This window comes from Rhodovulum steppense (genome assembly GCF_004339675.1).
GTDB classification, from domain to species: Bacteria; Pseudomonadota; Alphaproteobacteria; order Rhodobacterales; family Rhodobacteraceae; genus Rhodovulum; species Rhodovulum steppense.
Genome location: NZ_SLVM01000009.1, coordinates 1 through 112642, shown reverse-complemented (window position 1 = coordinate 112642; position 112642 = coordinate 1). Strand labels below are relative to the sequence as shown.

Annotated in this window: 109 protein-coding genes, 1 tRNA gene and 1 pseudogene (1 of these 111 cut by a window edge); 57 read left to right on the top strand and 54 right to left on the bottom strand. The window is 67.7% G+C overall.

Translation table 11 applies throughout. The annotated features are described in order from the left end of the window. The 4 genes in view from EV216_RS07930 to EV216_RS07915 are tightly spaced (at most 18 nt apart) and all read left to right on the top strand, a layout consistent with a single transcriptional unit that may run on beyond the window. A protein-coding gene (locus EV216_RS07930) for a putative baseplate assembly protein (protein ID WP_132694526.1) crosses the window boundary here: on the top strand, positions 1-97 show its 3' end. The gene continues 2708 nt to the left of window position 1, outside the view; only the last 97 of its 2805 coding nucleotides appear in the window; its start codon lies beyond the left edge, outside the window; it ends in the stop codon at positions 95-97. Further along, positions 94-2256 carry a hypothetical protein gene (locus EV216_RS07925; RefSeq protein ID WP_132694525.1) on the top strand — a complete coding sequence of 721 codons (2163 nt, stop codon included), beginning with the start codon at positions 94-96 and terminating at the stop codon, positions 2254-2256. Before EV216_RS07930 ends, EV216_RS07925 begins: the two co-directional genes overlap by 4 nt. A 17-nt stretch (positions 2257-2273) precedes the next feature. Then, positions 2274-5660 carry a DUF6519 domain-containing protein gene (locus EV216_RS07920; RefSeq protein WP_132694524.1) on the top strand — a complete coding sequence of 1129 codons (3387 nt, stop codon included), beginning with the start codon at positions 2274-2276 and terminating at the stop codon, positions 5658-5660. 18 nt (positions 5661-5678) lie between these two features. Further along, positions 5679-6218 (top strand): hypothetical protein, encoded by a 540-nt coding sequence (locus EV216_RS07915; protein ID WP_132694523.1) that lies wholly within the window; start codon positions 5679-5681, stop codon positions 6216-6218. Positions 6219-6234: 16 nt separating this feature from the next. On the opposite strand, the gene EV216_RS07910 is transcribed toward EV216_RS07915, so the two are convergent. Genes EV216_RS07910 through puuE form a run of 4 tightly spaced genes read right to left on the bottom strand, consistent with a single transcriptional unit; the run spans position 6235 to position 10423 of the window. Continuing rightward, positions 6235-7671 carry a uracil-xanthine permease family protein gene (locus EV216_RS07910; protein WP_132694522.1) on the bottom strand — a complete coding sequence of 479 codons (1437 nt, stop codon included), beginning with the start codon at positions 7669-7671 and terminating at the stop codon, positions 6235-6237. Between the two features lie 30 nt (positions 7672-7701). Continuing rightward, on the bottom strand, positions 7702-8178 hold the full coding sequence (locus EV216_RS07905) for an ureidoglycolate lyase (protein ID WP_132694521.1): 477 nt from the start codon (positions 8176-8178) through the stop codon (positions 7702-7704). Then, positions 8175-9008 (bottom strand): bifunctional allantoicase/(S)-ureidoglycine aminohydrolase, encoded by an 834-nt coding sequence (locus tag EV216_RS07900; protein ID WP_132694520.1) that lies wholly within the window; start codon positions 9006-9008, stop codon positions 8175-8177. The genes EV216_RS07905 and EV216_RS07900 overlap by 4 nt, the downstream gene beginning before the upstream one ends. Continuing rightward, positions 9005-10423 (bottom strand): allantoinase PuuE, encoded by a 1419-nt coding sequence (gene puuE, locus EV216_RS07895; protein WP_132694519.1) that lies wholly within the window; start codon positions 10421-10423, stop codon positions 9005-9007. The genes EV216_RS07900 and puuE overlap by 4 nt, the downstream gene beginning before the upstream one ends. Positions 10424-10570: 147 nt before the next feature. Between puuE and uraH the strand changes: the two genes are divergently transcribed. Beyond that, positions 10571-10915: a hydroxyisourate hydrolase gene (gene uraH, locus EV216_RS07890; protein ID WP_132694518.1), complete on the top strand. Its 345-nt coding sequence runs from the start codon at positions 10571-10573 to the stop codon at positions 10913-10915. Here uraH and EV216_RS07885 read toward each other — a convergent pair. After that, on the bottom strand, positions 10900-11832 hold the full coding sequence (locus EV216_RS07885) for a LysR family transcriptional regulator (protein ID WP_132694517.1): 933 nt from the start codon (positions 11830-11832) through the stop codon (positions 10900-10902). The genes uraH and EV216_RS07885 overlap by 16 nt on opposite strands. Before the next feature lie 115 nt (positions 11833-11947). Between EV216_RS07885 and EV216_RS07880 the strand changes: the two genes are divergently transcribed. Next, positions 11948-13201, top strand: a complete 1254-nt coding sequence (locus EV216_RS07880; RefSeq protein WP_132694516.1) for a urate hydroxylase PuuD — start codon at positions 11948-11950, stop codon at positions 13199-13201. Positions 13202-13385: 184 nt separating this feature from the next. Here EV216_RS07880 and EV216_RS07875 read toward each other — a convergent pair whose 3' ends face one another. Together EV216_RS07875 and EV216_RS07870 are read right to left on the bottom strand one after the other, a co-directional pair. Further along, the gene (locus tag EV216_RS07875) at positions 13386-14198 is read right to left on the bottom strand and encodes a GNAT family N-acetyltransferase (protein WP_243642017.1); all 813 of its coding nucleotides are present in this window, start codon (positions 14196-14198) and stop codon (positions 13386-13388) included. Positions 14199-14209: 11 nt separating this feature from the next. Further along, positions 14210-14917 (bottom strand): GntR family transcriptional regulator, encoded by a 708-nt coding sequence (locus tag EV216_RS07870; protein ID WP_424511176.1) that lies wholly within the window; start codon positions 14915-14917, stop codon positions 14210-14212. Positions 14918-15191: 274 nt separating this feature from the next. Between EV216_RS07870 and EV216_RS07865 the strand changes: the two genes are divergently transcribed. The 5 genes from EV216_RS07865 to EV216_RS07845 all read left to right on the top strand — a co-directional run bounded on the left by EV216_RS07865 (position 15192) and on the right by EV216_RS07845 (position 19901). Then, positions 15192-16175 carry an ABC transporter ATP-binding protein gene (locus EV216_RS07865; RefSeq protein ID WP_132694513.1) on the top strand — a complete coding sequence of 328 codons (984 nt, stop codon included), beginning with the start codon at positions 15192-15194 and terminating at the stop codon, positions 16173-16175. 27 nt (positions 16176-16202) lie between these two features. Further along, positions 16203-17477, top strand: coding sequence for an ABC transporter substrate-binding protein (locus EV216_RS07860; protein ID WP_132694512.1), 1275 nt, complete (start codon positions 16203-16205; stop codon positions 17475-17477). A gap of 73 nt (positions 17478-17550) precedes the next feature. Beyond that, positions 17551-18414 (top strand): ABC transporter permease, encoded by an 864-nt coding sequence (locus EV216_RS07855; RefSeq protein ID WP_132694511.1) that lies wholly within the window; start codon positions 17551-17553, stop codon positions 18412-18414. Between the two features lies 1 nt (position 18415). Further along, the gene (locus tag EV216_RS07850) at positions 18416-19258 is read left to right on the top strand and encodes an ABC transporter permease (protein ID WP_132694510.1); all 843 of its coding nucleotides are present in this window, start codon (positions 18416-18418) and stop codon (positions 19256-19258) included. Positions 19259-19262: 4 nt separating this feature from the next. After that, positions 19263-19901: an aspartate/glutamate racemase family protein gene (locus EV216_RS07845; RefSeq protein ID WP_132694509.1), complete on the top strand. Its 639-nt coding sequence runs from the start codon at positions 19263-19265 to the stop codon at positions 19899-19901. Positions 19902-19905: 4 nt separating this feature from the next. On the opposite strand, the gene EV216_RS07840 is transcribed toward EV216_RS07845, so the two are convergent. Continuing rightward, positions 19906-21522 (bottom strand): FAD-dependent oxidoreductase, encoded by a 1617-nt coding sequence (locus tag EV216_RS07840; protein WP_132694508.1) that lies wholly within the window; start codon positions 21520-21522, stop codon positions 19906-19908. Positions 21523-21634: 112 nt separating this feature from the next. Here EV216_RS07840 and EV216_RS07835 point away from each other — a divergent pair, with 112 nt between their 5' ends. Genes EV216_RS07835 through EV216_RS07825 form a run of 3 tightly spaced genes read left to right on the top strand, consistent with a single transcriptional unit; the run spans position 21635 to position 24764 of the window. Continuing rightward, positions 21635-22141, top strand: coding sequence for a TRAP transporter small permease subunit (locus tag EV216_RS07835; protein WP_132694507.1), 507 nt, complete (start codon positions 21635-21637; stop codon positions 22139-22141). Beyond that, entirely contained in the window at positions 22138-23682 is a 1545-nt protein-coding gene (locus tag EV216_RS07830) for a TRAP transporter large permease (protein WP_132694506.1), read from the top strand. The genes EV216_RS07835 and EV216_RS07830 overlap by 4 nt, the downstream gene beginning before the upstream one ends. A gap of 17 nt (positions 23683-23699) precedes the next feature. Further along, complete coding sequence (locus tag EV216_RS07825) at positions 23700-24764, top strand: TRAP transporter substrate-binding protein (protein WP_132694505.1); 1065 nt, start codon at positions 23700-23702, stop codon at positions 24762-24764. 31 nt (positions 24765-24795) lie between these two features. Here EV216_RS07825 and EV216_RS07820 read toward each other — a convergent pair whose 3' ends face one another. Next, positions 24796-25650: an SDR family oxidoreductase gene (locus tag EV216_RS07820; protein ID WP_132694504.1), complete on the bottom strand. Its 855-nt coding sequence runs from the start codon at positions 25648-25650 to the stop codon at positions 24796-24798. A 111-nt stretch (positions 25651-25761) separates the two neighbouring features. Between EV216_RS07820 and EV216_RS07815 the strand changes: the two genes are divergently transcribed. From EV216_RS07815 to EV216_RS18220, 9 genes are all read left to right on the top strand, one after another. After that, positions 25762-27246: an AMP nucleosidase gene (locus tag EV216_RS07815; RefSeq protein ID WP_132694503.1), complete on the top strand. Its 1485-nt coding sequence runs from the start codon at positions 25762-25764 to the stop codon at positions 27244-27246. A 127-nt stretch (positions 27247-27373) separates the two neighbouring features. After that, complete coding sequence (locus tag EV216_RS07810; RefSeq protein WP_132694502.1) at positions 27374-27661, top strand: HU family DNA-binding protein; 288 nt, start codon at positions 27374-27376, stop codon at positions 27659-27661. Between the two features lie 78 nt (positions 27662-27739). Then, complete coding sequence (locus EV216_RS07805) at positions 27740-28639, top strand: DMT family transporter (protein WP_132694501.1); 900 nt, start codon at positions 27740-27742, stop codon at positions 28637-28639. Positions 28640-28752: 113 nt separating this feature from the next. After that, entirely contained in the window at positions 28753-30264 is a 1512-nt protein-coding gene (locus EV216_RS07800) for a malonate--CoA ligase (protein ID WP_132694500.1), read from the top strand. 81 nt (positions 30265-30345) lie between these two features. Further along, the gene (locus EV216_RS07795; protein WP_132694499.1) at positions 30346-30981 is read left to right on the top strand and encodes a paraquat-inducible protein A; all 636 of its coding nucleotides are present in this window, start codon (positions 30346-30348) and stop codon (positions 30979-30981) included. Then, a complete protein-coding gene (locus EV216_RS07790; protein ID WP_243642016.1) occupies positions 30960-31589 on the top strand; it encodes a paraquat-inducible protein A in 630 nt (209 codons plus the stop codon). The genes EV216_RS07795 and EV216_RS07790 overlap by 22 nt, the downstream gene beginning before the upstream one ends. After that, complete coding sequence (locus EV216_RS07785) at positions 31586-33670, top strand: MlaD family protein (protein WP_132694498.1); 2085 nt, start codon at positions 31586-31588, stop codon at positions 33668-33670. Before EV216_RS07790 ends, EV216_RS07785 begins: the two co-directional genes overlap by 4 nt. 11 nt (positions 33671-33681) lie before the next feature. Beyond that, positions 33682-34254, top strand: coding sequence for a PqiC family protein (locus tag EV216_RS07780; protein WP_132694497.1), 573 nt, complete (start codon positions 33682-33684; stop codon positions 34252-34254). Between the two features lie 30 nt (positions 34255-34284). Beyond that, positions 34285-34545, top strand: a complete 261-nt coding sequence (locus EV216_RS18220; RefSeq protein ID WP_165899194.1) for a hypothetical protein — start codon at positions 34285-34287, stop codon at positions 34543-34545. 79 nt (positions 34546-34624) lie between these two features. Here the strand turns inward: EV216_RS18220 and EV216_RS18215 are convergent, their stop codons facing one another. From EV216_RS18215 to EV216_RS07685, 19 genes are all read right to left on the bottom strand, one after another. After that, positions 34625-34768 carry a hypothetical protein gene (locus EV216_RS18215; protein WP_165899193.1) on the bottom strand — a complete coding sequence of 48 codons (144 nt, stop codon included), beginning with the start codon at positions 34766-34768 and terminating at the stop codon, positions 34625-34627. Positions 34769-34925: 157 nt separating this feature from the next. Then, on the bottom strand, positions 34926-35198 hold the full coding sequence (locus tag EV216_RS07770) for a hypothetical protein (protein ID WP_165899192.1): 273 nt from the start codon (positions 35196-35198) through the stop codon (positions 34926-34928). A gap of 65 nt (positions 35199-35263) precedes the next feature. Further along, positions 35264-35491, bottom strand: a complete 228-nt coding sequence (locus EV216_RS07765) for a hypothetical protein (RefSeq protein ID WP_165899191.1) — start codon at positions 35489-35491, stop codon at positions 35264-35266. Positions 35492-35547: 56 nt separating this feature from the next. Beyond that, entirely contained in the window at positions 35548-36045 is a 498-nt protein-coding gene (locus EV216_RS07760; protein ID WP_132694493.1) for a hypothetical protein, read from the bottom strand. 78 nt (positions 36046-36123) lie between these two features. Further along, positions 36124-36423, bottom strand: a complete 300-nt coding sequence (locus EV216_RS07755; RefSeq protein ID WP_165899190.1) for a glycosyltransferase — start codon at positions 36421-36423, stop codon at positions 36124-36126. Positions 36424-36517: 94 nt separating this feature from the next. After that, positions 36518-37174 carry a hypothetical protein gene (locus tag EV216_RS07750; RefSeq protein WP_132694491.1) on the bottom strand — a complete coding sequence of 219 codons (657 nt, stop codon included), beginning with the start codon at positions 37172-37174 and terminating at the stop codon, positions 36518-36520. A gap of 430 nt (positions 37175-37604) precedes the next feature. After that, positions 37605-39299 carry a hypothetical protein gene (locus EV216_RS18210; protein WP_165899189.1) on the bottom strand — a complete coding sequence of 565 codons (1695 nt, stop codon included), beginning with the start codon at positions 39297-39299 and terminating at the stop codon, positions 37605-37607. Positions 39300-39506: 207 nt separating this feature from the next. Then, positions 39507-41225 (bottom strand): IlvD/Edd family dehydratase, encoded by a 1719-nt coding sequence (locus tag EV216_RS07735; RefSeq protein ID WP_132694488.1) that lies wholly within the window; start codon positions 41223-41225, stop codon positions 39507-39509. Between the two features lie 9 nt (positions 41226-41234). After that, positions 41235-42677, bottom strand: a complete 1443-nt coding sequence (locus tag EV216_RS07730) for an NAD-dependent succinate-semialdehyde dehydrogenase (RefSeq protein ID WP_132694487.1) — start codon at positions 42675-42677, stop codon at positions 41235-41237. A gap of 7 nt (positions 42678-42684) precedes the next feature. Further along, positions 42685-44583: a thiamine pyrophosphate-binding protein gene (locus EV216_RS07725; RefSeq protein ID WP_243642015.1), complete on the bottom strand. Its 1899-nt coding sequence runs from the start codon at positions 44581-44583 to the stop codon at positions 42685-42687. Further along, on the bottom strand, positions 44558-46099 hold the full coding sequence (locus tag EV216_RS07720; RefSeq protein ID WP_243642014.1) for a tripartite tricarboxylate transporter permease: 1542 nt from the start codon (positions 46097-46099) through the stop codon (positions 44558-44560). The genes EV216_RS07725 and EV216_RS07720 overlap by 26 nt, the downstream gene beginning before the upstream one ends. Positions 46100-46145: 46 nt before the next feature. Then, positions 46146-46661, bottom strand: coding sequence for a tripartite tricarboxylate transporter TctB family protein (locus EV216_RS07715; protein WP_132694485.1), 516 nt, complete (start codon positions 46659-46661; stop codon positions 46146-46148). Between the two features lie 4 nt (positions 46662-46665). Further along, positions 46666-47628, bottom strand: a complete 963-nt coding sequence (locus EV216_RS07710; RefSeq protein ID WP_132694484.1) for a Bug family tripartite tricarboxylate transporter substrate binding protein — start codon at positions 47626-47628, stop codon at positions 46666-46668. Between the two features lie 125 nt (positions 47629-47753). Further along, positions 47754-48686, bottom strand: coding sequence for a sugar phosphate isomerase/epimerase family protein (locus EV216_RS07705; RefSeq protein WP_132694483.1), 933 nt, complete (start codon positions 48684-48686; stop codon positions 47754-47756). Between the two features lie 41 nt (positions 48687-48727). Beyond that, positions 48728-49747, bottom strand: coding sequence for a xanthine dehydrogenase family protein molybdopterin-binding subunit (locus EV216_RS18770; protein WP_165899188.1), 1020 nt, complete (start codon positions 49745-49747; stop codon positions 48728-48730). Further along, a complete protein-coding gene (locus tag EV216_RS18765; protein WP_165899187.1) occupies positions 49747-51624 on the bottom strand; it encodes a molybdopterin-dependent oxidoreductase in 1878 nt (625 codons plus the stop codon). Before EV216_RS18765 ends, EV216_RS18770 begins: the two co-directional genes overlap by 1 nt. Further along, entirely contained in the window at positions 51617-52534 is a 918-nt protein-coding gene (locus EV216_RS07695; protein ID WP_132694482.1) for an FAD binding domain-containing protein, read from the bottom strand. Before EV216_RS07695 ends, EV216_RS18765 begins: the two co-directional genes overlap by 8 nt. Positions 52535-52593: 59 nt before the next feature. After that, positions 52594-53757 carry a zinc-dependent alcohol dehydrogenase gene (locus EV216_RS07690; protein ID WP_132694481.1) on the bottom strand — a complete coding sequence of 388 codons (1164 nt, stop codon included), beginning with the start codon at positions 53755-53757 and terminating at the stop codon, positions 52594-52596. A gap of 55 nt (positions 53758-53812) precedes the next feature. Next, positions 53813-54649, bottom strand: coding sequence for an IclR family transcriptional regulator (locus EV216_RS07685; RefSeq protein WP_132694480.1), 837 nt, complete (start codon positions 54647-54649; stop codon positions 53813-53815). Between the two features lie 174 nt (positions 54650-54823). Between EV216_RS07685 and EV216_RS07680 the strand changes: the two genes are divergently transcribed. Continuing rightward, positions 54824-55267, top strand: a complete 444-nt coding sequence (locus EV216_RS07680) for a BLUF domain-containing protein (RefSeq protein ID WP_165899186.1) — start codon at positions 54824-54826, stop codon at positions 55265-55267. Between the two features lie 12 nt (positions 55268-55279). Here the strand turns inward: EV216_RS07680 and EV216_RS07675 are convergent, their stop codons facing one another. Beyond that, on the bottom strand, positions 55280-56683 hold the full coding sequence (locus EV216_RS07675; protein ID WP_132694478.1) for a helix-turn-helix domain-containing protein: 1404 nt from the start codon (positions 56681-56683) through the stop codon (positions 55280-55282). A gap of 177 nt (positions 56684-56860) precedes the next feature. On the opposite strand from EV216_RS07675, the gene EV216_RS07670 reads away from it, so the two are divergent. The 5 genes from EV216_RS07670 to EV216_RS07650 all read left to right on the top strand — a co-directional run bounded on the left by EV216_RS07670 (position 56861) and on the right by EV216_RS07650 (position 62604). Beyond that, positions 56861-57838, top strand: a complete 978-nt coding sequence (locus EV216_RS07670) for a Bug family tripartite tricarboxylate transporter substrate binding protein (RefSeq protein WP_132694477.1) — start codon at positions 56861-56863, stop codon at positions 57836-57838. Positions 57839-57917: 79 nt separating this feature from the next. Beyond that, positions 57918-58409: a tripartite tricarboxylate transporter TctB family protein gene (locus EV216_RS07665; RefSeq protein ID WP_132694476.1), complete on the top strand. Its 492-nt coding sequence runs from the start codon at positions 57918-57920 to the stop codon at positions 58407-58409. A gap of 12 nt (positions 58410-58421) precedes the next feature. After that, positions 58422-59939: a tripartite tricarboxylate transporter permease gene (locus EV216_RS07660; RefSeq protein ID WP_132694475.1), complete on the top strand. Its 1518-nt coding sequence runs from the start codon at positions 58422-58424 to the stop codon at positions 59937-59939. A 49-nt stretch (positions 59940-59988) separates the two neighbouring features. Continuing rightward, the gene (locus EV216_RS07655; protein WP_132694474.1) at positions 59989-61521 is read left to right on the top strand and encodes an acyl--CoA ligase; all 1533 of its coding nucleotides are present in this window, start codon (positions 59989-59991) and stop codon (positions 61519-61521) included. Between the two features lie 102 nt (positions 61522-61623). Beyond that, positions 61624-62604, top strand: a complete 981-nt coding sequence (locus tag EV216_RS07650; protein ID WP_132694473.1) for a 2-dehydropantoate 2-reductase — start codon at positions 61624-61626, stop codon at positions 62602-62604. Between the two features lie 63 nt (positions 62605-62667). Here EV216_RS07650 and EV216_RS07645 read toward each other — a convergent pair whose 3' ends face one another. The 6 genes from EV216_RS07645 to rpiA form a co-directional block, all read right to left on the bottom strand. After that, positions 62668-64164: a DegQ family serine endoprotease gene (locus tag EV216_RS07645; RefSeq protein ID WP_132694472.1), complete on the bottom strand. Its 1497-nt coding sequence runs from the start codon at positions 64162-64164 to the stop codon at positions 62668-62670. Positions 64165-64295: 131 nt separating this feature from the next. Continuing rightward, the gene (locus tag EV216_RS07640) at positions 64296-64490 is read right to left on the bottom strand and encodes a DUF2065 domain-containing protein (protein ID WP_132694471.1); all 195 of its coding nucleotides are present in this window, start codon (positions 64488-64490) and stop codon (positions 64296-64298) included. Further along, the gene (gene hflC, locus EV216_RS07635; protein ID WP_132694470.1) at positions 64487-65395 is read right to left on the bottom strand and encodes a protease modulator HflC; all 909 of its coding nucleotides are present in this window, start codon (positions 65393-65395) and stop codon (positions 64487-64489) included. Before hflC ends, EV216_RS07640 begins: the two co-directional genes overlap by 4 nt. Positions 65396-65397: 2 nt before the next feature. After that, positions 65398-66522: an FtsH protease activity modulator HflK gene (gene hflK / locus EV216_RS07630; protein WP_132694469.1), complete on the bottom strand. Its 1125-nt coding sequence runs from the start codon at positions 66520-66522 to the stop codon at positions 65398-65400. Between the two features lie 92 nt (positions 66523-66614). Next, positions 66615-67973 (bottom strand): glutathione-disulfide reductase, encoded by a 1359-nt coding sequence (gor, locus tag EV216_RS07625; protein ID WP_132694468.1) that lies wholly within the window; start codon positions 67971-67973, stop codon positions 66615-66617. Between the two features lie 7 nt (positions 67974-67980). Further along, positions 67981-68763 carry a ribose-5-phosphate isomerase RpiA gene (gene rpiA / locus EV216_RS07620; RefSeq protein WP_132694467.1) on the bottom strand — a complete coding sequence of 261 codons (783 nt, stop codon included), beginning with the start codon at positions 68761-68763 and terminating at the stop codon, positions 67981-67983. A 163-nt stretch (positions 68764-68926) separates the two neighbouring features. Between rpiA and EV216_RS07615 the strand changes: the two genes are divergently transcribed. Together EV216_RS07615 and EV216_RS07610 are read left to right on the top strand one after the other, a co-directional pair. Then, on the top strand, positions 68927-70303 hold the full coding sequence (locus tag EV216_RS07615; protein WP_132694466.1) for an L-serine ammonia-lyase: 1377 nt from the start codon (positions 68927-68929) through the stop codon (positions 70301-70303). Positions 70304-70385: 82 nt separating this feature from the next. Continuing rightward, entirely contained in the window at positions 70386-71300 is a 915-nt protein-coding gene (locus tag EV216_RS07610; protein ID WP_132694465.1) for a DMT family transporter, read from the top strand. Here EV216_RS07610 and EV216_RS07605 read toward each other — a convergent pair. Continuing rightward, positions 71254-71949 carry a thiamine diphosphokinase gene (locus EV216_RS07605; protein WP_132694464.1) on the bottom strand — a complete coding sequence of 232 codons (696 nt, stop codon included), beginning with the start codon at positions 71947-71949 and terminating at the stop codon, positions 71254-71256. The two genes, EV216_RS07610 and EV216_RS07605, sit on opposite strands and share 47 nt — an antisense overlap. A gap of 168 nt (positions 71950-72117) precedes the next feature. Here EV216_RS07605 and EV216_RS07600 point away from each other — a divergent pair, with 168 nt between their 5' ends. Next, positions 72118-74175 (top strand): hypothetical protein, encoded by a 2058-nt coding sequence (locus EV216_RS07600; protein ID WP_165899185.1) that lies wholly within the window; start codon positions 72118-72120, stop codon positions 74173-74175. Positions 74176-74249: 74 nt separating this feature from the next. On the opposite strand, the gene EV216_RS07595 is transcribed toward EV216_RS07600, so the two are convergent. Continuing rightward, on the bottom strand, positions 74250-74552 hold the full coding sequence (locus tag EV216_RS07595) for a DUF2842 domain-containing protein (protein ID WP_132694462.1): 303 nt from the start codon (positions 74550-74552) through the stop codon (positions 74250-74252). Beyond that, the gene (locus EV216_RS07590) at positions 74552-75844 is read right to left on the bottom strand and encodes an adenylosuccinate synthase (protein WP_132694461.1); all 1293 of its coding nucleotides are present in this window, start codon (positions 75842-75844) and stop codon (positions 74552-74554) included. Before EV216_RS07590 ends, EV216_RS07595 begins: the two co-directional genes overlap by 1 nt. 254 nt (positions 75845-76098) lie before the next feature. On the opposite strand from EV216_RS07590, the gene EV216_RS07585 reads away from it, so the two are divergent. The 11 genes from EV216_RS07585 (at position 76099) to EV216_RS07535 (ending at position 85147) form a co-directional block, all read left to right on the top strand. Then, entirely contained in the window at positions 76099-76518 is a 420-nt protein-coding gene (locus EV216_RS07585) for a DUF6524 family protein (protein ID WP_132694460.1), read from the top strand. Between the two features lie 65 nt (positions 76519-76583). Beyond that, positions 76584-76967 (top strand): preprotein translocase subunit SecG, encoded by a 384-nt coding sequence (gene secG, locus EV216_RS07580; protein WP_132694459.1) that lies wholly within the window; start codon positions 76584-76586, stop codon positions 76965-76967. Between the two features lie 201 nt (positions 76968-77168). Further along, positions 77169-78812, top strand: a complete 1644-nt coding sequence (locus EV216_RS07575) for a CTP synthase (protein ID WP_132694458.1) — start codon at positions 77169-77171, stop codon at positions 78810-78812. A gap of 4 nt (positions 78813-78816) precedes the next feature. Next, complete coding sequence (locus EV216_RS07570; RefSeq protein WP_132694457.1) at positions 78817-79599, top strand: 23S rRNA (adenine(2030)-N(6))-methyltransferase RlmJ; 783 nt, start codon at positions 78817-78819, stop codon at positions 79597-79599. Between the two features lie 5 nt (positions 79600-79604). Next, positions 79605-79898, top strand: a complete 294-nt coding sequence (locus EV216_RS07565; protein ID WP_132694456.1) for a DUF1330 domain-containing protein — start codon at positions 79605-79607, stop codon at positions 79896-79898. A 41-nt stretch (positions 79899-79939) separates the two neighbouring features. Further along, complete coding sequence (locus EV216_RS07560) at positions 79940-80386, top strand: tellurite resistance TerB family protein (RefSeq protein WP_132694455.1); 447 nt, start codon at positions 79940-79942, stop codon at positions 80384-80386. A 145-nt stretch (positions 80387-80531) separates the two neighbouring features. Beyond that, positions 80532-81311 carry an ABC transporter ATP-binding protein gene (locus EV216_RS07555; RefSeq protein ID WP_132694454.1) on the top strand — a complete coding sequence of 260 codons (780 nt, stop codon included), beginning with the start codon at positions 80532-80534 and terminating at the stop codon, positions 81309-81311. A 31-nt stretch (positions 81312-81342) separates the two neighbouring features. Then, positions 81343-82062 carry a transporter substrate-binding domain-containing protein gene (locus EV216_RS07550; RefSeq protein WP_132694453.1) on the top strand — a complete coding sequence of 240 codons (720 nt, stop codon included), beginning with the start codon at positions 81343-81345 and terminating at the stop codon, positions 82060-82062. A gap of 39 nt (positions 82063-82101) precedes the next feature. Beyond that, positions 82102-82983: an ABC transporter permease gene (locus EV216_RS07545; RefSeq protein WP_132694452.1), complete on the top strand. Its 882-nt coding sequence runs from the start codon at positions 82102-82104 to the stop codon at positions 82981-82983. Continuing rightward, positions 82980-83819 (top strand): ABC transporter permease, encoded by an 840-nt coding sequence (locus EV216_RS07540; protein ID WP_132694451.1) that lies wholly within the window; start codon positions 82980-82982, stop codon positions 83817-83819. Before EV216_RS07545 ends, EV216_RS07540 begins: the two co-directional genes overlap by 4 nt. Next, entirely contained in the window at positions 83816-85147 is a 1332-nt protein-coding gene (locus EV216_RS07535) for a glutamine synthetase family protein (protein ID WP_132694450.1), read from the top strand. Before EV216_RS07540 ends, EV216_RS07535 begins: the two co-directional genes overlap by 4 nt. Before the next feature lie 107 nt (positions 85148-85254). Here the strand turns inward: EV216_RS07535 and EV216_RS07530 are convergent. Further along, positions 85255-85331, bottom strand: a tRNA-His gene (locus EV216_RS07530). 214 nt (positions 85332-85545) lie between these two features. Between EV216_RS07530 and EV216_RS07525 the strand changes: the two genes are divergently transcribed. Beyond that, on the top strand, positions 85546-85773 hold the full coding sequence (locus tag EV216_RS07525; protein WP_132694449.1) for a DUF6324 family protein: 228 nt from the start codon (positions 85546-85548) through the stop codon (positions 85771-85773). Here EV216_RS07525 and EV216_RS07520 read toward each other — a convergent pair. From EV216_RS07520 to hpt, 3 genes are all read right to left on the bottom strand, one after another. After that, positions 85763-86221 (bottom strand): MmcB family DNA repair protein, encoded by a 459-nt coding sequence (locus EV216_RS07520; protein WP_132694448.1) that lies wholly within the window; start codon positions 86219-86221, stop codon positions 85763-85765. The genes EV216_RS07525 and EV216_RS07520 overlap by 11 nt on opposite strands. A 270-nt stretch (positions 86222-86491) precedes the next feature. After that, a complete protein-coding gene (locus tag EV216_RS07515) occupies positions 86492-86674 on the bottom strand; it encodes a hypothetical protein (RefSeq protein ID WP_132694447.1) in 183 nt (60 codons plus the stop codon). Next, on the bottom strand, positions 86671-87210 hold the full coding sequence (gene hpt, locus EV216_RS07510) for a hypoxanthine phosphoribosyltransferase (protein ID WP_132694446.1): 540 nt from the start codon (positions 87208-87210) through the stop codon (positions 86671-86673). Before hpt ends, EV216_RS07515 begins: the two co-directional genes overlap by 4 nt. A 69-nt stretch (positions 87211-87279) precedes the next feature. Here hpt and EV216_RS07505 point away from each other — a divergent pair, with 69 nt between their 5' ends. Both EV216_RS07505 and EV216_RS07500 read left to right on the top strand, forming a co-directional pair. Further along, on the top strand, positions 87280-87738 hold the full coding sequence (locus tag EV216_RS07505) for a type II toxin-antitoxin system RatA family toxin (RefSeq protein WP_132694445.1): 459 nt from the start codon (positions 87280-87282) through the stop codon (positions 87736-87738). A gap of 37 nt (positions 87739-87775) precedes the next feature. After that, on the top strand, positions 87776-89068 hold the full coding sequence (locus EV216_RS07500; RefSeq protein ID WP_132694444.1) for an MmgE/PrpD family protein: 1293 nt from the start codon (positions 87776-87778) through the stop codon (positions 89066-89068). Here the strand turns inward: EV216_RS07500 and EV216_RS07495 are convergent. The 3 genes from EV216_RS07495 to EV216_RS07485 are packed head-to-tail and all read right to left on the bottom strand — an operon-like array spanning position 89065 to position 91174. After that, entirely contained in the window at positions 89065-89541 is a 477-nt protein-coding gene (locus tag EV216_RS07495) for a CinA family protein (RefSeq protein ID WP_132694443.1), read from the bottom strand. The two genes, EV216_RS07500 and EV216_RS07495, sit on opposite strands and share 4 nt — an antisense overlap. Next, positions 89538-90032: a phosphatidylglycerophosphatase A family protein gene (locus tag EV216_RS07490; RefSeq protein ID WP_132694442.1), complete on the bottom strand. Its 495-nt coding sequence runs from the start codon at positions 90030-90032 to the stop codon at positions 89538-89540. Before EV216_RS07490 ends, EV216_RS07495 begins: the two co-directional genes overlap by 4 nt. Next, entirely contained in the window at positions 90029-91174 is a 1146-nt protein-coding gene (locus EV216_RS07485) for a bifunctional 2-C-methyl-D-erythritol 4-phosphate cytidylyltransferase/2-C-methyl-D-erythritol 2,4-cyclodiphosphate synthase (protein ID WP_132694441.1), read from the bottom strand. Before EV216_RS07485 ends, EV216_RS07490 begins: the two co-directional genes overlap by 4 nt. 200 nt (positions 91175-91374) lie before the next feature. On the opposite strand from EV216_RS07485, the gene dusB reads away from it, so the two are divergent. From dusB to hflX, 9 genes are all read left to right on the top strand, one after another. Continuing rightward, positions 91375-92349 carry a tRNA dihydrouridine synthase DusB gene (gene dusB / locus EV216_RS07480; protein ID WP_424511175.1) on the top strand — a complete coding sequence of 325 codons (975 nt, stop codon included), beginning with the start codon at positions 91375-91377 and terminating at the stop codon, positions 92347-92349. Continuing rightward, positions 92346-93440 (top strand): two-component system sensor histidine kinase NtrB, encoded by a 1095-nt coding sequence (locus EV216_RS07475; protein WP_132694439.1) that lies wholly within the window; start codon positions 92346-92348, stop codon positions 93438-93440. Before dusB ends, EV216_RS07475 begins: the two co-directional genes overlap by 4 nt. Next, the gene (locus EV216_RS07470) at positions 93440-94810 is read left to right on the top strand and encodes a response regulator (protein WP_132694438.1); all 1371 of its coding nucleotides are present in this window, start codon (positions 93440-93442) and stop codon (positions 94808-94810) included. The genes EV216_RS07475 and EV216_RS07470 overlap by 1 nt, the downstream gene beginning before the upstream one ends. 118 nt (positions 94811-94928) lie before the next feature. Next, positions 94929-97187, top strand: a complete 2259-nt coding sequence (locus tag EV216_RS07465; RefSeq protein WP_132694437.1) for a sensor histidine kinase NtrY-like — start codon at positions 94929-94931, stop codon at positions 97185-97187. A 3-nt stretch (positions 97188-97190) separates the two neighbouring features. Continuing rightward, entirely contained in the window at positions 97191-98609 is a 1419-nt protein-coding gene (ntrX, locus tag EV216_RS07460; RefSeq protein WP_132694436.1) for a nitrogen assimilation response regulator NtrX, read from the top strand. A gap of 58 nt (positions 98610-98667) precedes the next feature. Next, the gene (trkA, locus tag EV216_RS07455) at positions 98668-100044 is read left to right on the top strand and encodes a Trk system potassium transporter TrkA (RefSeq protein ID WP_132694435.1); all 1377 of its coding nucleotides are present in this window, start codon (positions 98668-98670) and stop codon (positions 100042-100044) included. Positions 100045-100048: 4 nt separating this feature from the next. Next, on the top strand, positions 100049-101569 hold the full coding sequence (locus EV216_RS07450) for a TrkH family potassium uptake protein (RefSeq protein WP_132694434.1): 1521 nt from the start codon (positions 100049-100051) through the stop codon (positions 101567-101569). Between the two features lie 136 nt (positions 101570-101705). Continuing rightward, on the top strand, positions 101706-101939 hold the full coding sequence (gene hfq, locus EV216_RS07445) for an RNA chaperone Hfq (RefSeq protein WP_081535796.1): 234 nt from the start codon (positions 101706-101708) through the stop codon (positions 101937-101939). Next, complete coding sequence (gene hflX / locus EV216_RS07440) at positions 101936-103234, top strand: GTPase HflX (RefSeq protein ID WP_243642011.1); 1299 nt, start codon at positions 101936-101938, stop codon at positions 103232-103234. Before hfq ends, hflX begins: the two co-directional genes overlap by 4 nt. A gap of 74 nt (positions 103235-103308) precedes the next feature. On the opposite strand, the gene EV216_RS07435 is transcribed toward hflX, so the two are convergent. From EV216_RS07435 to EV216_RS07415, 5 genes are all read right to left on the bottom strand, one after another. Next, complete coding sequence (locus EV216_RS07435; protein ID WP_132694433.1) at positions 103309-103641, bottom strand: hypothetical protein; 333 nt, start codon at positions 103639-103641, stop codon at positions 103309-103311. A 99-nt stretch (positions 103642-103740) separates the two neighbouring features. Further along, positions 103741-104208 carry a transcription antitermination factor NusB gene (gene nusB / locus EV216_RS07430; RefSeq protein ID WP_132694432.1) on the bottom strand — a complete coding sequence of 156 codons (468 nt, stop codon included), beginning with the start codon at positions 104206-104208 and terminating at the stop codon, positions 103741-103743. Continuing rightward, entirely contained in the window at positions 104205-104744 is a 540-nt protein-coding gene (locus EV216_RS07425; RefSeq protein WP_132694431.1) for a 6,7-dimethyl-8-ribityllumazine synthase, read from the bottom strand. Before EV216_RS07425 ends, nusB begins: the two co-directional genes overlap by 4 nt. Positions 104745-104747: 3 nt before the next feature. Then, the gene (ribB, locus tag EV216_RS07420; protein ID WP_132694430.1) at positions 104748-105866 is read right to left on the bottom strand and encodes a 3,4-dihydroxy-2-butanone-4-phosphate synthase; all 1119 of its coding nucleotides are present in this window, start codon (positions 105864-105866) and stop codon (positions 104748-104750) included. Between the two features lie 67 nt (positions 105867-105933). Then, on the bottom strand, positions 105934-106536 hold the full coding sequence (locus EV216_RS07415; protein ID WP_132694429.1) for a riboflavin synthase: 603 nt from the start codon (positions 106534-106536) through the stop codon (positions 105934-105936). Positions 106537-106872: 336 nt separating this feature from the next. Between EV216_RS07415 and EV216_RS07410 the strand changes: the two genes are divergently transcribed. Both EV216_RS07410 and EV216_RS18655 read left to right on the top strand, forming a co-directional pair. Further along, positions 106873-108000, top strand: coding sequence for a polysaccharide biosynthesis/export family protein (locus EV216_RS07410; protein WP_132694428.1), 1128 nt, complete (start codon positions 106873-106875; stop codon positions 107998-108000). 8 nt (positions 108001-108008) lie between these two features. Next, a pseudogene (locus EV216_RS18655) lies at positions 108009-108616 on the top strand (capsular polysaccharide export protein, LipB/KpsS family); the annotation flags it as partial. A gap of 71 nt (positions 108617-108687) precedes the next feature. Here the strand turns inward: EV216_RS18655 and aqpZ are convergent. The 4 genes from aqpZ to EV216_RS07385 form a co-directional block, all read right to left on the bottom strand. Next, on the bottom strand, positions 108688-109377 hold the full coding sequence (gene aqpZ / locus EV216_RS07400) for an aquaporin Z (RefSeq protein WP_132694426.1): 690 nt from the start codon (positions 109375-109377) through the stop codon (positions 108688-108690). 177 nt (positions 109378-109554) lie between these two features. Then, positions 109555-110655, bottom strand: coding sequence for a bifunctional diaminohydroxyphosphoribosylaminopyrimidine deaminase/5-amino-6-(5-phosphoribosylamino)uracil reductase RibD (gene ribD / locus EV216_RS07395; RefSeq protein WP_279388195.1), 1101 nt, complete (start codon positions 110653-110655; stop codon positions 109555-109557). Then, a complete protein-coding gene (gene nrdR, locus EV216_RS07390) occupies positions 110652-111119 on the bottom strand; it encodes a transcriptional regulator NrdR (protein ID WP_132694425.1) in 468 nt (155 codons plus the stop codon). Before nrdR ends, ribD begins: the two co-directional genes overlap by 4 nt. Before the next feature lie 367 nt (positions 111120-111486). After that, the gene (locus EV216_RS07385; protein WP_243642010.1) at positions 111487-112290 is read right to left on the bottom strand and encodes a DNA methyltransferase; all 804 of its coding nucleotides are present in this window, start codon (positions 112288-112290) and stop codon (positions 111487-111489) included. Between the last annotated feature and the right edge of the window lie 352 nt (positions 112291-112642).

Here is a 112642-nt window from a genome sequence, read left to right as displayed (position 1 = left end):
ACGCACGGGCCGCACGGGCAGCGACGGCACACCGCTTCCGGCCGAGATCCTGACGCTCTCGCCCGCGCCCTTCGACCATCTGGAGCCGATGCCATGACCCGCGTCACGCCAGAGGCGCTTTATGCGCTGCTGCCCGCGATCCACCGGTTGCGCGATGCCGAGGAGGGCGGCCCGCTGGCCGCGCTGGTCGATGTGCTGGCCCGCGAGGGCGCGGTGGTCGAGGACAGCATCGAGCAATTGCTTGACGACCTGTTCATCGAGACCTGCGCGCCCTGGGCCGCGCCCTATATCGGCGGGCTGGTCGGCTACCGCACGCTGCATCCGGTCGAGGGGCTGGCGGCGGGCAGCCGGGCCGAGATTGCCAACACCATCGCCTATCGCCGTCGCAAGGGCACCGCGGCGGTGCTGGAACAACTGGCCCGCGACGTGACCGGCTGGCCCGCCTCGGCGGTGGAATATGTCCAGCGCACCGCCTGTTGCCAGCACATGAACGTCGCCCGCCCCGGGGCACAGACCACGGCGAACCTGCGCAACCCGCTGGCGCTGGAACGGCTGGGCGGGGCCTTCGACATTGGGGCGCGGTCGGTCGATGTCCGTTCGATCGCCCAAGGCCAGGGGCGACGGGGCATCGGCGGGCGGCACAACCTGCCCAATGTCGGGCTGCATCTGTGGCGGCTTCAGGCGATGCGCCAGAGCCTTGTGCCCGCGACGGCGGTGGATGACCGGCGCTTTCTGTTCGACCCGCTGGGCGCGCCGCGCCAACTGGTCAACCGGCAGGAGGCCGAGCGCGAGATCACCGCGCTGGCCGGGCCGGTGAACGTGCCGGGCGCGATCACCCGGCGGATGCTGGACGCCACGCCCGCCGCCTGGATCCGCGGCGACGCGCCGGGCGGGCTGCGCGCTCTCGACATCTTTGTGGGCGGCGCGGCGGTGCCGGTTTCGGATATCGCCGCCTGCGATCTGTCCGATGACGGGGCGGGCTGGGCGCATGTCCCCCATCCCCCCGATCCGGCGGGCATCCTGCGGCCCGTGCGCGTCGATCCCGTGCTGGGCCGCATCGCCTTTCGCGATCCGCCCGGGGGCGAGGTGCGGGTCAGCTTTCACACCGCCTTTCCTGGCCCCATCGGTGGCGGCGAATACAACCGCGCCGCCAGCCTGCCGCCGCCCGCGGGCACGGGGCGGCTGGTCCGCTTTCCCGAAAGCGGCCATGCCAGCCTGCAAGACGCGCTGGACAGCATCGGCCCCGAGGGCGGCATCGTCGAGATCACCGAGAACGGCATCTACCCCGCCCCCGCCACGATCCGCGCGCCCGAGAATGCCGGGATCGGGCTGCGCAGCGCGGACGGGGTGCGCGCGATCCTGCGCGGCAGCGATCCGGTCACGATCAGCGGCGCGGCCCGGGGCCGCGTCACGCTGAACGGGCTGGTGCTGGATGGCTGCGCGCTGGAGGTCGTGCCCGAGGGCGGCGTGTCGCTGGCCGCGCTGGACCTCGGGCATGTCACGCTGATCCCGGGGCTGTCCTTTACCGATCTGGGCAACCCGGCCAGCCCGGGCGCGGTCAGCCTGCGGATCACGGCCACGGGCGTTTCCGTCAGTATCGCGCGCTCGATCCTCGGGCCGGTGCGGATGACCGACACCGCCAGCCTGCGGCTGGAGGACAGCATCCTTGACGCCGCCGCCGCCGACAGCCCCGCGGGACTGGCCATCGCGGGGCTTGCGGACAGCACCCCGGCGGGGGCCGTGACGATCCTGCGGGCAAGCGTGATCGGCCGCATCCGCGCACGCGCACTGCCGCTGGTGTCGGATGCGATCCTGTTCGCCCGCCCCGCCAGCCCCGGCGAGGCGCCCGTGCGCGCCGAGCGGCGGCAAGAGGGATGCCTGCGCTTTTCCTATGTGCCGCCGGGCTCGGTCGTGCCGCGCCGCTTTCGCTGCCAGCCGCAACTGGCCATCGACGAGGCCATCGCGGCGCGCGCCGCCGCAATCGGCGGGCCTGTGCCGCTGGCCGAACGGCACCTGATCCGCGCCCGCATCCTGCCCTGGCTGGTGCCGGGTTTCACGGCGCTGACCGCCAGCGCGCCCGCCTATGCGCAACTGCGCCGTTCCGCGCCGCCCGAAATCCGCAAGGGCGCGTCCGACGAGGGCGAGATGGGCGCCTGGCATCTGCTGCACCAGCCCCAGCGCGAGACGAACCTGCGCCTGCGCCTTGACGAATACCTCCGGTTCGGCCTCGAGGCCGGGCTGATCTTCGAAACCTGACCGAAAGGACCCGAGCGATGGGCGGCGATTACAGCAAGGACAGTTTCGACGCGCTGCGCGACTATGCCGGGGTGTTCCTGCAACAGGGTCGGCCGGTGCTGGATTCCGACTGGAACGAGATGGTGCGCGTGCTGGAACGGCGCATCCGGGCGGGCACGGTGGACACGATCGGCCGCGCCGTGGTCCCGCGCGAGACGGAAACCGGCTTTCACATCCGCCTTGCAGGCGGCGGGATCGAGATCGGGCCGGGGCGGCTTTATCTTGGCGGGATGCTGGTGGAAAACCACGGCAATGCCGATTTCGCGCGGGCGGGCGACGGCCCTGCCCCGGTCTTCGACCGCGGCACCGGCCCCGCGACCGCCCCGATGGGCGTGCTGGACGAGATGACCTCGCCCCCCGAAGGCTATGTCGCCTACAGCGCCCAGCCCTGGTGGCCGACGCCCGAGGATCCGCCCCGGGGCGGCGGGCCGGTGCTGGCCTATCTGGTTGCCTGGCGACGCGAGGTGACGGCGCTGATCGACCCGACGCTTCTGGACCCCGCGCTGGGCGGGGTGGACAGTGCGACGCGCTGGCAGACGGTCTGGCAGGTGCGTCTTCTGGGCGGGATCGGCACGGGCGCGACCTGCGCCACGCCAGAAACCGCCCTTGCGGGCTGGGCCGCGACCATCGCGCCCTCGACCGCGCGGCTGAGCACCGATACCGTCGATGTCGAGGATCCCGAAGATCCCTGCCTTGTGCCGCCGACCGATGGCTATACCGGGCTTGAGAACCAGTTCTACCGGGTGGAAATCCATCAGGTCGGCGACAGCGGCGCCCAGACCGATGCGTGGTTCAAGTATTCGCGCGAGAATGCCTCGGTCGCGGCGGCCATCGACAGTTTCGCCGCCTCGGCCGACCGGATCACCGTGCGCAGCCTCGGCCGCGACGAGATCCTGCGCTTTCGCGAGGGCAACTGGGTCGAGATCACCGATGACCGGCGCGAGTTCGACCATCGCTCGGGCCAGATCCTGCGCATCGCCGCGGTGCGCGAGGACATGCGCGAAATCGAGCTGGAAGGCAGCATAGACCCCGACCTGATCCCCACCGGCCTTGACGGCGACACCGCGCGCGCACGCCATTCCCGGCTGATCCGCTGGGACCAGACCGGCGTGATCCGCAACATCGCCGACAATTCCGTATGGTGGGATCTGGACGCCGAAAACCCCGGCGCGCCGCCCGGGCTGATCCCGGTGCCGCCCGCGGGCACGGTCCTGCTGCTGGAATCGGGGATCACGGTAGCCTTCTCGACCGCGCCGGGTGCGGGGCGGTATCGCGCGATGGATGCCTGGCGGTTCCGCGCCCGCACCGCGGGCACCCAGATCGAACGGCTGACAGAGGCCCCGCCCGACAGCGTCCAGCGCCATTACTGCAAGCTGGCGGTGCTGACCTCGCCCAGCGCCGCGCCGGACGATTGCCGCATCTTCTGGCCGCCCGAGCCCACGCAGATCCCCGCCGCCGAAGGCTGCGCCTGTTCGGTCTGCATCACCCCCGAAAGCCATGCCTCGGGCGCGCTGACGATCCAGGCGGGCATCGACCGCGTGGCGGCGGCGGGCGGCGGCACGGTCTGCCTGAACCCCGGGCGCTACGAATTGCGCGAACCGTTGCGCATGGCGAACCTGTTCGGCGTCACGCTGAAGGGGCACGGGATCACGACGGTCATCTCGTTGCAGAACGCCGTGGGCGCGGCCATCGAGATCGACACCTGCATAGACATCCGCATCGAGGATCTGTCGATCATCGTCGCGCCCGAAAGCGCGGGGTCCACCGCGCCCGGCGCGGCATCGGCGCATGGGCTGCGGGCGACGCATACGGCGACGATGGCGCTGCGCCGCCTGGCGGTCCTGGTGCTGGCCTCGGGGCCGACCCGGCAGGATCATGGCATCGTGCTCGAAGGCATCGTGATGGCCGCCAAGATCGAGGAATGCCTGATCGCGGCGCCGATGGGAATCGGCTCGGTCTCGGCCTTCGACGCGATGGGCGGCGGCGGGGTGGTCGCCGCGGTCGAGCCCCGCCCGGGCTGGCTGGCGCTGGCCGAATTACGGATGCTCGACAACATCGTGTTCGCGGACAATGTCGGGCTGCGGCTGGTGGGCCTTGCCTTCAGCCTTGCAGGCACGACCATGGCGCGCAACGTCTTCTCGGGCTCGATGGCGGGGGTTGCGCTGAACTGGTTCGAACTGCCCACGGGCGGCGCAGCACTTGACGGCAACACGATCCAGTCCGAAGGCCCCGCCGCCGTGATCGGCGTGAACGACATCCGCCTTCAGGACAACGAGATCAGCGGCGGACCGGTTGCGGCTGACGGCATCTTCATCATGCCCAACGTGGTGCCCGAGGTGCCGATCTCGGCGCAACTGATCGGCAACCGCATTTCGGATCTGGGCGGCGCGGGCATCCGGATCGCGGGCCATTACGATGCCCTGCTGATCAAGCGCAACCAGATCCGGCGCTGCGGGCTGGCCGGGATCATGTCCCAACCGGGCTTTGACGGGCGCCATATCGCCATCGAGGACAACGTGATCGAGGAAATCCGCGGCGGGCCGAATGGCGTGGGCGCGGCGGGGATCGTCCTGCTGGGCGTGATCGAGGGGCAGGCGCGCGGCAACTCGATCCGACGGATCGGGCGGGAAATGCCCGATGGCTCGCAGAATGCCGGGATCGCGTTGCAGGGCGTCATCGGCATGGCGGTCGAGGGCAACACGATCTACGAGATCGGCCCCGACCGGGCCGAGGCGCGGGCCTGGGGCGTGCTGGTCCGCCCGCCCTGGTTCCAGATGTCGATCGCCGATAACCGCATCGACGGCAGCACCGAACGGCGCGGCGAATTCACTGCCTGGCAGGCCATCGAGATCGGCGCGGAGGAGGATATCGCGCGGATCGGCGATGGCGTGGCGCTGCTAGAGGGGTTCACGGGTGCTATGGGGGCGGTCCCCGGCATCGACCGGCGCGCCATCGGCTATGCCGCCATCGACGGGCGGCTTTACGCGCTGACCCATTTCGACGCGTTCGAGGTGGCGCCGATCCTGCCCGTCCAGCTGGGCGTGGCGGGCAACCAGGTGATCCATTTCGCCCCACAACTGGCCCCGGCCGTCACGATCGTCGCGCGCGGCACCGCCTCGGTCGATTTCAGCAGCAACCAGTGCGACCTGCTGGGCGGCGCGAATATCGCGGCGCAGGTAGTGATCGCCGCCGAGCGGATCACCGCGGGCGCCAACAGCCTGCGTCACCCGCGCGAGGCGGGGCTGTCGCTGCTTCTGGCAACGCGCGCGGCGGCCCCCGTGGGCAACATCACCTCGGCCGGCGTTCAGGTCACGCCCGCGGGCCTGCCTGCGGCCTTTGCCGCGCTCAACATCATTGCCCCCTGAGACAGGAAAGGACGCATCATGGCCGACAGGATCGCCCGAGTGGCCCGCGAGCGCAGCCTCAAGACGCTTGCCCAGCGGCTTTTCGTGATCGAGGAACCCGACGCCGAGCGCAAGCTGCAACTGGCCGAAGCCGCGCTGTTGCGCGCGAACCCGGAGCTTGCCACGCCCGAAGGCTTTGCCAGCGGCAAGGCCATCGTCATTCCCGGCGATATCGGCCTGCCGCGCACCGACCGGGTGATCGCGGCGCGGGCCGATGCAGGCGGCATACTGGACGAAACCGGCACCCGGCTGGAACTTGCCGGGCGGGTGCTTTCGGACCGCTTCGCCGCCTCGGGCAAGGCGACCGAACGGGGGTTGGCGCGGCTGGGCGACCGGGCCTTCGCCCAGCAGGTGCGCCGGGCGCTGCCCGAAAGCGCCGAGCTTGCATCAAAGGCCCGCGAGGCGCTGGCCAAGCGGCAGGAGGAGGACAAGTCCCGCGCCGAACGCTTCGCCAAGGCGCTGGACGAGGCGCAGGAACGGCTGGCCGCCCTCAGGGCGCTGGCCGAACGCCAGCGCTGAGGGCGGCGCAGCGGCCCTATCGTCCGCCGTGCAGGCTGCCGCGCCCCTGCCCCGCCATGCCGCCCGAAACCTCCTCGGTCGCCTCGGAGGGCAGATCCTCGGGCAGCGCAAGGTTCAGCCCGATCGCGATCAGCGCGGCGGGCAGGATACCGCTGGTCATCAGGATGCGCAGCGTCTCGGGCAGGTGCTGCACCGCCGAAGGTTCAAGCTGCAAGCCCAGCCCGACCGACAGCGCGATGGCAAAGATCACCATGTTGCGCCGGTTCCAGTGCACATCCGACAGCATCGAGACACCCGCCGCGACCACCATGCCGAACATCACGATGACGCCGCCGCCCAGAACCTCGATCGGGATGGTGCGGATCACGGCACCCACCTTGGGCACCAGACCGCACAGGATCAGGAACAGCGCGCCGATGGTCACGACATGGCGGCTCATCACGCCTGTCATGGCGATCAGGCCGACATTCTGGCTGAACGAGGTGTTGGGCAGCGCGCCGAAGATACCCGCCACCGCCGTGCCGACCCCGTCGGCATAGGTCGCGCCCTGGATCTCCTTCTCGGTCGCCTCGCGCCCGGCGCCGCCCTTGGTGATGCCCGAGACATCGCCCACGGTTTCCACCGCCGAGACGAAGGCCATCATGCAGAAGCCCACGATGGCCGCCACCGAGAACTCGATCCCGTATTTGAACGGCACCGGCACCTCGATCAGGCCCGCCCGGCCCCAGCTTGTCGCGATGCCCTGAAAGGTGACCATGCCGATGGCCAGCGCATAGACATAGCCGACAAGAATGCCCACCGCGACTGCCGAGACCGACAGCATCCCGCGGGCGTAGAATTTCAGCCCAAGCGTGACGAACACCACCACCAGCGCCGCCGACCAGCTGCGCAGGCTGCCGAATTCCGGCGTGCCCATGGCCGGAACGCCACCCGCAGCATACTGGATGCCCACCTTGACAAGCGCGAGCCCGATCATCGTGACCACAAGCCCCGTCACCAGCGGCGGCAGCGCAAAGCGGATGCGCCCGATCACCGTGCCGAGGGCTGCGTGGAACAGCCCGCCCACCAGCACGCCGCCGAAGATCACCGGCAGCGCCTCGACCCCCTTGCCCGCGACCAGCGGGATCATGATGGGGATGAAGGCGAAACTGGTGCCCTGCACGATCGGCAGCCGCGCGCCGACCGGGCCCATGCCGATGGTCTGGAAGAGCGTGGCGATGCCCGCGAACAGCATCGACATCTGGATCAGATAGGTCATGTCGGGAAAGCCCTGCGCCCCCGCGGACGAGCCGAAGCCGAAGCCCGCCGCCCCGGCCAGGATGATCGCGGGCGTCACGTTCGAGACGAACATCGCCAGAACGTGCTGGATGCCGAGCGGCACCGCCTTGTAGAGCGCGGGCGTGTAGTTCGGGTCGCGGAGTTGTTCCGGCGTCCCGATGGTGCTGTCTGCCATCGTCCTTCTCCCTGTTGTTGCGCGCCGCCCTTACAGGGTGACGCGGATGGGCCGGCCCAGGCGGTGCTCCTCAAGGTTTCCTCCCGCACCGATGCGGTCGATGACCGCGAAAAGGCCCGGGCCGGCAATCGGACACAGAACGCCATGCCAAGTGTTCCGTGCGATGTTCACGCATTGGTATCCTTCGGCAACGAAGGCACGGGGAGTTCCCGGCGCCCCGCCCTCGTCTGGCGCGACAATCACCAGATATCGGCCGCCCTGCATCGGAATGAAGCATTGCGAGCCCAGCGGATGACGTTCCAGCAGCGTGCAGTCATGGGGCAGGCCACGGATCTCGGCCTGAAACAGGCTGAGGCCCGGTCGCCCGTCGACGATATCCAGCGTGGCAAGGTCGGTGAAGCGGCGGCAGGCGCCCTCGTTGATCAGCCTGAAATCGCCGGAAGTTTCGATCACCTCGCCAAACGGGGCAAAGGCGTCGGCGGTCAGGGGCGCGGCCCGCAGGGTCATGCGCCGGGCAGCGCGAGCGCCGGGTGGCGGTTCACGTCCTTGTACAGCAGATAGCGGAACCGCCCCGGCCCGCCCGCGTAACAGGCCTGCGGGCAGAAGGCGCGCAGCCACATGAAATCGCCCGCCTCGACCTCGACCCAGTCGCGGTTCAGCCGGTAGACGGCTTTCCCCTCCAGAACGTAAAGCCCGTGCTCCATCACATGCGTTTCCTCGAAGGGGATCAGGCCGCCGGGCTGGAAGGTGACGATGTTCACATGCATGTCGTGGCGCAGGTCGTCCGGATCGACAAAGCGCGTCGTGGCCCAGCGCCCATCCGTGCCGGGCATGGCGACCGGGGCGATCTCGGCCTCGCTGGCGAAGAAGGGTTCGGGCCTCTCGATCCCCTCGACCGCCTCGTAGCGCTTGCGGATCCAGTGAAACCGCGCCGGATGCTCGCCCAGCGCCCTCAGCCGCCAGCCGCAGCCGGGCGGCAGATAGGCATAGCCACCGGGCTCGACCAGATGGGCAATCTCGCCCAGCGCGATCTCGATGGCGCCCTCGGCGACGAAGATCACGCCCTGGGCGCCCGGATCGGGCTCGGGCGCGTCGCTGCCGCCGCCGGGCGCCACTTCCATCACATATTGCGCAAAGGTCTCGGCAAAGCCGGTCATGGGCCGGGCGATGATCCAGGCCCGGGTATCCCGCCAATGCGGCAGGGTCGAGGTCACGATATCGCGCATCACGCCCCTGGGGATCACCGCATAGGCGTCGGTGAACACCGCGCGGCCGGTATGCAGCGCCGCCTGCCCCGGCAGCCCGCCATGGGGCGCGAAATAGGGGGGATGGGTCATTGCGGCAGCATCTCCTTCAGGCGGTGAAGCGCGATCCGTTCGACCTGACGGCAGGCTTCGGCGAATTCCTGATCGGCGTCGTTCTCAAGCCGCCGTTCAAAACCCGCAAGGATCGACGCCTTGTCATGGTCGCGCACGGCGATGATGAAGGGAAAGCCGAAGCGCGCGGTATAGCGGGCGTTCAGGTCCTGAAACCGCGCGCGTTCCGCGTCGGTCAGCGCATCAAGTCCGGCACTGGCCTGTTCCGCCGTCGAGTCGGGCGTCAGCCGTCTGGCCTGCGCCAGTTTCCCCGCCAGATCGGGATGCGCGCGCAGAACGGCCAGCCGCCGATCCGCATCCGCCATCCGGAACACCCGCGCCAGCGCATTGTGCAGCCCCAAGGCGCAATCATGCGCGGGGCCAAGTTCCAGCCCATGCGCCCCCTCGGCGATCCAGGGCGAATGTTCGAACACGCCGCCGAAGCGGTCCACGAACCGCGCGCGGTCCATCTGCGAGGGGCGTTCCCAGACCACCGGGGGATGGGTCGCGGCCCAGTGATCCGCGATGTCGATCCGGCGCGCGACCCACACATCGTCATGCTGCGCGACATAGTCCAGAAACCGCGCCAGCGCCGCCGCCCGGCCGGGCCGGCCCACCAGTCGGCAATGCAGCCCCACCGACATCATTTTCGGCGCCCCCGCCCGCCCCTCGGCCAGCAGGACATCGAAACTGTCCTTGAGATGGGCAAAGAACTGATCGCCCGAGTTGAAGCCCTGCGGCGTGGCGAACCGCATGTCGTTGGCGTCCAGCGTATAGGGCACGATCAACTGGTGGCGCTCGCCAAAGCTCATCCAGAATGGCAATTCATCGGCGTAACTATCTGCCACATAGGAAAAACAGCCATCCTCGGCGGCAAGCCGCACGGTCTGCATCGAACAGCGCCCGGTATACCAGCCGCGCGGGGCGGCGCCGGTCACGGCCGCATGCAGGCGCTTGGCCTCCTCCATATGGGCGCGCTCGTCGGCCTCGGGGAAATCCTTGTACTCGATCCATTTCAGCCCGTGGCTGGCGATCTCCCAGCCCGCTTCCTGCATCGCCGCCACCTGTTCGGGGCAGCGGGCCAGCGCGGTCGCCACGCCATAGACGGTCACCGGCATGCCGCGTTCGGTGAACATCCGGTGCAGCCGCCAGAACCCCGCGCGGGCGCCGTACTCGTAGATCGTTTCCATGTTCCAGTGGCGCTGTCCGGTCCATGCGGCGGCGCCGACGATTTCCGACAGGAACGCCTCGGAGGCGGCATCGCCATGCAGCAGGCAATTCTCGCCGCCTTCCTCGTAATTGACGACGAACTGCACCGCCAGGCTGGCGCCGCCGGGCCATTTCGGGTCGGGGGGCGTCGGGCCATGGCCTCTCAGATCGCGGGGGTAACGGGTCACGATGAACCTCCGGTTGCTACACTTTCGCATATTCCAAGAAGGATGCCCGCGTCTTTCAAGGAAATCCTGAAAGTGTTTCCGGCACGGGGGCGTTTATCCTGTGCGCAGGCTCCGGCATGACCGGGGAAACGGCAAGGGAAGGTTCACATGCCCGGATATCTGACGACCCATGTTCTGGACACGGCGCGCGGCTGCCCGGCGGCGGGGCTGCGGATCGCGCTTTACCGGCTGGAGGGCGAGACCCGCACCAGGCTGGCCGAGATGCTTACCAATGAAGACGGGCGCACCGATGCCCCGATCCTGCCCGCCGACGTCTTTGCCCCCGGCAGCTATGAACTGGTGTTCCATGCGGGCGATTACCTGCGCGGGCTGGGGCTGGCGGCGGATTTCCTCGACGTGATCCCGCTGCGCTTCATCATGTCCGAGACCAGCCATTACCATGTGCCGCTCCTGCTCTCGCCCTATGGCTATTCCACTTATCGCGGCAGTTGAAAGACCCGCTCGCGGGCGCGCAGCTCGGCGCGGATGCGTTCGGCCATGAACTCGATGAACAGGCGCGACTTGGGGTCCTGGTTGCGCTTGTGCGGGAACAGGCAGGCCAGTTGCGCATCCGGCGGCGGGGTCGATTCGCAGACCGGCACCAGCGCGCCCGAGGCCAGATGCTCGGCCACGTCGAACACGGGTTTCATCACGATCCCCCGCCCGTCCAGCGCCCATTCCGTCAGCACATCGCCATCGTCGCAGGCATAGGGCCCCTTGATGTCGAAGCGCTGCAGCCCCTCGGGCGTGCGCAGCGTCCAGCGGAATTCGGTCGAGCCGGGGAAGCGCAGCAAGAGGCAGTCATGCCCTTGCGCCACCAGATCGGCCCCCGCCCGCGGCATCCCCCGCCTTTCGACATAGGCGGGCGCGGCGCACAGCACCCGCGGGCAATCGGCCAGCATCCGCACCCGCAGTCCCGAATCGGGCAGATCGCCCAGCGCGAAACTGACATCCAGCCCCTCGCCCGTCACATCCACCCGGCGGTCCGACAGCCGCAACCGGACATGCACCTCGGGGTATTTCTCGTGAAATTGCGCCACGTTGGGCGCGATCAGCCGCCGCCCCACCCCCAGCGGCGCCGAGACGAAGATCGAGCCGCGCGGGTTCAGCGTCACCTCATGCACCGCCGCCTCGGCCTCCTCCAGCGCCTCCAGCACCTTGACCGCCTTGGGGTAATAGATGCGGCCCTGCTCGGTCGGCTGGATCGACCGCGTGGTGCGCACGAACAGCCGGATGCCCAGATGCCGCTCAAGCTCCGCGATCCGTGACGAGGCCACCGCCGCCGAGACCTGAAGATCGCGCGCGGCGGCGGACATGTTTTCCAGTTCGTAGACGCGCACGAACATGCGGATATTGTTGAGGCTGGTCACGGATCGGTCACGGGGCGATTGTTCGGGTATTCTTGAAACTGATCGGCGGTTTCAGGAATTATCAGAAAGCCCAGGGTCCGTATAGCTTGCCGGAAGGACCGCAAGGAGACCCCAGATGTTCGACACCGCGATGATCCTCGACTGGCTGGAATTTGCCATCCGCTGGCTGCATGTCATCACCGGCATCGCCTGGATCGGATCGTCCTTCTATTTCATCGCGCTGGATCTGGGGCTGCAAAAGGCGCCGAACATGCCCCGGGGCGTGCTGGGCGAGGAATGGCAGGTCCATGGCGGGGGCTTCTACCATATCCGGAAATACACCGTGGCCCCCGACCACATGCCCGAGCACCTGACCTGGTTCAAATGGGAGGCCTACTGGACCTGGATCTCGGGCTTTGCGCTTCTGGCTGTTGTCTACTGGGTCGGGGCGGAGCTTTACCTCATCGATTACACGAAGATGGACCTGACCCAATGGCAGGCCATCGCGATCTCGGCCGGTTCGCTGGCGCTGGGCTGGGTGCTCTACGACCTGCTGTGCCGCAGCAAGCTGGGCCGCAAGCCGACCACGCTGATGCTGATCCTGTTTGCCATTCTTGTCTTTATGTCATGGGCTTACACGCAGGTCTTCACGGGACGCGCGGCGCTTTTGCATCTGGGCGCCTTCACCGGCACGATCATGGTGGCCAATGTCTTCCTTGTCATCATGCCGAACCAGCGGATCGTGGTGGCCGACCTCAAGGCCGGCCGCACGCCCGACCCGAAATATGGCGCGATCGCCAAGCTACGCTCGATGCACAACAATTACCTGACGCTGCCGGTGATCTTCCTGATGCTGTCGAACCATTACCCGCTGGCCTTTGCCAGCGAGCACAACTGGATCATCGCCAGCCTTGTCTTCCTGATGGGCGTGACGATCCGGCATTATTTCAACACGATGCACGCCCGCAAGGGCCGCCCGAACTGGACCTGGGGGGCGACGGCCGCAGTCTTTCTGGCGATCATGGCGCTGTCGGCCGCGCCGATGCTGAAGGGCGCGGAGCCGGTTCAGGACACTGCCCTGCCCGCCCACCTGGCCCCGGCGGTCGCCGCCGCCCATTTCGCCGAAGTGCGCGAGATCGTCGAGACGCGCTGCGCGATGTGCCACGCCGCCGAACCGCTCTGGCCGGGGCTTGCCACCGCGCCCAGGGGCGTGCGGCTTGAGACCGAGGCCCAGATCGCGGCGCAGGCGCGGGCGATCTACCTTCAGGCGGGCACCACCCATGCCATGCCGCCCGGCAACCTCATGCAGATCGAGGAGGCAGAACGCGCCCGGATCGTCGCTTGGTATCGCGCCATCGGCGCGGCACGGCAGATGGCCCGCGCGCAATAGCCCCGCGCCTGCCCGCGGCCCCGATCCCCCCTTCTTCCTGGCCGAAATATCCCGGGGGTCGCCATTGAAGCGCCGTGGCCATTGTCGCTCGAACCAATGGCGCACCAACGGCAACTCCGAGCGACAATGGCGACGGGCAGAGCCCCCGGCGGATCGCCCGGCGCCGACCGGGGCGAAACCGCGCCTAGCCCAGTTCCAGCGTCGCCACCGCGGAAATCACGTCACCGCCCACCGGCGCCTCGCCCCGGTACATCCGCGCCGTCTCGAACACCGGCACCATCCCAAGTCCGGCGCAATGGGCCGAAAGCCACCGCCCGTCGGCGGGAAGGTCGATCATCACCGCCGCCTCGCCCGTCACCACCCCCGCCGCCTCGATCAGCGCCGCGGCAATCGCCTCGGTGCGCGCCACCAGCGGGCCGATCTTGTAGCCCTCGCGGCATTCGCGCAGCGTGACGAAGCCCGCGATCTCGCCCTCGGCGCGCGCCACCAGGGTCTTGCGCGTGGCCGTGTCGGCCAGCCATCCGGACAGGAAGCGCGGCTTCTCATGGCCCGCGGCGCGCGCTTCCAGCGCGATCAGCCCGGGCCGTTCGCGCGCGCCGACCGGTCCGATGCCCGCATGCGGCGCTCCCGGCAGCACCCCCGCAAAGCGCACCGTGCGTCCCGCCATCGCAAAGCCCGATCGGGCATAGTTCGCCTGCTGCGCCGCCACCCCGTCCAGCCCCACGCTGCGCGGCCCGGCATGCTCCAGCGCATGCTGCCACAGGTGCAGGCCGATCCCCTTGCCGCGATAGTCCGGGTGGCAGATGTAAAGCCCCAGAAACGCCACCCTGTCGGAATGGTTCACCACCGAGATCGCGGCCGCCACCCTGCCATCCACTTCGGCGACGAAGAACCCCTCGGGATCGGTTGCGTGGAACGGCTCGGCATCCTCCAGCCCCGGGTTCCAGCCCTCCTCGGCGGCCCAGCCCAGCACGAGGTCGAGTTCCCTTCGGCTCATGGTCCTTGGTTTCATGCCCGCCCCAGCGCCTCTTTGAGCGAGCGCCGCTGTCCCGGCGCCTCGCGCAGGTCGAGCGAGGACAACAGGTCCAGCAGGTGCCCCTTCATCAGGTCTTCGGCCAGTGCCCCGTCCCGGTCGGCCAGCGCCTTGAGCAGCGCGTCATGGGCATGACTTTCGCATAGCGCGTTGCGCCGCCGCCAGTAAAGCGCAATCACCAGCGACGAGCGCGACACAAGCTGGCCGATGAACTCGGCGATGGTGGCCTGGTCGGCGATGCGGGCAATCTCGATATGGAAAAGCCCCGACAGCCGCAGCGCCGCGCCGTCCTGCCCGGCATGCAGCGCGGCATGTTCCTGCGTGATGTGGCGGCGCAGGATCGCGATATCCTCGGGCGTGGCGCGCTCTGCGGCGGATCGGGCGGTGCGCGGTTCCAGCAGCGCGCGCGCCTCGAACACCTCGCGCGCCTCGCGCACCGAGGGCTGGGCGACAAAGGCGCCGCGATGGGGCTCGATCGTCACAAGCTGGTCATGGGCCAGCTGTTGCAGCGCGGCGCGCACGATGGTCCGGCTGACGCCGAAAATCTCGCCCACCTCGTCCTCGGACAGCTTCATCCCCGGCCCCAGCCGGTGTTCGTGAATCGCCCGCGTCAGGCTGTCGGCCACCTCTCGCGCGCGCGTGGCACGGCCGCTTTCACGACCGGCCGCATGCGCGGTGGGGATGCCAAGCTCGTTCACCGGATGACTTTCTTTCGTTGGGCGGGGCGGGGGCCCGTTTGCCCCTGTTTGGCGAAATACCGGACGGGGCTCAAGATTCGCGAGGGCGGGGCGGGTTCGGACACAGGATCGTATACAATCTGCGCATCCCTTGCAGACATTCCCGCTCACAATCGCCCATTCCGCGGGCAGTTGAAGAATCCCCCCGCCCCGGCCGCGCCTTGCGGTTCCCCGGCGCAGGCCCACGCGACAGGGTGGGTCAGCAGCGATGGAAACGCCCATGCGATCGGACCTCGACCTTGAACTTGTCGCCCTGACCAAGCGGTACGGCCAGAGCCTTGCGGTGGATGGCATCCACCATCTGTTTCACGCGGGCAGCTATGCCTGCCTGCTGGGTCCGTCGGGCTGCGGCAAATCCTCGACGCTCAGGATGATCGCGGGCCATGAGGACGTTTCGGACGGCGCCATCGTGCTGGGCGGTCACGACATCGCGCATCTGCCGCCCGCGAAACGCGGCACCGCGATGATGTTCCAGAACTACGCGCTGTTTCCCCATCTCAGCGTCACCGACAACGTGGCCTTCAGCCTCAAGATGAAGGGCATCGACCGCGACACCCGCCGCAGGCAGGCGGGCGAGATGCTGGAACTGGTGCACATGCAGCATCTGGCCGACCGGCTGCCCGCGCAGCTTTCGGGCGGCCAGCAGCAGCGCGTGGCGCTGGCGCGGGCGCTGATCACCCGGCCGCAGGTGCTGTTGCTGGACGAACCGCTGTCGGCGCTGGACCCGTTCCTGCGCATCCGCATGCGGGCCGAGTTGAAGAAGCTCCAGCGCGAACTGGGGATCACCTTCATCCATGTCACCCATGGCCAGGACGAGGCGCTGGCGCTGGCCGACGAGATCGTGGTGATGAACAACGCCCGCATCGAACAGGCCGGCCCCGCGCGCGAGGTGTTCAATGCGCCGCGCACCGAATTCGTCGCGCGCTTCATGGGCGGGCATAACGTGATCGCGCTGCCGCAGGGCCATTTCGCCATCCGCGCCGACCGGATCGCCCTGACCGGATCCGACAAGGGCAGGCTGGAAGGCCGGGTGACAGGCATCGAATACCAGGGCGCCAGCGTCGCGCTGACCCTGCTGGCCGCGGGCGATCAGGAGATCACCGCGCTTCTGCCCGAGGAGCAGTATTTCGTCCAACCCATCCAGCCCGGCGACAGCGTCGGGCTGAGCTGGGACGACGCCAACCTCCACGCGCTTGGCGCGTGACACCAGACGTCCATCATGGAGAGACAGATGACCCAAGCGACCAAACCCGGCCTGAGCCGCCGGACCCTGCTGACGGGCGCCGCCGCGGGCGTGGCGGCCAGTGCCTTCCCCGCGCCGATGATCTGGGCGCAGAACATCAAGGACATCACGCTGCGCCAGTTCGGAACGGGCGTGTCGAACCTCAACGAGGTGGCGCAGAAGGTCAAGGAAGACCTGGGCTTCACGCTGGAAATGACCGCGCTGGACAGCGACGCCGTGACCCAGCGCGCCGCGACCCAGCCGAAATCCTTCGACATCGCCGATATCGAATACTGGATCTGCAAGAAGGTCTGGCCCACCGGCAACCTTCAGGCGATGGATACTTCGAAGATCAAGAACTACGACAAGATCGTGGGCATCTTCCGCTCGGGCAAGCTGACGCCGGAAAGCACCATCGCGCAGGGCACCGCGCCGCATAGCGTGGGCTTCACCTCCGGCCCCGGCGGCAAGGATTTCGTGGCCGAGGAATCGGGCTGGATGACGCTGATCCCGACGATCTACAACGCCGACACGCTGGGCATCCGCCCCGACCTGATCGGCCGTCCCATCGAAAGCTGGACGGAACTCTTGAACCCCGAATTCAAGGGCAAGGCGTCGATCCTCGACATCAGCTCGATCGGCATCATGGACGCCGCCATGGTCTGCGAGGCGATGGGCGAGATCGCCTATGGCGACAAGGGCAACATGACCCGCGAAGAAATCGACAAGACCATGGCGATCTTTACCGAGGCCAAGAAGGCCGGCCAGTTCCGCGCCTTCTGGAAGACCTTCGACGAAAGCGTGAACCTGATGGCGAGCGGAGAGGTGGTGATCCAGTCGATGTGGTCGCCCGCCATCACGGCGGTCAAGTCGCGCGGCATCCCCTGCGTCTACCAGCCGCTGAAAGAGGGCTACCGTTCCTGGGGCGGCGGCATCGGGCTGTCGGCGAACCTGTCGGGGCTCGCGCTGGATGCGGCCTATGAATACATCAACTGGTATCTCTCGGGCTGGGTCGGCGGCTTCCTGATGCGGCAGGGCTATTACTCGGCGGTGCCCGAAACGTCGAAGGACTTCATGTCCGAAAACGAATGGGGCTACTGGTTCGAGGGCAAGCCCGCCACCGACACCATCACCAACCCGCAGGGCCAACCGATGGCGCAGGCGGGCGACGTGCGCGATGGCGGATCGTTCTACGACCGGATGGGCGCGGTTGCCTGCTGGAACGCGGTGATGGACGAAAACCAGTACATGGTCCGCAAGTGGAACGAGTTCATCGCCGCCTGACGGCCTGAACCCTCCCGGCGCGCGCCCGACCCTTGCGCGCGCCGGTCCTTGCCCTTCGCGACAGGACATGCCGATGGCCGCACTTTTCAGGAACCGACATCTGACGGGCTGGCTCTTGGCCTCGCCGCTGGCGGCGGTGCTGGCGTTCTTTCTGGTGCTGCCGATCCTGATGATCGTGGTCGTCAGCTTCTGGGGCGCGACAGAGTTTTCGATCTACCCGGCCTTCGAGTTCGACAATTACCATTTCCTGCTGACCTCGCCCGTCACCTTGCAGGTCTTTCTGAACACGTTCAAATACGCGCTTGTCACCTGGGCGCTGACGCTGGGGATCGGCTTTGCGGTCGCCTATTTCCTGGCCTTCCATGTCCGCAGCCAGACCTGGCAGATCGCGCTGTTCCTGCTATGCACGATCCCGTTCTGGACCTCGAACATCATCCGCATGATTTCCTGGATTCCGTTCCTGGGGCGCAACGGGCTGGCCAATTCCACGCTGATCTCCTGGGGGGTGATCGACGAGCCGCTGGAATGGCTGCTGTTCTCGGATTTCTCGGTGATCCTGGCCTTTGTCCACCTTTACACGCTGTTCATGGTGGTGCCGATCTTCAACACCATGATGCGCATCGACCGCAGCCTGATCGAGGCCGCCAATGACGCGGGCGCGAGCGGGTTCCAGATCCTGACCAATGTCATCATCCCGCTCTGCAAGCCCGGCATCATGATCGGCTCGATCTTCGTCGTCACGCTGGTCATGGGCGATTTCATCACCGTGCGCTTCATGTCGGGCAGCCAGTCGGCCAATGTCGGGCGGCTGATCTCGAACGACATCGCGCTTTTGCAATACCCTTCGGCCGCGGCGACGGCGGTGATCCTGCTGGTCACGGTGCTGATGGTGATCGGCACGCTGCTGCGCTTTGTCGATATCCGCAAGGAGCTGTGACATGGACCGCCGCCGCCCCCGTTCCTTCTATCCGCTGGCTGCCTTTTTCGGGCTGTTCCTGCTGTTCCTTTACGGCCCCACCCTGACCATCGCGATCCTGTCCTTTCAGGGGCCCACGGGCGGGCTGACCTTCCCGATGCGGGGCGTGTCGCTGCACTGGTTCCACGACCTGTTCCAGCAACAGGCGGTGGGCGATATCTGGGGCAGCTTCCGGCGGTCATTCGCGCTGGGGCTGATGGTGATGGTGACGACCGTGGTCGTCTCGGTCATGGGCGGGCTGGCCTTTCGCAAGCGGTTCGCAGGCTCGGGCGTGCTGTTCTACCTTGTCGTCACGGCGCTGGTGATCCCCTCGATCCTGATCTCGCTGGGGGTGGGGCTGATCTTCAACCAGACCGGGCTTGACGTTCACTGGTCGACCAGCGGCTTCGGGTCGCAACTGACCTGGACGCTGCCCTTCGGCCTGCTGATAATGTTCGCGGTCTTCAACCGCTTCGACAAATCCTACGAGGAAGCCGCCCGCGATCTGGGCGCCAGCCCCTGGCAGACCATCGCCCATGTCGTGCTGCCGATCATCGCGCCCTCGCTGATCGGGGTGGCGCTGTTCGGCTTCACGCTGTCCTATGACGAGTTTGCCCGCACGCTGCTGACCGCGGGCAGCCGCAACACCCTGCCGCTGGAGATCTACGGCATGACCACCAATGTCACGACGCCGGTGATCTTTGCGCTGGGAACGCTGACCACCGTCTTTTCCTTCCTTGTCATCGGCGTCTTTCTGGCGACCGTCTGGGCGCTGAACCGCCGCCGTGCGCGGGCCGGGTCGGATGCGGGCAAGGGGATGGTCTAGGCCGATGACCTATGTCTTCATCAACCCCAATTCCACCGCCGCGATGACGGACCAGGTGCTGGCCATGGCCCGCGCCGCCCAACCCGGCGCCCTGTTCGAGGGCTGGACCTCGACCCTTGGACCCGCCGCGATCCAGGGCCCCGAGGATGGCGCGGCCGCGGTGCCGCCGCTGCTGGACCTGGTCGCAAAGGCGGATCGGGCGGGTGCTGCGGGCGTGGCGATCGCCTGTTTCGACGATACCGGTCTGGACGAGGCGCGGCGGCTGGCGCGCTGTCCGGTCATCGGCATCGGGCAGGCGGCCTATCACATCGCGGCGCTGCGCGGCTGGCGGTTTTCGGTCGTCACCACGCTGTCGGTCTCGGTCCCGATCATCGAGGCGAATATCCACGGCTCGGGGCTTGGCGGGCATCTGGGCCGGGTGCGCGCCAGCGAGGTGCCGGTGCTGGACCTGGAACATGACCCCGACGCCGCCTTTGCCCGCATCGCCGACGAGGCCGCGCGCGCGGCGGCCGAGGATGGCATCGACGCCGTCGTTCTGGGCTGCGCGGGCATGGCGCGGCTGACCGGGCATCTGCGCGCAAGCCTTCCGGTGCCGGTGATCGACGGCGTGGAAAGCGCGGCCCGGCTGATCGCCGCGCTCTGAGACCTCAGCCCGCCTTGGGCGGCCATTCGGCGCCGCGGGCCTCCATATAGGGGCGGAAATATTCGCGGAAGGCGGGAAAACCCTCGGCCAGCATCAGGAATTCCTCGCGGTTCAGCACCAGAACCCTTGTGTCCTCGACCGCGCGCACGGTGGTCTTGCGCCGCGTCGCGCCCAGGATCAGCCGCTCGCCGAAATGCCCGCCGGGGCCGATTCGGCGCAGATGCGTCTCGCCGGTGACGGGATCCTTGCGCTCCATCTCGACCGCGCCCGAGATCACCGAATAGAACCCGTCAGACCGGTGCCCGGCCTCGTAGACGATATCGCCCTCGCGGAAATGCGCATAGCGCATCGGCGGGCGGGGCAGCGCGCGCAACTGCACGACGCTGCGCGCGCCCAGCATGTCCAGCGTCCAGTTCACCATCACCTTGATCCGCGTACCCATCCCCGGCAGCAGCGCCAGGTAATAGGACCGCCAGAGCACCCAGGCCGGAAAGCCGGTCAGTTGCAGCCCAAAGACCTCGGCCACACCCCGATGCGCGCCGAGCGAGGCAAGCGACCCGCGCGAGCGATAGGCAAAGGGCTGCACCGGCTTGCCCCTGACGGCGGCGGCGATGTTCCGGGCGATGCGCTTGGCCTCGCGCACGGCGAACTGCGCGGTGGGCGGCGCGAAATCGCCGCGGGCCTCGGCACCCTCCTTCAGAGGGATCAGCGCGCAATCGCCCAGCGCCCAGACATTCTGATGGCCCCTGACGCGCAGCGCGCGGTCCACCGCGATCCGGCCGTGCTGGCTGGGCAGGCCCATGCGCGCGACAACCGGCAGGGGCGCATTACCGATGGTGGCGACGATGGTGCGGGTGTCGATCACTTCGCCGGTGGTGGTGACAAGCTGGGTGCCCGTGGCCGAGGCGACGCCGGTGTTAAGCTTCAGTTCGACCCCGTGGCGGGTCAGGTGATCGGCGGCATAGCGCGCCAGCCGCTCGGGCATCTCGTTCAGGATGCGGGGGGCGAATTCGACCAGTTGCACCCGCACCTCCGACGGGTCGATGCGCGGATAGAATTTCAGCGAGCGGTCGATCAGTTCCTTCATCTCGCCCACCGTCTCGACGCCAGAGAAGCCGCCGCCGATCACGGTGAAGGTCAGCGCGCCGCGCTTGGTTTCGGGCACCTGGCTGACCTGGGCATGTTCAAGCTGTTCGATCACATGCTCGCGCAGGCGTCGCGCATCCTCCAGCGTCTTCATCTTGAGCGCATGTTCCTCAAGCCCCGGGGTGCGCGACAGATCCACCCCCTGCCCCAGCGCGATCACGAGATGGTCATAGCGCAGCTCGGTCGGGCGGCGCTGGATGCCCTGGAACACGGTGACGATGCGGCGTTCGAAATCCACGCTGTCGATCTGCGCCTTGCGCACGAACACGCCCCTGAGCAGAAACCGCAGCGGCGAAACCGCATGGCCCGGCGTGATCGAGCCCGCGCCGACCTCGGGCAGAAGCGGCTGGAAGACGAAATAGTTGTCGGCATTGATCAGTTCGACCCGCACCGACTTGCCCAGCCGCTTTCGCAGCGCCCGCGCCGCATACATGCCGCCGAAGCCGCCCCCCAGAACGACGATCCGATCCGCCATTGCGATCCCTTTCTTGCTGCGATGCAGCATAACGCGTCCGGCGCCACGGGCCAGAGGCATTCGCCGCATGCCGCGATTGCCCTTTTCGCAAGGCTGTGGCAAGGCCCGCCCGATGACACTGTCCCGCCCCCTTTCCGCTTATCTGGCGTTCTGCCGCTGGCTTGACCGCGCCGCGCTGGCCCTGTGCATCAGCGCGGGTCTGTTCCTGACCGGCGCGGTGCTGGCCATCGTGGTGCTGCGCTACGGCTTCGGCCTGGGCTTCATCCAGTTGCAGGATGCCGCGGGTTACGCCTTTGCGGTGCTGGTGGCGTTCTCGTTGCCGGTGACGCTCGCGCGCAACGGGCATGTCCGGGTCGAGGCGATCTCGGAACGCCTGCCCACGGCCTATCTGCGCGCGGCCGATGCCATTGCGCTGGTTCTGTTCCTGATCCCCGTCTTCGGCCTGATGATCCGCGCCTATTGGCCGGAGCTTGGCTATTCCTGGTCGATCCGCGAAGGCTCGGTCGAGACCGGCGGCATGCCGGGGCTTTACCTCGTCAAGACCGCGCTGCCGGTCGCCGCGGCGATGATGATCCTGCAAGGCATCGCGCAGCTCCTGACCCCGAGGGTCAGCGAATGACCGGGGCCGAGGGCTTCCTGCTGGCGATGGGCCTTGGGCTTTTCGCGGGTATCCTGAGCGGCATCCCGGCGATGCTGGCAATCGCGGGCGTGCCGCTGGTCACGGCGCTGATCGCTGCGGCGTTCGGGGTGTTCGACCTTTCCTTCCTGAACTTCTATCCCGCGCGGGTCTGGGGGGTGATGTCGAACCGGCTGTTGATGGCAGTGCCCCTGTTCATCCTGATGGGCGTGCTGCTGGAACGCGCGCGTCTGGCCGAGCGGATGCTGGGCGTTCTGGCGCGGCTGACCGGCGGATCGTCGCGCGGCATGGCGCTCAGCGTGCTGGCCTTTTCGGCGCTGATCGCGGCGTCCACCGGCATCATCGGGGCGACCGTGGTGATGCTGGTGCTGATCGGCCTGCCCGCGATGCGCGCGGCGGGCGTGGACAAGCGGCTTGCGGCGGGGCTGATCTGCGCCGCCGGAACCCTGGGCCAGGTAATCCCGCCCTCTATCGTGCTGGTGCTGCTGGGCGACCAGATCGGCAATGTTTATCTAGAGGCGCAGCAACGGGCGGGCAATTTCGCCCCTGATGCCGTCTCGGTCGGCGATCTATTCGCGGGCGCGCTGATCCCCGGGTTGATGCTGGTGGCGTTTTACGCGCTTTACGTTGCACTGCGGCTGAAACCCGCGCCGCTGACCGCACCCCCCGCCCCGCGCGATCCCGTGCCCGCGGCCGAGGTGCTGTTCACCTTCCTGCCGCCGGTCCTGCTGATCCTTGCGGTGCTGGGCTCGATTCTTGCGGGTGTCGCCACCACGACCGAAGCCGCGGGGCTGGGCGCGGTCGGTGCGCTGCTGCTGGCCGCCCATGCCGCCGAACCGCGGCGCGCGGGCCGCTGGCTGATCGCTGGGGCCGGGTTCGCGGCGCTGGCGCTGGTGGGCATCGGCATGGGCGGCATGGGCCGCGCAGCAGCGGGCAGCCCCGCGGCGCTGGCCGCATTGGCAGCCGCGCTGGTGATCGGGCTGGGCACGCTCTGGGGCGCGCTGCGGCTCTGGGCGGCGGGGCTTCTGCAAGGCGCGATGACCGAGACGATCCGCATCTCGGGCATGGTCTTCGGCATCGTGGTCGCGGCCTCGCTTCTGGCGCTGGTGTTCCGCGGCTTCGGCGGCGACCGGATGGTGGCCGAGATGATGGCGGCCCTGCCCGGCGGCACCTATGGCGCGATCGCGCTGGTGATGGTGCTGATCTTCCTTCTGGGGTTCCTGCTGGAAGCGGTCGAGATCATCTATATCGTGGTTCCCCTGCTGGGGCCGCCGATCCTGGGCACCGACATCTCGCCGATCTGGTTCGCCATCCTGATCGCGATGAACCTGCAAACCTCGTTCCTGACCCCGCCCTTCGGGTTTGCCCTGTTCTATTTCCGCTCGGTCGCGCCGCGCGACATCACCACGATCGACACCTATCGGGGCGTTGTCCCCTTTGTCATGTTGCAGCTTGCGGCCCTTGCGGTTCTGATAGCCTGGCCCGGGCTTGCCACATGGCTGCCGCACCAGATTTTCCGCTGAGACCCGAGAGGACCGACATGGACCGCAGAACCTTCCTGACCACTGGCGCCGGTGTCGCCGCCGCTGGCACGCTGGCCGCCCCGGCCGTTGCGCAGGGCAAGATCACCTGGAACCTGCCCACCGCCTTTCCCAAGAACGCCCCCGCCGTCGGCACCAATGTCGTGACCTTCGCCGAAAAGGTCGCCGCGATGTCGGACGGCCGACTCACCTTCACCGTGCATGGCGCGGGCGAACTGGTGCCCGCCTTCGCGGTCGAGGATGCAGTTCAGGCGGGCAACGCGCCGGTGGGCCATGGCCCGACCTATTATGCCGCGGGCAAGAACCCGGCGATCCACTGGTTCACCGGCGTTCCCTTCGGGATGACCTCGGCCGAGCATTTCGCCTGGCTGCGCTGGGGCGATGGGCAGGCGATCTGGGACGAGATCTATGCCCAGCGCAATCTCAAGCCCTTCTATTCGGGCAATTCCAACACCCAGTCCGGCGGCTGGTTCAAGCGCCCCGTCGAAAGCGTCGACAGCCTGCGCGGCATGAACATGCGCATTGCGGGGCTGGGCGGCGAGATCTATCGCAAGCTTGGCGTGAACGCGGTGCTGATGCCCCCGCCCGAGATCTTCCAGGCGCTGCAATCGGGCGCAATCGACGCCGCCGAATGGGTCGGGCCGATGCTGGATCAGGCCTTCGGTCTGCAAAAGCTGACCAACCTGTGCTACGTGCCCGCCTTCAACGAGCCGGGCGCGGGGCTGGCCATCGTGTTCAACGCCGATGCCTGGGCCGAGCTGTCCCCCGACCTTCAGGCGATCTGCGAGACGGCAGCTTATGCCGCAGCGCTCGAAGTTCAGGCGCAGTTCGACTATTACAACGCCAGGGCCATGGCCGATCTCAAGGCGCAGGGCGTGCAGTTCCTGCCCTTCCCCGAAGACGTGATCGCCGCGCTGCGGAACGCCTGGACCGAGGTTCAGGACGACCTGACCGCGGCGCATGCCGATGTCGCGAAGGTGCGCGAAAGCTATGACGCCTACCTGGCCCAGGCGCGCGACTATGCCGGCGAAATGACCCTGCCGCTGCTGGCTGGACGGATCTGAGCATCGGGGCCGGTCGCGCAGGCGGCCGACCCTAGCCTTCGCGGGTCTCGCCTTCGAGGATCGCGGCCAGCCCCGCCCGGTAATCGGGATGGCGCAGGTGGATGCCGAGTTCCGTCTTGATCCGGTCGTTCCGCACCCTCTTTGATTCCGAATAGAAACTGGCGGCCATCGGGCCCAGATCGGCGGCCTCGAACGGGATCTCGGGGGGCAGCGGCAGGCCCAGCATCTGCGCGCCAAAGGCGATCACGTCCTGCGCGGGCGCGGGTTCGTCATCGGCGACATTGTAGATTGCACGGGGATTCGGCCGCGCCATCGAGGCCGCCAGCACCTGCGCGATATCCTCGACATGGATGCGCGAAAAGACCTGCCCCTGTTTCACGATCCGCCGCGCCGTCCCGTCGCGCAACCGATCCAGCGCCGAGCGGCCCGGCCCATAGATACCCGGCAGCCGGAAGATGTGCAGCGGCAGGCCCAGCCCCGCCCATTCCGCCTCGGCCGCCACCCGCGCCGCACCGCGCCCCGTCGCAGGTGTCAGCGCCGTCGTCTCGTCGACCCAGCCGCCCTGATGATCGCCATAGACCCCCGTTGTGGACAGATAGCCGACCCAGACCAGATGCCGGGCCGCGCGCAGCGCCTCGCCCAGCGCGGCCACCACCGGATCGCCACCAGCCCCGGGCGGCACGGAACTCAAGACATGGGTCGCCGCGGCCAGCGCCGGGCGCAGATCGTCGCCGGGCCAGATCACCGGCTCGACACCTTCGGCGCGCAGCTCGTGCGCCCGCGCCGGGCTGCGGGTGGTGCCGATCACGCGCCAGCCCGGGCCAAGCACCCGGCCCAGTTCACGCGCGGAATAGCCATGCCCGATGGAAAGAAGCGTTCCTGTCATGCCCCCAGCATCGCGCGCCCGGCGCCGCGCGGCAAGGGGGCGCGCGCAGGGCTTGCGCCGGGCGGCCAAAGCGTGAAACCTGTCCCGGCACAGCCCGGGGACGCCACAAAGATGCAGGACCATGTCGATGAACTGCCGCTTGTCGGCCCCGAACTGCCCGGAGCGGAGGCGTTCACCGATGCCGGGGCGGCGGTCGCGCGTCTGGCCGGGATCTACCAGACCTCGCGCAGTTTCCTGCGCGAGCGGTTCCGCGAAACCCTTGCGGGCCAGGCGCCGAGGGCACGGTTCCGCGCGGTCTATCCGCAGGTGCGCTTTTCAACCGCGACCCATGCCCAGGTCGACAGCCGCCTGAGCTTTGGCCATGTCGCCGAGCCCGGAACCTATGCCGCGACGATCACGCGGCCGGACCTGTTCGCCAATTACCTGCGCCAGCAGATCGGCCTGTTGATCGCCAATCACGGCCAGCCCGTGGTGATCGGTCCGTCAGAGACGCCGATCCCGGTGCATTTCGCGGTGACGGGCGAAACCGGGCTGTCCGTCCCGCAAGAGGGCGTTCTTGACTATCCGCTGCGCGATCTGTTCGACGTGCCCGATCTGAACACCACGAACGACGACATCGTGAACGGCACGCTGACGCTGGCCGAGGGAGCTGCCCGCCCGCTGGCCCCCTTTACCGCGCAGAGGGTGGATTATTCGCTGGCGCGGCTCGAACATTACACCGCCACCGCGCCCGAGCATTTCCAGAACCACGTCCTGTTCACGAACTACCAGTTCTATGTCGAGGAATTCGAGGCTTTCGCCCGCGCCGCGCTGGCCGATCCGGCCTCGGGCTATACCGCGCTGGTGGGCCCCGGGAATGCGCTGATCGCCACCCCCGACGCCGCCCTGCCCACGCCCGCCAAGCTGCCGCAGATGCCCAGCTATCACCTCAAGCGCGCCGATGGTCAGGGCATCACGCTGGTCAATATCGGCGTCGGCCCCTCGAACGCCAAGACCGCTACCGACCATATCGCGGTCCTGCGCCCGCATGCCTGGATCATGGTCGGCCATTGCGCGGGACTGAGGAATTCACAGCGTCTGGGCGATTTCGTGCTGGCCCATGGCTATCTGCGCGAGGATCACGTTCTGGACGACGATCTGCCGGTCTGGGTGCCCATCCCGGCACTGGCCGAGATTCAGGTCGCGATGGAAGAGGCGGTGGCCGAGATCACGCAGCTTCAGGGCTTCGAGCTGAAACGCATCATGCGCACCGGCACCGTGGCCACCATCGACAACCGCAACTGGGAATTGCGCGACCAGTCCGGCCCGGTGCAGCGGCTGTCGCAATCGCGCGCCATCGCGCTGGACATGGAAAGCGCGACCATTGCGGCCAACGGGTTCCGCTTCCGGGTGCCCTATGGCACGCTTCTATGCGTGTCGGACAAGCCGCTGCATGGCGAACTCAAGCTGCCGGGCATGGCCAGCGACTTCTACAAGACCCAGGTCTCGCGCCATCTGGCCATCGGAATCCGCGCGATGGAGCGGTTGCGCGACATGCCGCTCGAGCGGATTCACAGCCGCAAGCTGCGCAGCTTCGAGGAAACGGCCTTCCTCTAGGCGGAAAACGCCCACAAAATGCGTGAAAACCGGTCATTTCATTCCACAAATCGTTGTGTGTCTCCGCAATATCGAGTTTAATCCCCAGGATGAGCCCCAACAGAGGGCACGAACGAGGAGACCCTAGATGTCGAAACCGATGACCAAGACCCAGCTCGTCGCGGCCCTGGCCGAAGAAATGGGCGCTGACAAGAAGACCGCGACGGCGGCACTGGACGCGGTGACCAGCATCATCACCCGCGAAGTGGCGGCGGGCGGTTCGGTGACCCTGCCGGGCGTGGGCAAGATCTACTGCCGCGAGCGGCCCGAGCGCATGGTGCGCAACCCCGCCACCGGCGAGCAGTTCCAGAAGCCTTCGGACAAGGTCGTCAAGATGACCATCGCCAAGGCCCTGAAGGACAGCGTGAACGGCTGAGGCCCGCGCCTTTCCGCGCCGCCGGAAACGGTTCAGGGTCGCCCGCGTGGCGGCCCTTTCGCTTTGGGGGGGAGAGCAATGGATCTGCGGGCGCTGGCGATGGGCCTTGCCTTCGCCTTCATCTGGGCCTCGGCCTTCACCTCGGCGCGGATCATCGTCGCCGATGCCCCGCCCCTGGGCGCGCTGGCGCTGCGGTTCCTGCTGTCGGGGCTGCTGGGCGTCGGCATCGCGCTGGCGCTGGGGCAAAGCTGGCGTCTGACGCGCGAGCAATGGCGCGCCACGCTGATCTTCGGCATCAGCCAGAACGCGCTGTATCTTGGCCTCAACTTCGTCGCGATGCAGACACTCGAAGCCTCGATGGCGGCGATCATCGCATCCACCATGCCGCTTCTGGTGGCACTGTTCGGCTGGCTGGTGCTGCGCGAAAAGGTGCGGCCGCTGGGCACGCTGGGGCTGGTGATCGGCTTTGCTGGAGTGGCGATCATCATGGGCAGCCGGATCACCGGCGGCGTCGATCTCTACGGGTTGTTGCTGTGCGTCGGGGGCGTGTTCGCGCTGACCACGGCGACGCTGGCGGTGCGCAGCGCCTCGTCGGGCGGCAATGTGCTGATGATCGTCGGGCTCCAGATGCTGGTGGGTGCGGCGGCGCTGGCACTGGCCTCCGTCGTTGCGGGCGAAAGCCCCGAGGTGCGCTGGGGCTGGCCGCTGGTCCTGGCCTTTGCCTACACGACAATATTCCCGGGTCTCGTCGCCACGCTGATCTGGTTCCTGCTGGTGCGCCGGATCGGCGCGGTGCGGGCGGCGACCTTCCACTTCCTCAGCCCGTTTTTCGGCGTATCCATCGCCGCGCTCCTGCTGGGGGAGACGCTGGGGCCGCTTGATGTGACAGGCGTCGCGGTCATCATGGCGGGCATCCTCGCGGTGCAATTGTCAAAACAGACCCGCGTCGCCGCACCCTTGGACCGTCGCTCCGATTGATAGCGGCCCGGTGCCTTGGCAGCACCGGGTCTTTACGATCCCGCCCACATCCCGCAAAACGTCAGCAGCCCGCCGACACATGGTCGGCCCGTTCAGAATGGAGTCTGCGTCCATTGGTCAACCCGCTTTACGACAGGCTTTTCGGCTGCCATGCCGACCGGCAGACACCGTTTCTGCATCTGCCCTGCGGTCGCACCCTGACACATGATTCATTCTTGCGGCTTTCCGCCCGCTTCGCCCATGCGCTGCGCGCGCTGGGTCTTGTCCCCGGGGACCGGCTGGCAGTGCAGGTCGAGAAATCGACCGAGGCACTGGCGCTATTCGCCGCCTGCGCGCAGGCGGGCGTTATCTTCCTGCCGCTGAACACCGCCTACACGGCAGCCGAGGTCAGCTATTTCCTGGAAAACTCGGGCGCGCGGCTCTTCGTCTGCGATGGGGCGCATGCCGGGACGCTCAGCGCGGTGGCGCACAAGGCGGGCAGCCATCTTGTGACGCTGAACGTCGATGGGACGGGCAGCTTTGCGGCCGTGGCCTGTGACATGCCCGACGATTTCGATACCGAACCGCGCCGCGCGGAGGATTTGGCGGCCTTTCTCTATACCTCGGGCACCACAGGCCGGTCCAAGGGCGCGATGCTGACGCAAGCGAACCTTGTGTCGAATGCCGAGGTGCTGACCGAGTACTGGCGTTTCACCGAAGATGACATTCTGCTGCACGCGCTGCCGATCTTTCACACCCATGGCCTGTTCGTGGCAACCAACGTCACGCTGCTGGCGGGCGGCGCGATGATCTTGCTGCCGAAATTCGACCTTGACCAGGTGATAGCGGCTTTGCCACGGGCAACCTCCATGATGGGCGTGCCCACCTTCTACACCCGCCTGCTGGACGACCCGCGCTTCACCCGCGACCTGGTCGGCCATTTCCGGCTTTTCGTCTCGGGCTCGGCGCCGCTTTTGCCGGACACCCACCGCGACTTCGAGGCCCGCACCGGCCACCGCATCCTCGAACGCTACGGCATGACCGAGACGAACATGAACACCTCGAACCCCTTTGACGGCGAGCGGATCGCGGGCACCGTGGGCCTGCCGCTGCCGGGGGTAGAACTGAAGATCACCGACCCCGAAACCGGCGCACCCCTGCCGCAGGGCGAGATCGGCATGATCGAGGTGCGCGGGCCCAACGTCTTCAGAGGCTACTGGCAGATGCCCGAAAAGACCCGCGAGGAATTGCGCGAAAACGGGTTCTTCATCACCGGCGATCTGGGGCTGATCGCGGCGAACGGCTATGTCCAGATCGTCGGCCGGGCAAAGGATCTGATCATTTCGGGCGGCTACAACATCTACCCTCGGGAAATCGAGCTGGCGCTCGACGATCAACCCGGCATCCGGGAAAGCGCGGTGATCGGCGTGCCCCATCCCGATTTCGGCGAGGGTGTGGTCGCCGTGCTGGTGCCCGAGGCCGGGGCCTGCCCCGACCCGCAGGCGCTGGCAACCGCTCTGCGCGAAAGGCTGGCGGGTTTCAAGTTGCCCCGCCGGTTCGAATTCGTCGCGGAATTGCCGCGCAATACCATGGGCAAGGTGCAGAAGACCGTCCTGCGGGACAGCTATGCGGACAGCTTCACCTGAAGGTTGCAGCCCGAAAGCGCTGGATAACACTGCGCTGCCCCCTATGCTGTTCCCGATGAGCCTTTGGAAACCGTCACACGCATGACCCCCGCCCCGCAAGCCATCGGGCCGGATCTGACCGCGATGATCGCCTGTCCGCGCTGCGATGCGGTCTATCGCGCGGTCCAGCCCGGCCCCGGCGAACGCGCGGTCTGCGCATGCTGCAAGACGGTGCTGATCGCGCCGCGCCGCCGGGCGGGCCAGCAACTGATCGCAGTCGCCGTGGCGGTGGTGGTGCTGGTGGTGGCGGCGACGCTGGCCCCCTTCCTCGCCATCGAGGTCGCCGGGCGCAGCAATGCCAGTTCGGTACTGGACGCCGCGCTTGCCTTTGCCGCAGCGGGGCCGGTCGCGATCCTTGCGCTGGCGGTGGCGGCGCTGATCGTGTTCATCCCGGTGCTGCGCGCGCTTCTGGTGATCTATGTGCTCGGCCCCGTCGTGCTGGACCGCCCACCCGCGCCCCACGCCGCCGCCGCGTTCCGGCTCTCCGAAGAGCTGCGGCCCTGGTCGATGGCCGAGATCTTTGTCATCGGCTGCGCGATCGCGCTGGTCAAGATCGCCGATCTGGCGCAGGTCCATTTCGGCCCTGCCTTCTGGATGTTCGCCGCCCTTGTCGTGCTGGTGGTGGTGCAGGACGGATTCATGTGCAGGTATTCGGTATGGAAATCGCTGGAACGCTGAGAACCGCGCGCGAGATGGGGCTGGTGGCCTGCACAAGCTGCACCCGGGTCTGGCCCGCGGGAACGGAGCGCTGCGGGCGCTGCGGGCATCGGCTGCACACCCGCGCGCCGCTGGCGCTGCAACGGGTCTGGGCGTGGTGGCTGGTCGGGGTGATCGCCTATGTACCCGCCAATCTCTACCCGATGCTGTCCACCCGCACGCTCGTCGCCTCGCAGGAGGCCACAATCATCGGCGGCGCGGTCGACCTGGCCCGCCACGGCAACTGGGGCATCGCGCTGGTGATCCTGACCGCCTCGGTCGCGATCCCGCTGGGCAAGTTCCTGGCCATTGCCATGCTGGCGCTGGGCGTGCGCCATGGCAGCGCCCTGACCGGCAGCCGCCGCCAGCAGCTTTACCAGGTGGTCGAGTATATCGGCCGCTGGTCCATGATCGACGTCTTCGTGGTCGCGATCCTGGCCTCGCTGGTGCAGCTTGGCGCCGTCGCCTCGGTCAGCCCCGGCCCGGCCAGCCTGTTCTTTGCCCTCTCGGTGATCTTCACCATGCTCTCGGCACAAAGCTTCGACAGCCGCCTGATCTGGGACGCCGAGAGGGAGGGCCGCCGCGCATGACCGACCTGCCGCCCGAAACCCCCATCGAGCCCGCCCGCCGCAGCCTTGTGGAACGGCTCTCCATCGTCTGGGTGATCCCGGCCGCGGCGCTGGCGATCGCGCTTGGGGTGGCTTGGAACAGCTATGCCGAACGCGGCCCGCTTCTGGAACTGGTGTTCGAGACCGCCTCGGGCATCCGCGCGGGCGAAACCGAGCTGCGCTATCGCGACGTGACCGTGGGGATCGTGGAAAGCGTCGCCTTTACCGAAGGGCTGGGCAAGGTGCTGGTCGGTGTGCGGCTGGATCGCGACGTGGCCGACTTCGTGGACGACGACGCGCAGTTCTGGGTGGTCCGCCCCGAGGTGACGCCGCGCGGCGTGTCGGGGCTGGAAACCGTGCTGTCGGGCACCTTCATCGAGGGCATCTGGGACGACACGCCCCGCGGCTTCGTCCAGCGCCACGAGGCTTCGACCACCGCACCGCTGAACCGCGAGGGGCGCGCGGCGCTCAGGCTGCGGTTGCGGGCGGCAGGCTCGGCCTCGCTGACGGCCGAGGCGCCCATCGTCTATCGCGGCATTGAGGTCGGCCGGATCGGCCGCGCCGAAGTGTCCGAAGACGGCGCCACGGTCGAGGCAGAGGCGATCATCTTTGCCCCGCATGACTGGCTGATTTCCTCGGCAACGCGGTTCTGGGATACCTCGGGTTTCCGCTTCTCGCTGGGGCCGGGGGGCGCGCGGCTCGATTTCGACTCTATCGCCTCGCTGGTCTCGGGCGGGATCACCTTCCGCACCGTGGTTTCGGGGGGCGCGCCGGTCGAGCCGGGCACGCAGTTCAACGTCTATCCCGACGAGGCCGCGGCGCGCGCCAGCCTGTTCGGCGCGGACGAGGGCGAGTTGCTGACGCTGACCGTGATCTTCGAGGAGAATGTCAGCGGTCTGGCCGTGGATGCGCCCGTGGATCTGGGCGGCATCCGCATCGGCAAGGTGACGGCGCTGGGCGGGATCGTGGATGCCGCGCGCTTCGGCGACGAGCGGGTGCGCCTGACCGCGACGCTGGCGATCCGGCCGGGCCAGTTGGGCCTTGACGGCAGGCCCGACCCCGAAGCCGCGCTTGATTACCTTGCCGCCCGCGTGGACGAGGGGTTGCGCGCGCGGCTGGCCACGGCCTCGTTGCTGACCGGCGGGCTCAAGGTCGAACTGGTCGAACTGGTCGAAGCGCCGCCCGCCGTGCTGGATCGCGACGCAAGCCCGAACCCGGTCCTGCCCACCGCGCCCGCCGAGATCGCCGATGCCGCCGCCACTGCCGAGGGGATCTATAACCGCATCAATGCCTTGCCCATCGAACAGGTGATGGAAAGCGCCATTGCCGCGCTCGACAACATTGCCCGTCTGGCGGGCAGCGAGGATATCCGCGCCGTACCGGGCGAGGTGCGCGCCCTGCTGGGCGAGGCGCGCGGGCTTGTCGGCACCGACGAGGCGCAGGCGCTGCCCGGGCGGCTCTCGGCCGCGGTGGGCGAGCTGGAAACGCTGGTTGCGCGGCTGAACGAAAGCGATGCCGCCGGACGGCTGGGCGCGGCTATCGACGCGGCCGCCGCCGCCGCCGCCCGGGTCGAAAGCACGGTCGAGGGCGTGCCCGAACTGGTGGCCCGCCTGACCGGGATCGCCGAGAATGCCGAGGCCGTGCCGCTGGACGAACTGGCCGCGCGGCTTTCGGCACTGATGGACGCCGCCGCACGGCTGGTCGATACCGATGCCGCCCGCGCCCTGCCTGCCGATCTGTCGGCCGCGCTGGCCGAGTTGCGCAATGTGCTGGCCGAGCTACGCGACGGCGGCGTGATCGAGAATGCGAACGCCACGCTCGCCTCGGCCCGGGCCGCCGCCGACGGGTTCTCGGCCGCCGCCGAAGACCTGCCCGCCCTTCTGAGCCGCGCCCGCAGCGTGCTGGACGAGGCTGCCGCTACGATCCGCGACTATGACGCGACACGCGGGGTCGGCCGCGATCTTGGCCCCGCCATCCGCGAGGTCGAACGCGCCGCCCGCGCCGTCTCGACGCTGGCGCGGACGCTGGAACGCAACCCCAATTCGATCCTGTTCGGACGCTAGGGACGCCAGAGATGAAGCACGCCGCCCCCCTTCTCGCCTTTGCGCTGGTCGCCCTTGCCGCAGGCTGCGCCAGCACCCCGCCCCTGCGCTACACCGTGCCCGAGGCGCCGGTCGCGGGTCCGCGCCTGCCCTCGGCCTTTGCCACCGTCGCGCTGCGCGAGGTTGCGCTGCCTGCCTATGCCGCCTCTGACGAGATCCATATCCGCACCGCGGACGGGGCGCTGGCGCCCGCGCCCGCGGTGCTTTGGGCCGACGATCCGGCCCGTGCGATCACCGGCGACCTGGCGCGCTATCTGGGCCGGATGACGGGGGCCACCGTCGCCGCCGAGCCCTGGCCCTTCTTCGAGCGCGCCGCGGCCACGCTGGAGGTGCGCGTCTCGGACATGCTGGCCGAGGCGGATGGCCGGTTCCGGTTGTCGGGCCAGTATTTCGTGGCCCCCGAACAGGGGCGGCGCGGGCGTTCGGGCAGTTTTGCCATCACCACCCGGATCGCCCCCGGCGGCGGCCCGGCCGCCATCGCCGCGGCCCGCGGCGAGGCGCTGCGCGACCTTGCCGCGCTGATCGCGCGCGAGGGGCTGCGCTAGCCCAGCAGGCCGATGTCACAGCCGTCGATGATGATCGTGAGGTTCCAGGACGTGCGCAGTTCCGTCTTGCCCCCCCGACTCGTCGCCGGGCGGCACGCGCTCGACGCGGAAACCGAAGCACTCGAACCAGGACTGGTCGATCCGCGACAGGATCACCGGGAAGACGTGCCGCTCGACCGCCGCCGCAGCCAGACGCAGAGCCGCGCGGGCGGGATTGTCCAGCGGTTCGGCGAGGCGCACCCCGATCCGCGAAAGCATTACGTCAATTACCGACCGCGCGGGCGGTCGTGACCCGTCTGGATCAGAGGGACCAGATCCTCGGGCCGGGCCTGCGTTATCCGGCCGAGAATGGCACCCCATCCGGTTCCCATCAGGAGACCTCCCCGGTCTCGGCGATGAGCCGCGCAGCCTCTTCGGCACCGGGCGCGGGCAGATCGACCGCCGCCCGCGTCTGACGGAATCCAACCGCCCTGTCGCCGCCCAGACACTCGGCCAGCACCCGTTCCAGACGCAACAACTCCGTCTCGTCGACGATTGCGCATAGCCCTCGATCGGGCAGCGACCGGGCGCGCCGGGTCTGGTCATCGAGAGAGGGCGCGCTTTGCGGAATCAGCGCCGCGGGAATGCAGTTAAAAGGATCTCGTGTACCGAATTGTAGCCCGCCGCAGAGATCACCAGATCGGCAGCCAGAGCCAGCGCAGCGGCCTCGAAGGTCTGCACGACGCGGGTATTGGGCCAGACGTAAAGCCTCGCCGCCACATTCCGCAGGGCCAGACCACGATCAGGTGCAGCACCTCCTCGCGTCCCGCCAGCATCACCGCGATCGCCTGCAACTGCGCCGTCCGGTCCGAGGCGCCCCCCAGCATCGAGATCATCAGCCGTTCGAACCTTCGACCAAAACGCTCGGCCAAAAGCTTGCGTAGCGCGCCGCATGCAGCTGGCACCTGCAGGGTCTGCCGGACGATGGGGCCGACATAATGGACACGCGGCCCGAAACTGTAGGGGGCATTCAGTTCGGAGAAGGCTCGGAGGGCACGATTACCCGTTCGAAGATGCGCTCGCGGTCGAGCGCAAGATCGCTTTCCCGGCCCGGCGGCCATAGGCCGCGGCGGATCCAGACCGCACAAAGGTCGCGTTCCAGAACGGTACGAAGGATCGAATCGAACACATAGCCGCCGCCAAAGACCAGACAGTCGCCACGCTCCAACGCCCGACCGAGCCGCAGATAGGTCAGCACGTCATTTGCATAGGGTTCGGGATGGTACCTCCCTTTTCTGCACCAGTGGAAGGCAGTCATAGCCGCGCCCCAGGATCATCGGCACGCAGAAGAGAAAGGCCGCAAAGGCCGGGCGCACGCCGCAGACAGCGCATCGGCGATGACGGTGCAGCGTTGGGCATGGCCCAGCCCGGCCCCATTGGTCTGCAGGAAAAGCGTCCGGTCGACCGGGGTTCGCGCTCGGCAACCAGCAGCATCGTCGCGCCCGCGATCAGCGGTCTGGGCTGGGTCTCGGTGAGATCGATCACCCGGGGCTCGCGGCCCAGCGCATGGGCCAGTCGGCCCCATGCGCCAAGATAGGCCTGATGATCGGCGAACCGCCCGGTGGCGACGAACGGCACATCCGGCCACGGCGCGCGGTTGCGTAAGTCCGCCAGTTCCCGGTCCTCCAACTCGTCCACCCCCAGCGGGAAGATCGTCTTGACCGCCAGATCCTCGGTATCGACAAGGAAGGGCGCCACCTCGTAGGTGCGGCCGAGGTCGGGATCGCCGGGCAGCCCATCGGCATGGAACACCGCCCGGTGCCCCCCGCGCGGCAAAGGTAAGCTGTGCGTCATAGGCACGCTGGTTGCGGCTGCCGCCCTCGAAAAGGATCATGCTGCGCGCGCCCGCAGCGCGGCACCGATGAGCGCCTTGAGCCGGACTGCGAAAGCTGCCGCCGAGAACCCGTCGAGAGCCGCCTGCCCGTGTGCCGCCTGTGCCGCATGAGCAGCAGGATCGGCGATCAGCCGCTCCACCGCCGCGTCGACATCGTCGGGGCGGCTGGCGATGACACCCCGTCCGAAGACCGCGCCGGTTTCGGGGTCGGTCATCACGACCTTGCCAGCGGCGAGAGCCTCGACGAACGCCTGTCCGAAGCTCTCGCGCCCGGTCGGCACCATGAAATCGATCATCGCGAAATAAACCCCGACCTCGGCAGAGCAGAACGGCAACAATGTCCAGTGCGGACGCGCCACCGCCCGGCCAGCAGCATGTCCGCCCCCAGGATCACGCTGGCCTCGGCATGGGCCGAAAAGAAACGATCGAGATCGGCAAGAGGGGGAATTTCTCGAAACCTGGGCGCGAATGCCGCCCCCGCCGGTCACGAGGCCTTGCGGCTGGGGTCTGGCACGACATCTCGCAGATGTTGAACCAGTCCTCGCTCAGCACGTCCCGCCGCCCCTTCCCGGCTGTACTTCCAGCCGTCACCGTGGCGCGATTATGCGGCGAGATCGGCGTCGACGATTTCCGAAGCGCCAGCGAGGCACGGTCGATCCGATCCAGACAGGCGCCCACGTCGAACCCCTTGATACCGCCCGGGCGCAGGAAATTCTCGTGCGCGACCACGACAAGGTGGCGCGCCACGATCCAGCCTTCGAAATCAGGCAAGAATTTCAGAAAGGCCGGATTGTGCAGGATCGCCACATCGGCCGCGATGCCGGGCGCGTCCCAGACCAACGGCAGGCACAGTTCGTCCAGCACCTCGCGCAGTACCGGCGCGACCTGCCGCGCCGTGCCGAACATCCCCGCCCAGCGGGCATGGACCGTGAACCGCCCCAGCGCCGCGGCCACCCGCCACTCGGCCGCAACGGAGGCCGAGGTGCCGCCCGGAAACCGCGGATCGACAACATAGGCAAGCTGCGGCAACCGGGCGCGGCTGGCCATGCGGGAGTCCTGCAAGGGACACAATAGATCCCGGCCGACCCGGGATCGAGGGAGGGCGCGGCACTTGCGCCGTCACCGCCCGACCGGGCCACAAGCACGGTCGGATCGGGAATGAAGTCGCAGTTCAACCGCCCACCGTCACGTCGTTGCAGAACTTGCGCAATTGCACCGGAAGTGCGTCCACGTCCACCATGAGGTGGGGTCCTGGCGCAGATACTGCCACGCCCCCATGCATCCTTGCGCGTCAACATGCTGTCGATGAACTGAAGCTGCTACAGCGTCGCCTCGCGCGCGCGCCCAGCGTTCCCATGATCATCACCAGTCCCCGTCACGATGGCCAGAAGTCGTCTGTCGGGCGTGGCCTTATCCCTTTCTCCCCCGTTATCCTCGCCGCCATCCGCGGCGGCGCATCATGACCATTGACAGCCGGTCACTGGCTGTTGACCTCTCTCAGCTTCCGGAGCACTTCGTTTCGCAGTTCCGCCGCGGTCGTGGTCTGTGCCGGGGCCTGACTGCGTCGGCTGGTCGCGGCCTGAGTCGGCGGCCGGACCGTGCGCATTTCGGGTTGCGTGGTGCGGGCTGGCTGGGGTTGTCGCGCGCCGCCCGCCAGCCAGAGTTCCAACTGCCCAGGCCGCGGCTTCCTTGCAGCCCCGGTGAAGTCGCGCGTCACTCCGTCCAGATGCTCGGCCAGCACGCGCGCCGCTTCGGCATCCTGGCGATGGAAAAAACGCACATCGGTCTCGGCGATCACGACCCGCACCCGTGCGGGCGGCGCCATGTCGTAGCCCGCCCCGTCCAGCGACGCCACCGTTTTGGCGATCCCGTCATCCGACACCGCGTTCGTCACGAAGACCCTGACGAAGACGTCCGGTGCGGGCATGGGGGGCGGCGGAGCGGCGGCAGGTTGCGGGGCGGGCGGCTGAACCAGAGCAAGCCGACCGGCGGGTGCAGTCGGCAGCGCGACCATCTGGACCGGACTCTCCGATTGCGGCACCGCCTGATCCGTCAGGCGTGCGGATGGCGCGGACAGCGATTGCCCACCGGCCCAGGGAACGGGCATCGGGGGCAGCGCGGTCGGGACAGGACCGGAATGAGCCGTCCCGGCTGCGACGGGACGATGGGCGAGGGCCACAAGACCCGGCGGCTCTGGCGCTTCTATCGGCCCACGCGGCGCAGGCTCGGCGACAGGCGGACGGGGCGGCACAGGCGCGACCGCCAGATCGGTGGCGGGGCGGGCGGGCGGCAAGGTCGCAGACCCGAGGAGCGGAACCCCGCCCGGATCGGCCAGCACGGGTGTCGTCCGCACATCACCCGCAAGCGACATGTCGGGCACAGGTAGACCCGGGGATACGGCCGGGACGACCGGTGCCTGGGTGGACAGCACGGCCTCCTGCGCGGGCCGGAATGCGACAGGACCAGCCGCGGCGATGGGGTGGGAGAGGCTTTGACCCGACGGCAAGTCGGATGCGGCCGGGATGGCCGCCGCAATCGGGCCGCGCGTGCTCTCTGGCGTTGCGACAACCGACGCCGCCCCATGCCCGATCAATCCCGCCACCCGCACAGCCGCGATCCCCGCGACCAGTCCCATCGCAAAGGCCATGGCGACAAAAACGAACCGGCCAAGCCGACCGCGCCAACGCCCAGCACCGCCGTCCAATCGTGCGACCCGGGCACGGGCAAGCGCCGTTTCAAGCCGCTGCGCACCCTGTGACGCGTTGACCGGCAAGGCGGGAACAGGACGCAACGCGCGCGCGGATCGAAAGCCACGCCGCTTCGACGCGGGCGCGGACGCCTCAGCCTCGACGCGCAGGCCGGGTGGGAGGGCAGGGTTGCCGACCTCCTCTGCCGCCGCGGACTCCGCCTGGCGCAGCGTCCGAAGCGCCGTGGCAACACGGGCGTCCCCCTGCACGCCGGTCGGTTGCTCGCCGTCTTCGACCGCATCGGACAGAGCGCGGAGCCCTGCCCGGGCCGCTTTCTCGGCAAGCACCTTCCCACGCTGAAGACGGGCCTCTTCGAGGCGCTTTTCCCAAGCCTTCGAATTCAGCAGTTCGAAGACTCTCGCGTGGTCATCCCCGGAAAAGCGGGAATCCGATGGCGATGCCCCCGACCCAATCCTCTCGCCCATTCCACCCCACCCCCATGTGGGATATCAGACCAGCGTGCAGACTGGAACGAATCCGAGCCTTGAAACCGGCCGCAACGTCACCGAAATGTCAGCCCACGCCGTGCCTGATGATGTTACCCAACGCGCGCCCTCGGGACAACGCCGCAAATTGATCCCAATGGAATCCGGTCCGGTCTGATCGTTCGAAAGGCCGCTGCCTTCTGCCGGTCAGCCACTCGAAACGGGTCTGAGGAAATTGAAATCGCAGCCTTCGTCGGCCTGCAGGACATATTCGACATAGAGCCGGTCATAGCCGCGGCGTTGCTCGGGTGGCACGATATCCGGAGCCCATTCGGCCCGGCGGCGGTCAAGCTCGGCCGCGTCCACCAGCAGTTCGATGCGTTTCTCCGACACCGACAGCCTGATCCGGTCGCCCGTGCGCACCAGCGCCAGCGGCCCGCCGATCGCCGCCTCGGGCGCGACATGCAGGACGATGGTGCCGAAGGCGGTGCCCGACATGCGCGCGTCCGAAATGCGGATCATGTCCTTGAGCCCCTTGGACGACAGCTTCTTCGGGATCGGCAGATAGCCCGCCTCGGGCATGCCGGACGCGCTCTTGGGCCCGGCGTTCTGCAGCACCATGATGTCGTCGGGGCCGATGTCGAGATCGGGGTCGTCCACCCGCGCGGCGAGATCGGCAAGCGAGGAAAAGACGACCGCCCTGCCCTCGTGTTCGAACAGGGTCTTGTCGGCAGCCGAGCGTTTCAGGATCGCGCCGCGCGGGGCGAGGTTGCCGAACAGCGCCACAAGCCCGCCCTGGGGTTCCAGCGGCGCCTCGGCGCTGGCGATCACGGTGCGGTCGACAAAGCCCGGATCGGTTTCCAGCCGGTCGCCCAGCGTTTCGCCGGTGACGGTCAGCGTATCGAGATGCAGCAGCGGCTTGAGTTCCCGCAGCACGGCCCCTACCCCGCCCGCGAAGAAGAAATCCTCCATGTAGTGGTTGCCCACGGGCTTGAGGTTCACCAGCACCGGGGTTTCGTCGGAAAGTTCGTTGAGCCGGGACAGCGGAATGTCGATCCCCAGCCGCCCGGCGACCGCCGTCAGGTGGATGATCGCGTTGGTGGACCCGCCCAGCGCCAGCAGAACGCGGAGCGCGTTCTCGACCGATTTCGCGGTGATGACCTGGCTGGGTCGGATCGGGTTCTCGATCATCCGCGCCGCCGCCAGCCCCGAGGCCTCGGCCGCGCGCAACCGGTCGGCGTGGACGGCGGGAATGGCGGCGGTGCCGGGCAGCGCCATGCCCAGCGTCTCGGCGATGCAGGCCATGGTGGACGCCGTGCCCATCACCGCGCAGGTGCCCGCGGTGGTGGCCAGCCGCCCCTCGATCTCGTTGATCTCGTCGGTGGAAATCTCGCCCGCGCGATACTTGCCCCAGAAGCGGCGGCAATCGGTGCAGGCGCCCAGCCGTTCATTGCCGTAGCGCGAGGTCATCATCGGGCCAGCCACCAGCTGCACCGCCGGCAGGTCGGCCGAGGCTGCGCCCATCAGTTGCGCGGGCACCGTCTTGTCGCAGCCGCCCACCAGGACCACCGCATCCATCGGCTGGGCGCGGATCATCTCTTCGGTGTCCATCGCCATGAGGTTGCGGAATTTCAGCGAGGTGGGGTTCAGGAACACCTCGCCCAGCGAGATCGTGGGAAACTCGATGGGCAGGCCGCCGCCCAGCAGCACGCCGCGCTTCACCGCCTCGATCAGTTCGGGGAAATGCCGGTGGCAGTTGTTGAAGCCCGACGCGCTGTTGGCGATGCCGACGATGGGTTTCTTCAGCACCTCGCGGGAATAGCCCATCGAGGCTGCGAAGGAGTTGCGCAGGTAGACCGAGAAATCGCGGTCGCCGTAGTTCGTGAGCCCGCGGGCGAGGCCCCTGTCCTTGGTTTCGTCACTCATTGCAACCCCTTACCGCGAGAGCTTCATCTTGACGTATTTCGGGTCGAGATAGTCGTGGATCCCCAGCGATCCGCCCTCGCGCCCCATCCCGCTTTCCTTCACGCCGCCGAAGGGGGCCTCGGCGGTGGCCAGCAGCATCTCGTTCACGCCGATCATGCCGCATTCGAGGTCTTCATAGGCTTTGGTGGCCGTGGTCAGGTCGTTCGAGAACACGTATCCCGCCAACCCGAAGGGCAGCGAGTTCGCCCGTTCCATCACCTCGTCGTAGTCGCGGAACGTCGTGATGGGGGCGATCGGGCCGAAGGGTTCCTCGTGCATCACGCGGGCGTCGTCGGGGACATGGCCCAGAACCGTGGGCGCGTAGAAGAAGCCGCGGTTGATGCCCTCGGGGCGGCGGCCCCCGGCGAGGATGTCCGCGCCCCGGTCCACCGCGTCGGCCACGAGGTCCTGGATGGTCGAGAGGCCGCGGGCATTGGCCATCGGGCCCATCTGCACACCCTCGTCCAGCCCGCGGCCGAGTTTCAACCCGTTGGCCACCTCGGCGAAGCGCTTGGAGAAGCGGTCGTAAAGGGATGCGTGGACGTAGAACCGCGTGGGCGAGATGCAGACCTGGCCGCAATTGCGGAACTTGGTGGCGGCGCAGGTTTCCGCGACCTTCTCGGGGTCGACGTCCTCGAAGATCAGCACGGGTCCGTGACCGCCCAGTTCCATCGAGACGCGTTTGACGCCGTCGGCCGCCAGCCGCAGGATCTCCTTGCCCACCGGGACAGAGCCCGTGACCGAGACCTTGCGCACGATGGGCGAGGCGATCAGGCGTTCGGCGATCATGCCGGAATTGCCGGTCAGGAAATTGACCGCGCCCGGCGGCACGCCCGCGTCGTGGCACGCCCTGACCAGCGCGGCGCAGGAGGCCGGCGCCTCGCCCGCGGGTTTCACGATGATCGCGCAGCCCGCGCCCAGCGCCGCGGCGATCTTGCGCGCGGGCAGCAGCGCGGGAAAGTTCCAGGCGCTGAAGGCGGCGACCACGCCCACGGGCTGATGGATCACGGCCATGCGGGCATCGGGCGTGCGCGCCTCGATGATCTGGCCGTAGATGCGCTTGGTTTCCTCGGCATACCATTCGAACTGGTCGGCGGCGGCGCCGGTCTCGCCCTTGGCCTCGGCCAGCGGCTTGCCGGTTTCCAGCGACATGAGCGTGGCGATTTCATCGGTGCGCGCCCGGATCAGGTCGGCGGCCTTCCTGAGGATCGCGCCGCGCTCCCACGTTCCCGTCTGCCGCCACTGGGCAAAGCCCGCCCTGGCGGCGGCAAGGGCCGCGTCGATATCGGCCTCGGTTGCCACCGCGATGGTGCCAAGCTGCTCCTCGGTCGCGGGGTCGTGGACGCCGCGGGTCGCGCCGTCGCTCGCCGCGCGCCAGTCGCCGCCGATGAACAGGTCCAGATCGTGATACATGTGTCCCTCAGATGTTCTGTTGCAGGTAGCGCGACTGGACGTCGTCGACCCAGTTGCCGACATTCCAGCTGCCATAGGCGCCCATTTCCGAGATCGGATCGCGCCCGTTGTAGACCGGGATGTGGACCAGCGAGAGGCCGTCATGGGCGTGCGCCTCGGCCAGCGCGGCCTCAAGCTCCGCGATGGAGTGGCCGCCATGGACGGCCTTCACCCCCGCGACGGCGCTGGCCATCAGGACGTAATCCACGGCCACGCTGTCATTCGTGGCGAACTCCACCCCGTATTGCGCGTATTGCAGCCCGGTGATCGCGGCCATCCGCCGGTTGTCGAACAGCGCGATCATGCCTTTCACCCCATGTTCCACCGCGTCGATCAGCACCTGCGGGTTCATCATGAAGGACCCGTCGCCGGTGAAGGCGATGGCGTATTTCGGATCGCGCACCCCCGCCGCGCCCAGCAACGCCGAGACCGCGAAGCCCATGTAGGAGGCGCCGGTCTCGGTGAAGGTCTGGCCCGGCGCGTCGTCCTCGACGATCTGGAAGCCGTTGGCCTGCACGTCGCCCGCGTCGAAGACCTTGATGGCATTGTGTGCCTTGGCGAAGCTGGCGACCGCGCCGATGGCGGCGGGCTGGGTCAGGCAGTCGCGGCCGAAGGCCGCGTCGTGCATGGGCGGCGCGCTGAGGCGGCTGGCCTTGAAGGCGGCCCATTCGGATTTCTTGGCGGCGCAGGCCTCCAGCCAGTTGGGCCGCTCGGCCCTTTCGGTCGCGGCGATCAGGCGCTCGGCCACCGCGCCCACGTCGCCGGGCAGGCAGATCGTGTTGGCGTAGTGGCTGACATCGTCCAGGTCTCCGTTGATGTTGATGACGGCGCGGGCCTTCGGATAGCCCACGCCCGAGCAATCCGCCTGGCAGACACCCCGCGAGCCCGCGAAGATCACGAGATCCGCCTCTTCCATCGCGAAATTGCCGCTGATCGAGCCCTTGGAGCCGCCCACATGCATGTTCTGCGGATGCGCATCGGGCAACACGCCGGTGGAGCCCGGCGAGAGCACCACCGCCGCGCCCAGATGCTCGGCCAGCCGCCGGATCGCTGCGGGGGCGCCGCGGGTGCCGCCACCGGCCTTGATGACCGGGCGTTCCGCGCGGGCCAGCAGGTCGCGAGCGCGTTCGAACACGCCGCTGCCGCCGGCGGGGGCCATGCGGGGGACGTCCAGACGGCCGGGCAGCGTGGCGAGGTTGATTTCGGCCGCCTGCGGCTGGGTGTTGATCGGCAGCAGGATGTAGAACGGCCCCGCCTTGTAGGGATGATGCACGCAGGCGGTGCCCCGGCGCAGGCAGTCGCGCAGGGCCTCGGGCGTGTGCAGGGTGTAGGACTGACCCATCAGCGCGGTGATCCGGCCGAACAGCCCCTGCTCGGGCTTCGGGACCTGCTGCATGTTGTAGCCCTCGCCCCGTGTCGTCTCGTCGCCGTAGATGTGGTAGACGCCGACCCCGTTCGAGGCGGCGGCCAGCGAACCCGCCATCGCCTGCAAGGCCCCCGGCCCGATCGAGGTCACCACAGCGGGCGTCTCGCCATGGACCCAGGCCCGCGCGGTTGCGGCATGGGCCATCTCGACCTCGTTGCGGCAGTTGATCACGCTCACCTGCCCCTCCTCGGCATAGACCCGCAGCACGTTGCCCAGATCGGTCGAGCCGTGGCCGAAGATCGCGAAGAAGGTGCGCACCCCCTGCCGCAAGAGCCCCAGCACCAGCCCTTCGGACAGCGTCAGCATCGCGCGCGCGGGCAGACGGCCCGCCGCCAGCGCCTCGGCCACGCCGCCTGTTTCGGCCAGCGCGCGGGCGCGCTCGCGCATCTGGGCCTCCAGCGGGGTATCGGGCCGATCATTCGGATGGGGTGACTGAAGCACGTCTCTTCTCCTCCGTTCTGCGGGCGGACAGCGTGGCGCGGATGGAGCGCAGCAGTTGCGCGCCGACGACCAGCGCGGCGAGGCCCAGGAACACTGCGCCCGGGACGGACGCGACGAATACGGACGGGTCGCCCTCGGACAGGATCATCGCGGTGCGGAAATCGCGCTCGATGGCCGGGCCAAGGACAAGCCCCAGGATGATCGGCGTCAACGGAATGCCGACGCGCATCAGCCCGTAGGCCATGCCCCCCAGCACCGCCACCGACACCACGTCGAAGACCGAGTTGCGGATCGCGAAGGCGCCATAGGCGCACATCACGATGACCGCCACCGCCAGCAGATGCGCAGGCACGCGCAACACCTGCACGAAGAAGCGGATGCCCAGAAGCTGGATCGCGACGACGGCGACATAGGCCACGATGATGGCAAGGTAGATCTGATAGATCTCACCGGGGTTCTGGATGAACAGCATCGGCCCCGGGATCAGCCCGTGGATCAGCAGCCCCGACAGCAGGATCGCGGTCGCCGGATCGCCCGGGATGCCCAACGAAAGCAGCGGGATCATCGCGCCCCCCGTCACCGCATTGTTGGCCGTCTCGGGGGCCACCACGCCCGCCATCTCGCCCTTGCCGAAGCGTTCGGGCCGTTTCGAGGATTTCCGCGCATGCGCATAGGCCAGGAACGCCGCGATCGGCCCGCCGGTTCCGGGGATCGCCCCGATCCCGGTGCCCAGCAGCGCACAGCGCAGCATCAGCCAGAAGTCGCGCAGGATGTCACGGATGCTCGGCAGTTCGGCGCGGACATCGGCCACCTCCTGCGGCTTTCGCTCGCCCGCGTAATGCTGCACGAAGGCGTCGATCACATGCGGCACCGCGAACAGCGCGATCATCGCCACCAGCAGGCTCACCCCCTGCTGCAACACGACAGTACCGAAGGTCAGCCGCTGCGCGCCCTCCATCTCGTCGATGCCGATGGTCATAACCATCAGCCCGAGCACCCCGGCGATCAGCCCCTTGATCAGCGATTTCTGCGCCAGCCCGCAGATCGTGGACAAGCCGAAGACCAGAAGCCCGAAGGTCTCGGCCGGGCCGAAGCGCAGCGCGAGCCTCGCCACCATGTCGACCGAAACCACCATGATGATCAGCGAGACGATACCCCCGAAGGCCGAGGCCACGACCGCCGTGCCCAGCGCCAGCGACGCCTTGCCCCTGCGGGTCAGTTGATAGCCGTCCAGAACCGTCGCCGCGGCCGACGGCGTGCCCGGTATGCCCAGCAGGATCGCCGAGACCGAGCCGCCGGTCATCCCGCCGATATAGGTGCCCAGCAGCAGCCCGATCGCGGGCGCGGTCTCCATCGAGAAGGACATCGGCACCACCAGCGCCATCGCGACGGTGAAGGTCAGCCCCGGAATCGCGCCGAAGACCACGCCCAGCAGGCAACCCGCCAGCACGGCGACAAGGGCGGCGGGCGCAAGAGCGACCTGGGCTGCGGCAAGCAAGAGATCCATCCGGGTCATCCCCTTTGCGCCGGCCCCCGCAATGCGCGGCCCGGCCCGTTTGCGTTCAGAACAGCGAGATCCAGGTTCCGCGCGGCATGTAGGCGCCCAGAAGCTTGCCAAAGGCGAGCCACGCGCCAAGCGCGATCCCGATGGCCATGCCGCCCACCACCAGCGGGCGGCGCTCGCCGAGTGCGACGACCAGCGTTGCGGAAACCGTCAGCACGGTCGCAGGCAGAAACCCGATCTTCTGCATCAGGAGGCCATAGGCAGCGATGATCCCGCAGACCGTCGCGACAAGTGCCAGCCGCCGCCCCGCCGAGACCGGCGGCGCGGCCGCCGAGCCCTCCCCCTCGCCGGGCGGGTCGAGACCATGGCCACCGCGCAGCCCCTTGAGCAGCAGCAGCGCCGACAGCACCGCCAGCGCGACGCCCAGCCAGAACGGAAAGGCCCGCGGCCCGACCCCCTGGCCGACCGGCACCGTCAGCCACACCGCCGCCGTCCAGGCCAGTGCAAGGACCAGCAGCAGGCCGCCCGCGATCAGTTCCTGGCGGCGCTCGGCCGCCTCGGAGACCGGTGGCATGGCGCTACTGCTCCGTCAGGCCGAGTTGGCCCATCAGGTCGGCGATGATCGTATCGTCGCGCGCGATCAACTCGCCGAACGCCTCGTGCCCTGCGAATTCGACCTCGAAACCGATGGTCTGGGCCGCCTTTCGGAACTCCTCGCTTTCGGCGGCCAGCCTCGCGGCCTCTTCCAGACGGGCGATCGCCTCGGGCGGCGTGCCCGCCGGGGCAGCCAGGCCGCGCCACATCACGATGTCCATCTCGCCCGCGCCGCTTTCGGCACAGGTCGGCACGTCGGGCAGTTGCGAGATCCGCGCCGCCGAGGTCACGCACAGGATGCGCAGCGTGCCCGCCTCGTGATGCGAGACGAACTGGCCCGGCCATTGCAGCGCCGCGTCCAGCCGACCGGCCAGCAATTCGACCGGTGCGCGGCCCTGGTCATAGGGCACATGGATCGCGCTGTCGGACAGGTCCAGCGCAGCCAGGATGGCCTCGGTCGCCAGATGCGTGAACGAGCCCCGGCCCGAGGCCCCCACCTTCAGCTTGCGCCCTGCGGACTTGATATCGGCCGCCATGTCGCTCAGCGTTTCCCAGCCACTGTCGGCCCGCACGGCGATGGCGGGCACCTCGACGCTGATCTTGGCAACCGGCGCAAAGGCGGTGTAGTCGAAGGGCAGCCCTCCGCCATGGTGGACGGTGCTGATCGAGTTCGAGTTCCAGACGATGTTGTAGCCATCGGGCGCCGTGCCGTGGACGTGCTGATAGCCCACCGCGCCCCCGGCCCCGGTGCGCGCGACCGGCACCACCGGCTGCGGCAGGTGCCGCGACATCAGTTCGGCCAGCAACTGCCCGATGGTCTGGGCGGTACTGCCGAACAGGATGGTCATCTCGACCGGCTTTTCCGGAAACTCGGCCCGGGCCGGGGCGCAGAGTCCGACGGCCATTGCCGCCGAAAGCGCCACGGATGCGATGATCCCCTTCTGCATGTGGTCTTCCTCCCTTCGTTGGGCCGCCTTTGGGCGGCATGCGGCAGTCCTCCACTGCCAGTCCCTATCTGACGCGCCGCGCCTCCCCTGCGCGACCCGTCCCTTTGGTCAGTCGGCCCATTCGCTCAGTCGGGCCGCTGCGACAGCGCCCAGGCGTCGCGGATCACCCGCTTGGCGTTGGCCATGATCACCTCTGACACCTCGCCGACCAGAACGGGCCGCACCTCGGCGCTGACCACCGGGCGCACCGGCTTGTCGAAGAAGCCGTTCTTGCGCAGTTCCCGGAAGAAGGTCACCACCTCGGGCGTGTCGGTCTCGCCGCCCGGAATGCCGAAGCGGGGCTGGATGTCGCCATAGGCGGGGTGAGACTTGTCGCGGAAGGCGCAATTGCCCAGGTGCACCGCGTCGAGGAACTCGGCCATCTGCGGGATGCTTTCCTCGGGCGTCTCGTCGAGCAGCGGGAAATGGCTGAGATCGGTCAGCAGGCCGAAATTCGGGTAGTCGGGGCGGATGGCACGCGCGATGTCGACCGCGTCGCCCACCGGGCCGATCAGGTTCTTCTTGTCGATGCCGCGGTCGAAGATCTTGAGCGTGAAGGCCAGCCCGTCCTTTTCCTCGGCGGCGTAGTCGAGGATCTGGTGGAGCGAGTCGATCAGGAGCTTCTTGGCCTCCTCACGTTTTTCATCGCCGGGGTCCTTGCCCGCGATCAGGCGGACCACCTCGGCGCCCAGCTGGCGGGCCTCGTCCACCGCGCTCTTGATCTCCTGCACCGCCTTGGCACGTTCTCCGGGGTCGAAATGGTTGAGGTTCAGCTTGTTGGTCAGCGATTTCGGCTGGGTGGCGTAGGCGACCGACAGGTGGCTCTGGTCCAACAAGTGGCGGGCGGTGTTGCGGACGCGGTAGTCCTTCATCCAGCCCACCTCGACGGCAGTCCAGAACTCGTCGGCGCAGATCTTCTCCAGCGTCTCGACGATGGGGCCCGCCCCGGTCTCGATCCCCGGGAAGGCCTTGAAATGGACGATGCCGACCCGCATCGCGCTGTACATCGAGGTTTCCATGCTTTCTCCCTGTCCCTTGCGCCGCGCGCGGCGTCACGCGTCTATTCGGCGGCCTTCGCCGCTGCGGCCTCGCGGGCCTGTTTCTCGGCGATGGCGGCCAGCACCTTCTCGGGCGTCGCGGGCAGCGAGCGGATGCGTACGCCCACCGCGTCGTGGATCGCGTTGATGATCGCGGGCGCGGTCGGCACCAGCGCGGGCTCGCCGATCCCCTTGGCCCCGAGCGGGCTGAGCGGGTCCCGATCCTCGACCAGGATCGAGGTGATTTCCGGAACATCCAGCGCGGTCGGCAGGATGTATTTCGCGAAGCCATGCGTGACCGGGTGGCCGTTCGCGGTCTGGTAATCCTCCATCAGCGCCTGGCCGAGGCCCTGCACCACGCCGCCCTCGATCTGGCCCTCGACGCCACGGGGGTTGATGACGCGGCCCACGTCATGGGCGGCCCAGAGGCCGAGAACCTGCACCTCGCCGGTCACGGTATCGACCTCGACCTCGGCGACCTGGGTGCCGAAGACATAGGCCTGCCAGGGCGCGCCCGAGCCGTCCTCGGGGTTCAGCCCGGTGCCATGCGCGGTGAAATGGCCCGCGCCCACGGGGACCACGCCGCGGCGTTTGCACAGGTCCACCGCCTCGGCCATGGTCATGGCGAGGTTGGTGCCCTGGGCGCGGAGTTCCCCGTCAAAGGCGACCAGGGCCCCTGCGTCCACCTCCCAATGCGCGGCGATCTCGGCGAAGAGCCGCGCCCTGGCCTCGCGGCAGGCGAGCGCCACGGAATTGCCGATCATGTAGGTCTGCCGCGTGGCGCCCGCATGCGCCGCCTCGGGCGAGCGCGCGGTGTCGTTGTCGCCGATGGTCACGTCCTCGGGGCGGATGCCCAGTTCCTCGGCCGCGATCTGGGCCAGCACCGTCAGGATGCCCTCGCCGATCTCGGTCACGCCGGTCACCACCTTGGCGGTGCCGCCGTCATCCAGTTCGGCCCAGGCGCCCGCGCGGTCCACCGTGGCGGTCCGCGCGATGCCGTACCAGCTTGCCGCGACGCCGCGGCCGCGCATCCTGCGTTGCATCAGGCCACCCTTTCCTTGCTGTCCTTCGGCGTCTCGAACCGCGCGCCCAGCGTGCAGGGCGCCCGCGTCCCCGGGCCCCCAAGGTCGCCCCGCATCGGTCCGCGCATGGTGGGTGCACCCGGCTCCCAGCGTGACGCCTGTTCGGCCGCCTCCAGCACCCGGTCGATGGAGGCGGAGGTGAGCCGCTGTTGCGTGTGGGTGAGCGACCCGGCCCGCATCATGTTCCGCCGCCTTATCTCGAACGGATCGAGCCCCAGCCGTTCCGCGGCGATGTCCATCATGCTTTCGGTGGCGAATTGCGCCTGCATGCCGCCGAAGGTGCGGAAGGCGCCCGAGGGCGTGTTGTTGGTGTAGACGGCCCGGGTGTCGATCCACAGGTTCTCGATCTCGTAGGGCCCGCAGGACAGGATCGCGGCCTTGCGCATCACGCCTTCGGACGACATGCCATAGGCCCCGCCATCCGACAACATCTCGAACCGGATCGCGGTGATGCGGCCATCGCGCGTCAGGCCCATGCGGTATGTCACGCGGGACGGATGCCGCTTGGCCGAGGCCGCGATCGATTCCTCGCGGGTGAACACCAGCCGCACCGGGCGGTGGGTCTTCATCGCGGCGAGCGCCAGCATGCCCTGGTAGATCATGTCCTCCTTGCCGCCGAAGCCGCCGCCGACGGGGGACATGATGAAGCGCACCTTGTTGATCGGCAGGGCAAGGATCCCGGCCAGCATGTGGCGATGGTGGGTGATGTTCTGGCTGGGCGAGATCACCGTCACCACGTCGTCATGGTCGACATAGGCGATGCCTGCCTCGGGCTCGAGATAGGCATGTTCGACCTGCTGGGTCGAGAACGCCTCTTCGAGGATCAGGTCGGCGGCGGCGAAGCCGGCCTCGATGTCGCCCTTCCGGATCGGGATGTGCTTGACCATGTTGTCGGGGGCGTAATCGTGGATCACCGGCGCGCCGGGTTTCAGCGCGTCCTCGGGGTCGAAGAGCCCCGGCAGGTCGCGGTACTCCACCTTGATCTTCGTCAGCGCCCGGCGCGCGGTCGCCGCGTCCTCGGCGGCCACCGCGGCGACCGCCTCGCCGACATGGCGAACCTTGCCGCGGGCCATCACCGGCTGGTCGTGGACGAAGACGCCGAAGCCGTCGGTGCCCGGCACGTCGGCCGCGGTGATGACGCAAGCCACGCCCGCCATCGCCTCGGCCTCGGAGGTGTCGATGGAGACGATCTCGGCATGCGCATGGGGCGAACGCAGGACGGCCATGTGCGCCATGTCCGGCATCACCATGTCGCCTGCGTATTTCAGCCGACCCGTCACCTTGGAGGGCGCATCCAGCCGCCGGACATTGTGGCCGATATAGCTCTCGCCCACGGTTTCGGGCTCCAGCACGGCGGGGCTGGCGCGGCCCGTCACCACGTCGCGGGCCAGCGCCACGGCCTCGATGATCTTGGAATACCCCGTGCAGCGGCAGATGTTGCCGCCCATGCGTTCCTTGATCTCGTCAAGGCTCGCCTCGGGCGCCTCGCGCAGGACGGACGTCGCCGCCATCACCATGCCGGGGATGCAATAGCCGCACTGGCTGGCCCCGGTCTTGTGGAACGCCTTCTGGATGGCCTCCAGCTCGCCCGGCTTCGCCAGCCCCTCCACAGTCTGGATCTCGGCCCCCTGCGCCTTGGCCACCGGCATCAGGCAGGATTTCACAAGCTTTCCATCCACGAAGACGCTGCACGTCCCGCATTCGCCCGCGCCGCAGCCTTCCTTGGTGCCGGTGAGGTTCAGCTCGTCGCGCAGGAAATCCAGCAGGCGCTGGCCGGGATCGGCGAGACGCATCACCTTGCGGCCGTTGACCTGCATCTCCAGTTTCATCTCAGGCATTTTCGGCCTCCTTGCGTTCGGCCGCGGAGGGGGCGACACGCGCCCGGTCGGCGGCTTCTTCCAGCGCGGCGCGGACGAAGCCCGGCACCACGCGGCGGCGATAGTCAACGCGGCTTCGCGAGGCGACGCGGGACGCGGTGGCCTCGGCCACCTCGGCGATCAGGCGGGCATCCACCGCCGCGCCCCTCAGGCGGTCCTCGATGTCGCGCAGCCGTTCCGGCACGGGGCCGACGCCCCCCAGCGCAAGACGCACATCGGCGAAGCGCGTGCCGGTCTCGTCCAGTTTCACCAGCGCGGCCACGCAGGCCACCGAGATCACCAGCGAGCGGCGCAGACCCGCCTTCTGGAAGGACGCGCCGTAACCCTCTGCGATATCGAGCGTCACCGAGTTCACGATCTCGCCCGGGGCAAGCCGCGTGGCGCCGGGGCCGGTCACGAAATCCTCGACCCGCATGGTGCGGCACATGATGTGATCGCCCGCCCAGCGGCAAAGCTCCAGTTCGCCATTCAACGCAAGGACGGGGGGCGTGCCATCGGCGGCGGGCGAGGCGTTCACCAGATTGCCCGCAAGCGTCGCCTGCTGGCGGATCTGGTCGTCGGCGAACCAGACCGAACAATAGGGCATCACCGGCAGCCAGCGGGCCAGCCGCGGGTCGTCCAGGAAATCCTGCCAGACGGTGTTGGCGCCCAGCCGCACGCGCGCCCCGTGGCGTTCGTAGCCCCTGAGTTCCGCGACCCGGCTGAGGTCGATCCCCAGCGGCAGGTCCACGTCGCCCGCGCGCCCCTCGCGCGCCCAGGGCAGGATGTCGGTCGCGCCGGCCACCAGCCGCGCGCCCGCGGGGGCCTCCGCCCAGAGCGCCAGCGCCTCGGGCAAGGTCGCGGGCATCTCGTATCGCTCGAATGTCAGCATGTCCCTGGCCCCTCCCTTGGCCATGGACGGGGCCGCCCGATGCGGACGGCCCCGGGATTTCACTCGGCGGCCACCCTCCTGGCCTCGGAATGGCGGTTCTTGACCACCACCTTGATCGCGTCCTCGACCCGGTCCCTAGCGTAGCGGATCGCCTCCTTCAGGTCGTCCATCTCGAAGGTATGGGTGTGGATCAGCGTGGCGTCGAACCGCTTCTGCCGCATGAAGGCCTCGGCCCGGTGGGTCGCGGATTTCCCTTCGCCGCGAATGCCGTAGACGTAGATGTTGTTGCGGACGAGGTGGGCCACGTCGACCTGCGGCGGCTCCCCCGGAAAGGCCGCAAGGCAGACCTTGCCGCCCCGGTTGACCATCTGGCAGGCCTCGTTGATCGCGTTGGCGGCGGCGGAACATTCCAGCACATAATCGACGCCCACCCCGCCGTTCAGCCGCTTGACCGCCTCGACAGGATCCTCGTTGCGGACATTCACCACATGATCGGCGCCGAGTTTCTTGCCCATCTCCAGCCGGTTGTCGCGGGTGCCGGTCAGGATCACGGGCTGCGCGCCCAGCGCCTTGGCGACCGCGACGCCCAGCAACCCGATCGGCCCGGGTCCGGTGACCACCACGCTTTCGCCCGCGACCAGCCCGCCCAGTTCGGTCAGCCCGTACATCGCGGTGCCGGCGGTGACGACCAGCGTGGCCTCCTCATCCGACATGCTGTCATCCACATGAATCAGCGTGTTGATGTTGTTGACCTGGTATTCGCAGAACCCGCCATCGGTGGTGAAGCCGTTGGCGCGGTGGCCCTTGTCCACGTCGCCGTAGTTCTTGCCGTAATTGTGGCAGGACGTGTACATGCCCTGCCGGCAGCGCTTGCACTGGCCACAGCCGGCATGGATTTCAACCGTCACCCGCTGGCCGATCTCGTATTCGTCCACCCCCGGCCCCAAGGCCACGACGGTGCCCATGTATTCATGGCCCGGCGTGAAGTTCCTGTTGAAGGGCGCCCCGCCCTCGATCTGCGCCGGAGGACCGTGATAGATGATCTCCAGGTCGGTCGCACAGATCGCCACGGCGTCGATCCGGACCAGCACCTCGGCCTTCTTCGGCACCGGCACCGGCTTTTCGGCAAGCGTCAGTTCGCCCGGATCGCCCAGCACCCAGGCCTTCATCTTCTCGGGGATCGGATAGCGGCTATCCGTCTTTACACCCGCTGGCATCGCCATCTGTGCTTCCTCCCTTTTGTCCCTGTTTCCCATTCCTCGCCGGACCGCCCCCTCCCTAGGGACGACCCAGGCGTAACCTGTCCGACAGCCTGCGCGCGCAGGCCACAACCTCTTGCGCGACGTGCGCCCGGCATGCCTCTGTCGCCAGCGCCAGGGGCATCGAGGCCGAGATCGAGCCGATCACCGCGCCCTTCTCGTCCCTCAGCGCCGCGCCGTAGCACACCACCCCCGGCTTCAGTTCCTCGTTATCCACCGCAAAGCCGTTGCGCCGGACCCAACGCAGATCCTCGGTCAGATCCGCCAGGCTGGTCAGCGTGTTGTCGGTGAACCGCTCCAGCCCGTTCTCGGAAATGATCTTCAGCGTCTCGCCCTCGGGCAGCCAGGCAAGGATGGCCTTGCCGGTGGCGGTGGCGTGGGCGGCGCGCATCTTCACCACCTCGTCGGCTTCGATGACATGGGTCTCGGCCACATTTGCCCTGAACCGCGTGACCAACGCGCTGCCCTGCATCTCGGCCAGTTGCACGCTCAGCCCCAGCCGACCGGACAGATCGATCAGATCGGTGCGGGCGAAATCCGACAGGTCGGCCTTGCGTGCGCTCATCTCGGTCAGTTCCTGCAAGCGCGAGGACAGCATGTAGCCCCGGCTGCGCCCGGCATTCAGGACATAGCCGCGATCGACCAGGGTCGCGACCAGATGATGGCAGGTCGAGACGTTCAGCCCGGCCTGAGCCGCCACTTCGCCCAGCGCCAGCGCGTCGGGCGCCGCGGCCAGGATCTCCAGGATGTCCAGCGCGCGCTCGACCGACTGGATGCGCCGCGCCGCCGCCTTCTCCACCGAGGCGAAAGAAGGATCCGCCACGCCGTCCCGATATGTCGCCGCCCTGCTCGCCATCACGTCCTCCCGGGGGAAAGTTCGCCCATGGTTGGATGAGCGTCAAGCATTTTTCCAAATATCGAAGTAATTTTCACATTGTCAAATAATATGGCGATGATCTCCTTGACTTGGCAGCGCGCAGCCTTATACCGCCCCAAGGGAGGTCCGTATCACCCGAGCCGGAGCCGCGCAGTGAGTACCCATTACATCGTCTATGTCAGCCAGGCCGCACAGGCGCTGACGCCCAATGACCTCGAGGACATCCTTGAAGAGGCGCGAAGCTACAACCCGCGCCACGGTATCACCGGGGTCCTGCTGTTTGCCGAGGGCGAGGGGCGCTTTCGCGGGAGCTTCATGCAGCTTCTTGAAGGCGACGAGGCCGCAATCGAGGCGCTGAGAAAGCGCATCTTCTCGGACCCGCGCCACCATACCAAGATCGTGCTGGAGCGCGGCGTGAAGGCCGGGCGCGACTTTCCCGACTGGTCGATGGCGTTCCGCACGGTCGATCGGTCGCAACTGCGCGCCCATCCCCGTTTCGCCGATCTGTGCGAGCCGCATTTCCAGGACCGTTGCGCCGCCGACGGCGCGGATGGCGCGCTGTCCTTCCTGTGCGATTTCTGGCAGCAGGCCGCCTGAGGCAGCCCGGCCTCAACTTTCGTAGCGCGTTCTACCCCGGCGCTTGGCGTCGATCGGCAGGACCATGTGCATCGGTTGATGGGCACGCTGGGAACAGGCCTGGCGCGGGCAGATGTGGCAGGCGATGCCGATCTGCGCCACCATGCCCGGATCGCGGTCCAGATTGACGGCGCGGGCATAGCCGATCCGGTGCGCATCGCCCCGCTCGCAGCCCAGCGCCACCACCAGCCGACTGTCCTGCGGGGTGCGGCTGAAGACCGGGCGCGGGCTGGTGCGGCTGATCGTGAAGAACTGCGCCCCGTCCGGCATCTCGACCAGTTGCGCCAGCACCATGTCCGACATGCTGAACGCGTTGTGGATGTTCCATGCCGGGCAGGATCCGCCCTTTTCGGCCAGCGCGAAGGGGGTGGCGTTGACCCGCTTGGTGACATTGCCCGCCCGGTCGATGCGCAACAGGAAGAACCCGATCCCCCGCGCACCGTCGCGCTGCAGCGTGGTCAGCCGGTGGCAGACCTGCTCGAAGCTCATGCCGAAGGCGGCGGCCAGCCGGTCGATGTCATAGGCCGATTGCTCGGCCAGATCGAGGAAGGGCCGATAGGGCATCAGCAGTGCCGCGGCGAAGTAATTCGCCAGTTCCACCCGGCAGCGCGCGCGGGCAGGCTCGGTCGCGATGCCGCTTTCGCCAACCAGTGCGTCAAGCAAGTCGGGCAGTTCGACCAGCGCCAGAACATGGGCGATCTGGAACACCCGGTTGGGATGGTCCAGCGCCTCGGACAGCAGCACGCAGCCTGCGCGGTCATCGAACAGCCGCAGCGTGTCGGGCATCTCGTCAAGGCTGACCTGGCGCACGTCGATCTGGAACTTCATCCGCAGATAGCGCTTGAGCAGCGCATACATGTCGTCCGGCGCGCCGACGATCTGACGGCGAATGTCTTCGGCCGCGGTTTCCAAGGCATCGAAGTAATTGGCGTTGTCGCGAAAGAAGTCGTGGATCGCGGCCTCGGGCGAGGCCCCCAGCAACTCGCCCGCCGAATCGCCCAGCCGCGACAGCCGCTCGACCGCGCTGCGATGGCCGCGGTAAAGCTGAAGGAACAGGTCCACCAGCCGCGGAGCATGATCGACCGCGGCCCGCAGTTCCGCCAGATCGGGCCGGTCGCGGTCGAAGGCAGGATCGGCGACCGCGCTGCGCAATTCGGCCAGCCGCGCGGCGTCGCGGTCGCTGAGCAACTCGCGCATGTCCACGCCATAGGCTTCGGTCAGGGCCATCAGCACCGGCACCGAAAGCGCACGCTGGTTGTTCTCGAGCAGGTTCACATAGGCCGGGCTGACCTTCAGCCGCCGGGCCATCTCGGCCTGGGTGTGGCCGTGGTCGCGGCGAAGCTGCCGCAATTGCGATCCGATCAGGGCCTTCCGCATGTTTACAACATTACAATATGACACCCATGTTACGCTCAGCTTTATCACAACAACCCTTTTGGGTGTGGAATTTTCCACGCCGTCCGCGATTTTCAGGATCATGAGATGGCACCGGACGACGCGATCCAGGGAGGATCAGGCGCAGCAGTTCGGGCCTTGTTCATCAGGGAGGCAAAAATGACGAACATCTTCACGCGTCGCGGCGCGATCGCTCTCATGGCGTCGGTCGCTATCGCTGCGGGCAGCCCGGCACTTGCCGAGGACTGGAAACCCATGAAGCCGGTCGAGATGGTCATCATGGCCGGCCAGGGCGGCGGCGCGGACCGTCTTGCCCGGCTGTTCCAGACCATCATCCAGAAGGAAAAACTGGCCCAGATGCCTTTCCTGCCGGTCAACAAGGGCGGCGGGTCGGGCGCCGAGGCGCTGCGCTATCTCAAGGACAAGCAGGGCGATGCCCATGTCATCATGGCGACGCTGAACAGCTATTACACCACCCCGATCCAGACCGAGATCGGCGTCGACATCGAGGAATTCACCCCGCTGGCGCGCATGGCGGTCGATGTCTTCGCGCTGTGGGTCAATGTCGACAGCGGCATCGAGACGATCGAGCAATATGCCGAGGCGGTAAAGGCCGCGGGCGGGTCGTGGCGCATGGGCGGCACCGGCACCGGCCAGGAGGACAGCCTTGTGACCGCACTGCTCGAACGCGAATTCGGCATCAGTCACACCTACGTCCCGATGGCGGGGGGCGGCGAGGTGGCGACCGCGCTGGTCGGCGGCCATGTCGACGCCACGGTGAACAACCCCTCCGAGGCGATGAGCTTCTGGCAGGCGGGCCGCGTGCGCCCGATCGCGCTGTTGACGGCCGAGCGGCTGGACAGCATGCCCGGCGTGCCCACCTTCGCCGAACTTGGCCATGACCTGGAATACTACATGCAGCGCAGCTTCGTCGCGCCGGGCGGGCTGACCGAGGCGCAACAGGCCTATTATGTCAACCTCCTGCAAAAGCTGCATGAATCCGAGGAATGGCAGACCTATGCCCGCGACCAGGCGCTGTTGACCGACTTCCTCACGGGCGACGAGCTTCAGGCCTATTTCCTGTCCGAACGCGAAAAGCACCGCGACATCCTGAAGGGTCTGGACACGCCGTCCTGATCCTTTCGCAGACCTTCGCTGGCGGGCGGGCCCTCGGGTCCGCCCGTATCGTCGAACGTGCAACCGGATGGGAGGCACCATGCTCGCCGCGGACAGACTGATCGCGCTCGCCCTGATGGGGCTGTCGCTTTACTTCATGTGGTATGCCAAGGCGCTGCCGATCGGCTGGGTCGCGGCGTCGGGCCCCGGCGGTGGAGCGTTCCCGTTCTGGCTGTCGGCGATCATGCTCGCGGCCTCGTCGCTGATCCTGCTGCGCAGTTTCATCAGCCATCCGCATGAGGGCGAGAAGTTCTTTCCCGATGCCGACGCCATTCCGCAGATCGCAGGGGTCGTGGCGCTGCTGGTGGCGACCATCGCGGTCATTCCCTTCATCGGCACCTATCTGGCGCTGATCGCGTTCCTGTTCATTTACCTGAAATTCTTCGGCCATCATGGCTGGATGCTGATCGGCATCCTGACGCTGGCCACCCCGGTCGTCGTGTTCTTCTTTTTCGAGGTGACGCTGAAAATCCTGCTGCCCAAGGGCTGGACCGAGCCGTTCTTCATCCCGCTTTACGCGATGTTCTTCTGAGGAGGGCCGAAAATGGAAGTTCTTGCCCTTCTCGCCGACGGTTTCGCGACCTCGCTGACACCGCTCAACATCATGATCGTGATCCTCGGCGTGACGGCGGGGCTGTTCATCGGCGCGATGCCGGGGCTGGGTTCGGTGAACGGCGTGGCGCTGGTGCTGCCGCTGACCTTCATCGTGCCGCCCACTTCGGCGATCATCCTGCTGGCGGCGATCTATTACGGCGCGATGTATGGCGGCGCGGTCAGTTCGATCCTGCTGGGGATCCCCGGCGCCTCGACGGCGGTCGCAACCACATTCGATGGCAGGCCGATGGCCCTGCAGGGCAAGGCGGGGCTGGCGCTGATCGCGGCGGCGGTGGCCTCGTTCGTGGGCGGCACGATCTCGGTGATCCTCTTCACGATCTTCGCGGCACCGCTGGCGGAACTGGCGCTGAAATTCGGCCCGGCCGAGGAATTCGCGCTTGTTCTGCTGGCCTTCACGACCTTCGTGGGGCTTGGCGGGGACGACACGCTCAAGACCATCGTGATGATCTGCCTCGGGCTGGTGCTGTCCACCGTGGGGCTGGACATGATCTCGGGCCAGCCGCGGCTGATCTTCGGCGACATTCCGGGTTTCTATTCGGGCATCAGCTTCCTGGTGCTGGCGATCGGGGTCTATGGCGTGGGCGAGGTGCTTTACACCATCGAGACCTCGCGCATCTCGCCCGCCGTCTCGACGGCACGGCTGCGGATGCGCGACCTGATCGACGGCATCCGCCAGATGAACCGCATGTGGAAGACCATGAGCTTCGGCTCGGTTCTGGGCTTCTTCGTCGGTATGCTGCCCGCCGCGGGCGCAACACCCGCCTCGCTGATGAGCTATGGCTTGGCACGGACTTTCTCGAAGAAGCCCGAGACCTTCGGCAAGGGCAATATCGAGGGCGTGGCCGCGCCCGAGACAGCCAACAATGCCGCCTCGACCGGATCGCTGCTGCCGATGCTGACGCTGGGCATCCCCGGTTCGCCCACCACCGCGCTGCTGCTGGGCGGCATGGTGATGTGGGGGCTGATGCCAGGGCCGATGCTGTTCATCGAGCAGCAGGATTTCGTCTGGGGGCTGATCAGTTCGCTCTACACCGCCAATCTGGCCGCGGTTCTGATAAACATCGCCCTGATCCCGCTATTCGTCTGGGCGCTGCGGATGCCGTTCTCGGTGCTCTGCGCGATGGTGCTGGTGCTGTGTATCCTGGGCGGCTATGCCCCCAGCCAGAAACTGCACGATGTATGGCTGATCGCACTCTTTGGGGTGGCGGGCTACATGCTGCGCAAGGCCGACTATCCGTTGGCCCCGCTGGTGCTGGCACTTGTGCTGGGCCCGTTGATGGAGAAAAGCTTCCGCCAGGCGCTGATCAGCGCGCAGGGCGATGTGACCTTCTTCATCTCGCGGCCGCTGTCGGCAACCTTCCTGGCGCTCGCGGCGATCTTCTTCGCGCTGCCGCTGATCAAGATGCTGCACCGGCGCATCGCCAAGCGTCCCGCGCCGGCCGAATGATCGGCCGGATGCCCGCAGGGACAACACGACCTAGAGAAAGGACATCGAGGTGACGACCATCAAGGCATTCCTCCAGGGACATGACGACACGAGCCCCGCCATCGGCGCGCCGGGCCGCGACTGGCTGAGCTATGGCGGACTGCGCGCGCTGGGCGACAAGGTGGCAGGCCAGCTTCACGCCGCGGGCGTGGGCCGGGGCGACCGGGTGGCCATCGTCCTGCCGAACGGGCCGGAAATGGCCACGGCCTTCGTCACCATCGCCCAGGCGGCGACGACCGCGCCGCTGAACCCCGCCTATCGCGAGGACGAATATGCCTTTTACCTCGAGGATCTGAAGGCCAAGGCCATCGTTCTGGCCGAGGGCTATGACGGCCCGGCGCTGGCCGCGGCCAATCGTTTCGGGCTGACCGTGATGCGGCTGCGCTTCGATCCGGCGGCACCAGCTGGGGAGTTCGAGCTTGTGGCCGAAGGCGGCGGCGGGGCCTGCGATACCGGCGAGCCGCTGCCCGGCGATGTCGCGCTGATCCTGCACACCTCGGGCACCACCTCGCGGCCCAAGATCGTGCCGCTGCTGCAATCGAATGTCGCCGCCTCGGCCGCGAATATCCGCGCCTCGCTGGACCTGACGCCTGCGGATCGCTGCCTGAACGTGATGCCGCTCTTTCATATCCACGGGCTCCTGGCCGCGGTCAGCGCGTCGCTTTCGGCGGGCGCCTCGATCTGGTGCGCGCCGGGCTTCGACGCGCTGAAATTCTTCGGCTGGCTCAAGGACGCGGACCCGACCTGGTATACCGCGGTGCCGACCATGCATCAGGCGATCCTGTCGCGCGCCAGCCGTAACCGCGACGTGATCGACGCCGCGCGGCTGCGCTTCCTGCGCTCCTCCTCGGCCTCGCTGCCTGCGCAGGTGATGATGGAACTGGCAGAGACCTTCGGCGCGCCGGTGATCGAGGGCTATGGCATGACCGAAGCCACCCACCAGATGTGTTCCAACCCGCTGCCGCCGCGCGCGCAGAAACCGGGCTCGGTCGGGGTCGAGGCGGGGCCGATGGTGCGCATCGCCCACGAGATCGAGGACCGGCTGGTTGACGGCACGGGCGAGGTGGTGATCTCGGGTCCCAACGTGACCCCGGGCTATGAGGGCAACCCCGAGGCAAACGCGAAAAGCTTCTTCGAGGCGGACGGCCAGCGCTGGTTCCGCACCGGCGATCAGGGCGCGTTCGACGATGACGGCTATCTGCACCTCACCGGGCGGCTGAAGGAGATCATCAACCGCGGCGGCGAAAAGGTCAGCCCACTGGAGGTCGATGGCGTGCTGATGGAGCATCCCGCGATCGCGCAATGCGTGACCTTCGCCCTGCCCCATCCCAAGCTTGGCGAGGAGGTGGCGGCAGCGGTCGTGCTGCGCGAGGGCGCGACCGCCACCGAGCGCGAGATCCGCGATTTCGCCGCCGCGCGCATGGCCGATTTCAAGGTGCCGCGCAAGGTGGTCATCCTTGACGAGATCCCGAAAGGCGCGACCGGCAAGCTGCAACGCATCGGCTTGGCCGAGAAGCTGGGGCTGGCGGAAAGCGCGGCTTGAAGGCAGCCCGGCCAAGGGCCGGGCTGCCTCCGGCGGGGATATTTACGGCCAGAAGAAGACAGGGCGGCGGGAGCGGGTCCGCGGCGAGACGAGGGATTGTGCATGAAGATCTGTGTGTTCGGGGCGGGCGCCATCGGCGGCTACATGGGGGCGAAGCTGGCGCAGGCCGGTGCCGAGGTCAGCCTGGTGGCGCGGGGGCCGCATCTGGCAGCGATGCAGGAAAACGGGCTGCGCCTGATCGAGGAGGAGAGCGGCACGGACGTGACTGTGCCGGTCACCGCCTCCGACAACGCTGCCGACCTGGGGCCGCAGGACTATGTCGTGATCACGCTCAAGGCGCATTCGGTGCCACCGGTGGTCGACAGGATGCAGCCGCTGATCGGCGAGAACACCACCATCGTCTGGGGCGTGAACGGCGTACCCTGGTGGTACTTCCACAAGGTCGGCGGGTTGTACGAGGGCACGCGGCTCGCAACGCTCGACCCGGGCGACGTGCAGTGGAACGGGTTCGGCCCGGACCGGATGCTGGGCTGCGTGGTCTACCCGGCGGCGGAAGTGATCGAGCCCGGCGTCGTCAAGCATATCGAGGGCAACCGCTTTTCGCTGGGCGAGCCGGACGGGTCGAAATCCGAGCGGGCACAGACGCTTTCGAAGGCGCTGAGCGAGGCGGGGCTGCGCGCGCCCGTGCGCCCGAAACTCCGCGATGAGATCTGGGTGAAGCTCTGGGGCAACCTGTCGTTCAACCCGATCTCGGCGTTGACCCATGCGACGCTCGACGTGCTGTGCACCGATCCGGGCACGCGGGAAGTGGCGCGCAACATGATGCTCGAGGCGCAGGAAATCGCCGAGAAGCTCGGCGTGAAGTTCCCCGTCAACGTGGACAAACGCATCGAGGGCGGCGCCGCGGTGGGCGCGCACCGGACCTCGATGCTGCAGGACCTGACCATGGGCCGACCGATGGAGATCGACGCGCTGGTGGGTTCGGTGCAAGAGCTGGGGCGCGTCACCGGCACGCCCACGCCAACCATCGACGCGGTCCTGGCGCTGGTCACGCTGCGGGCGCGAGTGGCCGGGCTTTACTGAGCGGGCATCGCCCGGACTCGAAGGGGGCGCCCGATGACGGGCGCCCCTTGTGTTTCTGGCGGCTCAGTCCTCGGCGACCGACAGCGCCACGAAGCGCGGTTCTCCATCTCGGCGCACGAGCAGCAGCAACGACTTGCGCCCCGCATCGCGGGCCTCGAAAATGCGGGCTTCGAGATCGGCAATGGTCAGCACCTTGCGCTGGCCTGCCTCGGTGATCAGGTCGCCCGCGCGAAGACCCTTTTCATAGGCCTCGCGCGCTTCGTCGATATCCTGAACGACAAGCCCTTCGGCGCCCGCGCCCAGTTCGAGCTGTTCCCGCAGCGCGTCGGTCAGGGGCGCAAGCGTCATGCCCAGCATCTCGCGCGTGTCGGGTTCCTCGGGGGTATCGGGCGAGGCGACCGCGGGCACGGCACCTTCGGCGGTTTCGCGGCGGCCCAGCGTCACGTCCAGCGTTTCAGTCTCGCCGCCGCGGAATACGGTCAGCTTGACGGTCTTGCCGACGGCGGTGTTGCCGACCTGGCGCACCAGCCCGCGGGTGTCATCCACCGTGACCCCGTCAAAGCTCAGGATCACGTCGCCCTGTTCCATGCCCGCCTCGGCTGCCGGGCCTTCGGGCACGTCGGTCACCAGCGCGCCGCGCGCCTCCTCGAGGCCCATCGCCTCGGCCATGTCGGGGGTCACGTCCTGAATGCGCACGCCCAGCCAGCCGCGCCGGGTCTCGCCGAACTCCTTGAGCTGGTCGACCACATTCGTCACCACCGTCGCGGACATCGCGAAACCGATCCCGATCGAGCCGCCATTGGGCGACAGGATCGCGGTGTTCACACCCACCACCTCGCCCGCCATGTTGAACAGCGGCCCACCCGAGTTGCCGCGGTTGATCGCGGCATCGGTCTGCAGGTAATCGTCATAGCTGCCCGAGAGCGCCCGGCCCCGGGCCGAGATGATGCCCGCCGAGACCGAGAAACCCTGACCCAGCGGGTTGCCCATGGCCATCACCCAGTCGCCCACACGCATCGCGTCGGACTCGCCGAAGGACACGAAGGGCAGCGGGCTGTCGCTTTCGACCTTCAGAAGCGCGATATCGGTATTGGGGTCGGTGCCGACAACGCTGGCCTTGAGGGTCGTGCCCGAGAAGAACTCGATGGTGATCTCGTCGGCCTTCTCGATGACGTGGTTGTTGGTGACGATATAGCCGTCGGGCGAGATCACGAAGCCCGAACCCAGCGCCTGACTGCGGCGTGGCGGGCGGGTGCCGTCCCGGTCCGGGTTCATGAAGTCGCGAAAGAAGTCCTCGAAAGGCGACCCCGGCGGGACCATCGGCGTCACGCCGGTATGGCCCGCAATCGTGGTCGAGGTGGTGATGTTGACCACCGCCGGGCTGACCTGCTCGGCGAGGTCGGCAAAGCTTTCGGGCGCGGCGCGGGCCAGCGCGCCGGATGCCTGTCCCAGCGCAAGGGCGGCGGCCAGCGCCAGCGCGCGCGCCGGGCCAAGCCAGGTCGGCGCGGGACGGGCGGGATTGGAAATGGCCTGCGATGTCACGCTTGGATCCTCCTGCATGCGTTCCCTGCGGGTCCGGCCAGAGCGTGCAGGGACCGAACCCCTTGTTTCCTGCGATATGCGCCTGTCCCAGGGCGGTGCAACTCAACGCCCGTCGCGGCGCGTCAACAGGCCGTGATGGGCGCAGTGTTTCACCCCGCAAGCCTTTGGGCAAGCCAGATGAGCGCGGTGCCCAGCGCAACGGCGACCAGCCCGATAAACCGCCGTGTTTCCGGCGGGATACGGCGGATCAGGTCAACCAGTTCGTCCAGACGCGAAGGGGCCAGTGCGAACACCAGCCCCTCCACGACCAGAACCAGCCCGATGGCCAGAACGACAAAGCTCATTGCGCCGCGGCAATCCCCGGAGCCGGCGGTTGCGGACGCTCGGCCTGCTTGAGATAGTCGAAGAACTCGCTGTCCGGCGTCAGCACCATCGACGAATTGCCCGCCATCAGCGAATTCTCGTAGGCCCGCAGCGAGCGCAGGAAGGCGAAGAACTCGGGATCGGCGCCGAAGGCTTCGGCGAAGATCGCGTTGCGCTCGGCATCGGCCTCGCCTCGGGTGATCTGCGCCTCGCGCTCGGCATCCGAGACCAGTTCCACCACGGTCCGGTCGGCGAGGGCGCGCACCCGCTGCGCCGCCTCGTTACCGCGGGCGATCTCGTCGGCGGCCTCGCGTTCACGCTCGGCCCGCATCCGGGCAAAGGTCGCCTCGAGGTTCTGTGCGGGCAAATTGGTCTGCTTCAGCCGCACGTCAACCACTTCCAGACCGATACTGCGGGCAAGCTCGCGCGACTGGTCGCGGATCCGCGTCATCAGGATGCGCCGATCCTCGGACAGGATGGTGTCCGACGTCACCTGATCGGCACCCAGAACGGCCCGGATCTGGGCGTTCAGGATCGAGGACAGCCGGTCCTCGGCCGCGCGCAACCCGCCGACGCCAACGGCCTGACGGAACTGCACCGCATCGGCGATGCGATAGCGGGCGAAGGCGTCGACCACGAGCCGGCGATCATCCGAGGGCGTGACCTCGATCGTGTCGGTGTCCAGCGACAGGATCCGGTCGTCATAGCGCACGACCTCCTGGATGAACGGGATCTTGAAGGCGAGCCCGGGCTCTTCCTTGACCGCCTTGATCTGGCCGAATTGCAGCACTAGCGCCTTTTCGCGCTCGTCCACCACGAAGATCGAGGACAGCCCCAGGATAAGCGCCAGGAACAGGATCGGAACGATCATCATCGTCTTGCGCATCTTCAGTTCCCCCCTGCCCCGGTCGTGCTGCGGCGCAGCTCGTTGAGCGGAAGGTAGGGCACCACGCCCTGACCGCCATCGCCGCCCAGCACCGCCGGGTCCAGAATGGTCTTGTCCACCTCGCCCATCACCTTTTCCATGGTTTCCAGATAAAGCCGCTTGCGCGTGACTTCTGGCGCCTTGACATATTCGGTCAGGACCGCCGTGAAGCGGCTGGCCTCACCCAGCGCCTCGTTGGTAACGCGGGCACGATAGCCTTCGGCCTGTTCGATGATCTGCGCGGCCTCGCCTCGGGCCTGGGCCACCACGCGGTTGGCATAGGCATCGGCCTGGCGTTGCAGACGGTCGCGTTCCTGTTCTGCGGCCTGCACCTCGCGGAAGCTGTCGATCACCTCGGCGGGCGGGTCGGCCTTGTCGAGGTTGATCCGCACGATGTTGATGCCGCTGTCATATTCGTCCAGCGTCTCCTGGATGTTCAGCCGCGCCGTGTCCGCGATGATGCCCCGGTCGCGGTTCAGGATCGGCGACAGCGGCGAGGCGGCGATGATCTCGCGCATCACCGATTCCGACACGGCCTGCACGGTCAGTTGCGGATCGCGGATGTTGAACAGCACCTTCGCCGGGTCGTTGATGTTCCAGACCACCTGGAAGTCGATATCCACGATATTTGCATCGGTGGTCAGCATCAGCCCGTCTTCGATGGCCCCCCGGCGCATGCCGATAGTCTCGGTGCGTTCGCCGGTAACGTTGACCACCTCGGCGGTGATGACCGGCCAGGGGGCAAAGTTCAGACCGGGCTGGCCGGTGGCATAATACTCGCCCAGAAACAGCTCGACCGATTGTTCCTCGGGCTTGACCGTGTAGAGCGAAGAGAAAAGCCAGACCCCGACGGCCGCCAGAACGCCGAGCGCGATCCCGCCCTTGGTCAGCTTTGGACCGGAGCCGCGCCCGCCACGCCCGCCCATCAGCACGCGCAACTGCTCCTGCCCGCGGCGCATCAGCTCGTCGATCTCGGGGATCTGGGGCGGCTCACCGCCGGGGCCGCGACCACCTCCGCCGCCATTACCGCCGCGGTTGCCACCGCCCTGGCCTCCGCCGCCCCAGGGACCGCCACTTTGTCCAGCCATCCAGGTCTTACCTCTTTCCTGTTACCGTTCTCGCTCGTCTCGCAAACTCGTGTGACCTAACTGGTCGCTCGGGGGCGGAATTCAACCCGCCTTCACCACGTCCTGACCGGCGCCTTCAACGTCACCAGTTCCTCTGCCATGGTCGGATGCACCGCGACGGTGCGGTCAAAGTCGTCCTTGGTCGCGCCCATCCGGATCGCGATCGCGGCCAACTGTATCATCTCGCCCGCATGGTCGGCGACGATATGACACCCCAAAACCCTGCGGGTATGGGCGCAGAGGATCAGCTTCATCAGTACCCGGTCCTCGCGTCCCGAAAAACCCGACTGCATCGGCCGGAACGCGGTTGCGTAGACCTCCACCCCGCCGCGGGCGCGCGCCTCTTCCTCGCTGAGTCCCACCGTTCCGAATTCGGGCCGGGTGAAGACGGCGCCGGGCACCAGTTCGTGATCGGCGCGCGTGGGGTTGCCCTTGAACACCGTCTCGACAAAGGCCGCGCCCTCGCGGATCGCCACGGGCGTCAGGTTGATGCGGTCGGTCACATCGCCCACCGCATAGATCGAGGGGACAGCGGTCTGGGAATAGCCGTCGACCTCGACCGCGCCGTTCCCCTTCAGCCCGATGCCCAGATCCTCAAGACCCAGACCCGCGGTGTTGGGGACTCGCCCGGTCGCGTAAAGCACCGCATCATATACCCCGTCATGTCCGTCGGTGGCCTTGACCCACAGCCCGTCCGCGACCCGGTCGATCCGCTGCACGTTGCAGCCCAGCCGAAGGCCGATGCCCTGGTCGCACATCGCCCCGGCGATATGGCCGCGCGCCTCTTCGTCGAAACCACGCAGGATCTGCGCGCCGCGATAATACTGCGTCACCTTGACGCCCAAGCCACTCAGGATGCACGCAAACTCGCAGGCGATATAGCCGCCACCGACGATCAGGATGCGCTTGGGCAGCGCCTCGAACCTGAACACCTCGTTCGAGGTGATGACATGCTCTGACCCCGGGAACTCGGGCACGAAGGGCCGACCGCCAGTCGCGACCAGGATATGGCGCGCGGTCTTCTCGGTGCCATCGGCCAGCCGCACGGTATGTGCATCGGCCAGCACGGCGCGCGTATCGAAGATTTCAACCCCTGCCTTCTGCAGGTTGCCGCGATAGATACCCTCAAGCCGATCAAGCTCCGCATCCAGCCTGGTCCGGAACGCCGCCCAGTCGAAGCCGCCCGCCGCGACATCCCATCCATAGGCGCGCGCATCCTGCATTGCGCCTGCATAACCCGAGGCGAAGACCATCAGCTTCTTGGGCACGCAGCCGCGAATCACGCAGGTCCCGCCCATGCGGTATTCCTCGGCCAGCCCGACCTGCGCGCCCGCCTCGGCCGCGGCCAGCCGCGCCGCCCGGACCCCGCCCGAACCGCCGCCGATGACGAAAAGATCGTAGTCGAAGGCCATGCCGCGCTCAGACATCCTTGAACAGGTTCTCGCTTTCGGCGAATTCCATGCTGTCCTGTTGCACGCTGCCCGCAGCCACGTCGCGCAGCTCGACCCGACCATCTCCGTGACCGATCACCACGGTGTCGCAGATGTCGATGAACAGCCCGTTTTCGACCACACCGGGAACCTGGTTCAGCACCAGCGCCAACTGCCGCGGGTTGCCGATGCGCAGCAGGTGGAGATCGAGGATATGGTTGCCCTCATCGGTGACAAAGGGCATCGCGCCGTTCATGCGGATCGTGACGTCGCGGCCCAGCACGTCCATTCCCTCCAGCATCTCCTCGACCAGCTTGCGCGTCGTCTTCCAGCCGAAGGGGATCACCTCGACGGGCAGCGGGAAGGCGCCCAGATGCGCCACCTCCTTGGCCGGATCGGCAATCACCACCATGCGGTCGGACGCGCTGGCGACGATCTTTTCCTGCAAATGCGCCCCGCCGCCCCCCTTGATGAGGTTCAGCTCGGCATCGAACTCGTCCGCCCCGTCGATGGTCAGGTCCAGCCAGCCCGCCTCGTCCAGCGCGATCACCTCGATCCCCACCTCGCGCGCAAGGTCGGCCGTGCGCGTCGAGGTCGGCACGCCCTTGATCTTCAGCCCCTCCTGGCGCACCCGCTCGCCCAGGCAGCGCACCATCCAGGCCGCGGTCGAGCCGGTGCCCAGCCCCACCTTCATCCCGTTCTCCACCATATCGCTGGCACGCTTGGCGGCAACGAACTTGGCCTTCTCGATGGGGGAAAGCTCGGCGGACATGGGGTGGTCTCCTCTCTCGGCTCCGTGCCCTTATAGGCAAGTTGGATCAGGGCTGCGAGGGACAATTGCGCAGGAGGCACGACCGCGCGCTCCGCACGAAACGTCGCTTTCGGGGTGGAAAATGTTGCCAGCCACGCCAGTTATGGTCACGGGGAGGATATCCGTGTATCTGTCCGTCTTCGACATCTTCAAGATCGGCATCGGGCCTTCGTCCTCGCACACGATGGGGCCGATGGTGGCCGCGGCGCGGTTTCTCGACCTGCTGCGCGCCTCTCCCTTTCGCGCCCATGGCCTGCGCGCGACGTTGCACGGCTCGCTGGCCTTCACGGGTGTCGGGCATGCCACCGATCGGGCAGTCATACTCGGCCTCGACGGGGTGAGCCCCGAAACCTACGATGCCAATGCCGCCGAAGCCGCCCTCGCCCGTATCCGGACCGAGAATCGCGTCGTGCCCGAGAGGCTGGACCCGCTCGCCTTCGATCCTGCCCGGGATCTGGTCTTCGACTACGACCGCGCGCTGCCGGGCCATGCCAATGGCATGGTCCTGTCTGCCACCGACGCCCAGGGCGACGTGATCCTGACCGAGACCTATTATTCCATCGGCGGCGGCTTCGTGCGCACGGCGGCCGAACTTGCGTCCGGTGATCCCGAGAACGGCGCAGGCGCCCCCGTCCCCTACCCCTTTCGCAACGCGGCCGAGATGCTGGACATGGCCGCCCGATCCGGCCTGACCATCGCGCAGATGAAGCGGCAGAACGAACTGACCCGGCGCAGCCCCCCCGCGCTTGACGACGGGCTTGCGGCGATCTGGACCGCGATGTGCGATTGCATCGACCGCGGGCTGGCCACCGACGGCACCCTGCCCGGCGGGCTGAACATACGCCGCAGGGCACATGCGATCCACCAGGCGCTGATCGCCGAACGCGGGCTGAACCTGACGCCGCCACACACGATCAACGACTGGATGAGCGTCTATGCCATGGCCGTGAACGAGGAAAACGCCGCCGGTGGCCGGGTGGTCACGGCGCCCACCAACGGCGCGGCGGGCGTGGTGCCCGCCACGATCCGCTACTGGCTGGATCATGTGCCCGGCGCGCAGCCCTCGAAAGTGGGGGATCTCCTGCTGACCGCGGCCGCCATCGGCAGCATCATCAAGCGCAACGCCTCGATCTCGGGCGCCGAATGCGGCTGCCAGGCCGAGGTCGGCTCGGCCGCGGCGATGGCGGCGGCGGGGCTGGCCGCGGTCATGGGCGGCAGCCCCGGACAGGTTGAAAACGCCGCCGAGATCGCGCTGGAACACCACCTGGGCATGACTTGCGATCCGGTGAAGGGGCTGGTTCAGGTGCCCTGCATCGAGCGTAACGGACTGGGCGCGATCAAGGCGGTCTCGGCCGCCTCGCTTGCGCTGCGCGGCGACGGGGACCATTTCGTGCCGCTCGATGCCTGCATCGAGACCATGCGCCAGACCGGCCGCGACATGAGCGAGAAATACAAGGAAACCGCGCTGGGCGGGCTGGCCGTCAACGTTCCGAACTGTTGAGCGGCGCCCCGGGCGCTTCCCATTGCCCCACATCCCGCGCGGGGCGCTGGACGGGATCGCACGGCCGGTGCATCACTGCGCGATGAGCCCCGCGCCCGACCGCATCCTCGCCGGCATAATGCTGATGATCGGCTTCACCGTCACCGCCCCGGTGATGGACAGCTTCGCCAAGCTGGCCTCGTCCGAAATCCCCGTCGCCCAGATCGCGGCCGCGCGCTTTGCCGTGCAGGCGGCGATCCTGGTTCCGCTGGCGGCGCTGCTTGGTCTCCTCACCCGCCCCACCCCGGGCGAGGCCGGACTGCACCTGCTGCGCGCCGGCCTGATCCTCGCCGCCACCTCCGCCTTCTTCGCCGCGCTGCGGGTGATGCCGCTGGCCGATGCCATCGCGATCTTCTTCGTCGAGCCCTTCATCCTGACGCTGCTGGGTGCGCTGGTGCTGGGCGAAACCGTGGGCTGGCGGCGGGTTCTGGCCTGTATCATCGGCTTTGTCGGCGCGCTCCTGGTGATCCGGCCGAGCTTCGCCGCCTTCGGGGCGGCGGCCCTGCTGCCGCTTCTGACGGCCTTGTTCTTCGCCTGCTACATGGTCGCGACCCGGCAGGTGGCGCGCCACACCCATCCGGTGGCGCTGCAGGCGTGGACGGCGCTGGGCGCCTGCGTGATCGTACTGCCGCTGCTCGCGGTCTTCGAGGGGTCCGGTATCGCCCCGCTCGACCCGGTCATGCCACGGGGCATCTTCTGGCTCTGGCTCGCCGGGGTGGGGCTTGCCGCCACCGTGGCGCATCTTTTCGTCAGCGCCGCGCTCAGATGCGCGCCGACCGCGGTGATCGCACCACTGCAATATCTCGAGATCGTCGCCGCCGCCATCCTCGGCTTCCTGATCTTCGACGACCTGCCCGATGCCCAGGCCTTGGTGGGCATCGCGATTATCATGGGTGCCGGACTTTACGTCTTCATGCGCGAGCGTCACCTGAACCGCCCGCCGCCACCTGCGCCATGAGCGCCGCGGCGGTGGCCTCCAGTTCCGTCTCGGGCAGGATGACCACCATGGCACCGGTCTCGATGCGCAGCGTCACCGGGCCGGTGACCTCGTTCGAGGTGCCGATCCGCCCGCCCGGCGCGAAGTCGAGCCCGGCGATCGGCCAGCGCAGCCCCTCGCTCTCCCCCCGCACCGGCCCCATCGGGAACAGCGACAGCCGCGCGCCTTGCGGCGGGGCAAGGCGCAACTCCGGCGGACAGAGAAAACAGATATCCGCCTCGCCGATCAGGATGCAGCGCCGGTCAGGATAGCGCGCCAGCGCGTTCATCGCCGCCAACGCATGGTCGATCCGTGCCCCCATGAAGCCCAACCCCAGGATCAACGGCGCGGCCACCGCTCGCAGGCATTTCTCGAAATCGGTGCTGTCCTGCTCGGCCACATGCTGCATCCGCTCGGGGGGCAGCACCACGCGTGCCCGATCGGAAATCGAATCGAAATCCCCGATCACCAACCGCGGTATCAGCCCCGCTGCGAGGACATGATCCGCCCCGCCATCGGCCGCCACCAATTCGGCCGCAAGGCGGCGCACACGCGCTAGGTGATTCGGGTTAACGAAACCACCCCCGATGATTGCGATTGCGTCGGGACTTCGGATCAAATCTGGCGACATCACGGCAGCAATGAGTCAGGATCGGAGTTAACTCAACCGAAACGCTGAAAAATCCACGAAAAAACACTTTCTGTTCATCTTTGCGAAGGAGCCTATGGTAAATACTCGCCCGATCAAGCCGGGGGAAGAAAGCGAGCGTCCATGGTCGGTGCAAGCAAGATATTGACGGTGTCCTACGGCACCTTCTCATGCACGCTCGAGGGATTCGAGGATTCCTTTGGCACGATGAAGGCAATCGCCGAGTATTTTCGCGATCTCGCCGCGGATGATCGGTTCTTCGGTGCCGAACCGCCAAGCCCGGATGCCCGAATGCTGCAAAGCATCGTAGAACGCGAGATCCGCAAGCGCGTCGAAGCGCGCGTGGATGAGGACGGAATCGTGCTTCGTCCGGCGCCTCGGACCGGCGCCGGAATCGCTCCCGACGTGCCGCCGGTCTTTGCTGAGGCCATGTCCCGGACCGCCGTCCCGACAGCGCAGGACAGCCTCCCCCCGCACGGCGCGCGGCCGTCCGACGAACCGGAAACCGTCGCGGCCAAACTCGCGCGCATCCGCGCGGTGGTCGAGAGCGCCCGCACAGCCGCTCCGGCCGAGTATTCCGCCCCCTTCCTCGACACCGCAAGCGACGCGCCTGCCCCCCTCCGGAAGGAGGGCCACCCCGCCCCAAAGTCGCCTGACCCGACCGCAGAAGCGTCGGGCCTCCCCCTTGCCGGACCGACCGATGAATCGCGCGTCGGAACCGACAAAGACACCGCTTTGGCCAGCGACCCGATCCCGGTCAAGGCCCCCGAGTCCCCGTCGGCTGATGCGACGGGACACGCCGATATGAACGAACCTGCGCTCGGATCGCGGGTGGCGGCACGCGCGCCGACCAGGCCGGACCATCCCCCCGCCCCGGATTCCGTCGCCGCCCCGGTTGTTGCACAAGGGATCGAAACCGTACCGCCGCGCGCCCGCGCCCGGGTGCTCAAGCTCAAGCGCGAAACCGTTGCGGCTCACTGGCCCGAGGCACCTCGCCCCGCAGCCGCGCCGCCGTCACCCGAGCGGGACCGGAGGCTGGACGAGCCGCGCCTCGCTGATGCAGCCGAGGCCGAGCTTCAGGCCAAACTCGCCGCGATCTGGACCGAATTCGCCGCCGTCGGTTCTCTGCAAGACCCCGGGACCGCCCCCGCGCCGGAGACGCCCACGCGCGCCCTGACCGACGACATGCCTCGGATGCCGCAGGACGACAGATCGTCCGAGACGGCAGGAGCCGCCCCCTGCGGGCCGGTCGAACCGGACGCGCCCGAGGACATGGCACCCGGCGCGGCGCGCCCGGACGATAGCGCCATGCAACATGCCCCCCCCGCAGAGCAGGGGCCGCTTGTGCTGGACAGCCCGCTCGGATTCGAGGACCGGCTGTCCGCAGAAACCACTCCTGCGCAGGCTGAACCGGGCAACGCCATCGCAATGAGGATCGACACCGACGCACATCCTGACGATCAGTCCGACGATCCGGTTGACTCGCCGTCCCCCGCGCAGGTCGAAACCGCGGTTCAGCGGATCTGGGACGAGACCAATACCAAGCTCGACGGGATCGAGCAAACGCGCCGCCACAGTTCGATCGCACATCTCAAGGCAGCCGTGGCTGCGACCTTCGCCGATATCCGGTCAGGTACGGCGCGCACCGCAGGGTCCGAGGATGAGCACGCCCGTCGACCCTATCGCCAGGTTCTGGCCAAGGTCGTGCGCGGCGACCGCTCGGATTCGTCCGACGCACCGACCGGCCAACACCGGCATCTTGCTCCGCTGATGCTGGTCTCAGAACAACGCGTTGACATACCGCAGTCCCTGCCGGGCGAGGCGAGAATGGCACTCCGCCCGCGCGGCATGACCGCCAGAGACGCCGCGGACGCGCCGGAAAGCGCGTTGCCCGACGGGAATGCCGCCGGGACGCTTGGCTTCACCCGCTATCTTGCCGATCACGGCACCACCGGGATTGCCGGGGTGATCGAGGCCGCGGCGACCTATCTGCAGACGGAACGGGGCCACGAGCGGTTTACACGCCCCGAGGTGCTGCGTCTGTCACTGGACCATTCCGAAGCAGACATCTCGCGCGGGGAGGCTCTGCGCGCCTTCGCCGGACTGTTGCGCATCGGCACATTCCGAAAGGTCGGACGCGGCGCGTTCGTTCTGGCCGCGCGCGCCCCCGAAGGCGACACGCCCGAAGCCGAGCGCCGCCACGCCTGACGTTCGGTGCGCCGACGAGGTGGCCCGTGCCGTGCTCTGCACACAGCGCTCTCCCTGTTGACCTGACACGAATCTCAGTGCCGACCGCGATCATCCTTGCGACCCGCCAGATCCGCAGCGTCAGGCTCTTCCTGCGCGGATGGCGCACGCGGTGTTGCGGTCCGGGCGTCAGGGTCTGGCTGGCCTATCCCCCGGAACACAAATCGGAAGGGCAGCGCCCAGACGATGCCGAGCGCCACATAGACCACCAGCTCGACCCAGAAGGGCGGACGGTCGAACAGACCCACGACGGTCACCGCGGCAACCACATAGGCCGGCAGCCCGATCAGAAGGATCACGAGCGACCAGCGGCGGCGGGCTTTCCAGGACAGGGCCATCAATCTGCGAAGGGGTCGGTTACAAGGATGGTATCGTCACGTTCGGGCGATGTTGAGAGTAGTGCGACCGGGCACTGGATCAACTCCTCGACCCGGCGGACATACTTGATCGCGTTGGCGGGCAGGTCGGCCCAGCTGCGCGCGCCTTCCGTCGAGTCCGACCAGCCGGGCAGGTCCTCGTAGATCGGCACGCAGCGCGCCTGCTGGTCGGCCGCTGTCGGCAGATAGTCCAGCCGCTGGCCATCCAGATCATAGCCCACGCAGAGCCGCAGCGTCTCGAACCCGTCCAGAACATCGAGCTTGGTCAGTGCGATCCCGCTCACCCCGGAGGTGGCGCAGGTCTGGCGCACGAGGACCGCGTCGAACCAGCCGCAGCGCCGCTTGCGCCCCGTCACCGTGCCGAATTCCCGGCCCCGCTCGCCCAGTCGTTCGCCATCGGAATCGCCCAGTTCGGTCGGAAACGGCCCCTCGCCCACGCGCGTCGTATAGGCCTTGACGATGCCGAGGACGAAATCGATCGCGCCCGGTCCCAGGCCGGTTCCGGTCGCGGCCTGGCCTGCGATGGTGTTCGACGAGGTGACGAAGGGATAGGTGCCGAAGTCGATATCCAGCAGCGCCCCCTGCGCGCCCTCGAACAGGATGCGCTTGCCCGCGCGCCGCGCCTCGGTCATCACCTTCCAGACCGGCGCGGCATAACGCAGCAGTTCGGGGGCAATGGCGCGCAGATCGGCCAGCAGCGCGTCCCGGTCGATCTCGGACAGGCCCAGCCCCGCGCGCAGGGCATTGTGATGCACCAGCGCCCGGTCCACCCGCAATTCCAGTGTCGCGTCATCGGCCAGATCGGCCACCCGGATCACCCGGCGCCCCACCTTGTCCTCGTAGCAGGGCCCGATCCCGCGCCCGGTCGTGCCGATCTTCGCCACCGCCGTCTGCGCCTCGCGCGCGCGGTCCAGTTCGCCATGAAAGGGTAGGATCAGCGGTGTGTTCTCGGCGACCATCAGCGTCTCGGGCGAGATCTCGACGCCCTGGGCCCGGATCGCCTCGATCTCCTTGAGAAGATGCCAGGGATCGAGCACCACGCCATTGCCGATCACCGAAAGCTTGCCGCCCCGCACCACGCCCGAGGGCAGCGCATTGAGCTTGTAGGTGACGCCGCCGATCACCAGCGTATGGCCGGCATTGTGGCCGCCCTGGAACCGCGCGACGACATCCGCGCGCTCGGACAGCCAGTCGACGATCTTGCCCTTCCCCTCGTCGCCCCACTGGGCGCCGACGACGACGACATTGGCCATGGCGGACTTCCTCGCTTAGCTGGATGCAAACCCGCGCCGGTATATCGGCCATGGTCGCCGAGGCAAGCGGTTTTCTCGGACAATGCCGCCGCGGCACAGACCGACCGCCGACCGGCGGGATTTCGCGTCCATCCCGCGGGTCCGAACGTCCCTGCGACGATGAGGCAGGCCATTTTTCGCCGCAACGGGACTATCCAGAGGTAGACTCTGCCGCGAGTCGGCTTCTGTCGAAATATAACCACGGAGGACGAGAAATGTCCGGATTTCTGCTTCGTTGGGCGATTGCCGCAATCCTTCTGGCAGCCGCCTACAACCCGACCCAATACAACTACACGACCTGGGCGCAGGCGAACTTCGAAGGTGACCAGAGGGCCCTGGTAATCGGGCTCGGCGCCATGCTCGCCATCGCGTTTCTGGTCTACCTCATCGGCACGCTGCGCGCGCTGGGTGTCGTGGGCCTGTTCCTTGTCGTCATCATCTTCGGCCTTCTGGGCTATATCCTGATCGACAAGGGCATCATCGAGCCCGTCATCAGCGCGACCAATATCTGGGGCGGCATCGCGGTGCTGTCGCTGATCCTGGCCGCCGCGATGAGCTGGCGCCGCGGCACCAAGGCTCCGGCCAAGAAGAGCACTCCTGCCAAGAAGCCCGAGACCAAGACCGCTCAGGCCTGAAGGGGTTGCGGGGGCGGCCCGTTGGGCTTAGGTAGACCGCCAGACCAAGTCCGGGGCCGCCTCGCATGGAAAACGTCATCCTCATCGTCCACCTGATCCTGGCGCTTTGCCTGATCGGCATCGTGCTGTTGCAGCGCAACGAAGGGGGTGGCCTCGGAATGGGCGGCGGCGGTGCGGTCACCGGCCGCGCGCCGTCGACGCCGCTGGGCAAGCTGACCTGGTTCTTCGCCATCTGCTTCATCGGCACCTCGATCACACTGACCATCATCGCCGCACAGAACGCCGCCGGGGTCTCGGTCCTTGACCGCGTCCGCGGCGCGCCCGCCCCGGTCGAGGCGCCCGTGCCGGACCCCGGCACATCGGGTCTGCCCGCAGGCGAGGGGCTTTTGCCGCCTCCGCCGGTTGCACCGGGCGACACCTCACCGCTGCTGCCGCCGCGGGCCGACTGATCCCTGCCCGGGTCCGGGCGGGCAGATCGCGCCGCCGAATTCCCACAAGGGATTGAGGCAAAACCCAAATCCTTAACAGCATCTAGCGGTCCGGTTGCGGCGGCCCGCTAAATCCGCTATATGTCGAGTCCCGTGATACCGCGGCGGCTCGACGCCGAATCGGGCAGTGAAACGACAAGCATCACGGGGGTCGCCAAGCCTATGGCACGCTTCATCTTCATCACCGGCGGGGTGGTTTCGTCGCTCGGCAAGGGACTGGCTTCGGCGGCGCTCGGCGCGTTGTTGCAGGCACGCGGCTTTACCGTGCGGCTCAGGAAACTGGACCCCTACCTGAATGTCGATCCCGGCACGATGAGCCCGTTCGAGCATGGCGAGGTCTTCGTCACGGATGATGGCGCCGAGACCGATCTGGACCTTGGCCATTACGAACGCTTCACCGGCGTTTCGGCGCGCGCGACCGACTCGATCTCGTCGGGCCGCATCTATTCCAACGTTCTGGAAAAGGAACGCCGGGGCGACTACCTGGGCAAGACGATCCAGGTGATCCCCCACGTCACTAACGAGATCAAGGATTTCATCCGCATCGGCGAGGACGAGGTCGATTTCATGCTGTGCGAGATCGGCGGCACGGTGGGCGATATCGAGGGGCTGCCCTTCTTCGAGGCGATCCGCCAGTTCAGCCAGGACAAGCCGCGCGGGCAGTGCATCTTCATGCACCTCACGCTGTTGCCCTATATCCGCGCCTCGGGTGAGCTGAAGACCAAGCCCACCCAGCATTCGGTCAAGGAACTGCGCTCGATCGGGATCGCGCCCGATGTGCTGGTCTGCCGCTCCGAAGGTCCGATTCCCGAGAAGGAGCGCGAGAAGCTGGCGCTGTTCTGCAACGTCCGCCCCGATGCCGTGATCGCCGCGCAGGACCTGAAGTCGATCTACGAGGCGCCGCTGGCCTATCATCGCGAGGGGCTGGACCAGGCGGTTCTGGATGCCTTTCAGATCAGCCCCGCGCCCAAGCCCGACCTGGGCAAATGGGAGGACGTCTCCGACCGCATCTTCAATCCCGAGGGCGAGGTGCGGGTGGCCATCGTCGGGAAATACACGCAACTCGAGGACGCCTACAAATCCATCGCCGAGGCGCTGACCCATGGCGGCATGGCCAACCGGGTGCGGGTCAAGGCCGAATGGATCGACGCCGAGATCTTCGAGCGCGAGGATCCCTCGCCCTGGCTTGAGGGGTTCCACGCGATCCTGGTGCCCGGTGGGTTCGGGGAACGCGGCACCGAGGGCAAGATCAAGGCCGCCGAATTCGCCCGCACCCGGCAAATCCCCTATCTCGGCATCTGCCTCGGCATGCAGATGGCGGTGATCGAGGCGGCGCGGAATGTTGCGCAACTGGCCAATGCGGGATCCGAGGAATTCGACCACGAGGCGGGCCGCAAGCGGTTCACGCCCGTCGTCTATCACCTCAAGGAATGGGTGCAGGGCAATGCCACCGTCACCCGCAAGGCCGATGACGCCAAGGGCGGCACGATGCGGCTGGGCAGCTACACCGCCCATCTGGCCGCAGGCTCGAAAGTGGCCGGGATCTATGGCGCCACCGTGATCGAGGAACGCCACCGCCACCGCTACGAGGTGGACATCAAGTATCGCGACAAGCTGGAGGCCTGCGGGCTGGTCTTTTCCGGCATGTCGCCCGATGGCCGCCTGCCCGAGATCGTCGAATGGAAGGATCACCCCTGGTTCATCGGCGTTCAGTTCCACCCCGAACTGAAATCCAAACCCTTCGCCCCGCATCCCCTGTTCGCCGATTTCGTGCGCGCCGCGGTCGAGGTGTCGCGGCTGGTCTAGGGCGATGCTCTCCTACCAGCATATCTATCACGCGGGAAACCTGGCCGATGTGCACAAGCACGCGCTTTTATGCGCGATGCTCGACTACCTGACCCGCAAGGACAAGCCGCTGAGCTATATCGAGACCCATGCCGGCCGCGGTCTCTACGATCTTGCCGCGCCCGAGGCGGTCAGGACCGGCGAGGCAGCAGCGGGCATCGGTGCGCTTGAGGAAGGGCTGCCCGTCGACCACCCCTACCGGCGGCGCCTGGTCGAGATCCGCGCGCGGTTCGGCCCGACCGCCTATCCCGGCTCGCCGCTTCTGGCCGCGCTGTCGCTGCGCAAGGGCGACGTGATGCACCTGGCCGAGCTGCATCCGCAGGAATTTCAGGCGCTGTCGCAGGTCATGGCCCCGTTCGGTGCACATCTGCGCCCCGAGGACGGCTTTCGCGCTGCCCGCGCGCTGGTGCCGCCCACGCCCCGGCGCGGGCTGATGCTGATCGACCCCAGCTTCGAGGTGAAGGCCGATTATGCCGCGATCCCCGGCCATCTTGCCGCGATCCACCGCAAATGGGCGGTGGGCACGCTGGCCCTGTGGTATCCGGTTCTGCCCGCCGCACCGCATGCCCCGATGATCGCCGCGCTTTGCGAATCCTTCCCGGACGCGCTGGATCATCAGGTCCGCTTTCCCCCTGCGCGGCCGGGACATGGCCTGATCGGCTCGGGCATGTTCATCGTCAACCCGCCCTGGGGCGCGCAAGACGAGGCCGCCCGCCTCACCGCCCTGTTCGCCAGCCTGAAAGGATGAAGACCATGCCCAAGGGATACTGGGTCGCCCATGTCGACGTGCATGACGCAGAGGCCTATGAACGCTACAAGGCGGCCAACGCCGCGCCCTTCGCCGAATACGGCGCGCGCTTTCTGGTGCGGGGCGGCGAGCAGCAGCTGCGCGAGGGCGCTGCGCGCAGGCGGACCGTGGTGATCGAGTTTCCCAGCCTCGAGGCCGCGCTTGCCTGCTATGACAGCCCCGCCTACCAGGCCGCCCGCGCCCTGCGAGACCCCGTGTCCGAGGGCGATCTGGTGATCGTCGCGGGCTACGAGGGCTGAACCCGCTTTTCCGGCGCGCGCAGGCAGCGTATATCACCCCCATGTTCGCCGATTTCCTCAGCCGGCTGTTCCGGCCCGACCCCGACCGCCTGCCCGATGACGATGCGCGCCTCGCGCTTGGCGCGCTTCTGGTGCGCATTGCGCGCGCCGATGGCGAATACGCCCATGAAGAGGCCGAGCGGATCGACCGCATCCTTGCCGCCCGCTACGGCCTGCCACCTGCGGACGCCCATGCCCTGCGCCTGCGGGCCGAGGCGCTGGAAGCCGAGGCACCCGATACCGTCCGCTTTACCCGCGCAATCAAGGACGCTGTGCCCTACGAGGAGCGCGAAGGCGTGATCGAGGCGCTGTGGGACGTGGTTCTGGCCGATGGCATCCGTGACGAGGCCGAGGACGGGCTGTTGCGGCTGGTGGCCAACCTGCTGGGCGTGAACGACCGCGACAGCGCGCTGGCCCGCCACCGGGCCGAGACCCGGCGCAGCAGCTGAAGGGCGCGCAAAACCCAAGGGCGAGCGGATCGGACGCAACTGCCCAAATCCTGGGCGCAGCCCGCGCCTTCCGTAGGTTCCCCGTTGCAATCGCAGCGGAATCGCGTCCTACTTCGGGGCCGTCAAGCAACAAAAGCCACCCTTCGTGACAGACGCAACACCGCCCGTCCTTGAAATCCGCGACCTTCACAAGAGCTATGGCGCTCTGGAGGTCCTCAAGGGCGTGAGCCTTGCCGCGCATCGGGGCGATGTCGTCTCGCTGATCGGCTCGTCCGGTTCGGGCAAGTCGACTCTGTTGCGCTGCGCCAACCTGCTTGAGGACAGCCAGCAGGGCGAGGTCCTGTTCGAGGGCGAGCCCGTCACATGGCGCGGCATCGGCCCGAACCGCCAACCCGCCGACCGCCGTCAGGTCATCCGCATCCGCACCAACCTGTCGATGGTGTTCCAGCAGTTCAATCTCTGGGCGCACATGACCATTCTCCAGAACGTGATGGAGGCCCCCGTCTCCGTGCTGGGCGAGGATCGCGCCGAGGTCGAGACCCGGGCCCGCGCGCTGCTCGACAAGGTGGGGATCGGCGACAAGGCCGATGCCTGGCCCGCGCAGCTTTCGGGCGGCCAGCAGCAACGCGCCGCGATCGCGCGGGCGCTGGCGATGCAGCCCCGCGCGCTTCTGTTCGACGAACCCACCTCGGCGCTTGACCCCGAACTGGAACAGGAGGTGGTGCGCGTCATCAAGGCGCTGGCCGAGGAGGGGCGCACGATGATCATCGTCACCCATGACATGCGGCTGGCGGCGGATGTGTCGGACCATGTCATCTTCCTGCATCAGGGCCTGATCGAGGAAGAAGGCCCGCCCGACGAGTTGTTCGGCGCGCCAAGGTCCGAGCGTCTCAAGCAGTTTCTAAGTGCAACCGTGGCGGCCTGAACCGCCCAACCAGACCAACGGGAGAGTAACCATGAAGTCCCTGATCCTCGGCACCGCCGCATTTGCGCTTTCGGCGGGGCTTGCCTTTGCGCAGGATGTCGTCCGCCTTGGCACCGAAGGCGCCTATCCTCCCTACAATTTCATCAACGACAACGGCCAGGTCGACGGGTTCGAACGCGAACTGGGAGACGAACTGTGCATCCGCGCCGCGCTGAACTGCGTCTGGGTCACGAATGACTGGGACTCGATCATTCCGAACCTCGTCTCGGGCAATTACGACGTCATCATCGCCGGCATGAGCATCACGGACGAGCGCAAGCAGGTGGTTGATTTTGCTCAGGAATACACGCCTCCCTCGGTCTCGGCCTATGTCGGCCTGGCCGAGGATGCCGATATCGAGGGCGGCGTGGTGGCGGCCCAGACCGGCACGATCCAGGCCAATCATGTGGTCGATACCGGCGCAACGCTGCTGGAATTCGCCAATCCCGAGGACACGATCGCAGCCGTGCGCAACGGCGAGGCCGATGCGGCGCTGGCGGACAAGGATTTCCTGGCGCCCTATGTGGCCGAAAGCGACCTGATCTTTGTCGGCGAGGACGTGCAGCTTGGCGGCGGCATCGGGGCAGCGTTCCGCAAGTCCGACCCCGAACTGCGCGACAAGTTCGACGCGGCGATCCAGTCGATGAAGGATGACGGCACGCTGAACGCGCTGATCGCCAAGTGGCTCGGCGCCGAATCGCCCTTGTTCTGACCCATGAGCGGGGCGGCCCTGTGCCGCCCCTGACCCGCCATGTTCGCGTCCTGCGCCGATCCGTCCACCATCGAAGGGCTTCACTGGCTTGCCTGCTACCTGACCAGCGGCAAGCACATGGCCTTCTATGCCTCGTTCGGCACTGTCATGTTGCTGCTTGCGATCACCGCGCCCGCGGCGCTGGCCTTCGGCTTCGCGGGAGCGATGGCGACACGCTCGCGGCTCTGGCCGGTGCAATGGCTGGGCCGGGGCTATACGGCGATGGTGCGCGGCGTGCCCGACATCATCTTCTTCCTCTTCGTGCCGATCGCACTGGACCAGGCGCTGGAATGGGTCCGGCACAAGACGATCTGCCCCGACTGGACCGAACCCGTCCGGCGCGGCAGCGATTTCGTGGTCTGCGCCCAGGCCAAGCTGCCTCTGTCGACCAGCCCGCAATGGGTGCATGACACCTATGGGTTCGCGCTGGCGGTCACGGCCTTCGCGGTGGTCTTCGGCGCTTTCGCCGCGAATGTGCTGCATGGCGCGATGCGCGCGGTGCCGCGTGCCCAGATCGAAACCGCCGAGGCCTATGGCATGACCCATGGCCAGGCATTCTGGCGCATCCTCGTGCCGCAGATGTGGATCTATGCGCTGCCTGGGCTGTCGAACCTGTGGATGATCCTGATCAAGGCCACGCCGCTTCTGTTCCTGCTGGGGGTGCAGGACATCGTCTACTGGGCACGGGAACTGGGCGGGGCCAAGACCTCGATCTATGCCTATCCTCATCCCGACTGGCGGATCTATTACTTCCTCGGGCTTCTGGTGTTCTATCTGGGGCTGACCAAGATTTCCGAGGTGGTGCTGGGCCGACTGAACGCGCGGCTTTCGCATGGTCAGGCGACGCTGGCGGGCGAGGCCCAGCGCAAGGCCACCGCATGAGTTGTCTTCAGACCATACAGGATTACGCGCTGCGCTCGGTCGGGATCGGCGAGCGTCTGTTGCCGCGTTCGGGCTTTACCCTTTGCGAACAGGTCACACTGATCGGGTCAGGGATGATCTGGAACGTCTATTTCGGCCTGTTCGCGCTGCTTGCGGGTTTCTTCCTTGCGACCGCCGTGGCGCTGGCGCGGCTCAGCCCGCTGGTCGCCCTGCGCAAGCCCGCAGAATGGTTCATCTTCCTGTTCCGCGGCTCGCCGCTGTTCATCCAGTTCTTCCTTGCCTACGAGGCGTTCGTGCTGCTGCCCAAGGCGGGTCTCACGCTGAACCTGATCTTCGTAGAGATCACCGCCGATACGCGCTGGCTGACGCGGGCCTGGGCGGGGGCGCTGATCGTGCTGTTCCTGAACACCGCCGCCTATACGGCCGAGATCTTCTATGGCGCACTCCGCTCGGTGCCCAGGGGCGATCTGGAGGCCGCCGACGCCTATGGCCTGTCGGGCTGGGCGCGGTTTCGTCGGGTGGTCTGGCCCACGATGCTGCGGCTTGCCTGGCCCGCCTATACCAACGAGGCGATCTTCCTGTTCCACGCCACCACGCTGGTCTTTTTCTCCGGCTTCCCGGCCTGGCAGCAGAAGGGAGATGCGCTCTATTACGCGAAATATTTCGCCGACAAGACCTTCAACCCCTTCGTCGCCTATCCGATCGTGGCGGGCTATTTCATCCTGATGACGCTTGTCATCATCGCGATCTTCGGACTGATCAACCGCCGCCTGAACCGCCACCTGCCGCCCGAGGCCCGTCCCCGGTTGCGCATCCGCCCGCAGGTCGTGCGATGATCGCCTGGCTCGACACCCATCCCGAAGTGCGCACGATCCGCATCGGTGCGTGCGACCTGAACGGTCAGGCGCGCGGCAAGCGGTTGCCCGCGCGCTTTGCTGCCAAGGCCGCCGAGGAGGGCGCGCGCTTTCCGCTTTCGGCGCTCAATCTCGACATCTGGGGCGAGGATATCGAGGACAGCCCGCTGGTCTTCGAGACGGGCGACGCCGATGGCGTGCTGCGCCCCACGGGACGCGGCGTCGTGCCGATGCCCTGGCTCGAGTCGCCTAGTGCCCTGTTGCCTGTCTGGATGTTCACCGAGAACGGCGCGCCCTTCGAGGGCTGCCCGCGCCAGGCGCTGGCGCGGGTGCTGGATGCCTATGCCGCGCGTGGCTGGCAGCCGCAGGTCGCCACCGAACTGGAATTCTACCTCGTCGACGACAGCGAAAGCGTCCTGCAACCGCCCCGCTCGCCGCGCTCGGGCAAGCGGCGCGAGGCGGCCGAGATCCTGAGCCTGCGTACGCTCGACGCCTTCGACGGCTTCTTCACCGATCTCTACGACGCCTGCGAGGCGATGGACATCCCGGCGGATGCCGCGATTTCCGAGGCGGGGATGGGCCAGTTCGAGGTCAACCTGATGCACGGCCCGGCGATGAACGCCGCGGATGATGCGTGGCTCTTCAAGATGCTGGTCAAGGGACTGGCGCGGCGGCACGGGATGGCGGGCAGTTTCATGGCCAAGCCCTATCCCGACCATGCGGGCAATGGGCTGCACATGCATTTCTCGGTGCTGGATAGCACGGGCGCCAACCTCTTCGACGATGCCCGCCCGGATGGCCCCGGACGGCTGCGCGCCGCCGTCGCAGGCTGTCTTGCCGCGCTGCCCGACATGACGCTGGTGCTGGCGCCGCATGCCAACAGCTATGAGCGGCTGGTGCCCGGGGCACATGCGCCGACACGGATCTGCTGGGCGCAGGAGAACCGCACCGCGGCCCTGCGCATCCCCGGCGGAAGCCCGCGCGCACGCCGTATCGAACATCGCGTGGCAGGCGGCGACATCAACCCCTATCTGCTGATCGCGGCGGTTCTGGGCGCGGCGCTGATCGGCATCGAGGACGATCTGACGCCACCCCCGCCGGTCACCGGCAACGCCTATCTGCAGGATCTGCCCCAGATCCCGACCTGCTGGGAGGGGGCGATCGACGCCTTCGAGGCCAGCCCGCTGATCGCGCGGATCTTCGCGCCCGGCCTGATCCGCAACTTTGCGATGACCAAGCGCCAGGAGGCGCGCCGGATCGCAGACCTGGACGCCGAGGCCCGCCTCGGGCTCTATCTCGACACGGTCTGAGCGGACCGCATCCGGATCATGGCAGGCTGAGGGGGTCGCCCCGGTCCAAGACGGGTCGACCGGACCGACATGCGGCGCGGCGTCCTTGACAAAACCCGGAGTTTCTGTGGTACCGCCTCCCCGGCTCGAACGGGGGACCCCCAGATCCACAATCTGGTGCTCTAACCAACTGAGCTAAGGCGGCACTGTGGGCGCGATTTAACGTCCAGCGATGCGCAATGCAAGCCCCGTTCCCCATCAGCACGCCATTTCCCGTCCGGGGCGGTGCGGGGGATTGCAGCCGCGGCGTGCAGGCAGCATTGCACACCGCGGCCCCGGGTTTCCGGGGCCGCCCCGCCCTTGCCAGCGCGGGGATGACAGGCTAACGCATAAGCCCTGATCATTCCGAGGGGGCCGCAATGGGCATCGACAAGGAAAGCGAGCTCGCCGCGAATCTGCAGATCGGGCCGACGAGCCTTGGCATGGTGCGAATCTATGTCGAGGGCGAGGGAATCGACCTGCCGATGGATTTCGACCCCGACGAGGCCGAGGAGATCGCCGAGGAAATACGCGCCGCCGCCGCACAGGCCCGCGCCATCGGCGAGAAGGCCGCCAAACCGGGCAAGAAGGACCGCCCTAGGGGCTGAGGCCCGGATCGCGCAGCGCCTGCAACCGCAACGCCGCGTGGCGGGCGAATCTCCGCGTGACCGCCTTGCGCCGTGCGCCCGCCAGCCTTGTCTCGGGGCCCTCGCGCAGGATCTCTGCGCCATAGGCATCGGCCAGGATCAAGCCGGTGCCGGGCGGCAACAGGTCGACCGGAAACGCCTCGTCCACCGCCCAGAAGAAGCGGTCGCACCAGTCCAGATAGCCCTGCCACTTGCGGTCCGCGGCGAAATCGGCCCGGCACGACTTGCATTCGACGATCCAGACCTCGCCCTTCGGCCCAAGCGCCATCACATCGACGCGCAACCCGGCCTTGGGCACCAGTTCCTCGACACAGGCAAAACCCAGATCGCGCAGGTGCCGACTGACACCGCGGGCGATGAGCTGGCCGGGGGCCGATGCGGCAGGCGTTTGGGGCGGAGCACTTGGCATGGGTGAAGGTTGAACAATCCATGAACAAATGGCAAGCCTTGCAGCCACCCCCGCCCTGCCCTATCTGTGATCGAAGGCGGGTTCTGCCCTTCCCGTGCTGGGGTCAAATTCCGGTGGCCTTAAGCAAATCCGAGGGAGCTGGCTCTGTCCGGGTCCTGGCCCGGTTACCTGGCGCCCACCTGTATGAACAGGTCCTCGGGAATGAGTTGCCCTTACGGTCGTGGTGGTCCCGCCCCTGTACCGCCCCGCCTACCGATTAGAACGCCCCGCTCAGGGGGCCAAGGCGCCGCGCGCACCGGAATTGACCGTCAGCGCCTCGGGCCAGCCGACCAGCCATTCGACCAGCACCAGCAGCAGGCAAAGCGCGACCACCCCCAGCACCAGCCGCACGCGCGACGCGCCGGGCGGGTGTTGCGCCCAGCGTTTCGCACGCAGAAGCCACAGCGGGTTCATTCCTCGAACCGGACCGATCCGATATAGGGCAGGTTGCGGTTGCGCTGGGCAAAGTCGATGCCATAGCCCACAACGAAGCGGTCAGGGATCTCGAACCCCACCCAGCTTGCCCGCACTTCGACCTCGCGCCGCGAGGGTTTGTCCAGCAGCGCGCAGGATTCCAGCCGCCGGGGCTTTTTCGCGGCCAGCAGGTGCAGCACATGGGCAAGCGTGTGCCCGGTATCGACGATATCCTCGACCACCAGCACGTCGCGCCCCTCGATCTTGCCGCGCAGATCCTTGAGGATGCGCACCTCGCGCGAGCTTTCCATGCCGCTGCCATAGGACGAGGTCTCGATGAAATCGACCTCGACCGGCAGCCGCAACTCGCGCACCAGATCGGCGATGAACACGAACGAGCCGCGCAACAGCCCCACCACCACCAGCTTGTCGGTATCGGCGAAATGGCGCGTGATCTCGGCCGCCAGCGCCTCGACCCGGGCCGCGATGGTCTTGGCCGACAGCATCTCGTCTATGACATAGGGTCGCTCGCCCATGCCTTCCCCCTTGATTTCGGCCGCTCACTAGCAGAAACGACTGCCCACTGTCAGCAGACAAACGGGATCATGCCCAGACATTCCGAAAACCGCGAGATGCCCTATTCGGCGCAGCAGATGTACGATCTGGTGGCTGACGTGGCCTCCTATCCTGAATTCCTGCCCTGGACGGCCGCCGCGCGCATCCGCAAGCGCACCGATTTCGGCGATCACGAGTTGATGGAGGCCGATCTGGTGATCTCGTTCAAGGTGTTCCGCGAACGCTTTGGCAGCCGGGTGACGCTGTGGCCCAGCCTGCACCGGATCGACACGGAATATCTGGACGGGCCGTTCAAGTACCTGAAATCCTACTGGCATTTCGAAGACGTCGCCGAGGACCGCTGCAAGGTCGAGTTCTTCGTGGATTTCGAGTTCAAGAACCGCGTGTTGCAGGGCGTGATCGGCGCGGTGTTCAACGAGGCGATGCTGCGCATCGTGCGCGCCTTCGAGGCGCGGGCCGAAGACCTGTACGGCAAGCCCGCCGCCTGAGCCTTGCCGCCCGGGCAGGCGCCACAAGGGGGAAGCGATGGGGATCTCCGAAACTCTGGCCGAGTTCGCCGCCCGTACCGTGCCGGGCGAGGCTGCCCGTGCGATGATGCGGCTTTCGGTAATGGATTGGGCGGCCTGCGCGATCGCGGGCGCGGAGGAACCCGTTTCCCGGATCGTCCGCGCGCTGGTGCTGGAGGAGGCGGGTGCGCCGCAGGCCGCGCTGGTGGGCGATGCAGCCCGCGTGCCCGCCCGCGCGGCGGCACTGGCCAATGGCGCGGCCTCGCACGCGCTGGATTATGACGACACCCATTTCGCCCATATCGGCCACCCTTCGGTCGCCGTGCTGCCCGCAGCCCTTGCACTCGCGCAAAAGACGGGCGCGGGCGGGACGGCGTTTCTGGATGCCGCGCTGGTGGGGGCCGAGGCATCCATCCGCATCGGCCTCTGGCTGGGGCGCGGGCATTACCAGGTGGGGTTCCACCAGACCGGCACGGCGGGGGCCTTTGGTGCGGCGCTGGCGGGCGCGCGGCTGCTGGGCGCGGACGGGGTGCAGGCGCTGGGCATCGTCTCGACCCGCGCTTCGGGGCTGAAATCGCAGTTCGGGACCATGGGCAAGCCCTTCAATGCCGGGATCGCCGCCGCGAACGGGGTCGAGGCCGCGCTGCTGGCGGCATCCGGCTTCGGCTCGACCGCGCAGGGGCTTGAGGGCGCGCAGGGCTTTGGCGAGACGCATGCAGGCGCGTCGGATGCAGGCGCGCTTGACGGGCTGGGCCAGCACTGGCTCTTCGAGACCGTCAGCCACAAGTTCCACGCCTGTTGCCACGGCACGCATGCGATGATCGAGGCATTGCGCAACCTGATGCCGCTGGACCCGGACACGGTGCGGCAGGTGCGGGTTGCGACCCATCCGCGCTGGCTGCGGGTCTGCGACCAGCCTGCACCGGCGACGGGGCTTGAGGCGAAGTTCAGCTATCGGCTGATCGCGGCGATGGTGCTGGCCGGGCGGGACACCGCGGCACTGGCCAGTTTCAGCGATGCCGCCTGCGCCGATCCGCTGCTGGTCGGCCTGCGCGACCGGGTGACGGTCGAGGCCGATGAACGCCTGTCCGAAACCGCCGCCCGCGTCACGGTCGAGACGGCAGACGGCCCAAGCGAGGCCGCGCATGATCTGGACGCGCCGATGCCACCGGACCAGCGCGCGGCCAGACTGCGGGCCAAGGCGACAAGCCTTGTGGGAGAGGAAACGGCCGCACGGCTCGCGGCGATCTGCATGGCTCCCGACGGCCCCGACCCCGCGCTGCTGGGGGCGCTGTTGTCGGGGGCACGCTAGCCGTTCAGCGCGCCGATAAGCAGGTCGAGCGCGTTATCGCGGCTGGCGGCGCGCACCCTGTCACGGCCCAGCGCGCCGAATTCCACGGTTTCGGTGACGACACCCGCGCCTTTCCGCGCCAGCGCGAAACAGACGCGCCCCTCGGGCTTGTGCTCGGACCCGCCGGGCCCCGCGATGCCGGTGATCGCAACCGCCAGATCGGCCTCGGACCGGGCCAGCGCCCCCTCGGCCATCTCGGCCGCGACGGGTTCGGACACCGCGCCATGGGCGTCCAGCGTCTCGGCCCGGACACCCAGAAGCGCCTGTTTCGCGGCGTTGGAATAGGTCACGAACCCCCGGTCGAACATCTTCGACGAGCCGGGAATATCGGTGATCGCGGCCGACACCATGCCGCCGGTGCAGCTTTCGGCACTGGCCACCAGCACCCCCCGCGCACGGGCCAGGGCCACCAGGGTTTCGGCACGGCTGGTCATGCCAGAAGGATATGCCAGACCGCCGCCAGCGCAAGCACCAGCGCCCCAGCAGCGATGCCCGCCAGCACGTCGTCCAGCATCACGCCCAGCGCCGTCTTCTGACGGTCGGCCCAGCCGATCGGCCCCGGTTTCCAGATATCGAACAGCCGGAAGCCGAAGAACGCCACGATCCAGCCGGGATACAGCGCCAGGATGTCGGCCCCCGACGCCCGCGCGCCGAAGGACAGCGGCAACAGCGCGATCCACATCCCCGCCACCTCGTCGATGACATATTCCGACCGGTCGGGATCGGCCGCCCCGCGCGCGGCGGCGCCAACCGCCCACCAGCCCAGCATGCAGACCAGAACCGTCGCCGCCAGCGCCAGCCACGGTCCGCCCAGAATATGCAGCGCCCAGAACAGCGGCAGCGCCGCAAGCGAGCCCCAGGTGCCCGGGGCGGGGCGCAGCAGACCGACGCCGAACCAGGTCGCGACAAAGCGCGCCGGGCTCATGGCCGCACCAGCGTCACCGTGGCCAGCGCCGCGATTCCCTCCTCCCGGCCGGTGAACCCCAGTTGCTCGGAGGTGGTGGCCTTGACGCTGATCCGGTCCAGCTCGATCCCCATCAGCCGCGCCATCTCGGCCCGCATCGCGCCCGCGACCGGGCCGATCTTGGGCCGCTCGCAGATCAGCGTCAGATCGGCATGCGCGATCCGGTAGCCGCGTTCGGCCACCCGCCCCACCGCATGTTTCAGGAAGATGTCCGAGGCCGCGCCCTTCCATTGCGGATCCGAGGGCGGGAAATGCTGGCCTATATCGCCATCCGCCAGCGCACCATAGATCGCGTCGGTGACCGCGTGCATGCCGACATCGGCATCCGAATGGCCCTTCAGCGCCTTGTCATGCGGCACCTTGATGCCGCACAGGATCACGCCGTCGCCCTCGCAGAAGGCGTGCACGTCAAAGCCGTTGCCGGTGCGAATATCCATGTCCCTCTCCCGCAAGACCCGCTCGGCGCGGGCGAAATCCTGTGCATGGGTGATCTTCAGATTGTCCTCGTCGCCCTCGACGATGGCCACGTCAAGCCCCGCGGCCAGCGCCACCTCGACATCGTCGGCCGCCCCGCCCGGATGCGCCGCATGGGCCGCGCGGATCGCCTCGATCCGGAAGCCCTGCGGGGTCTGGGCCCGGAACAGCCCGTCGCGCGGATGCGGCGCCAGCACGCGCCCCGCCGCGCCGCGCCATAGGGCATCGGTCACGGCCAGCGCGGGTGCCGCCCCCGGATGGGTATCCAGCGCGTCGATCACCCGGTCGATCAGCGCGGCCGAGACCAGCGGCCGGGCGCCGTCATGGATCAGAACGCGCGTGGTGCCCGACGGCACGGCCCCCAGCCCCGCCGCGACCGAGGCATCCCGTGTCGCGCCCCCGGGAACCGTCGTCACCGCCAGGTCGAGCCCCGCCATCGCTTCGGCGAAAAGATCGGCATCGTCGGGATGCAGGACCACCACCAGCCCCGTCACCCGGGGATGGGCGGCAAAACCCGCGACCGTCCGGCCCAGCACCGCGCGACCGCCAAGCGGCTGATATTGCTTGGGTCGGTCGCCGCCTACCCTTGTCCCGCGCCCTGCGGCCACGATGATCGCCGTGACTGTCATGCCCTGCCCCCGAACCGGTCGGCGACTCTTTAGGCGGGGTCGGGCTGCGGGGCAATGGGGCAAAAGGGCGGGATTGAACGCTTAAATTTTGTGCATTTGCTGTTTCGGGCCTCGTGGGTCTATCCCTCAGATTGTAATTCCCGAGAGGCCGGGCTACATCCCGTCTCAACTGCACAAGGATTAATCACTTGTCCATTCAGGTGGCAGACATTTCGCTCGATCCGGCCGTCCTGCTGGCCCCGATGGCCGGGATCACCGACCTGCCCTTTCGTCGGCTCGTGGCTTCGTTCGGCGCAGGGCTGGTCGTCTCGGAAATGGTGGCCAGCCAGGACATGGTCCAGGCCCGGCCCGGCACGCGCGAGCGCGCGGCGCTGGGATTGGGCGAACAGGCCAGCGCGGTGCAGATCGTCGGGCGCGACGCCGACTGGATGGCGCGTGCGGCGCGGATCCTCGAGGATCAGGGCGCGCGGATCATAGACATCAACATGGGCTGCCCCGCGCGCAAGGTGACGGGCGGCTTCTCGGGCTCGGCGCTGATGCGCGACCCCGACCGCGCGCTGTGTCTGATCGAGGCGGTGGTAGGCGCGGTCAAGGTACCGGTGACGCTGAAGGCGCGACTGGGCTGGGACAGCGACCTGCTGAACGCCCCCGACCTTGCCCGCCGGGCCGAGGCGGCGGGGGTGCGGATGATCACCATTCACGGCCGCACCCGCTGCCAGTTCTATTCCGGCCGGGCCGACTGGACTGCGATCCGCGCGGTGAAACAGGCCGTGTCGGTGCCGGTGGTGGCCAATGGCGATATCGTCGATCCCGCCACGGCGCGCGCGGCGCTGGAGGCCTCGGGCGCGGACGGGGTGATGGTGGGGCGCGGCGCGCAGGGCCGACCCTGGGTTCTGGCGCGGATCGCCGCGGCGCTGGCCGGACGGCCCGCCCCGGCCGCACCGACCGGCGCAGCCTTCGCCGACATGGTGGCGGGCCATTACGAGGCGTCGCTGTCCTTTTACGGCCGCACGCTGGGCGCGCGGGTGATCCGCAAGCATCTGGGTTGGTACATGGACGAGGCGGGCACGCCCCCTGCCCTGCGCCAGGCGGTGCTGACCGAACGCGATCCGGGCCGGGTGCTGGCCCTGATCCCCGATGCGATGGCAGGCCGCAGCGAGAGGGCGGCGGCATGACGCTGGACAAGGACGCGATCTGGACAGCGCTGCCGATCCCGGCCTTCCTGCTGGATGCCGGGGACCGGATCGCCGCGATCAACCCGGCGGCGGAAATCTTCACCAATGCCACGATCAGGGCGCTGCGCGATGCCCCGGTCTTCGACCGACTGGCGGTGGATGCCCCGCTCGACGACGCCTTTGCCCGGGTGAGGGCAAACCGGGCGCCGCTGTTCATCAACGATGTCGACGTGACCGCAGGCACCCGCCCGCCGGTCGAGTGCAACCTTCAGATCGCGCCGATGAATGACGGGCAGGATCATCTGCTGCTGCTGGTCAGCCCGCGCGAGATCGCCGGGCGGCTGGGCCGGGCACATTCGGTCAAGACGGCGGCGAAATCGGCGATCGGCATGGCCGAGATGCTGGCCCACGAGATCAAGAACCCGCTGGCGGGCATCACCGGGGCGGCGCAACTGTTGTCGATGAACCTGCGCAACGGCGATCTGGAACTGACCGACCTGATCGTGGCCGAAAGCCGACGGATCGTGAAGCTGCTGGATCAGGTCGAACAATTCGGCAATCTCAGCCCGCCGAACTGCAAGGCGGTGAACATCCACGACATTCTCGACCGGGCGCGCAAATCCGCGCTGGTCAGCTATGCCGCGCATATGAAGATCGAGGAGGAATACGACCCCTCGCTGCCCGCGACCTGGGCCGATGCCGACCAGCTTATCCAGGTCTTCACCAACCTGATCCGCAATGCCGCCCAGGCCGCCCCGCAAAGGGGGGGCACGATCCGGCTGCGCACCTTCTTCGATCTCGCATTGCGGCTGCGCCACCCCGAAGGCCCGGGCGTGCCTGTGCCGCTGCAGGTCGAGGTCGTGGATGACGGCCCCGGCCTGCCGCCCGACATCGCGGGCGACGTGTTCGAGCCCTTCATCTCGGGCCGCGAGAACGGCACCGGCCTGGGCCTCGCGCTGGTATCCAAGATCATCAATGACCATGGCGGCTGGATCGCGGTCGACTCGGTGCCCGGGCGCACCGTGTTCCGCGTCTCGCTGCCCGTCGCACCCAAACCCCAAGAGCCCAACCCCCAAGAGGATGACAGCTGATGGACGGCACCGTTCTTGTCGCCGATGACGACCGCACGATCCGCACCGTTCTGACCCAGGCATTGACGCGGGCGGGTTGCAAGGTGCATGCGACCTCGTCGCTGACCACGCTGATGCGCTGGGTGTCCGAGGGAAAGGGCGATCTGGTGATCTCGGACGTCATCATGCCCGACGGCAACGGGCTGGAAATGCTGCCCAAGATCGGGCAGGAGCGGCCGGGCCTGCCGGTGATCGTGATCTCGGCGCAGAACACCATCATGACGGCGATCCAGGCCGCGGAGGCCGAGGCCTATGACTACCTGCCCAAGCCTTTTGACCTGCCCGACCTGATGAAGCGGGCGGCCCGCGCGCTGGAAACCAAGCGCCGGGTGCGCAGCCGCACCGAAAGCGTCGAGCCGCCGCGCGACGAGGACGACCTGCCGCTGGTCGGCCGCACGCCGCAGATGCAGGCGCTGTACCGGCTTGTGGCGCGGGTGATGAATGCCGATCTGCCGGTTCTGATCACCGGCGAGTCGGGCACCGGCAAGTCGCTGATCGCCCGCGCGATCCACGACTTTTCCGACCGCCGCTCACTGCCCTTCGTGATCGCGACAACCCCCGACCTCGAGGGCGCAGATGGCCCCTCGGCGCTGGCCGCGCGCGCCCGTGGCGGATCGATCCTGTTCGACGAGGTGGCGGATCTGACCGAAGATGCGCAGGCACGCATCGTGCGTATGCTGGACGCCTTCGGGGATACCGCGCCACGGGTCATGGCCACCAGCCAGACCGATCTGATGGGCCGGATGGAGGCGGGCCTGTTCCGCCAGGATCTGTTTTACCGCCTGGGCGGGGTCACCGTCGCCGTGCCGTCCTTGCGCGAACGGGTGGACGACATCCCGCTGCTGACCGAGCATTTCCTGGCCCGTGCCGAACGCGACGGCGCCGCGCGCCGGACCCTCGCCGCGGATGCAATGGACCTGATCCGCGCCTATAGCTGGCCCGGAAACGTGCGGCAGTTGGAACACACCATTCGCCGCCTTGTCGTCACCAGCCCCGAAGAGATCATCACCCGCACCGAGGTCGAGTCGGTTCTGGGCAACCAGCCCGAGATCGAACCGCTGGTGGGCGGCGGCGAAGGCGAAAAGCTGTCCGCCTCGGTCGGCAGGCACCTGCGGCGCTATTTCGACCTGCATGGCGGTGTGCTGCCGCCTCCAGGGCTGTATTCACGGATACTGCGTGAGGTTGAAATGCCCCTGATCGAGATCGCGCTAGACGCGACCGGCGGCAATCAGGCCAAATGTGCCGATCTGCTGGGCATCAACCGCAATACCTTGAGGAAAAAGATCACCGATCTCGATATCCGCGTGACACGCCGCCGCAAGTTGATGTAATTTCGCAACAGGGCGTTGCGTCTAATCCGCATTTCCGCGGGGCGCGCGTCGGGTAGCGAAGCCGTGCGTCCCGCGGCACAACGACACGAGGCGAGCAGTGGCCAGCGCCACGGGCCGAATGGCCCTTGAACGGCTCTTCCAGAGACGGTCGTCGCGGCGGCTTCAGAACGTCGTGACCCTCGGTCTTGTGGTTTTGGGGCCGCTTCTGGCGATCGGTACCTTCCTGTTGCTCGGCCCGCTTGACCAGGGTGAGACCTCGCATGGGCTGCGCGCGATCTTGCTGGCCGATTTGGTCTATTCGCTGGCCATCGCCACGATGGTCGTGCGCCAGATCGCGCGCATGGTCGCCGCGCGACGCAGCCATTCGGCAGGCTCTCGCCTGCATATGCGCCTGACGGGCGTCTTCGCGACCATCGCTCTGGTGCCCACGGTGCTGGTCGCGGTCTTCGCCGGTCTGACGATCAATATCGGTCTCGAAGGCTGGTTCTCCGAGCGGGTGCGCAACGTGGTGGGCGCCTCGCTTTCGGCCGCCGAAGCCTATGAAGAGGAACATCGACGCGACCTTGCAGCCGACGCGCTGACGTTGGCGGGCTATCTCAACGTCGCGCGCCAGGCCAGCTTCATGCTGTCGGACGGTGAGTTGCGGCAACTTCTGACCCAGGCCCAGGCCCGTGTCCAGCGCGGGCTGAAAGAGGCCTATGTCATTGACGGCACGGGCGAGATCAAGGCCCGCGGCGAACGCTCCTATCTGTTCGATTACGAGCAGCCCGCCGCGCCCGAGATCGCGCGCGCCGCCGCGGGCGAGACGGTCATCATCGAGGATTGGGACAATAACGAGTTCCGGGCACTGCTGGCGCTGGGCGCCTATGTCGACCGTTTCCTCTACATCTCGCGCAGCGTGGATGGCGAGTTGCTGAGCCTGCTGGACGACACCCAGGCCACCTCGCGCCTCTACCAGCAACTCGAAAGCGAGCGCGGGCGGGTGCTGTTCGAATTCGGGCTCCTTTATCTCGGCTTTGCGATGATCCTGATCCTGGCCGCGGTCTGGCTGGGCCTGTGGTTCGCCGAACGGCTGGCGCGTCCGGTGGGCCGTCTGGCAGGCGCGGCACAGCAGGTCGGCGCGGGCGATCTGGACGTGCGCGTGCGCGAAGAGGCGGGCGATGACGAGATCGCCATGCTGGGGCGGATGTTCAACCAGATGACCCGACAACTCAAACTGCAACGCGACGCGCTGCTGGAGAACAACCGCCAGACCGAAATGCGGCGACGGCTGTTCGATTCGGTGCTGTCCTCGGTCACCGCAGGCGTGATCGGGCTGGATGCCGAGGGTCGGGTCGAGTTCATGAACCGCTCGGCGCTGACGTTGCTGCAACTGGACGAGGCGCGCGACAACGGCCACGACCTGCGCGTCGCCGTGCCCGAATTTGCCGCGCTGTTCGACCGGCTGCGGGCCGAGCGCCGCGCCACCGCGCAAGAGGAAATCCGTCTGATCCGCAGCGGCAAGATGGAGAACCTGCTGGTCCGCATGGCCACGCGGCGCGGCGCGGACGGGCAGCGCGAGGGCTATGTGGTGGCGTTCGACGATGTCACCGACCTGGTGACCGCGCAGCGGATGGCCGCCTGGGGCGATGTCGCCCGCCGCATCGCGCATGAGATCAAGAACCCCCTGACCCCGATCCAGTTGTCGGCCGAACGCATCAAGCGCAAGTTCCGCCCGCTGGTGGGCGACCACGCCGAGGCGCTGGACCAGTATACGGACGTGATCGTGCGCCAGACCGGCGATCTGCGTCGGATCGTGGACGAATTCTCGAAATTCGCCCGCATGCCCGAGCCCGAGCGCAAGCCCGTCGACCTTGCCGCGCTGGTCCGCGATGCACTGGTCCTGCAGGAAAGCGGCCAGCCCGGGGTGCGCTTCGTCGCCGACCTGCCCGCGGGCGCGATGCCCGCCGAACTGGACCCGACGATGATCAGCCAGGCGCTGACCAACCTTCTCAAGAACGCAGGCGAGGCCATCGAGACGCGGACCGAAAAGGGCGTGCCCGAAGGCTTCGTGCCCGAGATCCGGCTGCGCCTTCTGAGCGAGGACGCCACCGGCCTGATCGAGATCGCCGACAATGGCATCGGTCTGCCCGAGGACCGCGCCCGGCTTTTCGAGCCCTATGTGACGACGCGCGACAGCGGCACCGGTCTGGGCCTGCCCATCGTCAGGAAGATCGTCGAGGAACATGGCGGCACGCTGGAACTGGTCGATGCCCCACCCTTCGTGCCCGGCGCGCATCGCGGCGCAATGGCGGTGATCCGCCTGCCGGTGGCCGCGGCCGGGCAGCCGACCGAACCTGTTATCAACGAAACCATGAAAGCGGTATCCGGGGAGTAGGACATGGGCGACATCCTGATCGTCGACGACGAGCGCGACATCCGCGAACTGATCGCGGACATCCTGCAGGACGAGGGCTACACGACACGGCTGGCCGCCACTTCGGATGCCTGCATGGCCGAGATCAATGCCGAACCGCCCGCGCTGATGATCCTGGATATCTGGCTGAAGGACAGCACCATGGACGGGATCGACATCCTGTCCCGGGTCAAGCGCGACAATCCCGACATTCCCGTGGTCATCATCTCGGGTCACGGCAATATCGAGATCGCGGTCGCCGCGATCAAGCAGGGCGCCTATGATTTCATCGAGAAGCCGTTCAACATCGACCAGCTTCTGGTGGTGACCCGCCGCGCGATGGAAGCCTCGCGCCTGCGCCGCGAGAACAACGAATTGCGCCGCAAGGACGTGGCCCAGGCCGAGATGATCGGGACAAGCCCGGCCTTCCGGGCGCTGAAATCCCAGCTCGACAAGGTGACCAAATCGAACGGCCGGGTGATGCTGAGCGGCCCTCCGGGCTGCGGCAAGGAGGTGGCGGCGCGCTATATCCATGCCCAGTCGAACCGCGCAGGCGGACCCTTCGTCGTGGTCAACTCGGCCTCGATCGAGCCCGAGCGGATGGAAGAGGTCCTGTTCGGTCGGGAGAGTCCCGCGCGCGGCGTGGAAGCGGGTCTTCTGGAACAGGCCCATGGCGGCATCCTCTATTTCGACGAGGTGGCCGACATGCCGCTGGGCACGCAATCCAAGATCCTGCGCGTGCTGGTCGATCAGCAGTTCCAGCGCGCGGGCGGCACCGACCGGGTGCGCGTCGATATCCGGGTCATTTCATCCACCACGCGCGACCTGCCCGCCGATATCGCGGCGGGCACATTCCGCGAGGAACTCTATCACCGCCTGAACGTGGTGCCGATCGAGGTGCCTGCACTGGACGAACGGCGCGAGGACATCCCCACCCTCGCCCGCCATTTCATTCAGGGTTTCAACCAGAGCCAGGGCCTGCCGCTGCGCGCGCTCGGCGAAGAGGCCGAGGCGCTGTTGCAGACCATGGCATGGCCCGGCAATGTGCGGCAGTTGAAGAACGTGATAGAGCGGGTGCTGATCCTGGGCGAAGGCAATGATCCGATCACCGCCGCGGAACTGCCCATGCCGGTCGAGGGCGCCGCCGATGAGGGGCGCCTGGTGCTGTCGGCGGGGCTGGCCACGCTGCCCTTGCGCGAGGCGCGCGAGTTGTTCGAACGCGAATACCTGCTGACCCAGATCAACCGCTTCGGCGGCAACATCTCGCGGACCGCGAATTTCGTCGGCATGGAACGCTCGGCACTGCACCGCAAGCTGAAATCCCTGGGCGTGGTCACCTCGCCGAAATCGGGCGCGCGGCTCGCCCATTTCGAGGACGAGGAAGAGGAGGCCCGCGCCGATTGACCGACAAGCGGGCTTCTGCGATGCATCGGGGGCGTGTTTCCCCAGTCGGGTGTCCTGAATGAAGGTGATCATCTGCGGCGCAGGCCAGGTCGGCTGGCAGATCGCCCGTCACCTTTCGGGCGAGAAGAATGACGTGACCATCGTCGATCTGAACGGCGACCTGATCCGCCGGGCAACCGATGCGCTGGACGTTCAGGGCATTGCGGGACACGCCTCCTATCCCGACATCCTGGAACGGGCGGGCGCGCGCGATGCCGACATGATCATCGCCGCCACCCAGTCCGACGAGGTCAACATGGTCACCTGCCAGGTGGCCCATTCGGTCTTTGCCATCCCGCGCAAGATCGCGCGGCTGCGCGCCGAATCCTACCTGACTGCGATCTATTCCGAGCTTTACCGCCGCGATCACCTGCCCATCGACGTGGTCATCAGCCCCGAGCGCGAGGTCGCCGAGGCGGCGCTGCAACGGATCGCGGCGCCTGCGGCCTTTGATACCGAGTATTTCCTGGGCGACCAGGCACAGCTTCTGGGGATCGCGCTCGATGCGGACTGCCCGGTACTCAAGACGCCGCTGCGCCAGTTGACCGACCTGTTCTCGACTCTGCGCGCGCTGGTGGTCGGCATCCGCCGCGACGAGACGCTGTTCGCGCCCGAACCCGGCGACCAGCTTTTCCCCGAGGATCAGGTCTATGTCTTCTCGCATGTCGAGGACGTGAACCGGACGCTGGAAATCTTTGGCAAGTCCACGAAAAAACAGGAGCGCGTGGTCATCATCGGCGGCGGCAATGTCGGGCTTTCCGTGGCCCAGGCGCTGGAAAGGCGTGAGGACCGGGTCCGCGCCAAGGTGATCGAGAAGGACCGCGCTCGCGCCGAGACGGCAGCCGATGCGCTGGAACGCACCATCGTCCTGCATGGCGACGGGCTGGATGTCAGCCTGCTGGAAGAGGCCAATGTCGATCGCGCCGACGCGGTTCTTGCGCTGACCGATGACGACAAGACCAACCTGCTGGCCGCGGTCCGGGCCAAGCTGTCGGGCTGCCCGATGGCGATCTGCCTGGTCAACGATCCCGCGCTGGTGCCGCTGATGGGACCTCTGGGCATCGACGCCTATATCAACCCGCGCGCCACCACGGTCAGTTCGATCCTGCGCCATGTCCGGCACGGCCGGGTGCGCAACGTCTATTCCATCGGCGATGCCGAGGCCGAGGTGATCGAGGCGCAGGTGCTGTCAACCTCGCCGATGGCGGGCAAGCGGGTGCAGGACATCGACTTTCCCGAGGGCGCGCTGATCGGCGGCGTGATGAAAGGCGACAGGGTGATCCGGCCCAAGGGCGACACCCGCATCGAGGAAGGCGACGTGGTGGCGATCTTTGCCTTGGCCGCCGATGTGCCCGAAGTGGAGCGCCTGTTGCAGGTCTCCATCGACTTCTTCTGAGACCATGCGGCGGCTTTACGATCTTCCGTTCCTGGTGATCCTGATGGGAATCGGGGCGCTGGCGATGTTCCTGCCGGTGGGCGTGGCGCTGGCGGAACGCGACTGGCTGACCGCGCGCAGCTTTTTCTATTCGGGGCTTCTGTTCAGCGTTCTGGCGGCAGTGCTGGGGCTGGCAACGATCGGCAACCGGGTGACGAACCAGGCCCGCAGTCACCTGCTGGCGATGCTGGGCTTCTACGGGCTGATGCCGCTGATGCTGGCCGTTCCCTTCGTCGAGGCGGTGCCCGGCGCGCGCTATCTTGACGGCTATTTCGAGATGATCTCGAGCCTGACCACCACGGGGGCCACGCTTTACGACGACCCCGCGGCCCTGTCCTCGGGGCTGCATCTGTGGCGGGCATTGGTCGGCTGGCTGGGCGGGTTCTTCATCTGGGTGACGGCAATCTCGATCCTCGCACCGATGAACCTGGGCGGGTTCGAGGTCACGGCAGGTCCCGGCGGCGCGCGGCAACTCGGCGCAACGGGGCCGGGCACGGGCCGGTCCGCCGACCCGCGCGGACGGCTCCTGCGCTTTGCCCGCCGCTTCGCGCCGATCTATCTGGGGCTGACCGCCAGCCTGTGGGTGCTGATGCTGGTCGCGGGCGAGGGTCCGCTGGTGGCAGCCTGCCATGCGATGTCGGTGCTGGCGACTTCGGGCATCTCGCCGGTGGGCGGCGTGCCCGGCGGCCAGAGCGGCTTTGCCGGCGAGCTGTTCCTGTGGGGCTTCTTCATCTTCGCCTTCACCCGACAAAGCTTCATGCTGGATCTGCGCCCCGAAAGCTGGCGTGCGCTGGGCTCGGACATGGAGTTGCGGATGGGGGTGGTGATCGCTTGGGCGGTGACGCTGTTCCTGTTCTCACGCCACTGGCTGGCCGCCTACGAGGGCGCGGTCGAGGAAAGTTCGGTGGCGGCGCTGCGGGCGCTGTGGGGGGCGGTCTTCACGGTGACTTCGTTCCTGACCACCACGGGCTTCGTCTCGTCCGACTGGGCCGAGGCGCAGACCTGGTCGGGACTGGCCACGCCGGGGTTGATCCTGGTCGGGCTGGCGGTGTTCGGCGGCGGGGTGGCGACGACCGCAGGCGGGGTCAAGCTTCTGCGCATCTACGCGCTTTACAAGCACGGGGTGCGCGAGATGGAAAAGCTGATCCATCCTTCCTCGGTCGGCGGCGCCGGAGCCTTTGCGCGGCGCATCCGACGCGAGGGCGCGCAGATCGCCTTTGTCTTCTTCATGCTCTTCGCGCTGTCGGTGGCGGTGACCATGGTGGCGCTGGGCGCGGCCGGGATCGGGTTCGACGCGGCAATGGTGCTGACCGTGGCGGCGCTGACCACCACCGGCCCACTGGCCGCCGCGACGACCGAACCCGCGCTGTCCTATGCCGCGCTGGGCGACGGGGCGCGGATGGTGCTGGCCGCCGCCATGGTGGTGGGTCGGCTGGAGACGCTGGCGATCATAGCGCTACTGAACCCAGAATTCTGGCGCAACTGAGCCGCGGCCACGTTTTTTTCGGATCGCCGACCCATCAAGGGGGGTGGAAAGTCCTGAAACCTCGCGACATACTCGCCCCGAGGGAACGGCTTCTGTCCATCCTGGGGCAGGTCCAGACAACAAGGGCAAGAAACGAATGGCTGCCGACAAGCAGAATTTGCAGGACGCATTCCTTAACCATGTTCGCAAGACCAAGGTGCCGGTCACGATCTTCCTGATCAACGGCGTCAAGTTGCAGGGCGTGATCACCTGGTTCGACAATTTCTGCGTTCTGCTGCGCCGTGACGGGCAGTCGCAGCTTGTCTACAAGCATGCGATCTCGACGATCATGCCTTCGCAGCCGATCAATCTTTACGACGGTGAGGATTGAGTCCCTCTGACCTTCTGGAGCATGGCCCCCAGGTGACGCGCGCCTGGGTGCTGCATCCCGATATCGCATCGGACCGCACGCGGCGCGATGCCCGGCCCGCGCTTGAGGAAGCGGTGGCGCTCGCCGCGGCCCTGCCCGGCCTTGATGTGGCCGGGTCCGAGATCGTGCCGCTGGCCAAGGTGCGGCCGGGCTGGCTGTTTGGTTCGGGCAAGATCGAGGATCTGGGCACCCGGCTCAAGGCCGCCGAGGTCGAACTGGTGCTGATCGACGGTCCCGTGACCCCGGTGCAGCAGCGCAACCTGGAACGGGAGTGGAAGGTCAAGATCCTCGACCGGACCGGGTTGATCCTGGAAATCTTCGCCGACCGCGCCCGCACCCGCGAGGGCGTGTTGCAGGTCGAACTGGCCGCGCTGTCCTATCAGCGCACGCGGCTGGTGCGGGCCTGGACCCACCTTGAACGCCAGCGCGGCGGCCTTGGCTTCGTGGGCGGCCCCGGCGAGACCCAGATCGAGGCGGACCGCCGCGCCATCGACGAGGCGATCGTTCGGCTGAAGCGGCAGCTTTCCAAGGTGGTGCGCACGCGCGACCTGCACCGCGCCGCGCGCCGCAAGGTGCCGTTCCCGGTGGTGGCGCTGGTGGGCTATACCAACGCGGGCAAGTCGACGCTGTTCAACAGGCTGACCGGGGCGGAGGTTCTGGCCAAGGACATGCTGTTTGCCACGCTCGACCCGACCATGCGCAGCATCACGCTGCCCAGCGGGCTGAAGGTGATCCTGTCCGACACGGTGGGCTTCATCTCGGACCTGCCGACGCAACTGGTCGCGGCCTTCCGCGCCACGCTGGAGGAGGTGCTGGAAGCCGATCTGATCCTGCATGTGCGCGACATCGCCCATCCCGACACCGAGTCCCAGGTCGCCGATGTCCGCGCGATCCTGACCGATCTGGGCGTTACCGAGGAGACGCCGCAGATCGAGCTGTGGAACAAGACCGACCTGATCGAGCCCGGGCAGCGCGAGGCGCTGGCGGCGGTGGCGGCCCGGCATGAAGGGGTGCGCACGATCTCGGCCTGGACAGGCGAGGGGATCGAGGGGCTTCTGGAGGCGATCACCGCGGCACTGGACGAAACGCGCGTGCGGCGCGAGGTGAATCTGGGCTTTTCCGACGGGCGGCGGCGGGCCTGGCTTTATGCCGAAGGCGTGGTCGAAGCCGAGCAACAGGGCGAGGACGGCGTCGTTCTGACGGTCAACTGGACCGCGCGGCAGGAACAGAGGTTCCGGGCACTGACCGGGGAATAGCCGCCGCGCGGATAAAAAATGGCGGCCCGAAAGCCGCCAGTTTGTGCATCATCCCGAACGAAGGGTCGTGATCGTCATCGCGGGGGAAGGCGTCGGTCACGCACCGGCACCGGAATCGGCGCCAGCGCCTCGGCCAGCCCACGCACACGCTCCGGCTGGCGCCGGCCGCGCGAACCGTCATTCCCGTCGCGTGCCATGGACATCACCGCGATGCCGAACTGCACGCCCGAGAAGACGATACCGTTGAAGAGGAACAGCAGCACCGCCGCCAGCCACCCGCCCGAGACATGGGTGACAAGGTGCCAGAGATTGGCCACGTTGAAATGGAGCAGCAGCGCCACGAAGACGAATGACAGGATGAAACCTATGATCGTCTGACGAATATAAAGGCTGATCAGTGTGGGCATGGACCGACTCCGTTGCTTCCCACTATTAGGTAGCCATTCATGGAGCGATTCCAAGAAGAATCTCGCACCCCCCTATTCGGATCATGCGGCCTGGGCGTTTCAGAACGCCTCGGGTCGGGCTTCCCGCGCCATGTGGTCCAGCACCGCATTGACGAATTTGGGCTCGCGGCCCTCGGGAAAGAACGCCTTGGCGACATCGACATACTCGGTGATGACCACCTTGGGCGGTGCCTTGCCGTCCACCAGTTCGGCGCCCGCGGCGCGGAACAGCGCGCGCAGCGTCGGGTCGATGCGCGCGATCGGCCATTTCGCCACCAGCGCCCGGTCGGTCATCTGGTCGATCTTCGCCTGCCAGGTCACCGCCCCTTCCAGCGTGGCGCGGAACAGCTCGACATCACCCTCGGCCAGTTCCTCGCCTTCCTCGTAGGAGGCCCCGAAGCGCCATGTCTCGAACTCGCGGCAGACGGCGTCCACGCTCTGGCCCGATTGCTCCATCTGGAACAGCGCCTGCACGGCGTAAAGCCGGGCGGCGGATTTCATCTGGCGGCGTTCGGCGGCAGAGGTCATGCGCGGTCCGCCCCCTCGGCGATCTGGAACCCGCCCGAGGGCCGGAAGCCGACGCCACGGGTTTCGCCGCCCCAGCGCCGGGCCAGCGCGATCAGGTGCAGCGCCGCCGCGGCCGCGCCGCCGCCCTTGTCCATGTCCGCGGGGTTCGCCCGTTCAAGCGCCTGTTCGTGGTTTTCCACGGTCAGGATCCCGTTGCCGATCAGCGCGCCCTGAAGCCCCAGCAGCATCAGCCCGCGCGAGCTGTCGTTGCAGACGGTTTCATAATGGCTGGTCGCGCCGCGGATCACGCAGCCCAGCGCCACATAGCCGTCGAAATTCGACAGCCGATGCGCCAGCGCGATTGCGGGCGGCAGTTCCAGCGCGCCGGGCACCTCGATCAGGTCATGGGTGGCGCCCGCGGCGTCCAGTTTCGCCCGCGCGCCCGCGATCAGCATCTCGGCAATGTCGCGATAGAAGGGCGCGACCGCGATCAGCAGCTTTACCGGCCGGTCAAAGACGGGCAGCGGCAGGATGTGGTGGGGATCCTGGTCGGCCATGTCTCAGCCCTCCATCTCGATCTTGCGGGTGCCCGCTATGGACAGCCCGTAGCCCTCAAGCCCGACGACGCGCGGCAGGGGCGAATTGGTCAGAAGCGTCAATTCATGCAGCCCCAGCGCGGCCAGGATCTGCGCGCCCAGCCCGTACTGGCGCAGTGTCTGGGGCGAGACCCCGCCGCCGCCAAGCTTCATCGTGGTGTCACGCAGCAATACGACCACACCGCGCCCTTCGGCGGCAATGATCTCCATCGCGCGCGCAAGCTCGCCCGCGGGGTGCGGCCCAAGGCCAAGCACGTCCTGCAACGGGTCAAGCGCGTGCATCCGCACCAGCACCGGACCGGGTGCGGCGATGTCGCCCTTGGTCAGCACCACATGCTCGGCGCCCTGGGTCACATCGGCGAAGATGCGCATCAGCCAGTCGCCGCCATGGGCCGAGGTCACTTGCCGCGCGGCGGTTTCGTTCACCAGATTATCGTGGCGGCGGCGATAGGCGATCAGGTCGGAAATCGTGCCGATCTTGAGTCCGTGCCGCTGGGCAAAGGCCACAAGGTCGGGCAGCCGCGCCATCGAGCCGTCCTCGTTCATGATCTCGCAGATCACGCCCGAGGGGTTCAGCCCCGCCAGCCGCGCGACATCGACCGCCGCCTCGGTATGGCCCGCACGCACCAGAACGCCGCCATCGCGCGCGCGCAGCGGGAAGATATGGCCGGGCGTGGCGATATCGGCCGCGGTCTTGCCCGCGTCGATGGCCACGGCCACGGTGCGGGCGCGGTCATGGGCGGAAATGCCGGTGGTCACACCCTCGCGCGCCTCGATCGAGACGGTGAAGGCGGTCTCGTGGCGGCTGGAATTGTAGGACGCCATCAGCGGCAGGCCCAGCGCATCGACCCGCTGGCCGGTCAGCGTCAGGCAGATCAGCCCGCGGCCATGGGTGGCCATGAAATTGATCGCCTCGGGCGTGGCCATCTGGGCGGGGATGACCAGATCGCCCTCGTTCTCGCGGTCCTCGTGATCGACAAGGATGAACATCCGCCCGTTGCGCGCATCCTCAAGGATCTCCTCGGTCGAGGAGATGGCGTCGCGGAAGTTTTCCTGATCGGATGCGGAGGTCTCGGTGGTCATGGTCTGCCCGTCTTTGGCTGTCGCGAGGCAGATAGACCATCGCAAGACAGAGCGCCAGAGGGCGCGCTTATCCCGCGGCCTCGGCCAGCCGGGCGACATAGCGCGCCAGCGTGTCGATCTCCAGATTCACCCGGTCGCCCACCCGCGCCAGCCCCCAGGTCGTGGCCTGTTTGGTATGGGGGATGAAATTGACGCCGAAGCTGGCGCCCTCGACCTCGTTCACGGTCAGCGAGGTGCCGTTCAGCGCGACCGAGCCCTTGGGCGCGATGAACTTCGCCAGCACATCGGGCGCGCGAAAGGTGATGCGCGTGCTGTCGCCCTCGTCCACCATCGCGACGATCTCGGCCAGCCCGTCGACATGGCCCGACACGATATGCCCGCCCAGTTCGTCGCCGACACGCAAGGCGCGTTCCAGGTTCATCCGGCTCCCCTCGGCCCAACCGCCCAGATTGGTCTTGGACAGCGTCTCGGCCGAGATCGAGACCGCGAACCAGCCGCCCCTCTCGTCCCGGCCCCGGTCGGTCACCGTCAGGCAGACGCCGTCGCAGGCGATCGAGGCGCCGATCTCGATGGTCTCGGGCGCATAGCCGCAGCCGATCCGCGCGGTCAGGTCGCCGCGCTTTTCCAGCGCGCGGACGGTGCCGATATCGGTGATGATGCCGGTGAACATGGCGCTTGGCTCCTTCTGCGGTTCTGCGCCCGACCTAGCGGCTGGCCGCGTGCAGGGCAAGCGCCGCGGGGACACAGGCCACGGGACCGCGACCGGCTGACATACCCGGCGACCGACAGGATGCCGTTCGCGTCCGGTTCCTGCCTTCGGCGGCGTTCCCCGGCGCGGCGGACAGGCAACACCTTCGACTTGCCGGAACAGAGGCGCAAGGACGGGGCTGGCCCGAAGACCCGCGGCCCTGTATCGTAAGCGCAAAATATCGTGACAGTTCCAAGCTGTCCGGGACGACCCTGAGGCAGTTTCAAGCAAGAACAAGGACGCCGAGCAGTGAGAGTCATGTATTCCCGGGGGGCGAGGGCCGTGGCCCTTCTTGCCCTCGTGGCGACCGTGAGTGCCTGCGGCCTGCCGCGCTCAGGCCCCAACAAGCGCGAGATCTTTTCCGGAGCGATCCAGAAACAGGGCGATTCCTTTGTGGTCGCGGTCAATGACCATGTGACACGGGCAACCGCGGTGGTCCCGGCCATCGGCTTTCCGCCCGAGTTCCGCGGCGCAGGCCTCGTCACCGCCGACATCATCCAGCCGGGCGACGTTCTGGGTCTGACCGTCTACGAGAATGTCGACGATGGAATCCTTGCCCGCCAGGGCGCCAGCGCCGCGCTGCTGAACGAGGTGCAGGTGGACGATGCAGGGTTCATCTTCATTCCCTATGCCGGGCGGATCCGCGCGGCGGGCAACACGCCCGAGCGGCTGCGTCAGATCGTGACCGAGAAGCTCGACGCCCAGACCCCCGATCCGCAGGTCGTGGTGCGCAGGCTGGCGGGCGACGGGGCGACCGTATCGGTCGTGGGCGGCGTCGCGGGCCAGGGCGTCTACCCGATCCAGCGCCCCAACCGCACGCTCTCCGGCATGCTGGCCACCGCAGGCGGCCTCTCGATCCCGCCCGAAGTGGCGCGCATCTCGGTGCTGCGCGGCAGCCAGCGCGGCGATGTCTGGTTCCAGGATCTCTACAGCCACCCCCAGATCGACATCGCCCTGCGCAACGGCGACCGCATCCTCGTCGAGCGCGACACCCGCGCCTTTACCGCGCTCGGCGCGATGGGTGCCCAGCGCCGGGTTCCGTTCGAGACGCAGAACCTGTCGGCGATCGAGGCGATCGCCCAGGTGGGCGGGCTGAATACCGGGCTGGCCGATCCCAAGGGCGTCTTCGTGATGCGCAACGAATCGCAAGAGGTGGCCCAGATGGTTCTGGGCCGCGCCGACCTGATCGGCGAACAGCGCATGGTCTATGTGCTGGATCTGACCCAGCCCAACGGGATGTTCCTGGCCCGCGATTTCGCGATCCGCGACGGTGACACGGTCTATGTGACCGAGGCGCCCTTCGTGCAGTGGCAGAAGACGCTGAACGCGATCACGGGCACGGCGGGCACGGCGAACAACCTGACCAACCTTGCGGACGGCAACTGACCGGGGCGATGCGCCCCGACCGCGATAGCGACGCCGCCGGGGGGCAGATCCCTCGGCGGCTTTTCGTTTTCAATGGCGGCTTCCTGACCGGGCGGCGGGTGCGGCGCATCCTGATGCTGGCCGGCCACGAGATCCGGCTTGGCCTGCCCGGCCCCGACGATCTGGTGGCAGTCTGGGGCGCGCGGCCGAGTGCGGGGCGCGGGCTTGCGGTGGCGACGGCTCGCAAGGCGGGCGTTCTGCGCATCGAGGATGCGTTCCTGCGCTCTCGGTCCTGCCGGGGCGGGCGCGGGGTGCGGGCGGGCCGCTGGGGCTGATGCCCGACCGGCGGGGGGGTGCATTTCGACCCGTCCTGCCCGTCCGATCTGGAACATCTGCTGGCCACCCACCCGCTGGACGACACCGCGCTGCTGGACCGGACACGGGCGGCCATCGGGCGGCTCAGGCAGGGCATCTGAGCAAATACACGGGCTTCGACCCGGCCAGACCGGTTCCCGAACCCGGCTATGTTCTGGTGATCGACCAGAGCCGGGGCGATGCCTCGGTCGGCACAAGCGGCGCGGATGCCGGCACCTTCCGCGAGATGCTGGCGATGGCGCAGATCGACACCCCCGGCGCGCTGGCCGCCCATGCCTGGCTCTGGCGCTAGCGCCCCGACCCGGGCGACGGGCCGGGGGCAGGTTCATCCGACTAGGCGTCGTCGGACAGCAGCGCCTTCCAGATCAGCGCACCGATGGCCGCCCCGATCAGCGGCGCCACCCAGAACAGCCAGAGCTGGCCCAGCGCCCCGGTCTCGGCAAAGACTGCCACGGCAGTCGAGCGCGCCGGGTTGACCGAGGTGTTGGTCACCGGGATCGAAACCAAGTGGATCAGCGTCAGCCCAAGCCCGATCGCGATGGGCGCAAAGCCAGCCGGGGCGCGCGCCGAGGTCGAGCCCAGGATGATGATGAGGAAGGCCGCGGTCAGCACGATCTCGGCCAGCAGCGCGGCGACCATGCCATAGCCCCCCGGCGAGAGCGTGCCATAGCCGTTCGAGGCAAAACCGCCCGCCGTCCAGTCGGGCGCGCCCGAGGCGATGAGGAACAGCACCACCGCCGCCGCAAAGCCGCCCACCACCTGCGCCGCCCAATAGGGCAGCAACTCGCCCCAGCCGAAGCGGCCGCCCAGCGCAAGGCCCAGCGAGACGGCGGGGTTGAAATGGCCGCCCGAGATATGACCGACCGCATAGGCCATGGTCATCACGGTCAGACCGAAGGCGATGGAGACGCCGACAAAGCCGATCCCGAGGTCTGGAAAGCCCGCCGCCAGCACCGCGCTGCCGCAGCCGCCGAAGACGAGCCAGAATGTGCCGAAGAATTCGGCCGATAGTTTCTTGATCATGTCGCACCTTTTGGAGCGTTGAAATACTGGGCGTCCTGAAACTCGGGAAAACTCCGCCCGAAGACGGCCCCGCACTGGTCCGAATACACGCATCCTCCGCGGCCTGGCCCGGAGGATGCAAAAGGATTGTGGCAGTTTGTCGCAGGACGCAAGCGCCTTGACGGAGGACCGCGCCGGTCAGGCCCGTTCCCAGCGATGCATCACGTCGCCGCCGATGGCGCGGGTCTCGATCAGGCGGAATCGTGGCGCCTCGGCCAGCCGCGCCAGCCCCAGCGCGCCCAGCGCAGGCCGCCCCTCGGCGCCCAGCGCCAGCCCGGCGGTAAAACCGACAAGCTCGTCCACCAGACCCGCCGACAGCAGCGCGGCGGCCAGGCTGCCGCCGCCCTCGCAGAACACCCGCGTCAGCCCCGCCGCGCCCAGCGCGCGCAGCACCGCGGCCGGGTCGAGCTGACCGCCCGGGCCGATGGTCCCCTCGATCAGCCGCGCGCCCAGCCCTTGCCAGTGACTGCGGCGGTCGGGCGTGGCATCGGGGCCATGGCACAGCCACAGCGGCACCGCAGCGGCCGTCGTCGCAAGCCGCCCCTCCGCCGGCAGGTCGAGCCGCCGGGACAGCACCACGCGCACCGGCTGATGCGCCACGCCCAGACCCCGCACGGTCAGATCCGGATCGTCGGCCCGCGCGGTGCCGCCCCCCACCATCACCGCGTCATGCCGGGCGCGCTGGGCATGGACCAGGCGTCGCGCGCCCTCGCCGGTGATCCAGCGGCTTTCGCCCGTCGCGGTGGCAATCCGCCCGTCGAACGACGTGGCCAGTTTCAGCGTGACCGCGGGCCGTCCCTCGATCCGGTTCAGCAGGAAGCCGCGATGCGAGCGCCGGGCGGCCTCGGCCAATACGCCGGTCTCGACCGCGATGCCGGCCGCGCGCAGGATCGCATGGCCGCGCCCGGCCACCCTGGGATCGGGGTCTTCCAGCGCGGTGACCACGCGGGCCACGCCCGCCGCCACCAGCGCCTCGGCGCAGGGCGGCGTCGCGCCGTGATGGGCACAGGGCTCCAGGCTGACATAGGCCGTGGCCCCGCGCGCCGCCGCGCCCGCCTGGGCCAGCGCCAGGGGTTCCGCATGCGGCCGCCCGCCCGGCGCGGTCCAGCCGCGCCCGACGATCCGTCCCCCGTTCACGATCACGCAGCCGACGGCGGGGTTCGGCCAGACCCGCCCCTGCCCGCGCGCGCCCAGCGCCAGCGCCAGCGCCATGAACCGCGCGTCGTCCCTTGCGCTCACTCCTCGGCCGCGGCGCCGGGGCGAAGCTCGCTCACGAACTTGTCGAAATCGTCCGCCGCCTGGAAGTTCTTGTATACGCTGGCAAATCGCACATATGCGACGGTGTCGATCCGGGCCAGCGCCTCCATCACGATCTCGCCGATGGTCTTCGAGGGGATGTCGGTCTCGCCCATGCTTTCCAGCCGCCGCACGATGCCCGACACCATCTGGTCGATCCGCTCGGGATCGACGGGGCGTTTCTGCAATGCGATACGGACCGAGCGTTCCAGCTTGTCGCGGTCGAAATCCTCGCGCCGTCCGTTCGACTTGATGACCACGAGATCGCGCAACTGCACCCGCTCATAGGTGGTGAAACGCCCGCCGCAGGCCGGGCAGAAGCGGCGTCGCCGGATCGCCACATGGTCTTCGGCGGGGCGTGAATCCTTCACCTGAGTGTCGATATTTCCGCAGAACGGGCAGCGCATGGCCTCTCCCTCGGTGGTGCTGAAATGTTTTCCACAGCGACTATAGGGGAGCCTCAAGGATTTGGGTAGTGGCCTTTTCATCCCCTAGATATGGGGCAAACAGGGTGCATCACGCCCCCGCCGCCCCGGCGGGGAGGCCCGGGCAGAGGGCGGGACGGGGAACCGCGACGCGGCGCGACTCGGGGTTAACGGGCTTGTCCGGCAGGGCCGGGACAATCGGAAACGCATATGATTTCCATATGAATTCCATATGACCTTTTGCGGAGGGGCGGGCGGTTAACGGGGCGGGCGGCGCGCAACGGGGGGCGGGACGGGTTGGCACCCACCCTACGGGGGTCGCCGGGGCCGGATGGGCGCGGCACGCGGTTCAGAGATCCAGCCGACCCTGTGCGCCGCGGTCTTCTTCGCGCGCGGCGCGCTTGAAGGTGTCGTCGCGGCGGGCGGGCAGCCTGACGGCGCGGTCGCGGAGCGCGAGCGCCTCTTCGATGGTGACGATCTGGATGCGGGGCACGGGGTCGAAGCCGTCCATCTGGTAGAGCCCCGCGGCGGCGGCCTCGGCGGTCATGGTCTTCCTGGGCGGGGTCAGGGTCAGGAAGATGCCGATCTCGGCCCCTTCGCGTTCGATCACGCCGCGCAGGTCGCGGATCATCGAAACGCCGACATTGTCGCCCGCCTTGACGCTGACCACGGCGCGCGACGTCTTGCCGAAATAGATGTTGCCGTCGATCCCGCGATCCGCGCCCTTCTTGCCCAGATTGCCGGGCTGGGCATTGATGAGGGACAGCGCCCATTTCTCGAACTCGAAATAGTAGTTCTTGTCCTCGCGCCCCCGATTTGCCATGTCGCGGGCACCGGCCAGATCCTGCGGCACGCCATGGGTGGTGAACTGCACCTTGGGGAAGGCGTCGCGCAGGCGTTTCTCGATCAGGCCGATGGCCAGATGGGTGACGTCGATGCCGATCCACTGGCGACCCAGCTTTTCGGCGGCGTGGACGGTGGTGCCGCAGCCGCAGAACGGATCCAGCACCAGATCGCCGGGATTGGACGAGGCGGCGACGATGCGTTCCAGAAGGGCCACGGGTTTCTGGGTGGGGTAGCCGAGGCGTTCCTGGGCCTGGGAGTTGATCGGTCGGATATCATCCCACGAGTCAGAGCAAGGAACGCCGGGCATTTCATCAAGGTAACGCTTATAGCGCGGCACTCCTCCGGGCTTCGGTTGAACAATCCGACCCTCCACTATCAATCGCGCCATGTTCTCTTTGCTATAGCGCCAATGTCGGGAAACACCCATTACTTCATAATAGGCGTTCCCTTTCGCTGCACCGCCTGGGCCAGTGAGGTTGTCGAGCATGAAGCGGCGCCCATCAGGGTCAACGCCCGTGTATTTGCTTCTTACATATTCCTCGTCATAGGCAGCGAACGGTTGATTAGGCTCCAGACCCATTGATTTCAGGTCTTTGGCGTGATTCAGGCTCCGCGAGGAGACCTGATCTATGAGCAATCTTTACTGGCTGACCGAGGCG

Bases quoted from the DNA above. Each gene is read 5' to 3' on its own strand.
- EV216_RS07925 (WP_132694525.1), top strand. From the start codon at position 94: ATGACCCGCGTCACGCCAGAGGCGCTTTATGCGCTGCTGCCCGCGATC.
- EV216_RS07920 (WP_132694524.1), top strand. From the start codon at position 2,274: ATGGGCGGCGATTACAGCAAGGACAGTTTCGACGCGCTGCGCGACTAT.
- EV216_RS07915 (WP_132694523.1), top strand. From the start codon at position 5,679: ATGGCCGACAGGATCGCCCGAGTGGCCCGCGAGCGCAGCCTCAAGACG.
- EV216_RS07910 (WP_132694522.1), bottom strand. From the start codon at position 7,671: ATGGCAGACAGCACCATCGGGACGCCGGAACAACTCCGCGACCCGAAC.
- EV216_RS07905 (WP_132694521.1), bottom strand. From the start codon at position 8,178: ATGACCCTGCGGGCCGCGCCCCTGACCGCCGACGCCTTTGCCCCGTTT.
- EV216_RS07900 (WP_132694520.1), bottom strand. From the start codon at position 9,008: ATGACCCATCCCCCCTATTTCGCGCCCCATGGCGGGCTGCCGGGGCAG.
- uraH (WP_132694518.1), top strand. From the start codon at position 10,571: ATGCCCGGATATCTGACGACCCATGTTCTGGACACGGCGCGCGGCTGC.
- EV216_RS07880 (WP_132694516.1), top strand. From the start codon at position 11,948: ATGTTCGACACCGCGATGATCCTCGACTGGCTGGAATTTGCCATCCGC.
- EV216_RS07875 (WP_243642017.1), bottom strand. From the start codon at position 14,198: ATGAGCCGAAGGGAACTCGACCTCGTGCTGGGCTGGGCCGCCGAGGAG.
- EV216_RS07865 (WP_132694513.1), top strand. From the start codon at position 15,192: ATGCGATCGGACCTCGACCTTGAACTTGTCGCCCTGACCAAGCGGTAC.
- EV216_RS07860 (WP_132694512.1), top strand. From the start codon at position 16,203: ATGACCCAAGCGACCAAACCCGGCCTGAGCCGCCGGACCCTGCTGACG.
- EV216_RS07855 (WP_132694511.1), top strand. From the start codon at position 17,551: ATGGCCGCACTTTTCAGGAACCGACATCTGACGGGCTGGCTCTTGGCC.
- EV216_RS07850 (WP_132694510.1), top strand. From the start codon at position 18,416: ATGGACCGCCGCCGCCCCCGTTCCTTCTATCCGCTGGCTGCCTTTTTC.
- EV216_RS07845 (WP_132694509.1), top strand. From the start codon at position 19,263: ATGACCTATGTCTTCATCAACCCCAATTCCACCGCCGCGATGACGGAC.
- EV216_RS07840 (WP_132694508.1), bottom strand. From the start codon at position 21,522: ATGGCGGATCGGATCGTCGTTCTGGGGGGCGGCTTCGGCGGCATGTAT.
- EV216_RS07835 (WP_132694507.1), top strand. From the start codon at position 21,635: ATGACACTGTCCCGCCCCCTTTCCGCTTATCTGGCGTTCTGCCGCTGG.
- EV216_RS07830 (WP_132694506.1), top strand. From the start codon at position 22,138: ATGACCGGGGCCGAGGGCTTCCTGCTGGCGATGGGCCTTGGGCTTTTC.
- EV216_RS07825 (WP_132694505.1), top strand. From the start codon at position 23,700: ATGGACCGCAGAACCTTCCTGACCACTGGCGCCGGTGTCGCCGCCGCT.
- EV216_RS07820 (WP_132694504.1), bottom strand. From the start codon at position 25,650: ATGACAGGAACGCTTCTTTCCATCGGGCATGGCTATTCCGCGCGTGAA.
- EV216_RS07815 (WP_132694503.1), top strand. From the start codon at position 25,762: ATGCAGGACCATGTCGATGAACTGCCGCTTGTCGGCCCCGAACTGCCC.
- EV216_RS07810 (WP_132694502.1), top strand. From the start codon at position 27,374: ATGTCGAAACCGATGACCAAGACCCAGCTCGTCGCGGCCCTGGCCGAA.
- EV216_RS07805 (WP_132694501.1), top strand. From the start codon at position 27,740: ATGGATCTGCGGGCGCTGGCGATGGGCCTTGCCTTCGCCTTCATCTGG.
- EV216_RS07795 (WP_132694499.1), top strand. From the start codon at position 30,346: ATGACCCCCGCCCCGCAAGCCATCGGGCCGGATCTGACCGCGATGATC.
- EV216_RS07790 (WP_243642016.1), top strand. From the start codon at position 30,960: ATGGAAATCGCTGGAACGCTGAGAACCGCGCGCGAGATGGGGCTGGTG.
- EV216_RS07785 (WP_132694498.1), top strand. From the start codon at position 31,586: ATGACCGACCTGCCGCCCGAAACCCCCATCGAGCCCGCCCGCCGCAGC.
- EV216_RS07780 (WP_132694497.1), top strand. From the start codon at position 33,682: ATGAAGCACGCCGCCCCCCTTCTCGCCTTTGCGCTGGTCGCCCTTGCC.
- EV216_RS18220 (WP_165899194.1), top strand. From the start codon at position 34,285: ATGATCGTGAGGTTCCAGGACGTGCGCAGTTCCGTCTTGCCCCCCCGA.
- EV216_RS07755 (WP_165899190.1), bottom strand. From the start codon at position 36,423: ATGATCGATTTCATGGTGCCGACCGGGCGCGAGAGCTTCGGACAGGCG.
- EV216_RS07750 (WP_132694491.1), bottom strand. From the start codon at position 37,174: ATGGCCAGCCGCGCCCGGTTGCCGCAGCTTGCCTATGTTGTCGATCCG.
- EV216_RS18210 (WP_165899189.1), bottom strand. From the start codon at position 39,299: ATGGGCGAGAGGATTGGGTCGGGGGCATCGCCATCGGATTCCCGCTTT.
- EV216_RS07735 (WP_132694488.1), bottom strand. From the start codon at position 41,225: ATGAGTGACGAAACCAAGGACAGGGGCCTCGCCCGCGGGCTCACGAAC.
- EV216_RS07730 (WP_132694487.1), bottom strand. From the start codon at position 42,677: ATGTATCACGATCTGGACCTGTTCATCGGCGGCGACTGGCGCGCGGCG.
- EV216_RS07720 (WP_243642014.1), bottom strand. From the start codon at position 46,099: ATGACCCGGATGGATCTCTTGCTTGCCGCAGCCCAGGTCGCTCTTGCG.
- EV216_RS07715 (WP_132694485.1), bottom strand. From the start codon at position 46,661: ATGCCACCGGTCTCCGAGGCGGCCGAGCGCCGCCAGGAACTGATCGCG.
- EV216_RS07710 (WP_132694484.1), bottom strand. From the start codon at position 47,628: ATGCAGAAGGGGATCATCGCATCCGTGGCGCTTTCGGCGGCAATGGCC.
- EV216_RS07705 (WP_132694483.1), bottom strand. From the start codon at position 48,686: ATGGAAACCTCGATGTACAGCGCGATGCGGGTCGGCATCGTCCATTTC.
- EV216_RS18770 (WP_165899188.1), bottom strand. From the start codon at position 49,747: ATGCAACGCAGGATGCGCGGCCGCGGCGTCGCGGCAAGCTGGTACGGC.
- EV216_RS18765 (WP_165899187.1), bottom strand. From the start codon at position 51,624: ATGCCTGAGATGAAACTGGAGATGCAGGTCAACGGCCGCAAGGTGATG.
- EV216_RS07695 (WP_132694482.1), bottom strand. From the start codon at position 52,534: ATGCTGACATTCGAGCGATACGAGATGCCCGCGACCTTGCCCGAGGCG.
- EV216_RS07690 (WP_132694481.1), bottom strand. From the start codon at position 53,757: ATGGCGATGCCAGCGGGTGTAAAGACGGATAGCCGCTATCCGATCCCC.
- EV216_RS07685 (WP_132694480.1), bottom strand. From the start codon at position 54,649: ATGGCGAGCAGGGCGGCGACATATCGGGACGGCGTGGCGGATCCTTCT.
- EV216_RS07675 (WP_132694478.1), bottom strand. From the start codon at position 56,683: ATGCGGAAGGCCCTGATCGGATCGCAATTGCGGCAGCTTCGCCGCGAC.
- EV216_RS07670 (WP_132694477.1), top strand. From the start codon at position 56,861: ATGACGAACATCTTCACGCGTCGCGGCGCGATCGCTCTCATGGCGTCG.
- EV216_RS07665 (WP_132694476.1), top strand. From the start codon at position 57,918: ATGCTCGCCGCGGACAGACTGATCGCGCTCGCCCTGATGGGGCTGTCG.
- EV216_RS07660 (WP_132694475.1), top strand. From the start codon at position 58,422: ATGGAAGTTCTTGCCCTTCTCGCCGACGGTTTCGCGACCTCGCTGACA.
- EV216_RS07650 (WP_132694473.1), top strand. From the start codon at position 61,624: ATGAAGATCTGTGTGTTCGGGGCGGGCGCCATCGGCGGCTACATGGGG.
- EV216_RS07645 (WP_132694472.1), bottom strand. From the start codon at position 64,164: ATGCAGGAGGATCCAAGCGTGACATCGCAGGCCATTTCCAATCCCGCC.
- EV216_RS07640 (WP_132694471.1), bottom strand. From the start codon at position 64,490: ATGAGCTTTGTCGTTCTGGCCATCGGGCTGGTTCTGGTCGTGGAGGGG.
- hflC (WP_132694470.1), bottom strand. From the start codon at position 65,395: ATGCGCAAGACGATGATGATCGTTCCGATCCTGTTCCTGGCGCTTATC.
- hflK (WP_132694469.1), bottom strand. From the start codon at position 66,522: ATGGCTGGACAAAGTGGCGGTCCCTGGGGCGGCGGAGGCCAGGGCGGT.
- gor (WP_132694468.1), bottom strand. From the start codon at position 67,973: ATGGCCTTCGACTACGATCTTTTCGTCATCGGCGGCGGTTCGGGCGGG.
- rpiA (WP_132694467.1), bottom strand. From the start codon at position 68,763: ATGTCCGCCGAGCTTTCCCCCATCGAGAAGGCCAAGTTCGTTGCCGCC.
- EV216_RS07610 (WP_132694465.1), top strand. From the start codon at position 70,386: ATGAGCCCCGCGCCCGACCGCATCCTCGCCGGCATAATGCTGATGATC.
- EV216_RS07605 (WP_132694464.1), bottom strand. From the start codon at position 71,949: ATGTCGCCAGATTTGATCCGAAGTCCCGACGCAATCGCAATCATCGGG.
- EV216_RS07595 (WP_132694462.1), bottom strand. From the start codon at position 74,552: ATGGCCCTGTCCTGGAAAGCCCGCCGCCGCTGGTCGCTCGTGATCCTT.
- EV216_RS07590 (WP_132694461.1), bottom strand. From the start codon at position 75,844: ATGGCCAATGTCGTCGTCGTCGGCGCCCAGTGGGGCGACGAGGGGAAG.
- EV216_RS07585 (WP_132694460.1), top strand. From the start codon at position 76,099: ATGTCCGGATTTCTGCTTCGTTGGGCGATTGCCGCAATCCTTCTGGCA.
- secG (WP_132694459.1), top strand. From the start codon at position 76,584: ATGGAAAACGTCATCCTCATCGTCCACCTGATCCTGGCGCTTTGCCTG.
- EV216_RS07575 (WP_132694458.1), top strand. From the start codon at position 77,169: ATGGCACGCTTCATCTTCATCACCGGCGGGGTGGTTTCGTCGCTCGGC.
- EV216_RS07570 (WP_132694457.1), top strand. From the start codon at position 78,817: ATGCTCTCCTACCAGCATATCTATCACGCGGGAAACCTGGCCGATGTG.
- EV216_RS07565 (WP_132694456.1), top strand. From the start codon at position 79,605: ATGCCCAAGGGATACTGGGTCGCCCATGTCGACGTGCATGACGCAGAG.
- EV216_RS07560 (WP_132694455.1), top strand. From the start codon at position 79,940: ATGTTCGCCGATTTCCTCAGCCGGCTGTTCCGGCCCGACCCCGACCGC.
- EV216_RS07550 (WP_132694453.1), top strand. From the start codon at position 81,343: ATGAAGTCCCTGATCCTCGGCACCGCCGCATTTGCGCTTTCGGCGGGG.
- EV216_RS07545 (WP_132694452.1), top strand. From the start codon at position 82,102: ATGTTCGCGTCCTGCGCCGATCCGTCCACCATCGAAGGGCTTCACTGG.
- EV216_RS07540 (WP_132694451.1), top strand. From the start codon at position 82,980: ATGAGTTGTCTTCAGACCATACAGGATTACGCGCTGCGCTCGGTCGGG.
- EV216_RS07535 (WP_132694450.1), top strand. From the start codon at position 83,816: ATGATCGCCTGGCTCGACACCCATCCCGAAGTGCGCACGATCCGCATC.
- EV216_RS07525 (WP_132694449.1), top strand. From the start codon at position 85,546: ATGGGCATCGACAAGGAAAGCGAGCTCGCCGCGAATCTGCAGATCGGG.
- EV216_RS07520 (WP_132694448.1), bottom strand. From the start codon at position 86,221: ATGCCAAGTGCTCCGCCCCAAACGCCTGCCGCATCGGCCCCCGGCCAG.
- EV216_RS07515 (WP_132694447.1), bottom strand. From the start codon at position 86,674: ATGAACCCGCTGTGGCTTCTGCGTGCGAAACGCTGGGCGCAACACCCG.
- hpt (WP_132694446.1), bottom strand. From the start codon at position 87,210: ATGGGCGAGCGACCCTATGTCATAGACGAGATGCTGTCGGCCAAGACC.
- EV216_RS07505 (WP_132694445.1), top strand. From the start codon at position 87,280: ATGCCCAGACATTCCGAAAACCGCGAGATGCCCTATTCGGCGCAGCAG.
- EV216_RS07500 (WP_132694444.1), top strand. From the start codon at position 87,776: ATGGGGATCTCCGAAACTCTGGCCGAGTTCGCCGCCCGTACCGTGCCG.
- EV216_RS07495 (WP_132694443.1), bottom strand. From the start codon at position 89,541: ATGACCAGCCGTGCCGAAACCCTGGTGGCCCTGGCCCGTGCGCGGGGG.
- EV216_RS07490 (WP_132694442.1), bottom strand. From the start codon at position 90,032: ATGAGCCCGGCGCGCTTTGTCGCGACCTGGTTCGGCGTCGGTCTGCTG.
- EV216_RS07485 (WP_132694441.1), bottom strand. From the start codon at position 91,174: ATGACAGTCACGGCGATCATCGTGGCCGCAGGGCGCGGGACAAGGGTA.
- EV216_RS07475 (WP_132694439.1), top strand. From the start codon at position 92,346: ATGACGCTGGACAAGGACGCGATCTGGACAGCGCTGCCGATCCCGGCC.
- EV216_RS07470 (WP_132694438.1), top strand. From the start codon at position 93,440: ATGGACGGCACCGTTCTTGTCGCCGATGACGACCGCACGATCCGCACC.
- EV216_RS07465 (WP_132694437.1), top strand. From the start codon at position 94,929: ATGGCCCTTGAACGGCTCTTCCAGAGACGGTCGTCGCGGCGGCTTCAG.
- ntrX (WP_132694436.1), top strand. From the start codon at position 97,191: ATGGGCGACATCCTGATCGTCGACGACGAGCGCGACATCCGCGAACTG.
- trkA (WP_132694435.1), top strand. From the start codon at position 98,668: ATGAAGGTGATCATCTGCGGCGCAGGCCAGGTCGGCTGGCAGATCGCC.
- EV216_RS07450 (WP_132694434.1), top strand. From the start codon at position 100,049: ATGCGGCGGCTTTACGATCTTCCGTTCCTGGTGATCCTGATGGGAATC.
- hfq (WP_081535796.1), top strand. From the start codon at position 101,706: ATGGCTGCCGACAAGCAGAATTTGCAGGACGCATTCCTTAACCATGTT.
- EV216_RS07435 (WP_132694433.1), bottom strand. From the start codon at position 103,641: ATGCCCACACTGATCAGCCTTTATATTCGTCAGACGATCATAGGTTTC.
- nusB (WP_132694432.1), bottom strand. From the start codon at position 104,208: ATGACCTCTGCCGCCGAACGCCGCCAGATGAAATCCGCCGCCCGGCTT.
- EV216_RS07425 (WP_132694431.1), bottom strand. From the start codon at position 104,744: ATGGCCGACCAGGATCCCCACCACATCCTGCCGCTGCCCGTCTTTGAC.
- ribB (WP_132694430.1), bottom strand. From the start codon at position 105,866: ATGACCACCGAGACCTCCGCATCCGATCAGGAAAACTTCCGCGACGCC.
- EV216_RS07415 (WP_132694429.1), bottom strand. From the start codon at position 106,536: ATGTTCACCGGCATCATCACCGATATCGGCACCGTCCGCGCGCTGGAA.
- EV216_RS07410 (WP_132694428.1), top strand. From the start codon at position 106,873: ATGTATTCCCGGGGGGCGAGGGCCGTGGCCCTTCTTGCCCTCGTGGCG.
- aqpZ (WP_132694426.1), bottom strand. From the start codon at position 109,377: ATGATCAAGAAACTATCGGCCGAATTCTTCGGCACATTCTGGCTCGTC.
- nrdR (WP_132694425.1), bottom strand. From the start codon at position 111,119: ATGCGCTGCCCGTTCTGCGGAAATATCGACACTCAGGTGAAGGATTCA.
- EV216_RS07385 (WP_243642010.1), bottom strand. From the start codon at position 112,290: ATGCCCGGCGTTCCTTGCTCTGACTCGTGGGATGATATCCGACCGATC.